Here is a 110,247-nt window from a genome sequence, read left to right as displayed (position 1 = left end):
GAAGTACGGCGAGACCGTGCGCGTGCTCGACATCGGTACCAGCCGCGAGCTGTGCGGTGGCACGCACGTGCAGCGCACAGGCGACATCGGCCTGTTCAAGGTGGTGGCCGAAGGCGGCGTGGCCGCAGGCGTGCGCCGCATCGAGGCCGTGACCGGCACGAATGCGCTGGCCTACCTGCAGCAACTCGAGGACACGGTGACCCAGGCGGCCGGCAGCTTCAAGACCCCGGTCGCCGAGCTCAACAGCCGCATTGGCCAGACCCTGGACAGCGTGAAGGCGCTGGAAAAGGAAATCGCCGCGCTCAAGGGCAAGCTGGCATCGAACCAGGGCGACGAACTGGTGAACCAGGCGGTGGACGTGAACGGCATCAAGGTGCTGGCCGCGGCCCTGCCCGGTGCCGACGCCAAGGCCTTGCGCGACACCATGGACAAGCTCAAGGACAAGCTCAAGACCGCCGCCATCGTGCTGGCCGCCATCGATGGCGACAAGGTGCAGATCGCCGCCGGTGTGACGGCCGACAGCATTGGCAAGGTCAAGGCCGGCGAGCTGGTCAACTTCGTGGCCCAGCAGGTCGGGGGCAAGGGCGGCGGCAAGCCCGACATGGCCATGGCCGGCGGCACCAACGCAGCCGGTGTGCCGGCCGCGCTGGCCAGCGTCGAGGCCTGGGTGCGCGAGCGCGCCTGAGGCCACAGGCCGGGCCCGGGCACGGACAGCAGGCGCATCGGATGGGCCGGCCCGTGCTGACCACCATCGCCGTAGCGCCTGTATTGCGTGCGGGCGCACTGGGACTGGTCGGCCTTCTGTGGCTGGCATCGGCCCGGGCGCAGGCTCCGGACGCGGTCGAGCGGGTGCAGTTTCAGGCGCCCGCCGGTGACTCCGATGCGGCGGTGACCCTGCAGGCCTGGTGGTACCGCCCGCCAGTGGCGCTGCTCGCCCCTGGCACCAAGGATGCCGGCAAACCCTTGCCCGCCGTGGTCTTGCTGCACGGCTGCGGCGGCATGCTCAACCGGCGCGGCCAGCCGGCCGAGCGCATGCGCGAGTATGCGGCGCTGCTCAACGAGCAGGGCTGGCATGCGCTGGCGGTGGACTCATTGACACCGCGCGGCGAAAAGGAGCTGTGCACCCAGCGCATCGGCACGCGCAAGATCGACCAGAACGACCGGCGGCGCGATGCCCTGGCTGCCCTGCAGTGGCTGGCGGCCCAGCCGGGCGTGGATGGCCAGCGGCTGGCGCTGCTGGGCTGGTCGCATGGCGGCAGCGCCGTGCTGGCCGCCAGCAACCTGCGCCATGCCGACGTGGTCGCTGCCAAGGTGCTGCCGCGCCTGTCCGTCGCCTTCTACCCCGGTTGCGGCTCCGACCTGCGCGGTGGCTACCGGCCGGCGGCCGACACGCTGATGCTCGTCGGCAAGGCGGACGACTGGACACCGGCCGCCCCCTGCCAGGCCCTGGCTGCGCCACGCGGCGCGGCCCCGGGCAGCCGCGAGGTGCGGGTGCTGGCCTACGAGGGGGCCTACCATGGCTTCGACGGCACCGTGCCCCTGCGCCTGCGCACCGATGTGCCCAACGGGGTGTACCCGGGGCAGGGCGTGCATGTGGGTGGCCACCCGGCGGCGCGGGAGCAGTCGCGCAAGGCCTTGCTGGCTGCGCTGAACAAGGCATTCGGCCGCTGACCTGCGAGGGCGAAGGCGGCCTGCGGCGGACCTCAGTGGGTCAGAAAAGCTCGACGTCGTCGTTGGCGACCTTGGCGGTCAGGTGTCCGCCGGCCACCAGGTCTTCGTAGAAGCACACCTGGTTGCGGCCATGCTCCTTGGCGTAGTAGAGCGCCTGGTCGGCCTGGCCCAGGATTTCCACCGGTGAGCCGCGCGAGGTGCCGACGAAACCCAGGCTGACCGTCACGCGGCCGACCTGCGGAAAATCGTACTCCTGCACGGTCTCGCGAAAGCGGTTGAAGACCTTGTGTGCCCGTGCCAGCGTGATGTTGCGCAGCAGCACCACGAACTCCTCGCCGCCGAAGCGGAAGATGCGGTCGTGCGAGCGGAACGAACTGCGCAGGATGTTGGCGATCAGGATCAGCACCTCGTCGCCGTAGAGGTGGCCGAAGCGGTCATTGACCAGCTTGAAGTGGTCGATGTCCACCACGGCCAGCCAGTTCTGTGCAGGTTCGCTTTCGGCGGTCACTTCCTCGTTGACCAGCGCCTCGGCGCCCTGGGGGCGGCTGCTGCTCAGGCCGCTGGCGGCGTTGCGCGAGAACTGCTCGTCGAAGGTCTTGCGATTGAACAGTCCGGTGAGCGCGTCGCGTTCGCTGTAGTCCAGCAGGTTCTGGTAGTTCTGGTAGACCAGGAACACGCCCTTGATCACTTCGAGCTTGTGGGCCGAGAACGGGCGCGACTGCGTGACCTCCAGGCAGGTGCTGACCTTCTCATGCATCCAGACCGGCAGCCAGAGCGTGTGCCGCCCGGGGCGATGGGTCAGGGCGCTGTCGCCCTGGTTCTTCACGCACTCGCACAGTTCGGGGTATTGCTCGAGCAGCTCGCGCCGCGGGTCGGCCGCGGCCTCGGAGTCGGTGGAGACCAGCTGGCCTTCCTCGACCCAGGTGCGGGGGCGCACATGGGCCACGCCCTTGTCGGTGAACAGCTCCAGCGCCCGGACCGCCTTGATGCCGCTGAGTTTTTGCAGGGTGGAGAGCACCGACACCTCCAGCCGCAAGTGGTCGCGGTGGCCGGTCATTTCAACCAGGTGTTGCAGGATGGGCTTCATATGCGGGATGGTGGCGGTCCGGTGGGTGGGGCGCGGTCTTCTAGTTGCGCCGCACGAACACGATGTCCCAGACACCATGCCCGAGGCGCAGGCCGCGGTTCTCGAACTTGGTCAGCGGGCGGTAGTCGGGCTGCGGCGCGAAACCGCTGGCGGTATTGGCCAGCAGGGGCTCGGCACCGAGCACTTCCAGCATCTGCTGGGCGTAGGGCTCCCAGTCGGTGGCGCAGTGCAGGTAGCCGCCGGGCTTGAGCCGGGCGGCCAGCTTGGCCACCAGCGGCGACTGGATCAGCCGGCGCTTGTTGTGCTTGGTCTTGTGCCAGGGGTCGGGAAAGAAAATGTGCACGCCATCGAGGCTGGCCGGTGCCAGCATGTGGTCGATGACTTCCACGGCATCGTGCTGCAGGATGCGGATGTTGCCGATCTCGTGCTCGCCGATGCGCTTGAGCAGGGCCCCCACGCCGGGCTCGTGCACTTCGCAGCACAGGAAGTTGTCGCCCGGGCGCACGCGTGCGATGTGGGCCGTGGCTTCGCCCATGCCGAAACCGATCTCCAGGATCAGCGGGGCCGTGCGGCCAAAGGCGGCCGGGGCGTCGAGCGGAGCGGCGGCATAGGGCAGCACGAAGCGCGGGCCCAGGTCCTCGAAGGCCTTGGCCTGGCCCGTGGTGGTGCGCCCGGCGCGGCGCACGAAGCTCTTGATGGTCTTGGGGTAGGCAACGCCAGCGGGCGCAGCACTGCCGGCTTGGGGCGCTTGGGCAGCAGTTGCCGCGCTGTCGGGGGCGGGGGAAAGGGATGGCAGTTCGGTCACGATGGGCCATTGTAGTTTCTGAACCACGCTGTGGCCCATTGCGCCAGCGCATCCCCGACGCAAGTGTTGTGCGGATGTGCCAGCGCCGGCAGGCCCAGGGCCCGTGCCGCCTGCTCCAGCGCCTGTACGGGGTTGCCGAGGTCCAGGGCCTGGGCACCGTTCTGCTTGGACAGCTTTTCGCCATTGTCACCGCAGACCAGAGGGGTATGCAGGTACTGCGGCGTGGCCACGCCGAGCGCATGCTGCAGCAGGATCTGGCGCGGCGTGTTGTCGGCCAGGTCCTCTCCGCGCACGATGTGGGTGATGCCCTGGGCGGCGTCATCGACCACCACGGCCAGCTGGTAGGCCCACAGGCCATCGGCGCGGCGCAGCACGAAGTCGCCGATGTCCGCGGCCACATCCTGCTGCTGGGCTCCCAGGCGCCGGTCGGTCCAGTCCGTCGGGGGCAGGCCCGCCGGCACGCGAAAGCGCCAGGACCGGCCGTCTCGCCCATTCAGGCCATGGCGGCAGGTGCCGGGATAGGGCAGGGCCGCATGCCGCTCGCGCGCATGGCCGAGCGCGAGCTGGGCTTCTTCGATGTCCTTGCGCGAGCAGGCGCAGGGGTAGGCCGCGCCTTCGGCCACCAGGCGGTCCAGGGCCTGCTGGTAGACGGCGCCCCGTGCGGACTGCCACAGCGGCGGTTCGTCGGGCACCAGCCCGCAGGCGGCCAGCTGCTGCAGGATGAACTCGCCCGCGCCCGGGATGCAGCGCGGCGTGTCCACGTCTTCGATGCGCACCAGCCAGCGGCCGCCCCGCCCGCCGTTGAAGGCGCGGGCATCGAGCCAGCTGGCCAGGGCGGCCACCAGCGAGCCCGCATGCAGGGGCCCTGTCGGCGACGGCGCAAAACGACCGGTGTAGCCCGCGCCGGGCTCGGGGCCCGGGGCCGCGTCCTCACCTTGTGTCATGCCACGGCGAGTGCCAGCTCCAGTCCGGACACGAAGGCATCTTCGAGGCGGTGGCCCAGGCACCAGTCGCCGCAGGCGCCCAGGCCGATCTGGGCATCCCACAGGTGGCTGCGGCCCAGGGGATGCGTGGTCTGGGCGTAGCGCCAGCGCTGGGTCTGGGCGTGCGCAGGCTCGGCGCGGATGCCGGTCACCTCGGCAAAGGCCTTGATCAGCTTGGCCTGCACGCGCTCGGCATCGTCTTCGAGGTGCTCGGCCGACCAGGCGGGGCTGGCCTGCACGGTCCAGCGCTCCACGCTGGGCCGGCCGGGCTTGGAGGATTCGCGGGCCAGCCAGGCAATGCGGTGGTGCGTGCTGCGCGCGGCATTCCACTGCGGGCCCAGCGTGGTCAGGCCCGGGCGCACGGCCTGCGGGTAGGCCAGCATCAGCGTCCAGCAGGGGGCGATGGCGACGCTGGACAGGGCCTTGGTCAGGCTGCTGTCGATGGCCGAGGTGGACAGCAGGGCCTGGGCCGGCGTGGCGGGCTGGGCCAGCAGCACGGCATCGAAGCCGGCGTACACATGCTGGCCGCCATCGGGGCCTTCGGTGCGCAACTGCCAGCCGGTGGCGTTCAAGGCGTCGTGCTCGATGCGCGTGACGCGGGTGTCGGTGATCAGCCGGCCAGCCTGGGCCAGCGGTGCGGCCCAGGCGGCCACCAGCGATTGCATGCCGGGGCTGGCGACCCAGTGGGCTTCGCGCGTGGGCAGGCCGGCGGCGGTCACGCGGCCGGCTGCGTCGAGCACGCGCACGGAATTGGCGCTCCAGCGCTTGCACACGCCGGGCACGGTGTCGATGGCGCGCGCGAAACGCGCATCGCGCACGGTGAAGTACTGCACGCCGGCATCGAAGCCGCCAAAGGGCGAGTCGATGGTGGTCGTGCGCCCGCCGGCGGCGGCGGATTTCTCGAAGACGGTGACCTGGTGGCCCGCCTGCACCAGGGTGCGGGCGCAGGCGATGCCGGCCATGCCGGCGCCGATGATGGCGAAATGCCGGGGGGCCTTGGCGCCTCCGGTGGGTTTGCGGGGGGAGCTTGTCGTCGTGGTCGCCGCAGCAGGGCTGGGTGCAGGGCGTCGGGGCCGTTTGGCAGGGCGAGAAACAGGTTTGCTCATGGGAGGCCTTTCGGGAACGGTTGGCTGGAAAACTCCGACACCGACCACTCTACACGCCCCGCACAGGGCTGCGCATCAGAAATGATGGTGGTTTTCCAGCAGTGCGCGCCGCGTGGCCGGGCTTTGCAACTGGTTGAGCCACCACTGCAGCGCACGGCCCGGCGCGGTGAAGCCGGGGCCGCCCCAGGCATAGTTCACGCGCACCAAGCGCTCGGGCCGGGCCACCTTGCGCGCCACCAGGCGCCCGGCCTCCAGGTAGGGGCGTACCATGGGCTCGGGTAGAAAGCCGCCGCCCAGGCCGCGCAACTGGGCACGCACCTTGGCCTGCATGGTGTCCACCGTGAGCACGTCCTGCCCGCCCAGCAGGCCCATGGTGGCGCCACCGCGCAGGGCCGAGTCGGCCACGGCCACGGCGCGGTGCTGCAGCAAGGTCGCATCGGTGATCGGCTCGGGCTCGGTGGCCAGGGGGTGGTGGGGTGCCACCACGTAGATGAACAGCACATCGCCCAGCGGCGCCTGCTGCAGCCCGGCCACGCTGGAGCCGGCGATGGTGACCCCCACGGCCAGGTCCGCCCGGCCCGAGGTCAGGGCCTCCAGCGTGCCGGTCATGATGCCGTCGCGCAGCTTCAGGCGCGTGGGCGGCGCCATGGCGTAGAACGCATCCACCAGCTCCATCATGGTGTGCGGCGAAATGGCGCCATCGACCGACAGCGTGAGCTGCGGCTCCCAGCCCGTGGCCACGCGGCGCACGCGGTGCGCTACGGCATCGACGTCCTGCAGCAACCGCGCGCCTTCGCGCAGCAGCTCCACGCCGGCCTCGGTGGGGCGGGCCTGGCGCGCACTGCGGTCGAACAGCAGCACGTCCAGGGCATCTTCGATCTGGCGCACGCGATAGGTCAGCGCGCTGGGCACCAGGCCCAGCTGGCGCGCTGCGGCCGCAAAGCTGCCGGCCTCGGCGATCACCTGCAGCATGGCCAGGCTGTCGGGGGTCAGCACATCGCGCGGGTTTTGCATGGTGTTGCCATGTTAATTCAATTTTTTTGAATCATGCCATCAATATGCCAGCCCCCGGTGCCGGGGGGACAGGCCTACAGTCGAGTCTTGAAAGGGGCACACACCATGCTGACTGTTCGCAAATCCAAAGACCGCGGCCATGCCGACCATGGCTGGCTGCATTCGTACCACAGCTTCTCGTTCGCGGGCTACCACGACCCCGAGCACATGGGCTTCGGCAACCTGCGCGTGATCAACGAAGACCGCATCGCCCCGGGCATGGGCTTCGGCACCCATGGCCACCGCGACATGGAGATCATCAGCTACGTGCTGTCGGGCGAGCTGGCCCACAAGGACAGCATGGGCAACATCAAGGGCATTCCGCCCGGCGACGTGCAGCGCATGAGCGCCGGCACGGGGGTGCAGCACAGCGAGTTCAACCATGCCGACGGCCAGACCACGCACTTCCTGCAGATCTGGCTGCTGCCCGACGTACAGGGCATCGCGCCCGGCTACGAGCAAAAGACCTTTACCGATGCCGAAAAGCGCGGCACGCTGCGGCGGGTGGCATCGCCCGACGGCGCCGAAGGCTCCGTCCAGGTGAATGCCGATGCCACGCTGTACGCCGGCCTGATCGATGGCAGCGAATCGGCGAGCCTGGTGCTCGACCCCGCACGCAAGGTGTACGTGCACCTGGTGCGCGGCAGCCTGAAGGCCAATGGCCAGGCCCTGTCGGCCGGGGATGCCGCGCTGATCGAGCACGAGACGGCCTTGGCGCTGACCGATGGCCGCGATGCCGAGGTGCTGGTGTTCGACCTGGCCCCCTGAAGTGAAGCACCCCCTGAGTCGCTCCGCGCCTTCCCCCTCTCTCTCTCCTCGCTGCGCGAGTCGGGAGGGGGACGCCCCCAGCGCGGCGGGGCGGCCCTTGCACGGGGGCACTGGCCTTGGCCGCGTCGGTTTTATACGTCGCGAGTGGCGCGCAGCGCCATGAGCAATTGATACCTTGCTGTCCCATACTGTTTTAACCTGTCACCTGAAGGAGTCCACCATGTTCAATTCCCTGCAAAACCCCCTGGCCCTGGCCTCGCGCCTGCTGCTGGCCGCCCTGTTCCTGCCCGCCGGCATCGGCAAGCTCACCGGCTTTGCCGGCACCGTGGGCTACATCAGCTCGGTGGGCCTGCCCATGCCCACCGTGGCCGCTGCCATCGCCGCCGCCGTGGAGGTGCTGGGCAGTCTGGCGCTGATCTTCGGCTTCGGCACGCGCTTTGCCGCGCTGGCGCTGGCGTTCTTCACGCTGGTGGCCAGCTTCTTCTTCCATGCCTACTGGGCCCTGCCGGCCGACAAGCAGATGATGCAGCAGCTGATGTTCTTCAAGAACGTGGGCGTCGTCGGCGGCCTGCTGGCCCTGGCCGCCTTCGGCGCCGGCGGCTGGAGCGTGGACGCGCGCCGTTCTTCCCGCTGACGTCGCCATCCTGCGGCATGATGGCGCTTTGACCTTGCAAGGAACCGCCGCATGCCGCAGATCGCCGTCGTCTACCACTCGGGCTATGGCCACACCCAGCGCATGGCCCAGGCCGTGGCCGATGGTGCGGGTGCCGAGCTGATCGCCATCGATGCGGACGGCGGCCTGCCCGAGGGCGGCTGGGAAAGCCTGGCGGCCGCCAGCGCCATCATCTTCGGCTCGCCGACCTACATGGCCGGACCGAGCTGGCAGTTCAAGCGCTTTGCCGACGCCTCGTCCAAGCCCTGGTTCAGCCAGGCCTGGAAGAACAAGCTGTTCGCCGGCTTCACCAACAGTGCCGCCACCAATGGCGACAAGCAGATCACGCTCGACTACCTGTTCCACCTGGCCATGCAGCATGGCGGCCTGTGGGTGGGGGCGGGCGTGCTGCCGTCGAACTCCAAGACCGCCACGCGCAACGACGTGAACTGGCTCGGTGCCTACAGTGGCGCCATGGCCCAGTCGCCATCGGACGCCTCGGCGGGCGAGATGGCCCCGGGCGACCTGGACACCGCGCGTGTGCTGGGACAGCGGGTGGCCGAGCTGGCGGCCCGATTCCACCAAGACTGACACCAACCCACGATCACAGGAGCTCACCATGCCACGATGCCATCGCCTTCGCGCCCTCACCGCTGGAGCACGTCCATGAGCGCCGTCCTGCGCCTGTCCGGCCACGCCAAGGACCTCGGCGGCGGCTTCACCGTGCGGCGCCTGCTGCCCGCCGTGCAGTGCCGGTCGGTCGGGCCGTTCATCTTTTTCGACCACTTCGGCCCGGTGTCGGTGGTGCCCGGCGCGGCGCACGACGTGCGGCCCCATCCGCACATCGGCCTGGCCACGGTGACCTACCTGTTCTCAGGCGCCATCATGCACCGCGACAACCTGGGCCATGTGCAGCAGATCGAACCCGGCGCCATCAACTGGATGACGGCCGGCAAGGGCATCGTGCACTCCGAGCGCCGGCCCGAGTCGCTGGCGGAAACCACCTACGTGAACCACGGCATCCAGCTGTGGGCGGCCCTGCCGGTGGCGGCCGAGGAGGTCGATGCCTCGTTCGTGCACACGCCGGCCGCGGCGATTCCCGAGGTGCAGGTGGGCGAGGCCGTGGTGCGCGTGCTGATCGGCACGGCCTTTGGCCAGACCTCGCCTGTGGCCACCTATGCACCCACGCTGTACCTGGACGTGCAACTGCCTGCGGGCGCGGTGCTGGAGCTGCCGGCCCTGGCGCAGGAGATGGCGCTCTACCCGGTGGATGCCGACCTGTCGCTCGATGGCGAGCCCCTGGTGGCCCAGACCCTGGCGGTGCTGCCCGCAGGGGCTGCGGCGCCCATGCGGCTGCAGGCTGGCGCCAGCGCCGTGCGCCTGATGCTCATTGGCGGCGATGCGCTCGACGGCCCGCGCCACATGTGGTGGAACTTCGTCTCCAGCCGCAAGGAGCGCATCGTCCAGGCGGCCGCCGACTGGGAGGCCGGCCGCATGAAGCCGGTGCCGGGAGAAACGGAATTCATCCCGCTGCCGGAGCACCGCTTCCGCGCGGATTGAGCAAAGGCCTGAAAGGCCTGGTCAGGCCTTTTCCGGCGTGTCCGTGGAGAGGTCGGCAGCCAGCACCCGGCGCTCGTCGAAGACGAAACAGCCGCCGTGGTAGTGGGCGCCATCGGTTTCCTCGAAGTACTTGAGGATGCCGCCTTCGAGCTGATAGACGTGATCGAGGCCTTCCTCGCGCATGAGGATGGCCGCCTTCTCGCAGCGGATGCCGCCGGTGCAGAAGCTCACCACGGTCTTGTCGGCCAGCTCGGCCTTGTGGGCGCGCAGGGCCGGCGGGAACTCGGTGAACTTGTCGATGCGCCAGTCGATGGCGTTGTCGAACGTGCCCTCGTCCACCTCGAAGGCATTGCGGGTATCCAGCGTCACCACCTCGCGGCCTTCGTCGTCATGGCCTTGCTCCAGCCAGCGGTGCAGCGTGGCCGGCGTCACGGCCGGGGCGCGGCCGGTGGAGGGCTGGATCGTGGGGTGGTCCATGCGGATGATCTCGCGCTTGACCTTGACCAGCATCTTGCGAAACGGCACCGTGTCCGACCAGCTCTCCTTGGGGGCCAGGTCGGCAAAGCGTGCGTCGGTGCGCATGGTGTCGACGAAGCCGCGCACCGCGTCGGCCGTGCCCGCCAGGAAGAAGTTGATGCCTTCCTCTGCCAGCAGGATCGTGCCCTTGAGCTGCGCCGCCAGCGCACGCTCGTGCAGCAGGTCGCGCAGCGCCTGCGCATCGGGCAGCGGCACGAACTTGTAGCAGGAGATATTGAGGACGTCGTTCATCACGGCGATGGCCTGTTGTTCACACGGAATGGGAAAAGGAGGGGTCCGCCAGGCGGCATTCTCCTGGCGGCGGGCCCTGATTGTCGCGCGGCGGCCGGCGGTGGCTTGCCCGCCGGGCCGTCAGACCGTAGGTACCAGCAGCGTGGTCTCGATCTTGTTGGCCAGTTGGGCAATGGCCAGCGAGGCCGGACAGCCCGGTGTATTGAGCAGCAGCAACTGGCGGCGCATCACGGCGTCGCGCACCGAGGGGTCGGCCGGGATGTCGCCCATGTGGATCAGGCGCACGGCACGGCCCGATTCGGTGCTCACGAAGCGGTCCAGCACCTGCTGCAACTGGCTGGTGATGGCCCGGCCGTCGCCCGGGCGGGCCGCCTGGTTGATCACCATGCGCACATGCTGGCGCTTTTGCTGCATGGCCAGCACCTTGATGGCGGCGTAGGCGTCGGTCAGCGAGGTCGGCTCGGGCGTGGCCACGATCAGCACCTCGGAGGCCAGCGAAATCGAGAACAGCACCACGTCCGAGATGCCGGCCCCGGTGTCCAGCAGGATCACGTCGTAGTTCGGCGCAATCGCCTGGATCACGTTCAGGAACTGGTTGCGCACCTCGGGCGTGAGGCGCGAGTACTCCACCATGCCCGAGCCGGCCAGCAGCACCGCGAAGCCGCCGGGCGCCTGGATGATGGCGTCCTCAAGCAGGGCCTTGCCGGTGAACACGTCGTGCAGCGTGATCTTGGGGTGCAGGTTGAGCACCACGTCGAGGTTGGCCAGGCCCAGGTCGGCATCGAGCACCAGCACGCGCTGGCCGCGCCGCGTGAGCGCCGCTGCCAGGTTGGCCGACACGAAGGTCTTGCCCACGCCGCCCTTGCCGCTGGTGATGGCAATGATGCGCGCACCGGTGGCCGCCGCGCCGGGTGGGCGTCCAGGCGAGGGTGGGGCGTCGGAGGATGTGGGTGGGGGGGACAGCGCGTCGCTCATCTTCTAACTTTCAGTTGGCGCTGCCTGTTGGGTCCAGCGGGGGCAGATCGCCCCAGCCCGAGGGGGTGTACAAGGGGCCGAACAACAGGCTCTTTTCTTCGGCACTGACGGTGCTGTCGGGCTGCTCTTCGATGCTCACCCGGTTGCGGCCCGACGATTTGGCCTGGTAGAGCTGGTGGTCGGCCCGGTCGGTCCACAGCAGGGTGGTCGAGCGGATCCATTGCAGGGCGAAGGCCCCGCCGACGCTCACCGTGACATTCAGCTCCACGGAGGGCGAAATCCTGACCGGCGTATTGGCCACGGCGCGGCGGATGCGCTCGGCCACCACCTTGCCAAAAGCCGCCTGGCAGGCGGGCAGCACCACCGCGAACTCCTCGCCGCCATAGCGCGCCAGGGTGTCCATGGGGCGCACGCAGGCGCTCAGGGTGCGCGCCACCGACTGCAGCACCACATCACCCGCCAAATGGCCGTGGGTGTCGTTGACCGCCTTGAAGTGGTCGATGTCCAGCATCAGCAGCAGGGCCGCCTCCCCAGAGCGCGTCACGCGGTCGATCTCGCGTTCGAGCACGGCGCGAAAATGCCGACGGTTGGCCAGCCCGGTGAGGGGGTCCTTGAGGGAAAGCTCGCACAGACCGTCGATCAGGCCTTGGAGGTAGCGGGACGGCGCTTCGCGTTGCAGGGACGCTTCGCTGCCGACCGCCTGCGCCACGAGCGCGTGTGCAATGTCCAGGCGCAGATCGCGCAGGTCTACGAGATGAGAGGCCGCAGAGTCAGACACAAATGGATAGGGCAGAGTTCGTTGAGTGTAGCAGCGAGGCGGGGCCGGGAACCCGTTTCAGGGGATTTTGAGCGGGTTTCCGGGAGCAGGGGCATTTGCCGGTATCTGCTGCAGCACCAGCAGCGCCTCGGCATCGGTGCGGTACATCTGCAGCCCCGGGCCGGGCTCGAGCAAACCGGCCCGGCGCAGCACCTGGTCCACCGGCAGCTTCATGCCGCTCACGTGCAGGATGCCGCCGCGCGCCTGCATCAGGGCGCGCAGCGTGGCAAAGGTTTCAACCCCGGTGATGTCGATGCGGTTGATGGGCTGGGCCATGAGGCACAGGTGGGTGATTTCGGGCTGGATGGCCAGGTGGTCCGTCACGTGCCGCTCCAGCGCGCTGGCGGAGCCGAAATCGAGTTCCGCATCCATGCGCAGCGCCAGCAGGCGGGGTGCCAGGGGCGGCAGGTGCCACAGGTGGCGGTCGCGCAGGCTGCCGTCGGGGTGCAGGCCCACCTCGATGATGCGCGGGTGCAGGCGCTGGTACAGAAAGTGGCTCAGGTTCATCACCAGCCCGACGAGCACGCCCCAGTACATGCGCGGCGCGGTGGCCAGGGTCAGCGCAAAGGTCACGCCGGCCATCATGGCCTCGACGCGGGAGATGCGCCACAGGCGCAGCAGGGTGGCGGGCTTGATGAGGCTGGTCACGGCGGTGATCACCACGGCCGCCAGCACCGACTGCGGCACGTGGTAGAGCGCGGGGGTGAGCCACAGCAGCACCACCAGCACCAGGGCGATGGCGAACACCGTGGCCCAGCCGGTGCGCGCGCCGGCATACAGGTTGATGGCCGAGCGCGAGAACGAGGCGCTGGTGGCAAAGCTGCCGCACAGCCCGCTGCTGATCTTGGCCAGGCCCTGGCCGATCAGGTCCTGGTTCTCGTTCCAGCGCTCGCCCGAGCGCTGGCTCTCCACCTTGGCGCTGGAGGCGGTTTCGAGAAAGCTCACCAGCGTGACCACCAGCACCGGCATCACCAGGGCGGAAAACTGCGACCAGGACAGCAGGCCCGGCCAGTACAGGGAGGGCAGCCCCTCGGGCAGGGTGCCCACCACGGAACCGCCGCCGTCGGCATAGCCCAGTGCCCAGCTCAGCGCCCCGGCGGCGCCCACGACCACGATGGCGGCCGGAAAGTTCGGGCGCCAGCGCCGGGCCAGCACCAGCAAGGCCAGGCTGCACACGCCGAAGGCCGCCGCCACCAGGTCGAAGTGGCCCAGCGACGGGGTGGACCAGAGCGCCCCGAGGTCCGAGCGCAGGCCGGTGAAGGCGCGCAGCTGCGAGGCCAGGATCAGCAGGGCCGCCGCCTGGGTGAAGCCGCTGAGCACCGGCGAGGTCACCAGGTTGAGCAGCCAGCCAAAGCGGGCCGCCCCCATCACCAGCTGCAGCAGGCCCGAGAGCAGGGCCATCCACGCCGCCAGGGCCACCCATTGCGCACTGCCGGGCTCGGCCAGCCCGGTCAGGGAGGCGCCGATCAGCAGGCTGGTGAGCGCCGTGGGCCCTACGCCCAGCCGGGTGGAGGAGCTGAACAGCACGGCCACCAGGGCCGGGATCAGCGAGGCGTAGATGCCGGTGACCAGCGGCATGCCCGCCAGGGCCGCATAGGCCACGCCCTGCGGCACCAGCATCAGCCCCACGGTCATGCCCGCGGAGAACTCGCCCTTGAGGAGGTGGCGGTCGGGGCGGGGCCAGGCGAGGAAGGGAAACCAGCGGGACAGGGACGGCAGGGAAGGCATGGCCCCGATTGTCGCCCGCCCGGCAGGCCTGCCTGGTGTCCTACAGCCACTTCGGAGCTCTCCGACCCGCGGCGCGGGCCCGGCTGCCTAAAGTACCAACCATGTTCTCAACCGCAAGGAGTTTTCCCATGAACACCGCACAGACCGCACAGCGTTCCACCCACCGCATCGCCAGCGTGCTGGCCGTCAGCGCCCTGGCGCTGGGCCTGGCTGCTTGCAGCAAGACCGAGGATGCCACCGTGGGCCAGCGCCTGGATTCGGCCGTTGGCCGCACCGAGCAGGCTGCCACCGACGCCCGCATCAAGGCCGAGGCCGCCATGCAGAACGCCGAAACCAAGGTGCAGCAAGGCTCGCAGACCGCGATGGAAAAGATCGATGACGCGACCATCACGGCCCAGGTGTCCGCCGGCCTGGCCAAGGACCCCGACCTGAGCGCCATCAAGATCAACGTGGATACCGTGAACGGCTCCGTGACGCTCAACGGCCCTGCCACCACGCCCGCCGCCAAGGAGCGTGCAGAGACGATCGCCAGCGCCGTGAAGGGCGTAACCTCGGTCAACAACCAGTTGACCGTGACACCGAGCTAAGGCACGGCCGTACCTGACGGCTTGCACCGGGCCCCGGGACTGTAAAGAGACCGGACCCCACGCGCACCGGGCAGGGATGGACTTCCGACCCGCCAGTCGGGCAGCGAGCAGGCTGCCTCCTTCATCTTCATTGCGAGGACTGGCACTCGAAGACCGCCCGGGCAAGTGATGCGTGCAACGCAAGCCCTCGGCCATGCCCTGGCCTTTGCCTGCCCCCCGAACAGGGGCCACGGCAAAGGGGCCGCGCCGCACAAGGTGACCCTTGTGCGGCGCGCTACCATTGGCTGCATGCAAGACCATGCCACCGACATCGCCTCCCGCCTCGTCCACCACGACTACCTTCCGCCCGCGGGATTCCAGGCCCCCCAGACCGCCGTCTACAAGGCCTCGACCGTGATCTTCCCCAACGTGGCCGCCATGCGCAGCCGCGAGTGGAAGGACAAGAGCGGCTACACCTATGGCCTGCACGGCACCCCCACCACCTTCATCCTCGAAGAGCGCCTGTGCGCCCTGGAAGGCGGCCTGCAGTGCTTGCTGGTCCCCAGCGGCCTGGCGGCGATCGCCAACGTGGCGCTGGCCCTGCTCAAGCCTGGCGACGAACTGCTGATCCCCGACAACGTCTACGGCCCGAGCAAGGACCTGATCCACGGCGAGCTGCGCCGCTTCGGCATCGGGCATGCGGTCTACGACCCGCTGGACCCGGCCGACCTGGCCGCGCGCATCACGCCCGCCACGCGCCTGGTGTGGCTCGAAGCGGCCGGCTCGGTCACCATGGAGTTCCCCGACCTGTGCGAGCAGGTGCGCATCTGCCGCGCGCGCGGCGTGACCACGGCGCTGGACAACACCTGGGGCGCGGGCCTGGCCTTCGCGCCGTTCGACCTGCTGGGGGATGGATCCCTGGGCGTGGACATTTCCGCGCATGCGCTCACCAAGTACCCCAGCGGCGGCGGCGACGTGCTCATGGGCAGCATCGTCACACGCGATGAAGCCCTCCACATGAAACTCAAGCTCACCCACATGCGCCTGGGCCTGGGCATCGGCGGCAACGATGCCGAGGCGGTGCTGCGCTCGCTGCCCAGCATCGGCCTGCGTTACCGCGCGCACGACGAGGCGGCGCGCAGCCTGGCGCAGTGGCTGCAGCAGCAGCCCGCAATCGCCCAGGTGCTGCACCCGGCATTGGCCGGTGCGCCGGGCCATGCGCAGTGGGCGGCGCTGTGTGGCGCGGCCTATGGTGGCGCAGGCGCGGCGGCGGGCCTGTTCAGCGTGCTGGTCGATGCGCGCCACAGCCAGGAGCAGGTCGACGCCTTCTGCGACGGCCTGCGCCTGTTCAAGCTGGGTTACAGCTGGGGTGGGCCCATGAGCCTGGTCGTGCCCTACGACCTGGCCCGCATGCGCAGCCGGCCGGCGGCCCATCTGAAGCCCGGGACGCTGGTGCGGTTTTCCATCGGGCTGGAGGCGGTGGAGGATCTGCGCCAGGACCTGCTGCAGTCCCTGCAGCGGGCCTTTGCCCCCGCTTGACGGGCGCGGGGGTATGTCGGCAAACAGGGGCCTAGCTGTTACAGTGGGTCTCTACTTCAGGAAGCAAACACCTTGGCAACACCCAACTACGGATACGAAAAGCGCCAGCGCGAGCTCGCCAAAAAACAAAAAAAAGAAGAGAAGCTGCGTTCCAAAACCCAGCGCAGGCCGGATGACCCACAGGGTGACCAGCCTGCCGGTGGCAATGGCGACGGCGCTCCAGGCGCCAACCAGCCCACGGGCGCAGAAGGCGGCTGAGCCTTCGACCGCCGTGTCCGGCAACCCGCCGCGCCACCAAGGCAGCAGGCAGGTCCGCAGGCACGGCGCTCAGCGCAGCAGCTTCTTCAGCTCTGGCCACACGTTGGCCAGCATCTGCGGGTGCGCCTCTGCACGCGGATGGATGCGGTCCGCCTGGAACAGGCGGGTAGGGTCCGGGCCATCGGCCACGCCCTTGAGGAAAAACGGCACCACGGCCACCTTCTTGGCCTGGGCCACGGTGGTGAACAGGCCGGCAAACCGGTTGGCATAGTCGGTGCCATAGTTCGGCGGCACCTGCATGCCCACCAGCAAGACCTTGGCCCCGGCCTTTTGCGCCGCATCGGTCATGGCAGTCAGGTTCTCTTCGGTATTTTTCAGCGGCAGGCCGCGCAGTGCGTCATTGCCGCCCAGCTCGATCACCACCACGGCAGGCTTGTGTTGGGCGAGCAGGGCGATCAGGCGTGAACGCCCGCCCGACGTGGTCTCGCCGCTCACGCTGGCATTGACCACGCGGCGCTCGATCTTTTCTTCCTGCAGGCGCTTTTCCAGCAAGGCCACCCAGCCGGCGCCGCGGGCCAGGCCGTACTCGGCACTCAGCGAGTCGCCCAGCACCAGGATGGCTGGCGCGGAAGATGCTGGTGCTGTGGCCTGGGCCCATGCGGCGGGGGCGCAAATCCCTGCCAAACCCAGGATGCCTGCCGAGAGGATAAAGTGGCGCCGATACTGCAGATCTCGAATCAAAGCGAAGAACCTTTCATGTCCGAATCTTCCCCATCGCCCGTGACCCCCATTATTGCCGTCGAACACGTCTTCAAGTCGGTCACGGATTCGACCGGTACGCTGGACATTCTGCGGGATATCGATTTCCGCCTGGCGCCGAGGGAAACAGCGGCCATCGTGGGCGCGTCGGGCTCGGGCAAGAGCACGCTGCTGTCCATCATCGCCGGCCTGGATACCCCCACGCGCGGCACGGTGCGCCTGGACGGGCATGACCTGTTCGCCATCGACGAGGACGAGCGTGCCGCGCTGCGCGCGCAGAAGGTCGGCTTCGTGTTCCAGAGCTTCCAGCTCATGGGCAACCTCACGGCGCTGGAGAACGTGATGCTGCCGCTGGAGCTGGCCAACCGCCGCGACGCACGCAAGGCCGCTGCCGACATGCTGGCCCGCGTGGGCCTGGGCCAGCGCCTGTCGCACTACCCCAAGGTGCTGTCGGGCGGCGAGCAGCAGCGCGTGGCACTGGCGCGCGCCTTCGTGGTGCACCCGGCGGTGCTGCTGGCCGATGAGCCCACGGGCAGCCTGGACTTCGCCACGGGCGAGACCATCATGCAGCTCATGTTCGAGCTCAACCGCGAACAGGGCACGACGCTGGTGCTGGTCACGCACGACCGCGGCATCGCCGCGCGCTGCGAGCGGCGCATCACCATCGATGCCGGCCAGGTCGCCGAGAACTGATTTTTGAGGCCGGATGGCGGCCTGCTCGACGCTATTAAAAGAATAGCTCTTGCGGGCAACCGATAATCGGGGGATGTCCTCCCCCAAAGTTCTTTTCGGCTTCCACGCCGTGGGCGTGCGTCTGAAGACCGCGCCGAAATCCGTCATCGAGATCTACTACGAGGTCACGCGGCGCGATGCGCGCATGCGCCAGTTCCTCGACCGGGCCCGCGAAGCCGGTGCCCGCCTGATCGAAGCCGACAGCGAGCGCATTGCCAAGCTGGCCGGCAGCCATGGCCACCAGGGCGTGGCGGCGCGCGTGGAGCCCGTGGCCCAGATCACCTCGCTCGACGAGCTGCTGGAGAACCTCGAGGCCGCCGGTGTCGAGAACCCGCTGCTGCTGGTGCTCGATGGCGTGACCGACCCGCACAACCTGGGCGCCTGCCTGCGCGTGGCCGACGGTGCTGGCGCCCATGCCGTCATTGCCCCCAAGGACCATGCCGTGGGCATCAATGCCACGGTGGCCAAGGTGGCCAGCGGCGCGGCCGAGACCATGCCGTACTTCATGGTCACCAACCTGGCGCGCACCCTGGGCGAGCTCAAGGAGCGCAACATCTGGTGCATCGGCACCAGCGACGACGCGCCCAAGACCGTCTACCAGGTGGACCTGAAGGGCCCCGTGGCCCTGGTGCTGGGCGCCGAGGGCGACGGCATGCGCCAGCTCACGCGCAAGACCTGCGACGAACTGGTCAGCATCCCGATGAAGGGCGCGGTGGAAAGCCTCAACGTGTCCGTGGCCAGCGGCGTCTGCCTCTACGAGGCCCTGCGCCAGAGGACGTGAACACCCCCTGAGTCGCTTCGCGCCTTCACCCCTCTCTCGCCTCGCTGCGCGATGCGGGAGGGGGACGCCCCCAGCGCAAGCGCTGCATATGCCGCCTTCGCGGCGGGGCGGCCCTTGCGCGGGGGCACTGGCCTGGGCCGCGCCAGTTTCGTGTGTCGCGGGCAGTACGGCACAAGGTGGAAAGTTGAGGCACAACCCATGCAGGAACATTTTCTTGAAACGGTGCGCGGCTGGGTGCGTGAAGCAGGGCACATCGCTGCGCTCACCGGTGCGGGCGTGAGCGCCGAATCGGGCGTGCCCACCTTCCGCGATGCGCAGACGGGCTACTGGGCCCAGTTCCGTGCCGAGGACATGGCCACCGAGGCCGGTTTTCGTGCCCACCCGGAGCGGGTCTGGGACTGGTACCAACACCGGCGCCAGCTCATGGACGGCGTGCAGCCCAATGCCGGGCACCAGGCGCTGGCGCAGTTCCAGGCGGCCCACCCGGGCCGGCTCACGCTGATCACCCAGAACGTCGACGGCCTGCACCAGCGCGCGGGCAGCACGGGCGTGCTGTGCCTGCACGGCGACCTGTTCGCCAACCGCTGGCTCGACACCCCGCGCAACTGCTGCCACATCGACGATGCGGTGGCCGGCCGGCCCCCGACCTGCGAGCGCTGCGGCAACCAGCTGCGCCCCGGCGTGGTCTGGTTTGGCGAAATGCTGCCGCTGGCCGTGTTCGAGGCCGCAGAGCGGGCGGCGCAGGCGTGCGATCTGATGCTGGTGGTCGGCACCGCCGGTGCGGTCTACCCCGCCGCGGGCCTGGCCCACCAGGCGCGCTCGGCCAGTGCCCGGGTGGTGGTGCTCAACCCGAACCCGAGCGAGCTCGACGGCACTGCCGATGCCGTGCTGCGCGGTACCTCGGCCGCCTTGCTGCCGCAGCTGCTGGCGGCCTGAGCGCCAAGCCTACTTGAGGGGCGTGCCCCAAAATTGTGCGCTTTGCGCGACAGACTGTCGCACACCGGACAAGTTGCAGGCCCTGGCACCGGTAGCCTGCGCCCCTTTGCACACATCCGGGCATTTTTCACACCATGAGCCGTCGTCACTTTCTTTTGCGCGCCACCCAAGTGGCTGCGGCCACCAGCCTGCCCGCGTGGGCTTCGTCGGCCATTGCGGCCGAAGAGGCCCTGTCTTCCAGGCACATCAACCTGGGCTGCTCCATCGCCCTGACCGGCCCCCTGGGCCAGGCCGGCATCGAGCAGGTGGCAGGCATGAAGGCGGCCTTTGCCGAAGTGAACCAGGCCGGCGGCGTGCACGGCCGTGAGATCCGCATGGATGCCAAGGACGATGCCTACGTTGCCAGCCGCACCCTGCAGAACGTCACGCAGATGCTGGAGGCGCAGTCCATCTTCGCACTGATCTCGCCCCTGGGCACGGCCAACACGGCGGCCATCCTGCCTCTGATCGAAGGCAAGGGCATCCCCACCGTGGGCCCCATCACGGGCGCGCCCTCGCTGCGCTCGGCTGAGCAGCGCAATGTGTTCTTCGTGCGCCCGAGCTACCGCGACGAAACCCAGCGCCTGGTCAAGCAGGTGGTGGAGATGGGCCTCAAGCGCATTTCCGTGGTCTACCTGGACAACCCCTTCGGCAAGGAAGTGCTCAAGGACATGTCGCGCGCGCTCGACGAGATCAAGGTCGAACGCGCTGGCGAATTCGCGCTGGCCGTGGATGGCAAGAACGGTGCCGAGCTGGCCGACAAGGTGGCCGCCGAGCGCCCGGGCGCCGTGCTGCTGGCCACCACCGGCACGGCCAACACGGCCTTCGTGCTGCCCTTTCGTGCCAAGGCGGCTGGCGTGCCGCTGGCCGGCCTGTCGGTCACGGTGATCTCCTCGGAGCTGCCCAAGCTGGCCGCCGCCACACGCGGCATGGCGCTGGTGCAGGTGTTCCCGGATGCCAACTCGCAGAAATCGGTGGTGGTGCGCAAGTTCCAGAGCACCATGAAAACCACCAACAGCAATGCTGCCTTCTTCAACAGCGGCAGCGCCCTGGAGGGCTGGGTGAATGCCCAGATCATGATCGAAGGCCTCAAGAACGCAGGCAAGGAGCTCACGCGCGACCGGCTGCGCACCGGCCTGGCCGGCATCCGCTCGCTTTCGTTCGGCGACTTCAACGTGGGCTTTGGCGGCAAGGCACCCTACGTGGGCTCGGACTCGATCTACCTGGCCATCTACGCCGAAAACGCTCGCCGCCTGAGCTGAGCCTCTACGGGGCGCCTTTCGCGCTTCCCAATGCTCTGAGCGCGTGCCGCCGCTCCACCAGCAGGCCGGAGTTGCCGCAAGGGTCCACGAAGTAGCGGTGGTTCCGGTCGCGCGAGAGGAACAGCAGGTAGCGCCCACCCACCTCCATGGGAAAGCGCGAACTCGTGTTCTCGCTGTACAGCGCCAGGCCTGGCGGCATGTGGCCGCGCACGCTGCGCAGCACCTTGAGCACGTACAGCGTGGCCGTGACGCCGTCCGGGTCCGCGGGGTCCTCGTGCAGCGGCTCTGCCTGCCCGACCTCGGCCACCACCACGCCCGAGGCCGTGGCGGCTTCCTGCGCCACGGTGGGCGCGCGCCCGTCCAGGCACAGCGCCATGGCCGGTGGCAGGGCCATGCACAGGGGCAGCAGTGCGGCGCAGGCCGTCTTCGCGGGCCGGATCATTCGGGCAGGTCCCCCCAGTAGGGCTCCAGATACTCCTCCAGAAATTCGAGAAAGCTGTCCGCAATGGGTTCCACGGAACCCGTGCTCTGGTGGTAGAACAGCACCACCGGGTTCTCGCCATCCTGCACGCGCGAGGTGTCCAGGCAGAAGGGCTCGTTGTCGTCCTCGCTGCGCTGGATGACGACCAGGTGGGCCGGCAGGGGTGCAGCCCAGCCTTGGCGGTAGCGCAGGGTGTCGCCATGCACGGTACCCAGGCCGCCCAGCGGTTCATGCGCCGGGATGGTGGAGATGCTCAGGGTGTCCAGTCCGCCGCCGCCGGTCTGCACAATGAAGTCGCGGAACGAGCCGCTGATGCGCACGCCCAGCGCCTGCTCCAATTCGGCGATGGCTGCTTGCGAGCTGGCGCCTGCCCATTGCACGCTGTACTCGCCCTCCGACTGCTGTGCCACCTGGTCCACGCGCGCGATCAGTGCATTCAGGCGTTCCTGGTGGTTCATGGGGTTGGAGCGGGGTTCTGGTTGATGAAATCGTCCACGGCGGCCTTGGCCTGCTGCAAGGTGCTGCCATGGGCCTGCTGGTGGGCGCGCAATGCCGCCAGCTTGCCGCCGGGCTTGCGTGCAAGCGCGCGCCAGTCGGGCGGCGCCTTGGCTGCCAGCAAGGCCTTGCTGCGCGCCATGGCGGGCGCACATTCCCAGCGCGCGGTGATCGGGAGTGCTGGAACATCGGGTGGGCAGAAGCGGCCCAGTGCTTCGTACAAAGCACTCTGCGATACCAAGGAGAGCACCGTGCGCGGTGGGCTGCGCGGGCCATCGCGCACCTCGCGCAGCAGGGGCTGCGCACGGCTGAGCGCGCGCAGCCAGGCGCCGGTCGTCGCATCCATGCCGGCGGCCACCTGGTCCACGTCGCTGCGCACCACCTGGCAGGCCTGTTCGGCGCTGAAACCGTCCTCGCCGGTCCAGTCGCTGAGGTCGGCCAGGGCCTGCAGCAGCTGCACGCAGGCGAAATCCTGGAACGAGCGGTACCCCACTTCGCTCACACCGCTGTCGTGCCGCACCAGGGCCACGCCGGGCTGCAAAGCGCCATCGATGGGCACCAGGCACCATGCATCGCCGGCACCGGTTTCGGCAAAGGGCAGCAGGCGCTGGCCATTCTGGTATGCGGGGTTCAGCCATTCCCCGGCGGTGGTGCGCACGCCCGGGGCATCCAGCCATTCGAAGTCACTGCAGCTGATCAGCGGTGGCGGCGCGCTCAGGCAGCGGTCCCTCCAGGTGGTGGCCCAGTCGGGGCGATAGACCGTGGCCCCACCCGCCACCAGGTGCCGCAGCAAGGGCGGCAGGGCGATGCCGGTGTCCGCAGACACCGCTTCGAGGGCCTGCAGCACGCTCACAGGTACCACCTCCATGCCTGCAGCATGCGCTCTGCGCTGGCATCGCTGCCCGTGAAGGCCGCGAGCGCTTGCGCCACCTGTGCGCGGCTTTCGGGCTTGAGTGCAAAGGTCTCGTCCAGTGCATCGTCGCCCAGTGCGGCCAGGGCATTGGCCACCGTGGCGATGGCGCCCAGGGCGGTGGGCAGGTCGTCGGCGAACCGGCTCGGGTCGTTGAAGTGCCCCCGGCCCGCCATGTCGAACCAGACGCTGCCATCGTTGCGGTCCAGGATGAACGGGTTGGCGCCTTCCTGTGCAATCACCAGCCAGTGGCCCGGCCAGCCCGGGATCGGGTTGTCGGGGTTGCGCGACCAGGCATAGCCGTCCTGCCGCGCCCAGAGCTTGTGCACCGGCGGCACGTCCACCGGGTTGCCCCCCGCGTTGATGGTCAGGCCCACCGGGCCCACCGACGCATGCCAGGTTTCGCCCCAGGGGCCCACCTCGCGGTAGAAGGCCTCCACGATGGCAGGCAGGGGAATGGGCCCTTGCCAGTCGCTGGCGGGCTGGGGCTGCAGGCGGCCCCAGGGGGCGAGCAAGGGGCGCAGGCGGTCGAACGGCAGCATGCTCACTCCGAATGCACGTCGGTGAAGACGCCATGGGTGGCGTTGATGTGCACCAGCTGGCTGGGCTCCCAGGGAATCTCGTAGCCCACCGAGCAGGTGCTTTCTGCGGCGCCCAGGCCGGGGTCGGGATGCACTTCAATGAAGCAGGGCGTCAGAAAGCCCCACAGGGTGCTTGCGTCGAGGCGGACCCCGGTCGGCACCACCCCGCATTCGAGGAGGAAGGCCACCAGCGCCGGGGTGGCCTCGTCGCGGACTTGCCGGGCGTTGGCGAGCAGGCGTGCAAAGGCCTGCTCCTGCGCCGCCGTCGGCCCCTGCCTGGCACCATGCACACGCAGGGCAAAGCCGTCCCCCAGGTGGGGAATGCCGATCTCGCCTTCCCAGACCTTGGATTGGCCCTCGGCGCACAGGGCACCGAAAACGACGGTCTGCAGGCGGCGGGTGAACAGGCCCATGGGGATCTCCGTGCTGGGTGGGATGGGCGCCAATGTAGCCTGACTGGCAGGGGGCGGGAACGCCCGGTGCCGCAGTACCGGCAGGGGATACCGGCCGTGCCGCCGGGGCATACCGCTGGCCGTGGCCACACCGGCCGGGGAATATTTGGCTTGGAGTTTGCCTGGCGCATGCCTAAGATGTTCCAAAGGGGAGGCGGGACCCGGATGGGCGTGTGAGCGACGGCGAAGCCCCACCACGATGAGGGGCGGTATGGCATCTGATTTCTCCGGGGCCCACTGGGAGCAGAACCCCGACGCGCTGCTGGTCATCGCGCCGGACGGCACGGTACTGCACTGGAACCCTGCCGCAGAGGCCACCTTCGGCTACACCGAGGCCGAAGCTCGGGGGCGCCGCCTCGTTCAGCTGATCGTGCCGCCGGACCAGGTGCAGGACGAGGAATCGATCTGCGCCAAGGCCCTGCAGTCCGGGCTTGCCGTGCACGAGTCGGTGCGCCAGCGCAAGGATGGCTCGCTGGTCCATGTGAATGTATCCACCCGGGCGGTTTTCGGCGCCGATGGCCGGCTGGACTATTTCCTGTCGAGCAAGAAGGATGTCACCCAGCTCAAGGTGCTGCGCGATGCCAAGCTGGTCGAGGCGCGCTTTCGCGACCTGCTCGAGTCCACGCCCGATGCCATCGTGATGGTGAATGCGACCGGGCGCATCGTGCTCGTGAACTCGCAGGCCGAGCGCGTGTTCGGCTACCCCCGCGGCCAGTTGCTGGGGCAGGCCATCGAAGTGCTGCTGCCCCAGCGCTACCGCAACGCCCACCTGGGGCACCGCAGCGGCTTCTTCGCGCAGCCGCGCACCCGCACCATGGGTGCGGGCCTGGAGCTGTACGGTGTGCGCAGCGATGGCAGCGAGTTTCCGGTGGAAATCAGCCTGAGTCCGCTGGAAACGGAAGAGGGCACCATGGTGATGAGCGCCATCCGCGACATCACCGCGCGCAAGAAGGCCGACCAGAAGTTCCGTGACCTGCTCGAATCGGCGCCCGATGCGATGGTGATCGTGGATCGGGACGGGCACATCGTGCTGGTCAACTCCCAGGCGGTGAAGCTGTTCGGCTGGGCGCGCGAGGAGCTGCTGGGCCGGCAGATCGAGCTCTTGGTGCCGGTGCGCCACCGCAGCCAGCACCCGCACCACCGCGGCGGTTTCTTCGCCGAGCCGCGCACGCGCTCCATGGGGGCGGGCCTGGACCTGTACGGGCTGCGCAAGGACGGTACGGAGTTCCCGGTCGAGATCAGCCTGAGCCCGCTGGAGACCGAGGAGGGGCTGTTCGTCTCCAGCGCCATCCGCGACGTGACCGAGCGCAAGCGCTTCGAGCAGGCGCTGCGCGACAAGAACCTGGAGCTGGAGAACGCCGCGCGCGTGAAGGACCGGTTCCTGGCCAGCATGTCGCATGAGCTGCGCACGCCGCTCAACGCCATCATCGGTTTCACGGGCACCCTGCTCATGCGCCTGCCGGGCCCCCTCAACACCGAGCAGGAGAAGCAGCTGCGCATCGTGCAGACCGGTGCGCGCCACCTGCTGTCGCTGATCAATGACCTGCTCGATGTGGCCAAGCTCGGCGACGGCAGCCACAGCCTGCAACTGGAGGCGATGGATTGCCGCGCGGTGGTGGAGGAGGTGGCCGCCACCCTGGGCCCCGACGCGCAGCGCAAGGGTCTGGCCTTTCTGGTGAGCGTGCCCGGGCAGGCGGTGCTGGCGCGCACCGACCGGCGCGCACTCACCCAGGTGGCCATCAACCTCGTGGGCAATGCCATCAAGTTCACGGGCCAGGGGCGCGTGCTGGTGCAGCTTGATGCGCCAGACCCGGCGAGCCAGCGGCTGAGCCTGCGCGTGCAGGACACGGGCCCCGGCATTCCGCTCGCGGACCAGGCGCGGCTGTTTGAGCCCTTCTCCCGCGTGGAGGGCGCCGCACGGCGCCAGGAAGGCTCTGGCCTGGGCCTGCACCTGAGCCGCAAGCTCGCCCAGGCGCTGGGCGGCGACATCACCCTGCACAGCCAGCCTGGCGAGGGCAGTACCTTCATCCTGGATCTGCCGGGGGCGCCGCCCTCCGAAGTGGAGAGCTAAGCCATGCTTGCCCGCATTCTGGTCATCGAAGACGACGAAGCCAGCCGCATGCTGCTGACCTACCTGCTGGAGGCCGATGGCTACCATGTCTACAGCGCCTCCGATGGCCGCGAGGGCGTGCGCGCCGCGCTGGAGCACGGGCCCGACCTGATCCTGTCGGACCTGCAGATGCCGGTCATGGACGGCTACGAGGTGGCCCGGCGGCTGCATGCCGACCCCGGCTGGCGCAGGGCGCCCCTGGTCGCCGTGACCGCCTTCTCCATGCCCGGCGACCGGGAGAAAGCGCTGGAGATCGGCTTCCAGGACCATATTTCCAAGCCCATCGATCCCGAGCGCTTCGTGCGCCAGGTCGAGGCCTATCTCGCGCCGGCACTGCGGGCGGGTTCCCCGCCGAGGTGATGACACAAGGAGGGCTGCAGCCATGGCAAAGATCCTCATCGTGGACGACCAGGCCCCCAACCGGGCGCTGATCGTCACGCTCGTCCACCACGCGGGGCATGAGGCCCTGGAGGCCGTGGACGGTGCGGATGCGCTGCAACTGGTGCGCACCGAGCGGCCCGCGCTGGTGATCTCGGACATCCTCATGCCGACCATGGATGGCTACGAATTCGTGCGCCAGCTGCGCGCCGATCCCGCGCTGGCGGCCACCCGCGTCATCTTCTACAGTGCCCACTACCAGGGGGAGGATGCACGCAGCCTGGCGCTGGCCGGAGGCGTTTCGGAGGTGCTGGTCAAGCCCTGCGAGCCGCAGGACATCCTGCGCGCCATCGAGCGCACGCTGGCCCAGTCGGCACAAGGCACCGATGGCGTGCACCCAGTGCCTGAGCCGGCATTCCGCTCCCAGCACCTGCGCCTGGTGACCGACAAGCTGCGGGGCAACGTGGTGGAGCTCGAGGCCACCAACCGCCGGCTGGCCGCGCTCACCGAACTCAACCTGCAACTGGCGTCCGAGCGCGACCCCGCCATGCTGCTCAACAAGGTCTGCGCCGGGGCCCGTGAACTCATCGGCGCGGAGTACGCCGTGCTGTGCGCCGTGCGCAAGCCGGGCGACGCCTCGCTGGTGTGCACCAGCGGCATCGACCCGGTGCTGGCGCGCTCGCTGCCCGCGCCCGACGCCTCGTCGGGCCTGCTGGGCCGGCTGCAGAAGGAGCGCCGCTCGCAGCGGCTGCTCAACCCCGGCGGCGATCCCACCATGGCGGGCCTGCCGACCGGCTACCCGCCGCTGTACTGCGCGCTGGAGGCCCCGGTGGCCTCGCTGGCCTCGTCCTACGGCTGGATCTGCCTGGCCAACAAGGAGGGGGGCGATCACTTCAGTGCCGAGGACGAGCGCATCCTGTCCATCCTCGCGGCCCAGGTCGGGCGCATTTATGAAAACGGCAGCCTCTACCTGGAAGTGCAGCGCCACGCCGAGCAACTGCACATCGAGGTGATCGAGCGGCGCCGGGCGCTGGAGGAGCTGCGCGCCAGCGAGGCCGGGCTGCACCGGGCCCAGCTGCTGGCCAGGATCACCCACATCATCAGCGGTCCCGGCGGCCAGTTCGAGAGCTGGCCCGCCACCCTGGCCCAGATGCTGCGGCGCGACCCGAACACCATGCCGGCCTCGGCCAGGGAATGGATCACCATGGTGTATGCCGACGACCGCGCGCTGGTGCGCAGCATGGCACTGCAGGCGGTGCGCGAGGGCGTGCGCATGGACTTCACCTACCGCCTGTGGCGCGCCGATGGGGCCTTGTTGCACCTGCGCCAGGTGATGGAGCCGCTGCCCGGCGAAGGCGCCGCTCCCGACGGCCTGCGCTGGTTCAACACCATCCAGGATGTCACGGCACAAAAGCGGGCCGAGGAGGCGCTGCGCGAAAGCGACCGGCGCTTCAACGAGCTGCTCGACAAGGTCGAGATGGCCTCGCTGATGCTCGACCGCAATGGCTGCGTCACCTACTGCAACGACTGCCTGCTGCGCCTGTCGGGCTGGGAACGCGGCGAGATCTTCGGGCGCAACTGGTTCGAGCTGTTCCTGCCGCCGGGCATGGACGGCATGCAGCGCGTCTTCGAGGACATGCTGGCCGACCGGCCGGCCACCTGGCACTTCGAGCAGGAAATCCTCACTCGCTCGGGTGGGCGCCGGCTGGTGTACTGGAACAACACCGTGCTGCGCTCCGTCGATGGCGAGGCCATCGGCATTGCCTGCCTGGGCGAGGACATCACCGAGCGGCGCGAGGCCGAGCACAAGATCAAGCGCCTGAACCGCGTCTACGCGGTGCTCAGTGGCATCAGCACGCTGCTGGTGCGCATGCGCAACCGCCAGGAGCTGTTTGCCCAGTCCTGCGACATCGCGGTGCGGCACGGGCAGTTCCGGATGGCCTGGATCGGTCGGGTGGACCGCGCGGCGCAGCAGGTGATCCCGATGGCGATCTCCGGCTCGGACCCGGACTTCTTCGACGACCTCGCCGGCCGCCTCTCGTATGCCGACGAGCCCTCGGGTGTCTACAGCCTGACGGCCACGGTGGTGCGCGAAAAGCGCGCGCTGGTCTGCGACCGCATCGAGGGCGACCCGCGGGTGCTGCTGCCGGCCAGGCTGCGGGCCCGTTCGGTGGCCTCGATGGCGGTGCTGCCCCTGATGGTGGCGCACGAGGTGGTGGGGGTGATGGCGCTGTTCTCCGACGAGGCCAGCTTCTTCGATGCCACCGAGATGAAGCTCCTGGGCGAGCTGGCGGGCGACATCAGTTTCGCGCTCGACCACCTCGAAAAGTCCGACCGCCTGAACTACCTGGCCTACTACGACGACATCACCACCTTGCCCAACCGCACGCTGTTTCTGGACCGGGTGAACCAGCACATGCGCGCGCGCGAAGGCCACAAGCCGCATGCCTCGCCCTTCCTGGGGGTGGCGCTGATCGACGTGAACCGCTTTCGCATCGTCAACGACACGCTGGGGCGCTCCCTGGGCGATGAACTGCTCAAGCTGGTGGCGCAGCGCCTGCAGCTGCATGCCTCCGCCATGGACATGCTGGCGCGCATTGGCGTCAACAGCTTTGGCGTGGCCGTGTGCGAGGCGCGCGATGCGAGCGCGGTGGCCATGGCCGTGGACCACCTGATGCGGGCCTGCTTCGACGAGCCCTTCCAGCTCGGCCAGCAGGAGCTGCGCATCACCGCCAAGGCGGGCGTCGCCCTGTTCCCCATGGATGGCGGCGATGCCGAGGGGCTGCTGCGCAATGCCGAGGCGGCGCTCAAGAAGGCCAAGGCCTCGGCCGACGCGCTGATGTTCTACACCTCGGAGATGAACCTGCGCGTGGCCGAGGCGCTGAGCCTGGAGAACCACCTGCGCGAAGCGCTGGAGCGCGGTGAATTCGTGCTGCACTACCAGCCCAAGCTGCACCTGGCCAGCGGCGAGGTGACCGGTGCCGAGGCCCTGATCCGCTGGAACGACCCGCGCCGCGGCCTGGTGCCACCGGGGCAGTTCATCCCCATCCTCGAAGAGACCGGCCTGATCTACGATGTGGGCCGCTGGGCCCTGGGCCAGGCCCTGGCCGACAACCTGCGCTGGCGCGCCGCAGGCCTGGCGCCGATACGGGTGGCGGTGAACGTCTCCTTCCTGCAACTGCGCCACCGGGCCTTCATCGAGCAGGTGCGCGCGGCCGTGGCGCACGATCCGCAGGCCGCTTCCGGGCTCGAACTGGAGATCACCGAGAGCATGGTGATGGACGATGTGGAGCACAGCACCCGGAGCCTGCACGCCATCCGCGAGATGGGCATCACCGTGGCCATGGACGACTTCGGTACCGGCTTTTCGTCGCTGAGCTACCTGGCGCGGCTGCCGCTCGACACGCTCAAGATCGACCGATCCTTCATCCAGCACATCGCCGCAGGAGCCAAGGGCAGCGCGCTGGTGTCCACCATCATCAACCTGGGCCACTCGCTGGGGCTCAAGGTGGTGGCCGAAGGGGTGGAGACCGAGGAGCAGTCCGGCCTGCTGGCACTGCTCGGCTGCGACGAGATCCAGGGCTTCCTCTACAGCCGGCCCGTGCCGGCGGAGGTTTTCGAGCGGCAGTTCCTGCGCAGCCGGCAGCCTGACGCGCCTGCCCTATGATTTGGGGCTCAGCAATTGCATGCCAGGTCCCGAGGGCCAGGCATCTATGACGGCCCATGGGCGAAGAACACGACCACCAGCGACCACCCCCCGCAGACGAACACACGCGCCGCGTGCTGCGCACGAACACCCTGGCCATCCTAGCCTTCTGGCTGGTGGTCATGGGGGTTCTGTATTTCGGCATGAAGCAGTTCATGGCGCCACGCGGCGCCACGGTCACCTCCACCGGCTCGCTGGTGATACCGCGCCACAGCGACGGCCACTTCCGCGTGGCGGGCACGGTCAATGGCGTGCCGGTGAACTTCATGGTGGACACCGGCGCCAGCCTGATCGCGGTGACCGACGAGGTGGCGAAGAAGGCCGGCCTCACTGGCGGCGTGCCCACCACCTTCCGCACGGCCAACGGCAACCGCGAGGGGCGGGTCTCGGTCTCCGAATCCATCACCGCGCGCAACCTCGCGGTGTCGGGCCTGCGCGTGGGCACGGGCTACACCGGCGAGAGCGAGGACGATGCACTGCTCGGTCAGAACTTCCTGCGCCAGTTCGACGTGGAGATCAAGCGTGACAGCATGGTGCTGAACCCCCGCGGCGGCAATTGAGCTGCCACCGCGTACGGGGCCAAAGGGGCTTCAGCCCTTCTTCTGAACAGACTTGATGATGCTCGAGAAGTCGAGCGCACCATGGCCCGCCAGGCTGTGCGCCGCGTACAGGTTGCGCGCCAGGCCACCCAGGGGCGTGGCGGCCTTCACGGCGGCGGCGTTCTCCTGCGCCAGGCCCAGGTCCTTGAGCATCAGGTCGGTGCCGAAGCCGCCCGCGTAGCCCTTGCTGGCTGGCGCGGTCTCCATCACGCCGGGCATGGGGTTGTACTTTTCCAGTGCCCAGTTGCCGCCCGAGCTGCGGCGCATGATCTCCGACAGCACCTTAGGGTCCAGGCCATTGGCCACGCCCAGGGCAATCGCCTCGCTGGTGCCGGCCATCAGGATGCCCAGCAGCATGTTGTTGCAGATCTTGGCGGTCTGACCCGCGCCCACGCCGCCGGCGTGGAAGATGTTGGCGCCCATCTTCTCGAGCACCGGGCGCGCGCGCTCCAGGTCGGCGGTGTCACCACCGACCATGAAGGTCAGCGTGCCGGCAATGGCGCCGCCCGTGCCGCCCGACACCGGCGCGTCGATGAAGGCCACGCCCCGGGCCTTAGCGGACTCGGCCACCTTGCGCGAGGTGGCGGCAGCGATGGTCGAGCAGTCGATCACCAGCGTGCCGGCCGGCAGTTGGGCCAGCAGTTCGCCCTGGCCCAGGAACAGGCTGTCCACATGCTGGCTGGCGGGCAGCATGCTGATGACGACCTCGGCGCCCTGCACGGCGGCATGGGCATCTGCCGCCACGGCCACGCCGTCGGCGGCCACTTTGTCGCGCGCAGGCTGCGAAAGGTCGAACGCGCGCACTTCGTGGCCCGCCTTGTGCAGGTTCACGGCCATGGGGCCGCCCATGTTGCCGAGTCCGATGAATGCAATCTTCATGGTGCTATCTCCTGGGTTGTCGTTGTTGGTGATGGGATGGATGTCTGAATGGATCCGTCGGCGGCGATATCGGCACCCCGGCCGGCGAGTTCCTCGCGCAGCACCGAGCGGTGGCAGCGCGCCTCGTTCTCGCAGTAGCAGCCGAGCGACATGGCGCCGTGGTGCGACAGGGCGGCCAAAAGGTCCAGTGTGCGGCTGGCCTCGGGCTGGGCCAGTTCCTTGCGGAAATGCTTCACGAAGGCCTGCCACTCCTTGTCGCTGTGCGCCTGCTGGCCCTGGGCCATGAGCTCGGCGCTGGGCGAGAGCAGCGGGTACCACACGTCGTACCAGTTCTGGCTCGCGAACTCGGCCTTGGGCACGCCGCGCGGCGGGCGGCGCACGGTCCCGATGCGGGTGCCTTCACCGGGGACGCGCGGGGTGCCGAGGCGGACGATGCGAAGGGGCATGGTGGTGGCTTCCTGGGCAATGGAGGGGGTCAGTCGTCGGCCTCGAAGATGCTGTGGCGCTTGGCCGCGGCCTTCTTCTTCGTGGCGGGGTTCTTCTTGTCCGCTGTTTTTTCCGCAGCAGGCTTGCGCTTGGGCGTGGCCTTGGCCCGCGGGTTGTAGGCCAGGGCTTCCTGCACCCAGAAGTTCCACTGCGCGCGCGTGGCATAGCCATTGGGCTCGATCCAGAAATAGCCCTTCATGCCGCCGCCGGGCGAGAGCTCGCGCGTGTTCTGCATCTCCTGGAACTCTTCGTGCCGCTCGGGCGGCAGGCGCACCAGCAGGTCGTCGTTCTTCACGGCGATGCACACCTTGCCGTCCACGAAGAAGGCATGGCTGCCGAACAGGTTGCGTTCCTCCACGTCGCTGCTTACCTCCAGCGCGGTGCGCACGGCGTCGATCAGGTGCAGGGTCTCGTCGGAGAGCGGGCGGGCGGGCATGGTGTGGTGGCTGCAGGCTCAGCGGATCACGTCCGGTGCGTCGCCATCGAGCATGCGGCGCGCAATGATCACGCGCATGATCTCGTTAGTGCCTTCCAGGATCTGGTGCACGCGCGCATCGCGCAGCAGGCGCTCCAGCGGGTATTCGCGGATGTAGCCGTAGCCGCCATGCAGCTGCAGCGCCTCGTTGCAGACCGTGAAGCCCGCATCGGTGGCGAAGCGCTTGGCCATGGCGCAGTAGGTGCTCGCATTCGGGTCGCCGGCGTCGAGCTTGCTCGCGGCCATGCGCACCATCTGGCGCGCGGCCACGAGTTCGGTGGCCATGTCGGCCAGCTTGAACTGCAGCGCCTGGAAGCTCGCGATCGGCTTGCCGAACTGCTTGCGGTCGTGCATGTACTGCTGGGCCTGGGTGAGCGCACCCTGGGCCGCGCCCACCGAGCAGGTGGCGATGTTGATGCGCCCGCCGTCCAGGCCCTTCATCGCGATCTTGAAACCCTCGCCCTCGCGGCCGAGCAGATGGTCGGCCGGGATGCGCACGTTGTCGAAGCTGATGGTGCGCGTGGGCTGGCTGTTCCAGCCCATCTTCTCTTCCTTCTTGCCGTAGCTGATGCCGGGCGCATCGGCCGGCACCGCAAAGGCCGAGATGCCACCCGCGCCCGAGGCCGCATCGCCCGTGCGCGCCATGAGCACCAGCACGTCGGTGGCGCCCGCGCCCGAGATGAAGGCCTTGGCGCCGTTGATCACGTACTCGTGCCCCACCAGCTCGGCCCGGGTCTTGAGCGAGGCCGCGTCCGAGCCCGCGCCCGGTTCGGTCAGGCAGTAGGATGCGAGCTTTTCGCCCGTGGTGAGCAGCGGCCCCCAGTGGTCGCGCACGGCCGGGGTGGCCCAGGTGCCCAGCATCCAGGTCGCCATGTTGTGGATGGTGATGAAGGCCGTCGTGGACGGGTCCACGGCCGCCATTTCCTCGAAGACCAGCGTGGCATCGAGCCGGGGCAGGGCCAAGCCGCCTGCAGCCTCGGGCGCGTACAGGCCGCAAAAGCCCAGTTCGCCGGCCTTGGCAATCGCCTCCTTGGGGAAGATGCCTTCGGCGTCCCAGTGCGCGGCATGCGGCGCGAACTCGGCCCGCGCAAAGTCGCGGGCCGTCTGGGCGAAGGCGCGTTGTTCTTCGGAGAGCTCGAAGTCCATGTCTCTGTGATCCTTGTTGTTCTGTGGGTGCCTCAGGGCTTGGCCGGGCTGTCCATCGAGAGCCAGCGCATCAGGCCCTTGCGGCGCTCCTGCGTTTCGCGAGTCAGGCACTCGTGGTAGATCCGCGGGCCTTCGGGCTGCTGCTCGGTGGCGCGGGTCGCCTGCTTGCACTGCGTGGCCCGTGCGCGCATCCAGGCCGTGTGCTCCTGGCGTAGCTGCGGGCGCTCGTGCGCCGACAGGGCGCGCATCACGTCGGCGTACAGCACGGCAATGGTCGTGTCAGCGGCCTGGAAATCCTGCACCGCGCAGGCGTTGGTCTCGGCCACCGTACCGCCCGGGCGGCATGCGGCGCCGGCCTGGGCGAAGGCGGCAGAGGAACCCATGAGCAAGGGCAGGCTACAGGCTGCGGCGCGCAGCAGGGAAGGGAGGTGACGGTGCATGCACCGATTTCACCATGCCCTGCCGCTGCGCCACGCCGCCTGGGGCCTTTGTCTTATTTCAAACTGATCGTCGTGTTGACACCGTGCGAGATGGTGCTGTCGTCGAACCAGCGCGCCGTCACCGTCTTGGTCTGCGTGTAGAACAGCACGACCTGCTTGCCATAGGGGCCCAGGTCGCCGAGCTTGGAGGCGCGCGAACCCGAGAACGAGAACAGCGGCACCGGCACGGGGATCGGCACGTTGATGCCGACCTGGCCCACATCGATCTCCTCCTGGAACTTGCGCGCCGCCGCACCCGACTGGGTGAAGATGGCGGTGCCGTTGCCATTGGGGTTGTCGTTGATGAAGGCGATGGCTTCGTCGATGTCCGCCGCGGCCGACAGGCACAGCACGGGGCCGAAGATCTCCTGCTCGTAGATGCTCATGCCGGGCTTGACGCCGCTGAACACCGTCGGGCCGACGAAGTTGCCCTTTTCATAGCCGGCCACCTGCGGGTTGCGGCCATCGAGTTCCAGCGTGGCGCCATCGGCCACGCCGCGCTCGATCAGGCCCTGCACGCGCTCCTTGGCGGCGCACGAGACCACCGGGCCCACGTCCGTGCCCTTCTCGGTGCCACCGCTGACCTTCAGGGTCTTGGCCTTGGCCACCAGGTCGGGGATCCACTTTTGCGCCTCGCCCACCAGCACCACCACCGACAGCGCCATGCAGCGCTGGCCAGCGGCACCGAAGGCGGCGCCGGCCAGGGCGTTCAGGGTCTGCTCCTTGTTGGCATCGGGCAGCACGATGGCGTGGTTCTTCGCGCCCATCATGCACTGCACGCGCTTGCCGGCCAGGCTGGCGCGGTTGTAGACATGGGTGCCCACCTTGGTGGAGCCCACGAAGCTGATCGCCTTGATGTCCTTGTGGTCGCAGATCGCATTCACGGCCATCTCGCCGCCGTGGATCACGTTGAGCACGCCCGGGGGCACGCCGGCTTCCAGCGCCAGCTCCACCAGGCGCATGGTCACCATCGGGTCCTGCTCGGAGGGCTTGAGCACGAAGGTGTTGCCCGTGGCGATCGCCATCGGGAACATCCACAGCGGGATCATCGCCGGGAAGTTGAAGGGCGTGATGCCCGCGCACACGCCCAGGGGCTGCATCAGGGTGTAGGTGTCCACGCCGCCGGCCACGTTGTTGGCCAGTTCGCCCAGTTGCAGGTTGCCGATGGCGGCGGCATGCTCCACCACCTCCAGGCCACGGAACACGTCGCCCTCCGCGTCGGGCAGGGTCTTGCCCTGCTCGGCCGTGAGGATGGCGGCCAGCTCGGCCATGTTCTCGCGGATCAGCTGCTGGTACTTGAGGAAGATGCGTGCGCGCGTGCCGATGGGCGTCTTCTTCCAGGTCTTGAAGGCTTCCTTGCCGGAGGCCACGGCGGCATCGATTTCTTCGGCCGTGGCAAACGGCACCCGGGCCAGCACCTGCTGCGTGGCGGGGTTCACCACGTCGCGCCACTCGGTGGTCTTGGACTCTATGAACTTGCCGCCGATCAGCAGCTTGACGGTGGGGGCCAGTACGGCCGAAGAGGTGGGTGCGTTCATCAGTGTGTCTCCTGAAAGGTAGGGGCGCGAAAACCGGGGAAGATCGTGCAAGCCATGCATGGTAGCTGTGCAAAATTGTGAAGACAATAGACAATACTGCGCACAAGGTTTGCAAAAATGCAGATCGGCGCGGAGCCCCCGGCAGGGCGCCTGCCCACCCTTTGCCCAGACCCGGAAAGCGCGCGAGATGAAAAACTGGTTGATGACGCTGTTGGCTGCAAGCTGCCTTGCCCAGGCGGCCCCCGTGGTGGCCGCACCGGGCCTGGAGGCATTGCTGGCCGGCTCCCCCGCCACCGCCGCCAAGGCTGCGGCCGAGAAGGGCGACACCCGTTTCATGGGCGTGCCCGCCTGTGTCGCCAACCAGGTGCCGGGAATGCCGTCCGAGCCGTCGGCCTGGTGGAAGGGCCGGGACCATGCGGAGCCCCTGGAGTGCCAGGCCGTCGTCGGCGGCACGGCCGTGGAGCGCATGAACCGGCTGCAGCAGTTTGCGAAGGAGTACAACGCCACCATGCTGGCGCATGTGCGCAGCCATGGCCTGTATCCGCTGTACCCCTGGGACGCCGAACCCAACCACCAACCCACGCCCGAACTGGAAAAGCGCATGGCCGCCGAAGCCGATGCCGCGCTGGACGCCTTCTATGCACCCCGGCGGCCGGCATCGGTGCAACGCGACGACGACATCGGCGCCTGGACCACGCCGGAAGGGGCGCTGTCGCGGCTGTTCGTCACCTCGCGGGTGGGGGCGGGCGACTGGCAGAAGTTCTTCAAGCCCGGGCAGTGGCGCGCCGTGCCGACGCCCCGGGATTTCGTCCGCACGGCGCACAAGGTGGCGCCCACCTACACCGGCCGCATCAACGACCGGCCCGCCTACCTGTTCGTCACCAACGGCCGTGGCCGCGACGAGGTGCTGCTGGCCATGGTCCTGGTCTACGACGCGGACGAAGCGGACGGCGCGCCCGCCGCAGCTGCCACCCCAAGCGGCCAGAAAGCCGCTGCCACGCCCGCGCGGCCCTAACCTGCCCGACGCCATGGACTGGGACAACCTGCGCTACTTTCTGGAGCTTGCGCGCGCCGGCACGCTGGTGGGTGCGGCGCGCCGCCTCACGGTGGACCACACCACGGTGGCGCGCCGCATCCAGGCGCTGGAAAAGCAGGTGGGATCGGCCCTGTTCGCCCGCGAGGCCGGCGGCCACCGGCTGACCGAGGCCGGCCGCGCGCTGCTGCCCCAGGTCGAGGCCATGGAGGCCGCCTTTCTCGCGGTGGAGAATGCCGCCCCCGGCGTGCGCCAGGGCCTGCAGGGCCTGGTGCGCATCGGCACCACCGAGGGCTTTGGCAACCTGGTGCTGGCGCCCCAGCTGGCGCACTTTGCCCTGGAGCACCCGGGCCTGGTGCTGGACCTGCTGGCCCTGCCGCGCCTGGTGCACCTGTCGCGGCGCGAGGCGGACATCGTGATCTCGCTGGAGCGTCCGGCGCGCGGCGCGGTGCTGGTGGTCAAGCTCACCGACTATGTGCTGCAGCTCTACGGTACGCGCGACTACCTGGCCCGCCATGCGCCCATCCGCACGGCCGACGACCTTCGCGGCCACAGCTTCATCAGCTACGTGGACGACCTGCTGTTCACCAAGGAACTGCAGATCCTGGACGAACTGCACCGCCCCGCACGCTTTGCGCTGCGCAGCACCAGCATCCTGGCGCAGTACGAAGCGGTGCGCGCCGGGGCCGGGCTGGCGGTGCTGCCGGCCTTCGTCGCCGCGCAGGACCCGGCCCTCACGCTCGTGCTGCCCGGCAAGGCGCGCTTCACGCGCACCTTCTGGATGTCCATGCCCGAGGAGAACAAGCATGTGGCGCGCATGCAGGCCACATGGGCCTTCCTGCGCGAGACGGTGGCGGCGCAGCAGGGGCTGCTGCTGCCCGCACTGCCCGGCGCGATAGCATCGGGCCCATGAGCCTGTCCGCCGTCCTCTCTGTCCCCGCCACGCCTGCCCAGCGCCGCATGCGCCTGCGCGCCGCCGCGGTCATCGAGCGTGCCGGCCAGGTGCTGCTGCACCGTGCCGAGGGCGATGCCTTCTGGGCCCTGCCCGGTGGCGGCATCGAACCGGGCGAGAGCGCTGGCGAAGCCCTGGTGCGCGAGATGCAGGAAGAGCTGGGCCTGGTGGTGGCTCCGGGCGCCCTGGTCTGCGTGGTGGAAAATTTCTTCACCTACCAGGGCATGGCCTACCATGAGACGGGCCTGTACCTGCAGGTGCAGCCGCAGCCCGGGGGCCTGCTCGACCAGTCCCCGGGGCCCTATGAGGGGATGGAGGGCCGGCGCCGGCTGGAGTTTGCCTGGTTCGACCGCACGGCCCTCGCAGGCCTGGACCTCAAGCCGCCTTTTCTGCGCGAAGCGCTCGCGCGGGAACGGTACCCTGGCGTGCTCCACATCGTCTACCGCGACCCGCAGGATCCTGCCGGGGCCGCGACCTTCGGATCCTCCTGACTGAGAAAGCCATGCATGCAAGCTGACGACGACCTGCAGGCCTACCTGCACCAGCACATCCCCCTGTCCGGCGCCATGGCGGTCTCGGTGCTCGAAGCCTCCCTGGACCGGGTGGTGCTGAGCGCGCCGCTGGCGCCCAACATCAACCACCGCGAGACGGTGTTCGGCGGCAGCGCCTCGGCGGTGGCCATTCTCGCCGCCTGGTCCATGCTGCACCTGCGGCTCTCCGCGCATGGCCTGGGCAGCCGCCTGGTGATCCAGCGCAACACCATGGACTACGAGTTGCCCATCGACGGGACCTTCACGGCCGTGGCCGAGGCACCCACCGAGCAGGCCTGGCGCTCCTTCGTGCGCGTGTTCGAGCGCAAGGGCCTGGGCCGCATCGCGCAAACATCGGTGCTGATGTACCACGGGCAGCCCGCGGGGCGGCTCACGGGCGAATTCGTCGCCTTCGGGCAGGGGTATCGCTAGCCGGACTACGATCATCGCCTCGCAACGGGGAGACCTCCATGGGATTGTTGGACGGAGTGATGGGCAATGCGGCGAAGATCGATGCATCCAAGATTCAGGAAGAGTTCGCCCGCATTCTGATGCCGGGCGAGGTCGTCGAGCACGCCTACCAGCTGATCCGCGACTACTTCGTCTTCACCAACAAGCGCCTGGTGCTGGTCGACAAGCAGGGCATCACGGGCAGCAAGGTCGAGTACCACTCGCTGCCCTACAAGAGCATCACCCATTTCAGCATCGAGACCGGGGGCACCTTCGACCTCGATGCCGAACTCAAGATCTGGATCTCGGGCAGCGCCACCCCGTTCCAGAAGCAGTTCAACAAGAAGGTCAGCATCTACGACGTGCAGAGCGTGCTCGCCAGCTACGTGCTGAAGTAGAGGCATGGTCCGAAAAAGCGGCTGTGCAGCGCCGCTTTTCTGCCCATTGCAGGAAGCGCTTGCCGCATATGCTGGACCACCGGGCGATGGTCTGCCCTGGTGCTTTGTCGGGAAGCACCGGCAGCCAAGCCGCGCACAGGAGTCCACTGGCCATGTCACCCCTTATTTCCGGCCTCGCGTCCGTCGCGTCCTTTCTCTACAACGCCGCCTCGGGCAGCAAGTCTGCGGCCGCGGCGCGCGCCAGCCAACCCGCCGCCGCCGAACCATCTGCCGTGGTCACGCTGAGCAAGGAGGCCGAGGCCCTGACCGGCTTTGCCGGCAAGGGCATCTTGATGACCTCCGGCAAGCTCGATGGCCCGCTGGGCGCGCGTGCGGGTGCCGATGCGGGCACGGCGCTGACGGCATCGCAGGCCGACCGCGCGGTGTCCAAGAAGGATTTCCAGGAGCTGCTCGCCAGCTTCGGCGCCACGGATGCACAAAAGGAGCAACTGGCCGCCGGCTTCGATGCCAACCAGGACGGCGCCATCTCGCGCGATGAATTCCTCAAGGGGGTTGCAGCCACGTCGGGGACCAAGGGGGGCAGCGAGCTGTCGCAGTCGCTCTTGCAACTGGTGGACCGCCATGGCAATGCCAACGGCGTCGTGAACCAGACCGAGCTGGCGCAGCTCACCACGGCCTTTGCCAACGCGCAGCTGCGCAAGGCGGCCTGAGCGCCTGCCAGCACCCGTCCAGGGACGTCCAAAAAGCAAAAAGCGTGGCCTGGCCACGCTTTTTGCTTTTTGGGCCCTCTACAGGCCGCCGGAGGTTTATATCCTGCCCATGAGCAGCAGGATGACCAGAATCAGCACCACCAGGCCGATGCCGCCGCTGGGCCCATAGCCCCACGAACGGCTGTGGCCCCAGGTGGGCAGCGCGCCGACGAGGATGAGGATCAGGACGATCAGGAGAATGAGGGAGAGCGACATGGCAGTTCCTTTTGTTGTGGTGACTGCATTGTTCGATCAGCCCCTGCGCCAGATCGCAGGCGGCAGGCGCGCCCCCATGTCAGGCTTTTCCGACGCAGTGTGTGGGAGGCGCGGGCTTGGCTGGCCGGCGTCAGTCGAGCGTGATCCCGGCCTTGGTGATCAACTGCTCGTACTGGCTGGACTTGGCCGCCGCGTTGCGGCCGATCTCCTCCACCGACCAGGCCAGGGGCTCGAAGGCAAAGGTGTTGAAGCGCTCGCGCACTTCGGGGTCCGCCAGCGCGGCCAGCACGTCCGCATGGATCTTTCCCCGCACGGCGGCAGGCACGCCCTTGGGGGCCACCAGCACCACGAAGGAGTTCACGTCGAGCTGTGCTGGGCCGCCGGCCTCGGCCACGGTGGGCACGTCGGGCAGCTGCGGGATGCGCTTGGGTGCGGCCACCGCCAGGTACTTGATCTTGCCGGCCTTGTAGACGCCCTGGCTCGACGGAATGCTGGCAAAGCTCCAGGCCACCTCGCCGGTGGCCACGTTGGTGTACAGCTGGCTCACCTCCTTGTAGGGCACATGGGTCATGCGCACGCCGGTGATGGATTCGAGCCACTCGCCGCCCAGGTGGCCCGGGCTGCCCACGCCCCAGGATCCATAGCTCAGCCCGCCGGACTTGGCCTTGGCGTCGTTCAGCAGGTCGGTCATGTTCTTCCAGGGCGATTGGGCCGGCACCGCCACCATGAAGGGGGTGCGGAACAGCGGCGCCACGGGGTCGAAGGCCTTGAGCGTGTCCACGTTGCGCTTCTTGTACAGGTGGGGCACGGCGGCCAGGTGCTCGCTGTCGAGCTGCAGCAGCGTGTAGCCGTCGGCCGCGCCGCGCTTGGCCGCATCCATGGCGATGAAGCCGCCACCGCCAGGGCGGTTGTCCACCGTCACCGTCTGCTTCCACTGGGTCGACAGCTTGTGCGCCACCAGCCGCAGCACGGCATCGGGCCCGCTGCCCACGGCAAAGGCGGTGTAGAGCGTGACCGGCTTGGCCGGAAAGTCGCTGCCCTGGGCGTGGCTGGTGCCCAGGGCGTGGCTGGTGCCCAGGGCGCCCACCAGCATGCCGGTGCAGGCGAGCGAGGCCAGCAAGGGGCGTCGGGTGATTGGGTTCACGGATGTCTCCTGAAAGGTGTGGATCATTTGATTACTGATTGACAGTATGCTGATGAAAATCATAGATCCGACGAAAGAATGACATGCTTGGTGAAAACCCTTGACACGCGTTAAATCAGAAAAATGACCGGCAACGGCTTGCCTTGGCACCCTTGGCGTTGCTACACTAATTGTAAGTGTACTGATTAAATTTATTGAAGAGGTGTGCGATGGAGCAGACAAACGAGCGCGCCGCGGGCCTTCCCGTGCTGGTGGCTGGCGGTGGCATCGGTGGGCTGGCGGCGGCGCTGGCCCTGGTGCGCCAGGGGTTTGAAGTACAGGTGCTGGAGCAGTCGCCCGCCATCGGCGAGATCGGTGCCGGCATGCAGCTGGGGCCCAACGCCTTCCATGCCTTCGATGCGCTGGGGGTGGGGGAGCAGGCGCGCAGCCGCTCGGTGTTCACCGACTACATGGTGATGCACGACGCGCTGGACGAGTACCAGGTGGGCCGCATCCCCACGGGTGAGGCCTTCCGTGACCGCTTCGGCAATCCCTATGCGGTGATCCACCGGGTGGATGCGCACAACTGCCTGCTCGAAGGGGCACTGGCCACCGGGCGCGTGCGCCTGCAGACCCACACCCGCATCGAGCGCGTGGAGCAGGACGCCAGCGGCGTCACCGCCATCGACCAGCACGGCAAGGCCTGGCGCGGCGTGGCGCTGATCGGGGCCGATGGCGTCAAGTCCGTTGTGCGCCAGCAGTACGTGGGCGACCCGGCGCGCGTGACGGGCCACGTGGTCTACCGCGCCGTGGTGGAGCGCGAGGATTTCCCCGAGGAGCTGCGCTGGAACGCCGCCAGCATCTGGGTGGGCCCGCACTGCCACCTGGTGCACTACCCGCTGCGCGGTGGCGAGCAGTACAACGTCGTGGTCACCTTCCACAGCCGCAAAGAAGAGGTGTGGGGCGTCACCGAAGGCAGCCGCGAGGAGGTGCAGAGCTACTTCCAGGACATCTGCCCGCGCGCCCGCCAGCTCATCGACCTGCCCAAGAGCTGGAAGCGCTGGGCCACCGCCGACCGCGATCCCATTGCGCGCTGGACGCATGGCCGTACCACGCTGCTGGGCGATGCCGCCCACCCCACCACCCAGTACCTGGCGCAGGGCGCCTGCATGGCGCTGGAAGATGCCGTGACCCTGGGCGAGGCCCTGCGCGTGCATGGCAACGACTGGGATGCTGCGCTCGGTCGGTACCAGCGCTCGCGCGTGGCGCGCACCGCACGCATCGTGCTCTCGGGCCGCGAGATGGGCCGCATCTACCACGCCAGGGGGGTGGAGCGTCTGGTGCGCAACGACCTGTGGCGCGGGCGCAGCCCCGAGCGCTTCTACGACGCGATGGAGTGGCTCTATGGCTGGAACGTAGGCAACTGCCTGGCCGCGCACTGAACCTTGAGGAGACACGACACCATGCAAGAACTTGGACGCCTGGAAGACCTGCCCCAGGACTACCGCGATGCACTCGCAGAACGCAATCTCGTACCCCTGTGGCCCAGCCTGCGCGCCATGCTGCCGCCGGACAAGCCGCGGCCGCGCACCCAGGCCACGCACTGGCCCTACGCGGCGCTGCGGCCGCTGCTGATGCGGGCCGGTGAACTCACGCCGATCGAGAAGGCCGAGCGCCGGGTGCTGGTGCTGGCCAACCCCGGCCACGGGCCGGACAGCATGCAGGCCAGCGCCGCCATGTACCTGGGCATGCAGCTGCTGTTGCCCGGCGAGTGGGCCCCTGCGCATCGCCACACGCCCAATGCGGTGCGCATGGTGGTGGAGGGTGAGGGCGCCTGCACCACGGTGGATGGCGAGCGCTGCCCCATGGAGCGCGGCGACCTGATCCTCACGCCCACCGGCCTGTGGCACGAGCACGCCCACGAGGGCACCGAGCCTGTGGTCTGGCTCGATGTGCTGGACCTGCCGCTGGCCTATTACCTGGAGGTCTCGTACCACGTGGACGGCCCGCGCCAGGCAATCACCGGGGCGGCGGGCGACCGCGCCTATGCGCGAGGCGGCATGCTGCCCACGCCGGTATTCGAGCGCACGCAGCGTGCCTACCCGCTGCTGCGCTACCCCTGGTTCCAGGCACGGGCGGCGCTGCAGGCACTGGCCGCCGATCAGCCCGCGCTCGCGTCGGTGCAGATCACCTATGTGAACCCCGAGACCGGTGCCGACGCCGAGAACATCCTGGGCTTCTATGCGCAGATGTTGCGCCCGGGGCAGGTGCTGCGCCTGCCCGCGCGCTCGCCGGCCATGGTGTTCCACCTGATCGAAGGTGCGGCCGACGTGCGCGTGCAGGAGCAGTGCTTTGCGTTGGCCGAGGCCGACACCTGCTGCGCCCCCGGCTACACCACGGTCACGCTGGCCAACCGCTCGGCCGATGCGCCGGCCTTTCTCTTCATCGCCGACGAGAGCCCGCTGCACCGCAAGCTGGGCGTGTTCGAGAACCGCGGCTGAGGGCTGCGCAATCCCTTTTGTTTTTTTGGAAAGCCTTAGCATGTCCACCACCTACCTCTGGACCCCTCCCGCCACCGTCTCATTGCCCGTGCGCGGCCAGGCCGCGCGCCTGCCCGTGAACCGCCTGTTCTTCGTGGGCCGCAACTACCACGCCCATGCCGTCGAGATGGGTCGGCCCGTGGACAAGTCGCAGGAGCGGCCGTTCTACTTCACCAAGTCGCCGTCCACCGTGGTGGAATCCGGCGCCACCGTGGCCTACCCGCCGGGCACCGAGAGCTACCACTACGAGATGGAACTGGTGCTGGCCATCGGCACGGCCGGCTTTCGCATCGCGCCCGAGCAGGCGCACACGCACATCTATGGCTATGCCTGCGGCCTGGACATGACGCGGCGCGACCTGCAGCTGGTGGCACGCGACAAGGGCCGGCCCTGGGACCTGGGCAAGGACGTGGAGCAGTCCTCCATCGCTTCCGAGGTGGTGCCCATGCCCGGTGTGGTGATCGAGCGCGGTGCCATCGCGCTCCGCGTCAACGGCCAGGTGCGCCAGCAGTCCGACGTGGACAAGCTCATCTGGAACATCCGCGAGCTTCTGGCCGACCTGTCGCAGTTCTACCACCTGCAGCCCGGCGACCTCATCTACACCGGCACGCCTGAGGGCGTGGGCGCCGTGCTGCCGGGCGACCGCATCGAGGGCCATGTGGACGGCGTGGGCAGCATCGCCCTCACCGTGGGCCCCGCAGAATGAAGCTGCACCACTTCTTTCGCAGCGGCACCTCGCACCGGCTGCGCATCGCGCTGAACCTCAAGGGCCTTGCCGTCGAGCATGTGCCGGTGGATCTGCGCCGCGAAGAGCACCTGGGCGAGGCCTACCGGGCGGTCAACCCGCAGATGCTGGTGCCCGCGCTGGAGCACGCAGGCCAGACCTTCATCCAGTCGCCCGCCATCATCGAATGGCTGGAGGAGCGCCACCCCGAGCCGCCACTGCTGCCGGCCGGCGCCGATGCCCGCGCCCAGGTGCGGGCCCTGGCTGCGCTGGTGGGCTGCGACATCCACCCCGTCAACAACCGACGCATTCTCGAGTACCTGCGCCACCAGCTGGGCTGCGACGAGGTGGCGGTGAACGCCTGGTGCGCCACCTGGATCACGGCGGGCTTCGACGCCTACGAGGCCCTGCTGGCGCGCGATGCCGGGCGGGGCGCCTTCAGCTTCGGCCATGCGCCCACCCTGGCCGACGTCTACTTGGTGCCCCAGGTGGAGAGCGCGCGCCGCTTCCAGGTCGACCTGGCGCGCTGGCCGCTCATCAGCGCCGTGGACGCGGCCTGCGCGGAGTTGCCTGCGTTCCGTCTGGCAGCGCCCATGGCGCACGCGGACTGATCCTGCGGGCTGCCCGCGGCATCCGATAGACTGCGGCCTCGCGGATTGCCGCCGCTTCCTTTCTGTCGTCCTTGCAGCTGCCCATGTCCTCTCCATCCCATTCCCCTGCGCTCGAAGAACTGCCTGGCCACTACATCCGCCGGCTGCAGCAGATCGCGGTGGCCATCTTCCTGGAGGAGACGCAGGAGTTCGGCATCACCCCCGTGCAGTTCGGCGCGCTGGCGGCCGTGCAGCGCGAGCCGGGGCTGGACCAGCGCCGCCTGGCCGGCCGCATCGGCTTCGACACCTCGACCATCGGCAGCGTGATCGACCGGCTCGAAACACGGGGCTGGATGGTGCGCAACAGCAGCCCGGGCGACCGCCGCGTGCGCCTGCTCACGCTCACGCCTGCGGGAGAAGACCTGCTGCGCCAGGTCGAGCCCGGCATGCGCCGCGCGCAAAAGCGCATGCTGGCGCCCCTGCCGCCCGAGCAGGGCGAGCTGTTCATGGCCATGCTCAAGACCCTGGTCAACGCCAACAATGTGCTCAGCCGGGCACCCAGCGTCACCAGCACGCCCGAGCTGCCCGCGTCGCGCACACGGGCCAAGGCCAGCAAGGGCTAGGAACAAAAAAGGTGGCGAGCCCGAGGGCTGCGCCACCTTGTCGTGCAAGCGTTTGCGCGCCCGGGGTCAGTGGGCTCCTGCGGCGTCTGCCGACGCAGCGCCCCCTTGCGCGGGCCGCTTGGTCAGCCAGATCAGCCCGATCAGCAGCAGGAACAGGCCGGCCGAGCCGAGGAAGATGTCGTTCGCCGCGCGGGTGAAGGCCTGCTGGTCGATCAGCCGGTTGACCTGGGCCAGCGCCTGCAGCTGGGTCATGCCCGACGCCATCAGGTTGTCCAGCGTGCTGGCGAACACGCCCTGGCCCTGGACCAGGCCCTCGGTGAGGTGGGCATGGTGCATGGCAGCGCGGCTCTCCCACAGCGTGGTGGCGATGGACGTGCCCATGGCCCCGGCAGTGATGCGCACGAAGTTGCTCAGCCCGGCGGCTGCCGGGATGCGCTCGGGCGCCACCCCTGCCAGCGTCAGCGTGGTCAGCGGGATGAAGAAGAACGCCATGGCCGCCCCCTGCAGCAGCGTGGGGATCAGGATGTGGATGAAGTCCGTCTGCACCGTGAACTGCGAACGCATCCAGAGCACGACGCCGAACACGATGAACGCGCCCGTCGCCATGCGCCGTGGGTCCCACTGGCCCACCTTCTTGCCCACCAGCGGCGTGAGCAAAATGGCGAAGATGCCCACCGGCGCCAGCGCCATGCCGGCCGAGGTGGCGGTGTAGCCCATCCACTGCTGCAGCCACAGGGGCAGCAGCACCACGTTGCCGAAGAACAGCGCATAGGCCACCGACAGCGCCAGCGCGCCGAAGGTGAAGTTGCGGCCCTTGAAGAGCTTGAGGTCTACCACCGGGTGCTTGTCGGTAAGCTCCCAGACCAGGAACACGGCGAACGCCACGACCGCGACGACGGCCATGATGATGATCTCGGTGGAGGCGAACCAGTCGAGCTCCTTGCCCTTGTCGAGCATGAGCTGCAGTGCACCCACCCACAGCACCAGCAGGGACAGGCCCACGGTGTCGATCGGCAGCTTGCGGATCGGCGTCTCGCGCTTGCGGTAGATGCCCCAGGTGAGCACGCCGGCCAGCAGTCCCACGGGCACGTTGATGTAGAAGATCCACGGCCAGGAGATGTTGTCCGTGATCCACCCGCCGAGCAGCGGCCCGACCACGGGCGCGACCAGCGTGGTCACGCCCCACAGCGCCAGCGCCGTGCCGGCGAGGGCGCGCGGGTAGCTGGCCAGGAGCAGCGTCTGCGACAGCGGGATCATCGGCCCGGCGACCAGGCCTTGCAGCACGCGGAAGAAGACCAGCATCTCCAGCGACGAGGCGAAGCCGCACAGCCACGAGGTGAGCACGAACAGCAGCACGCTCATGGTGAACAGCCGCACCGCACCAAAGCGCTGCGTGAGCCAGCCCGTGAGCGGCACCGAGATGGCATTGGCCACGCCGAAGCTGGTGATCACCCAGGTGCCCTGGCCCGGGCTCACGCCCAGGTCACCGGCAATGGCGGGAATCGAGACGTTGGCGATGGACGAGTCCAGCACGTTCATGAACGTGGCCAGCGACAGCGACAGCGTGCCCAGCAGCAGGGCCGTGCCCTGCAGCGGGGGGTAGGCCGCAGGCGGCCCGGGTGGGGCGGCTGGCGGCGGCGTTGTCACAGCAGGCGGCGCCGAGGCGCCAGCCTGGTCTGCGGTGGGGTTGGCGGCAGTCATGGAAAAGCCCCCGGCTTACTGCACCACAGGGGACCGCACGGGGGCGGAGGCGTGGTTCTGCGCCTGCACGGCGTTGCTGCCCGGCGTCTGGCCGACCTTGGGCGATGCCACGGCCACGGCCTTGCGGCCCAGGTTGGCGGCGATGATTTGGGCCACCTCATCGTCGGCGGCCTTGAACTGCGCGTCGAACACGGCCGTGGCGGCCACGGCCGTGGTGCGCTGCGTGTCGGACAGGGTCTTACCGCTCTGGTCGGCGGTATCCACCCGCACGTCCATCGACAGGCCCACGCGCAGCGCGTGCTCGGTCACTTCCTTGGGGTCGAGGGTGATGCGCACGGGCACGCGCTGCACCACCTTGATCCAGTTGCCGGTGGCGTTCTGCGCGGGCAGCAGGGCGAAGGCGGCGCCGGTGCCGGCACCCAGGCCGGCGATCTTGCCGTGGTAGACCACCTTGGTGCCGTACACGTCGGCCACCAGCTCGGCCGGCTGGCCGATGCGCAGGTTCTGCAACTGGCTTTCCTTGAAGTTGGCGTCCACCCACAGGTCGTTCAGGGCCACCAGCGTCATCAGCGGGGCGCCGGCCTGCACACGCTGGCCGACCTGCACGCCGCGCTTGGCGACATGGCCGTCGAGCGGCGCCACCAGCTGGGCGCGCTGCACCGCCAGGTAGGCCTCGCGCACGCGGGCCGAGGCGCGCTGCACGTTGGGGTGCTGCTCGATGGAGGTGCCTTCGGTCTGCGTCTGGCTGGCAGCCAGTTGCTCCTGGGCGGCCGTCACAGCGGCCTGGGCGGCGGCCACGGTGCTCTTGGCCGCCGTGACCTGGGCGGTCGCGTGCTGGAACTCTTCCTTGCCCACGGCGCCGCTGGCCATCAGCGGGGCGCGGCGGGCCACGTCGTCTTGCAGGCGCGCGGCATCGGCCTGGGCGCGCGCCAGGTCGGCGCTGCGCAGGCTGACCTGGGCCTTCAGGGTGGAGTTGTTGGCGAACAGGGTGCGCACCTCGCGCACGGTCTGGGCCAGCTGAGCTTCGGCCTGCTCCAGCGCCACGCGGGCGTCGGCGGGGTCGAGCTTGACCAGCAGCTGGCCGGCCTTCACATAGTCGGTGTCGTCAGCGCCGATGGAGACCACGGTGCCGCCGATCTGCGGCGTGATCTGCACCACGTTGCCTGCCACGTAGGCGTTGTCGGTGGTCTCCACATGGCGGCCATTGGCCCAGTGCCAGCCGCCCCAGCCGATGGCGGCGAGGGCCACGGCGGCGGCGATCAGGGTCAGGCCGCGGCGGCGCGCGGGGTTGGATGCTTGGTTGTTGGGGGTGGCGGATTCGCTCATGGCAAGGGTCCTCTGGGTATGCTTGTTGTGTATGGTTTTTTGGATGGATGCGGTTCAGTGCGCTGCGGCGGTCTGCAGCGTGGCCGTGTCGTCGGTCCAGCCGCCGCCCAGGGCCTTCATCAGCTGCAGGCGGGTGTCGAGCTGGCGCGCGCGCAGGTCCACGGCCAGGCGGCGCTGGGCCAGCACCTGGCTTTCGGTGGAGAGCACCACCAGGTAGTTGCCCAGACCCGCGCGGTAGCGCTCCTGCGCAAAGCGGTAGGCCTTTTCGGCGCTGGCAGCGGCATCGTCCTGCAGCGCCTGCTGGCGTGTGAGCGACTGGACGGAGGCCATGGCGTCGCCGGCTTCCTTGACCGCGTCGAGCACCATGCCGTTGTACTGGGCGATGGCGGCATCGAGCTCGGCCTGGCGGCCACCCAGCTGCGCACGCAGCCGGCCACCATCGAAGATTGGCAGGCGCAGCGCGGGCGTCACGCCCATCTGGCGCGAGCCGGCGTTGAACAGGTTGTCCAGACCCAGCGAATTGAGGCCGATGAAGGCGCCGATGTTGATGTTGGGGTAGAACTCCGTGCGTGCGACCTTCACGCCCTGGGTGGCGGCTTCCACGCGCCAGCGCGCGGCCACCACGTCGGGGCGGCGGCCCAGCAGGTCGGCGCCCAGCGCGTCGGGCACGGGCGTGGGCTGCAGGGAGGCCAGTTGCGGGGTCAGGGTGGTGAGTGCATCGGGCGCCTGGCCGGTGAGCACGGCCACCTGGCGGCGTGCCAGGGTGATCTGCTCGTCCAGCGCCTCGATCTGCGTGCGCGCATCGGGCACGGCGGCCTGGGCCTGGGTCAGCTCGACCTGGCTGTCCAGTCCTGCGGCCACGCGGTCATTGGTCAGGCGGCGCTGTTCTTCGCGCTGTTCCAGGGCCCGCACGGCCACCTCGCGCTGCGAGACCAGGCGCGCCAGGGCCACATAGCTGCGGCCCACCTGGGCGGCCAGGGTGTTGGCGGCGGCGGCGGCATCGGCCTGGGCGGCCCGCGCCTGGCCCAGGGCGGCCTGCAGCTCGGCGGCATGCTGGCCGAAGAAGTCGGGCGACCAGCTGAACGTCGCCTGCACCGTGCCGCTGTTGTAGGTGTTGCCGGCCACCGGGGCTGGCACCAGGCCGTGGGCGGTGTAGCGTTGGCGCGTGGCGTCCACGCCCAGGTTCACCTGCGGGCCGTTGGCGGCTTCGCGCACCTGGCTCAGCGCCACGGCCTGCTCCAGGCGGGCGCGGCTCACGGCCAGGCTGGGGCTGCCCTGCAGGGCCTTGTCGACCAGGGTGTTGAGCTGTGCGTCGCCGAGCGTGGTCCACCACTGGGACGGTGCGGCCGACTCACGGTCCGAAGCGTTCAGGCCTGCCGCGGCGGGTGTGGTCTGTGCCAGCGGGGTGTGCGCCGGCCCGGGGCTGGCGCAGCCGACCAGGAACAGGGCGGCCGCCAGGGCAACGGCCGATACGGCGAAATGGGCCGCCATGGCGGCACGGGTGGACAGGGGGGCGGTGGATGAGGACATATCTGCTATCTCTTGGGGGGATCCGGGGCAGGGGGCAGGGCGGCCAGGTCAGGCGGCCGGCGGCTCCTGCGGCTGTTGTTGTTGTTCCAGGCGCACGGCATCGCCGTTGGCCAGCATGCGGCGCAGCAGGCTGAGCAACTGCTGCCATTCGTCATGGGTGAAGCCGCGCAGGTGGTTGTTGAGCACTTCGGCCAGCACCGGGGGCACCTTGGCCGCGACCTTCTCGCCCTCGGGCGTGAGCACCACGTGCACCACGCGCCGGTCGGTGGTAGAGCGCTCGCGCAGCACCAGGCCCTTGGCCTCCAGGCGATCGAGCGTGCGCGTCATGGAGGCGGCGTCCGTCTCCAGCTCCCGCGCCATCACGGCCAGCGTGGCTGCCTGGCCGGAGGCCACGGCCTGGCATTTGGAGATCTTGAACAGAGGCAGCCACTGCGCAAACGTCAGGTCGTGCGTGGACAGCTGGGCGTCCGCCTGCGTGCGGATGGACGACATCACCTTGCGCATCAGGTAGCCCACGCTCTCCTCGGCAGGGCTGTGGCCGTTGCCGTAGAAGGACACGTCGGGGGAAGAGGGGGGAGGTGTCGATGCCATGGAGTGGTAATTTAATTGACTAGACAATGATTGTCTTTGCAATCAATTAATTTCCGAGTCGACGTCAGGGGATTTGTGGCGGCTGGTGGGTGCCCTGCGCGGGTGCTTGCGGGCCGATATAGTCGAAGACCGTCCCTGTCCTTTGCCCGTGTTCCGCACGTCCTTTTCATGACCACCACCGCCTCGTTTGCTGCTGCCGATGTTCCCCTCTTGCGCATTGCCGTCATGGGCGCTGGCGCCGTGGGTTGCTACTACGGCGCGCTGCTCGCGCGGGCCGGCCATGCGGTCAGCCTGATTGGCCGCCAAGCCCATGTGCAGGCCGTGCAGCAGCATGGCCTGCGCCTGCAGACGGCCGTGCTTGACGTACAGGTGCCCATGCAGGCCAGCACCGAGGCCAGCGCCGTGCAGGGTGCCGACGTGGTGCTGTTCTGCGTGAAGTCCACGGATTCGGAGGCCGCTGCGCGCGCGATCCAGCCTTACCTGGCGCCTGGGGCGTTGGTGCTCACGCTGCAGAACGGTGTGGACAACGACGAGCGCGTGCGCGCCGTGCTGGACCGCCGCACGCCCGTGGCGGCCGCCGTGGTCTATGTGGCCACCGCCATGGCCGGCCCCGGCCATGTGCGCCACCACGGCCGGGGCGAGCTGGTGATCGCGCCGTCGCCGCGCAGCGAGGCGGTGGCCGCGCAGTTCGCCGCCGCGGGCATTCCCACGCAGATTTCGGACAACGTGCGCGGCGCGCTCTGGGCCAAGCTGGTGCTCAACTGCGCCTACAACGCGCTGTCGGCCCTGTCGCAGCAGCCTTACGGGCAACTGGTGCAGGCCCCTGGTGTGACAGACGTGATTGCCGATACCGTGGCCGAATGCCTAGCCGTCGCAAAGGCCGATGGCGTCACCATTCCGGGCGATATCGATGCGGCTGTGCGCGGTATCCCGGCCACCATGCCGGGGCAGCATTCGTCCACCGCGCAGGACCTGGCGCGGGGCAAGCCCACCGAGATCGATCATCTGAATGGGTATGTGGTGAGTCGTGGAGAGGCGCTGGGCGTGCCCACGCCTTTGAACCGGGCGTTGCAGGTGTTGGTAAAGTTGGCTGAGGCGAGGCGGGTTTCTGGAGGGTGATCGAGCCTGTTTGGGCCGCATGCTTTTTTGAAGGTCGGAGGCCGGGATGTGCGCCCGGCGGCGCACCTTCTTTCTTTTGCGTCGCCAAAAGAAAGAAGGCAAAGAAAAGGCGACCCCGCTGTCTGCGTCCCTGCGCTTCGCTTCGGGCAACCTGCGATGCTCGATCCTGGGGTGGCGTCGCAGAACTCGCTGCGTTCTTCGAACTTCGCTCAAACATCTGCGACGAGCCAGATCACGAAGCGTGTGTGTCCTTCGGCACACACGCCCACCCCAGGCCCTGCGCTTCTCGGCGCAGCCAGAGGGGGTGGGGAGCGGGTACCACCCGGCTGCTGCTTTAGCAGCTGCGCCGGGTGTCGGTTACGCGCTGTGCGCTGCCAACGCCACTGGCGCGGCGGCCCTGCCCAGGCCAAGCGCAGCGAGGCAGATCGGGCCGAGCGAAGCAATGGCCCGTGTTGGTATCCACCCCCCTCTGACCGTGCCGAGAAGCGCAGGGCCTGGGGTGAGCGCGTGCCGAAGGACACGCGCATCGTTGTCTGACTCACCGCGGATGTTTGAGCGGAGTTCACCCGCAGGGGGAACGCAGCGAGTTCCGCGGTGCACCCCAGGACCGAGCATCGCAGGCTGCCCCCTCGCCACCGGCGAGGGGGACACGGGCAGCGGGGCCGCCTTCTCTTTGGTGACTTTCTCTTGGCGGCCCAAGAGAAAGTTACTGCGCCGCCGGGCGCACATCCCGGCTCCCGCCCTTCAACAAAGCATGCTGTCAAAACAGCCGACACTTGCGGCAACCAGCAAAGCCCCCGCCATCAGCAACATAATCAGCCTTCGCCATTCACTTGCCGCTGCCAGCAGCCAAACCATGTCCCATCCCCTCCGCCCCCTGATCGCCTCCCTCTCCCTTGCCTTCGCCGCCGCCATGGCCCACGCCGCCCCCGTGGCTGAGGTGCATGGCCTGGCGCAGAAGGAACAGCAACCCCTGCTCGACACCCTGCGCGACCTGGTGCATATCGAGTCGGGCAGCAAGGACATCGAGGGCCTGAACCAGATCGCCGAGCGCATCGCCAGCCAGCTCAAGCAACTGGGCGGCACGGTGGACGTGCTGCAGACCAGCGACGTCTACCGCCTGGACGACACGCCCGAAAAGGTGGGCCCCGCCGTGCAGGCCGTGTTCAAGGGCACCGGCACGAAGAAGATCATGCTGATCGCGCACATGGACACGGTGTACCTGAAGGGCATGCTCAAGGGCCAGCCTTTCCGCATCGACGGCGACAAGGCCTATGGCCTGGGCATCTCCGACGACAAGCAGGGCATCGCCCTCATCATCCACACCATCGCCCTGCTGCAAAAACTCAACTTCAAGGACTACGGCACGCTCACGGTGCTGGTCAATGGCGACGAGGAGATCAGCTCGCCTGGCTGGCGCAGCACCATCACCCGCGTGGCCTCGGAGCACGACGTGGTGCTCTCGTTCGAAGGTGGCGGCACCGACGGCACGCTGCGCCTGGCCACCAGTGGCATCGGCGCGGCCTACCTCACGGTGCAGGGCAAGGCCTCGCATGCCGGCGCCAAGCCCGAGGATGGCGTGAACGCGCTGTACGAGCTGTCGCACCAGCTGCTGCAGATGAAGGACCTGTCCAAGAACGACGAAGGCCTCAAGCTCAACTGGACCGTCTCCAAGTCCGGCACCAACCGCAACGTGATCCCCGCCGAGGCCACGGCCCAGGCCGATGCGCGCGCGCTCAAGGTGGCCGACTTCGACGGCCTGGAGAAGGCGCTGCAGGAAAAGATCAAGACGAAACTGCTGCCCGCCTCCAAGGTGGACGTGAAGTTCGAGGTGCGCCGCCCGCCGCTCGAAGCCAGCGAGGCCTCGCGCCGCGTGGCCGGCTATGGCAAGGTCATCTACCAGGAGCTGGGCCTGCCCCTCGCCGTGGTCGAGAAGGCCACGGGCGGTGGTACCGATGCGGCCTTCGCTGCGCTCAAGACCAAGGGCGCCGTCGTGGAGGGCATGGGCCTGTCGGGCTACGGTGCCCACTCCAACGATGCCGAGTACGTGCAGATCAATACCATCGTGCCGCGCCTGTACCTGGCCACGCGCATGATCATGGACATCTCCAAGGGCGTCTTAAAGTAACAGGGATGGTGCGCCCCTGGCGGCGCGCCTTGTCTCGGCCCTCGCCGGCGCATGCCGGTGGGGGCTTTTTTATGTCAGGTGACCGGTACCGGCACGCGCACGGCGCCTGTGGCGTAAAAGGATTCCAGGTTCTCCAGCACCAGGTCGGCCATGGCGCGGCGGGTTTCGTGCGTGGCGCTGGCGGTGTGCGGGGTAAGGACCACGTTGTCCAGGTCCATCAGTGCAGCAGGCACCTGGGGTTCGTCCTCGAACACGTCCAGGCCGGCACCGGCGATGCGTTTTTGCTGCAGGGCCTCGACCAGCGCGGCCTGGTCCACCACGCTGCCGCGCGCCACGTTGATGAGGTAGCCCCGGGGCCCCAGGGCCTCCAGCACCTCGCGGTTGACCATGTGGCGCGTGGAGGCGCCACCGGCCACGGTGAGCACCAGGTAGTCGGCCCACTGCGCCAGCGCCAGCAGGGAGTCGAGGCGGGGCAGCGCAGAGCCTTCGACCGGGCGGCGGTTGTAGTAGCCGACCTCCATGCGAAAGCCTGCGGCGCGCTCGGCCACGGCCAGGCCGATGCGGCCCATGCCGACGATCCCCAGGCGCTTGCCCGACACCCGGGTCTGCGGCGCGTAGCGCGCCTTGGGCCATTCGCCGCGGCGCACGAAGCGGTCGCTCGCGGCCACGCCGCGCGACACGTCGAGCATCAGCGCAAACGCCATGTCGGCCACGCAGTCGTTGAGCACGTCGGGCGTGTAGCCCACGGGGATGCCGCGCGCCTGGCACGCGGCAATGTCCAGCGCATCGAAGCCCACGCCGAAGCTGCTCACCACCTGCAGCTTGGGAAGTGCTGCGATCACCTCGGCCTTGAGGCCGATGGAGGCCGACGTGACCACACCGGTGAAGCTGGCGCCGTGCTCGGCCAGGAAGGCAGCCGGGTCGGCCTGGTCGGACAGGCAGACCACGTCATAGCGGGCGGCCAGGTCGGTCTCCAGCGCGGCAAGGGGCAGGCGGGCGATCTGCAGGAGGCGAGGTTTGGAGGGCAGGGTCATGAGGGGCAGGAAAAAGGCCGGCGGCGTGGAGCCGAACCGGCCGCTGTGAATGGCGGTCCGCAGCACCGTGGCGGCGGACCATGGCGACGATCTTACGTCGCTACGCGCACTGCTTGCCGCGCCAGCAGCTTCCAGCTGCTGCCCTGCTGCTGCCAGACACCCAGGATCTTGATCTGCACCTTGCCGGGCTTGCCCGAGTCGTTGGTGTCGGCCGTGAGGGTGTGGCGCACGATGGCGGTGTTGCCCACCACCTTGATGGTCTGCTCGGTGATGGCGATGGTCACGAAGTCAGACTTGCCGGCGAGCAGGTCGCCGATGAAGCTGTCCTTGGTGTCCACGCGGCCGCCCGAGTGGCCATAGCTCAGGTCGTCGGCCACCAGCTGGGCCAGGGCGGCCTGGGTGGGGTCGATCATGGCCACGCGCAGGCGTTCGGCCGCGGCTGCCACCGATTGCTCGGATGCGGCGGACGATGCGGCAGGTGGGTTGCTGGCGCAGCCCGAGAGGGCCGCGATGGCCACGGCAGCCGCGGCTGCGAGGACGATTTTCTTGAACATCTTGTCTGTCTCCATTGTTGTGTTTGAAAAAAGATGGGCGTGCCGCGTCTACACCGGGAGCCTGTGCACGGCCAGGCGCCTGGAGATCTGAAAGCGATGAAAAAAGGGCCTGGGGCGTGGTCCAGGCCCTTGTGTGGGCTTACTGCGGGCCGAGCTTGTCGATCAGCGCCTTGAGCTGCTCCAGCTCGGCAGGTTTCAGGTCCGTCAGCGGCGCGCGCACCGGGCCCGCATCGTGGCCCACCAGCTTGGCGCCGGCCTTGATGATGCTCACGCCGTAGCCTTCCACCTTGTTGCGGATGTCCAGGTAAGGCATGAAGAACTCCTTGAGCAGCTTGTGCTGCGTGGCCATGTCGTCGGCCGCCACCGCCTTGTAGAAGTCCATCGCCGTCTTGGGGATGAAGTTGAACACCGCCGACGAGTACACCGGCGTGCCCAGCGCCTTGTACGCTGCCGCATACACCTCGGCCGTGGGCAGCCCGCCCAGGTAGGAGAAGCGGTCGCCCATCTTCATGAAGATCGAGGACATGGTCTCGATGTTGCCCACGCCGTCCTTGAAACCGATCAGGTTGGGGCAGCGCTCGGCCAGGATGGCCAGGGAATTGGCCGTGAGCTTGGTGCGGTCGCGGTTGTAGACGATGACACCGAACTTCACGCTGTTGCAGACCGCGGCCACATGCTCGATCAGCCCTTCCTGGCCGGCTTCGGTCAGGTAGTGGGGCAACAGCAGGATGCCGTGGGCACCCAGGCGCTCGGCCTCCTGGGCATGGGCAATGGCCGTGCGCGTGGGGCCGCCGGCACCGGCAATGATGGGTACCTTGCCGCGGCAGGTGTCCACGGCGGTCTTGACGACCTCGCCGTACTCGGGGCCCGACAGCGAGAAGTACTCGCCCGTGCCGCCGGCGGCGAACAGGGCGCTGGCGCCGTAGGGGGCCAGCCATTCGAGGCGCGCGGCGTAGCCCTTGGGGTTGAAGTTGCCCTGGGCGTCGAAGTCCGTGACGGGGAAGGACAGCAGGCCGGAGCCCATGATGGATTTGAGGTCTTGCGGGTTCATGGTGGTAGCGGGGCGGTGATGTGAAAAAAGAAGTCGGGACTCAGTCGAGCTTGATATTGGCGGCCTTCACCACGGAGGCCCAGCGCGCACGCTCCTTGGCGAAGAACTGGTCCTGTTCGGTGGGGGTCATGGTGACCACCTCGGCGCCCTGGCCGGCCAGGCGCGAGCGGATGTCGGGCGAGCGGATGGCGGTGATCAACGCCTTGTTCAGCCGCTGCACCACGGCTTCGGGCGTGCCGCGGGGCAGCAGGATGCCTTGCCAGGTGCCGGACTCGTAGCCGGGCACGCCTTGCTCGGCAATGGTGGGCACGTCGCCGATCAGCGGCATGCGCGTGGATTTGGACACGCCCAGCACCTTGAGCTTGCCGTTCTGCACCTGGGGCAGGGTGGCCAGCATGCCGTTCATCAGCACCTGGGTCTGGCCGGCCACGGTGTCCTGGATGGCAGTCACGCCGCCCTTGTAGGGGATGTACTGCCAGCGCGCGCCGCTGGCACGCTCCAGCGCCACACCGGCCAGGTGCGGTGCGCTGCCGGTGGCAGTGACGGCGAAGTTCAGGTCCGCTGTCTTGGACAGTGCGATCAGTTCCTTGAGGTTGTTGGCCTTGACCGAGGGATGCACCACCAGCAGGTGGGGCGAGTAGGCCAGCATGGTCACGCCGCGCAGGTCCTTGGAGGGGTCGAACGACAGCTTGGTGTAGACCGAGGGGCTGATGGCCAGGGCGCCCACGTCGCACAGCAGCATGGTGTAGCCGTCCGGATCGGCCTTGGCGACGAAGTCCGCACCCAGGTTGCCATTGGCACCGGGCTTGTTCTCCACGATCACGGTCTGCTTGAGGGCTTCCGACAGGGGCTGGCTGATGGAGCGGGCAATGATGTCCGAGCTGCCGCCTGGGGGGTAGGGCACGATCAGCTTCAGGGTCTTGGTGGGCTGCCATTCCGCCGCGGTCTGGGCGGTGGCCGTGGTGGCGGCAAGGGCGGCGGTGCACGCCAGAATGGCGTCGCGGCGGGTCAGTGTCATGTGTTGTCTCCTGGTGGCTAAGCTTGTTGATAGTCATCGTACAACTAAGCGCGCAGAAAAACAATTGCCCTTACAAAAAAAGTGCGCATTGACGTGCCGGTGCCCGCGGGCTCCGGGGCTCCGCCGGCCTGCCGCAGCCCGGCGCGGGAAGTTCGGACTCGACATCGATCTCTCCTGTGAAAAAGGGCCCTTGGTGGAGCATTCCCTCCATGGTCTGTGTGGGCACGGGTGGCATGCAATCGGGTTCGGGTAATCCCTTTGATCGGATGCGCGCCCAAGGTCCACAATCCCCTATGTTGTATGACAACATATGACGAATGGCCTTTTTCGCCAGAACCGGGGTCGCCGCCCCGTGCCGCCTGCAGCCCCTGTCGTCCGCTGCCGGGAGCAGGCTCCCCCTCATGTTGTGAAAGGAAATACCGATGCTCCGTGCAATTCGTTGGCGCCGCCTGGCGCTGCCTCTGGTGGCCAGCGCCTTGTCCCTGGGCGCTGGCTCCGCCATGGCCGCTACCTGGGTCTATGTATCCAACGCCGACAGCCAGGATCTGTCGGTGCTGGAGCTCGACCGCAGCGCCGGCACGCTCAAGCCGGTGGAGACCGTGCCCCTGGCCGGCATGGCCATGCCCATGGCGGTGAGCCCGGACAAGCGCGTGCTCTATGTGGCACTGCGCTCCCAGCCGTTCCGGGTGGTCAGCCTGGCCATCGATCCCGCCAGCGGCAAGCTGCGCAAGCTCGGCGAGGCGCCGCTGGCCGACAGCATGGCCAACATCGACACCGATGCCACGGGCCGCTGGCTGTTCGCCGCCTCGTACCCGGGCCACAAGATCACGGTCAACAGCATCGGCAAGGATGGCGCCGTGGGCGCCGTGCAGCAGCTGATCCCCACGGCGCCCAATGCCCACGCCATCCACGCCGATGCGGCCAACCGCCACGTGTTCGCCACCAGCCTGGGCGGCGACAACCTCTCGGCCTGGCGCTTCGATGCAGAAACGGGGCGGCTCACGGCCCACGAACCGGCGCTGACCAGCGTCGCACCCGAGAAGTCCGGCCCGCGCCACTTCGTCTGGGACCGTGCGCAGCGCCATATGTATGTGCTCAACGAGCTCGACGCCGCCGTGCACGTGATGGCCTACGACGCTGCACGCGGCAGCTTGCGGTCCGTGCAGCGCACCACGGCGCTGCCCGCCGGCTTTGCCGGCAAGCCCTGGGCGGCCGACCTGCACCTGTCGCCCGATGGCCGCACGCTGTATGCGTCCGAGCGCACGTCCAGCACCATCAGCAGCTTCCGCGTCGATGCCGCCACCGGCCAGCTGCAGCCCCTGGGCCAGGTGCCTACCGAAAAGTCGCCACGCGGCTTTGCGGTGGACTCCTCGGGGCGTTTCCTGATCGCGGCAGGGCAGGAGTCGCACAGCCTCTCGCTGCACCCCGTCGATGCGGCAACGGGCATCCCGGGCGCGCCGACCCGCGTGCCTGCCGGCAAGAACCCCAACTGGGTCGAGATCGTCGATTTCCCCTGAGTCCCTCTTTCCATCCGGAGACACCCCCATGCAACGCAGAACCTTTCTTTGCACGGCCACCCTGGCGGCAGCCTGTGGCCTCACTGGCCTGCCGGCCGCCGCCCAGGGCACCTGGCCCACGGGCAAGCCCATCAGCTATGTCGTGCCCTTTGCCGCGGGCGGCACCACCGACACCCTGGGCCGCATGATCGGCCAGCAACTGGGCACGGCCCTGGGCACCACCGTGGTGGTGGAGAACAAGGCCGGGGCGGCGGGCAGCGTGGGTTCAGAGGTGGTGGCGCGCGCGGCACCCGATGGCTACACGCTGCTCGGCGGCACGGTGAGTTCGCATGCGATCAATGCCAGCCTCTACCCCAAGCTGGGCTACGACGCCCTCAAGTCCTTCAGCCCGGTCACATTGATCGGCACCAACCCCGTCGTGCTGGTGGTGGCTGCCAACAGCCCCTACAAGACGCTCAAGGACGTGCTGGCCGCCGCGAAGACCAAGGAGGGCGGCCTGTCCTCCGCCTCGGCCGGCACAGGCAGCTCGCAGCACCTGGCGGTGGAGCTGCTGGGCTTCAAGTCGGGCGTGAAATTCACGCACATCCCCTACAAGGGCAGCGGCCCGGCGATCCAGGATGTGATCGGTGGGCAGGTGGACATGATGTTCGACACCACCGTGGTGGCGGCACCGCATGTGCAAAGCGGCAAGCTGCGCGCCATCGCCGTCACCTCGCCCAAACGCCTGGCGTCCATGCCCGACGTGCCCACGGTGGCGGAGTCCGGCATCAAGGGCCTCGAAGACTTCCAGGTCCAGTCCTGGCAGGCCATCTTCGTGCCGGCCGGCACGCCCGCGCCCGTGGTGGGCCGCCTGCACGACGAGATCCGCAAGATCCTGGCCCAGCCCGAGATGCAAAAGCGCCTGGCAGGCTTCGGCATGGAACCGGCCGACCTGGCTGTGGCGCAGATCGCAGCCTTCCAGAAGGCCGAGGTCGACAAGTGGGCCCAGGTGATCAAGGCCGCCAACATCAAGGTGGATTGAGCTATTCGGGCGAGATGTTTTCCTCGCCATCGGCCACCGCGTCCGCCACGGTGCCGGGCTCCTGCCCTGCGGGTGGCCGGGGCTGCAGCACGAAACCAGGGTGCTGACCCGTGAGCAGCAGGAACATGGCAAACACCGGGCCCTGCATGCTGCGCTCGTCGGTCGTGCTCTCCAGGGCCTGCCAGGTGCGCGACTGCAGGCCGCCGCGGCTGCCGGTCTGCAGCGGGTAGCCGAGCAGTTCCGCCGCCTGTGCCTGGCTCAGGCCTGCGGCCGTGCGCGCGGCCTTGAGTTGGTCGCCGCTGGGGATCGGCATGTTCAGCGCAAGGGTGTCGGGTCGAGTGCTCATGGGTGGGGTGCTGCGTGGGTGGGCGGGATGCATCGATTGTCGTCCAGCCACCCGCGAGGTGTGTTCATTCCAGGGTCTGGCCTGTGGGCGGATACTGGCCCGAGAGCAGTTCGCCATCCGTGAGCGCTGGGCCTTGCCATAGCGTGGCCCGGCTGGCGCCGCAGCCCAGGGCCAGCTCCCTGAGCGCCCGCAACTCCATCTGCGTGTAACCGCGCTCGGGATTGGCGGGCAGGTGCAGCACGATGCGGGGGGAAGGCCTGAACTGCCAGAACGACCCCTTGCCCAGCACATGGGCTGGGTGTGGCGGTCGGGTGGATCGGCGCACATTCTGGCCCAGGCGGCCAGTTCCCCGGCACGGGGATTGGGTATGGGCAGGAGGCTGTCGGTGCCCTGGCTGCAGCCGTTGTAAAGTGGCACGCTTCAGCCCCGAAGGATTTCGCAGATGCACAGCCCGGCCGCCTTGCCCGACGCCACCCCCACCACCAGCTCGCCGCAGGGCTGGTGGGCCGTGTGCCTGTGCGCCGACTGGTGCGGTACCTGCCGCGACTACCGGGCCATCTTCGACACCCTGGCCCAGGCCCATCCGGGCGTGCGCTTCGAGTGGGTGGACATCGAGGACGAATCCGAACTCGCAGGCGACCTGGATGTGGAGACCTTTCCGACCCTGCTGATCGCCGATGGTGCGAGCGTGCGTTTTCTGGGGCCCTTGCTGCCCCAGGCGCCCGTGCTCGCGCGGCTGCTCTCCAGTCTGCAGGCAGGGCAGGGCGGGCAGGGGGTGGGCGCCGATGCGCAAGATGTGTTCGAGCGCGTGCGCGCGGCGCGCGCCCGCTGAGGCGCTGGGCAGGTTCCCGACGCGTGGGCCCCATGGCCACCTCCGAGGGGCGGGCGAGGGTTCTGGCTTGCTATTCTTTGAATAGCATTTGTGCAGTACCATGGGCTGTTGGCTTCTGCCCCGTTGTGCACTGAATTTTTCCATGTCCCTGGAGTTCTGGTTCGAGCCCGAGTCACTGCGCGCACTGTGCGATGACGGCGTGTGGGCGCGGGGAACGGCGCTGTTCAAGGCGCGTGCCGTGCGGCGCCTGGCCATCAGCGCCCAGGGCGACCATTGGCTGCTCGAGGGCGATGTGCAGGGCAGCCAGCTGGCCCCGTACCAGTTGGCCGTCTCGATGGCCCTGATGCCCGATGGTGCCGTGGACTACTGGCGCAGCCAGTGCAGTTGCCCCGTGGGCCTGCAGTGCAAGCATGGCGTGGCGCTCATGCACCAGGCGGCGCGCCAGGGGCCGAGCGAATCCGACCGGGCCATGGGCCTGGCCGTGCCTGCGGCCGGGATGAGCCGCCCGCCGCCGGCCCGCAGCGACGCCCAGCAGCGCATGGCCGAGGTGCACCGCCTGGAGGCCGAGGCGCGCCTCATGAACTGGCTGCAGGCGCTGGACAAGGCCGCGGGGCTGGGCGATGCCGATGCACCCGCGGGTGTCGGGGGCGCTGTCGACCGCCCTGAGCAGTATGTCTACCTGGTGTCCACCGTGGGTGCGCCGCGTGCGGCGCCCGTGCTGCAGCTGGAGGCCGTGGTGTCCTACCCCAAGGTGACCGGCGGCTGGGCCAAGCCCAAGCTGGTGCGCACCCAGCCGGGCAAGGGCCAGGCGGTTTTCGACCGGGCCGGTGACACCGACCGCCAGGTGCTGCAACTGCTGCGCGCGCTGCCGCGCCACCAGAACTACTACTCTGCCTACAGCGGCGCGCCCTGCGCGGTGCTGGAGGGGCAGATCGGCCTGCTGGCCCTGCAGCAGGCGGCCAGCACCGGGCGCCTGTTTGCCGATGCGGGCGGCTCCACTGTGGGCGAGCCCTTGCAGTGGGGTGGTCTGCTGCCCATCGAGTGGCACTGGCAGGCCGTCTCCGGCGGGGCTGCGGGCGCCCTGGCGCAGGACAGCGGCTGGGCGCTGCAGGCGCGGCTGCCCGGGTCGGGGGCCACGCTGTGCCACAACAATCCGCCGATGTACCTCGATGCCGCCGCCGGTGTCTGCGGCCCGGCGCATGCGCCGGGCATGGAGCCGGCGCAGCTGGAGGTGCTGCTGCACGCGCCCCCGCTCAGTGCTGCCGCGCTGCAGAAATACCAGGCCGAGGTGGCCCGCCGCCTGGGGCCGCTGCCGCTGCCGCCTGTGCTGCAGGGGCTGACCCGGCTCGACGGCATTGCCCCCGTGGCGCGCCTGCACCTGGCGCCCACGCCGGCCACCGGGGTGGCCTACCTGGGGCTCATCACGGCACAACTTCGCTTCGACTACCAGGGCCATGTGGGCTGGTGGGCGGGGCAGCCCTTGTCGGTGCTGGTGGATGGCCGGGGCGGCGAAGGCGGCAAGGTGCTGCTGCAGCGCGATGGCCGTGCCGAGATCGACGCCGTCTCGCGCCTGATGGACCTGGGCCTGCTGGGGGTGGACGAGGGGCTGTTCGGCATCCCTGGCGAGCGGCCGCAGGGCGCCTGGATGCGCTGGGCCGACGAGGACTTTGCCGCGCTGCGCGAGGCCGGCTTTGCGCTCACCGTGGCGCCCGAGCTGGACGGTTGGATCACCCGCGCGCAGGCCATCCATGTGCACCTGGGGCCGAAGGGGCAGGGGGATGATGGCGGGGAGGACGATGCATTCGGGCTGGACGATGGGGATGCGGGCCTGGCCGCGGCGGCGGGCGGGGGGGCGGAGCCCACCCCGTCGCCCTGGTTCGAGCTGTCGCTCGGGATCGAGATCGATGGCCAGCGCCACAACATCCTGCCCTGGCTGCCCGACCTGATCGCGGCCGCTGCGGCGGCGCCGCCCGATTCTGCACAGGCCGGTGGCGATGAAAAAGGGCTTCCAGCCCTGCCTCCTTATCTCTATTTGCCGGCGCCGAGTGGCCATGGCTTCGTGCGCCTGCCCACCGACACCCTGAGGCCCTGGCTGGCAGCCCTGCTCGACCTGGCGGGCGACCGTGCGCACGATTTTTCGGGTGAGAGCCTGCGCCTGTCGCGGCTGGAGGCGCTGCGCACCAGCGCCTCGCTGGGCGATGGGGTGGCCTGGGAGGGCGCGGCCAGCCTGCATGCCCTGGTGCAGCAACTGCAGGGGCAGGGCCAGTTGCCGGAGGTGCCGGTGCCCGCTGGCGTGCAGGCGCAGCTGCGGCCGTACCAGCAGCAGGGGCTCAACTGGTTGCAGTTCCTGCGCGCCAACGGCCTGGCGGGCGTGTTGGCCGACGACATGGGCCTGGGCAAGACCTTGCAGACACTGGCGCACATCCAGGTCGAGAAGGATGCCGGCCGCCTGGTGCAGCCCGCACTGATCATTGCGCCCGTGAGCCTGATGGGCAACTGGGAGCGCGAGGCTGAGCGCTTCACCCCCGGCCTGCGCAGCGTGGTGCTGCACGGCAAGGAGCGCCACGCGCTGGCCGAAACCATGGCCGAGCACGACCTGGTGATCGCTCCGTACTCGCTGCTGCAGCGCGACCGCGAACGCTGGCTGGAGGCGCGCTGGCACATCGTGGTGCTCGACGAGGCGCAGAACATCAAGAACGCCACCACCAACGCCGCCCAGGTGGTGGCGCAGCTGCAGGCCAACCACCGGCTGTGCCTGTCGGGCACGCCCATGGAAAACCACCTGGGCGAGGTCTGGAGCCTGTTCCACTTCCTGATGCCGGGCTTTCTGGGCAGCCAGCAGCGCTTTCGGGACCTGTTTCGCAACCCCATCGAACGCCAGGGCAGCACCGAGCGGCTGGCGCAGCTGCGCGCGCGCATCACCCCCTTCATGCTGCGCCGGGCCAAGGCGGTGGTGGCGCACGAGCTGCCGCCCAAGATCGAGACCGTGATGCCGGTGGACCTCTCGGGTGCCCAGGCCGACCTGTACGAGACCATCCGCCTGGGCATGGAAAAGACCGTGCGCGAAGCCCTGCACGCCAAGGGCCTGGCGCGTTCGCAGATCACCATCCTCGATGCGCTGCTCAAGCTGCGCCAGGTGTGCTGCGACCCGCAGCTCGTGCCGCTGGAGGCGGCGCGCAAGGTGCATGCCTCGGCCAAGCTGGCGCAGCTGATGGAGATGCTGCCCGAGATGCTGGCCGAGGGCCGGCGCATCCTGCTGTTCTCGCAGTTCACGAGCATGCTCTCGCTGATCGAGGCCGAACTGTCGAAACACGGCCTGCCCTGGGTCAAGCTCACCGGTCAGAGCCAGAAGCGCGACGCCATCATCGACCGGTTCACCAGCGGCGAGGTGCCGCTGTTCCTCATCAGCCTGAAAGCCGGCGGGGTGGGGCTGAACCTGCCGCAGGCCGATACCGTGATCCACTACGATCCGTGGTGGAACCCCGCCGTGGAAGCCCAGGCCACCGACCGCGCCCACCGCATCGGCCAGACGCAGAGTGTGTGGGTGGTCAAGCTGGTGGCGCGCGGCACCATCGAAGAACGCATTCTGGCCCTGCAGGAAAAGAAGGCGCAGCTGGCCGAGAGCCTCTACCAGGGTGCGGCCGGGCGCAAGCAGCCGCTTTTTACCGAAAGCGACCTGGCCGAGCTGCTGCAGCCGCTATCACTGTCGTAGCAGGTGGGCTGGGCTGCAGGGGCTGCGCGGGGTATTTCTCCGCGCAAACCCGCGCCGGGCGTTGTTCTGCCGCACATGCGGGGCATTTGCTGCGCAGTCGCGGCTGCGCAGCTTTGCAAATCAACACTTTACGGGCTACAATACGTTTCTCACGACCAAGCGGGCGGGTACCAACCGCCCGTTTTTTTTGGTCGTTTGCTTTTGGAGCTCGAAGCCTCTGGGGGTTATCGGGTTTTTTGTTTTTCCGGGATTGAATAGAACACGTGGCACTGCAGCAAGTCGTTGAACAAATCGTGATTGGCCTGGGGTATGACCTGGTGGAGATTGAACGCTCCGCCGGTGGTTTGCTGCGCATCACCATCGACTTGCCCTGGGTACAGCCTGCCGCCGATGCGCCCGCGCCGGTCGCCGAGCAGTACGTCACGGTCGAAGATTGCGAGAAGGTCACCCGCCAGCTGCAGTTTGCGCTGGAGGTCGACGGCGTTGAATACAAGCGCCTGGAAGTGTCTTCTCCCGGAATCGATCGACCCTTGCGCCACGAGCAGGACTTCGTGCGTTTCGAAGGCTCGATCATCGATATCACATTGAAGGCGCCCATCGGCGCGGCAGGTGCGGGGCAGGTGAATGCCACGCGCAAGAAATTTCGCGGCACGCTGGAGCGGGCCGAGGCAGGGGGCTGGCAGATCGTCTGGAGCGATGAGCCCGCTGTCAAGCCAGGTCAAAGAGTCAGCAAGAAGCGCGTGCCCGCCCCGTTGCAGGCGCTGGGCTTCACCCTGGATGAAACGCGGGAAGTCCGTCTGGCGCCCATTGTCGATTTCAAGGGGCGTGGCAACAAGGCAGGGGCTGAGCCCGCCTGAGCTGCAAGCAGGCTGCTGAATGAACTGGGCAGATGGCCGCCGCGTGCAGCCTTTGCCTGTCGGGTGATTGAACTAGGAGAGTCGTCGCATGAATCGCGAATTGTTGATGTTGGTTGAGGCCATTTCGCGCGAAAAGAACGTGGAGCTGGACGTGGTCCTGGGCGCCGTGGAATCGGCCCTGGCCCAGGCTACCAAGAAGCTGTACCAGGGCGAGGTGGACATTCGCGTGTCCGTCGATCGCGACAGCGGCAACTATGAGACTTTCCGCCGCTGGCTGGTGGTGCCTGACGATGCAGGCCTGCAGAACCCCGAAGCCGAAGAGCTGCTGATGGATGCCAAGGACCGCATCCCGGACATCGAAGTCGGCGAGTACATCGAAGAAGGCGTCGAGTCCGTGCCCATCGGCCGCATCGGCGCCATGGCCGCCAAGCAGGTCATCCTGCAGAAGATCCGCGACGCAGAGCGCGAAATGCTGCTCAACGACTTCATGTCGCGCGGCGAGCGCATCTTCACCGGCACCGTCAAGCGCATGGACAAGGGCGACATCATCGTCGAGTCCGGCCGCGTGGAAGGCCGCCTGCGCCGCAGCGAGATGATCTCCAAGGAAAACCTGCGCAGTGGCGACCGTGTGCGCGCCATGATCATGGAAGTGGACCTGACGCTGCGCGGCGCACCCATCATCCTGTCGCGCTCGGCCCCCGAGTTCATGATCGAGCTGTTCCGCCAGGAAGTGCCCGAGATCGAGCAGGGCCTGCTCGAGATCAAGAGCTGCGCCCGTGATTCGGGCTCGCGTGCCAAGATCGCCGTGCTCTCGCACGACAAGCGCGTGGACCCCATCGGCACCTGCGTCGGCGTGCGCGGAACCCGCGTGAACGCGGTGACCAACGAGCTCGCTGGCGAGCGCGTGGACATCGTGCTGTGGTCCGAAGACCCGGCCCAGTTCGTGATCGGTGCGCTGGCCCCGGCCAACGTCTCCTCCATCGTGGTGGACGAGGAAAAGCACGCCATGGACGTGGTGGTGGACGAGGAAAACCTCGCCATCGCCATCGGTCGCGGCGGTCAGAACGTGCGCCTGGCGTCCGACCTGACCGGCTGGAAGATCAACATCATGGACGCTGCCGAATCGGCGCAGAAGCAGGCCAACGAGTCTGATACTGCTCGCAAGCTGTTCATGGAAAAGCTCGATGTGGACGAGGAAATCGCCGACATCCTGATCTCCGAAGGTTTCGCCAGCCTGGAAGAAGTGGCCTATGTGCCACTGCAGGAAATGCTGGAAATCGAAAGCTTCGACGAAGACACCGTCAATGAGCTGCGCGCCCGTGCCAAGGATGCGCTGCTCACCATGGAAATCGCCCGTGAGGAAAGCGTGGAAGAGGTCTCCCAGGACCTGCGCGACCTCGAAGGCCTCACCCCGGAGCTGATTGCCAAGTTGGCCGAAGGCGGTGTGCACACACGTGACGACCTGGCCGATCTGGCCATTGATGAGCTGACCGACCTGACCGGGCAGTCCGCAGATGAAGCCAAGGCCTTGATCATGAAGGCGCGCGAACACTGGTTCGCGGGGCAGCAAGAGTAAGGGTCAGGGAGGCACGAACCACATATGTCCAGTAACACTGTCGCCGAGTTCGCAAGCGAACTCAAGAAATCACCTGAAACCCTGCTCGACCAGCTCAAGGCTGCCGGCGTGGGCAAGGCCGCCCCATCGGACGCGCTGACCGAGTCCGACAAGCAAAAGCTGCTCGTGTACCTGCAAAACAGCCACGGCACCGCCGCTGTCGACCGCAAGAAGATCACGCTGACGAAGAAGTCCACCAGCGAGATCAAGCAGGCCGATGCCACCGGCAAGGCACGCACGATCCAGGTGGAAGTGCGCAAGAAGCGCACCTTCATCAAGCGCGATGACGGCGTGGAGGGCTCCCCCGAGTCCGAAGACACCGTGGTCGAGGAAGCCGCTGTCTCGAGCGAAGACCTCGAGCTGTCGCGCCGCGAAGAAGAAGCGCGCCGCCAGGCCGAGCTGATCCGCCGCCAGGAAACCGAGCTTGCCGAAAAGCGTGCCGAACGCGAAGCGCGCGAACAGCGCGAACGCGAAGCCGAAGAGCGCGCTGCCGCCTATGCGGCCCAGGAAGCCGAGAAGAAGGCCCAGGCCTCTGCCGTCAAGCAGGAAGCCACGCGTGAGCAGGCGGCCGAAGCCGCTGCGCGCACCGCTGCCCAGGTCGAAGCCCGCGAAAAGGCTGCTGCCGAGTCCAAGGCCCGCTCCGACGAGGAATCGGCCCGCGCGGCCGACCTCGATGCCCGCCGCCGCAAGGCTGAAGCCGAGGCTGCCGCGATCCGCTCCATGATGGCAACGCCCAAGAAGGCGGTCATGGTCGCCAAGAAGCCCGAGGAACCCAAGCCCGTGGCCAAGCCCGCGCTGGCTGGCGACGCCAAGAAGGGCACGCTGCACAAGCCCGCCGTGGGCACGGGCACCGGCCCGGCACGCCCTGGCGCACCGGCCACGGCAGCAGCGCCTGGCGCCGCCGCCGGCAAGGAAGTGAAGTCGGCCAAGCTGTCCTCCAGCTGGGCGGGCGATACGGCCAAGAAGAAGGAAATCAAGACCCGCGGCGACAGCAGCGGGGGCGTGGGGCGCAACAACTGGCGCGGAGGCCCGCGTGGCCGCCGTGGCAATGACCGCGACCACCGCGACGACCACCACCAGCAGTCCGCTCCGGTGGAGGCGCGCATCATCGAAGTGCACGTGCCCGAAACCATCACGGTGGCCGAGCTGGCGCACAAGATGTCGATCAAGGCCAACGAGGTCATCAAGGCGCTGATGAAGATGGGCCAGATGGTCACCATCAACCAGCCGCTGGACCAGGACACCGCCATGATCATGGTGGAAGAAATGGGCCACAAGGCCGTGGTGGCTGCACTGGACGATCCGGAAGCCTTCACCGACGACGACAGCGCCCAGAAGGATGTCGAGTTGCTGCCACGGGCACCCGTGGTCACCGTCATGGGCCACGTGGACCATGGCAAGACCTCGCTGCTCGACTACATCCGCCGTGCCAAGGTCGCCTCGGGCGAAGCCGGCGGCATCACCCAGCACATCGGTGCCTACCACGTGGAAACGCCACGCGGCATGATCTCGTTCCTGGACACCCCTGGCCACGAGGCGTTCACCGCCATGCGTGCCCGTGGTGCACAGGCCACCGACATCGTGATCCTGGTGGTGGCTGCCGACGACGGCGTCATGCCCCAGACCAAGGAAGCCATCAAGCACGCCAAGGCGGCGGGTGTTCCCATCGTGGTGGCGGTCAACAAGATCGACAAGCCCGATGCCAACGCCGACCGCGTCAAGCAGGAACTGGTGGTCGAGTCGGTCGTGCCTGAAGAGTACGGTGGCGAGTCGCCCTTCGTCTCGGTGTCGGCCAAGACCGGCCAGGGCATCGACGACCTGCTCGAACAGGTGCTGCTGCAGGCCGAAGTGCTGGAACTGAAGGCCCCGGTCGATTCGCTGGCCAAGGGCCTGGTGATCGAAGCCCAGCTGGACAAGGGCCGCGGCCCTGTGGCCACGGTGCTGGTGCAGTCCGGTACGCTCAAGGTCGGTGACGTGGTGCTGGCAGGCCAGACCTATGGCCGCGTGCGCGCCATGCTGGACGAAAACGGCCGCGTGGCCAAGACGGCAGGTCCGTCGATCCCGGTGGAAATCCAGGGTCTGACCGAAGTGCCCCAGGCCGGCGACGAATTCATGGTGCTCACGGACGAACGCCGTGCCCGCGAAATCGCCACCTACCGCGCAGGCAAGTTCCGCAACACCAAGCTGGCCAAGCAGCAGGCTGCGAAGCTCGAGAACATGTTTGCCGACATGACGGCAGGCGAAGTGAAGATGCTGCCCATCATCGTCAAGTCCGACGTGCAGGGTTCGCAGGAAGCGCTGTCGCAGTCGTTGCTCAAGCTCTCGACCGACGAGGTCAAGGTGCAGCTGGTGTACGCCGCAGTGGGCGCCATCAGCGAGTCGGACATCAACCTGGCGATCGCCTCCAAGGCCATCGTGATCGGCTTCAACGTGCGTGCCGATGCCGGTGCGCGCAAGCTGGCCGAGAGCAATGGTGTTGACCTGCACTACTACAGCATCATTTACGACGCTGTGGACGAGTTGCGCGTGGCCATGTCGGGCATGCTGGCGCCCGAGCAGCGCGAAGAGATCATCGGTACGGCCGAGATCCGCACGGTGTTCGTGGCGACCAAGATCGGTACCATTGCCGGTTCGTACATCACCTCGGGCATGGTCCATCGCAATGCACGCTTCCGCCTGCTGCGCGACAACGTGGTGGTCTACACGGGCGAAGTCGACTCGGTCAAGCGCCTCAAGGACGACGTCAAGGAAGTCAAGGAAGGCTTCGAGTGCGGTATCAAGCTCAAGAACTACAACGACATCAAGGAAGGCGATCAACTCGAGTTCTTTGATATCAAGGAAATCGCGCGGACGCTGTAATCGATGGCTGCGAAGAAGAAGTCCTCCACCCCGAACCGCGCCTTCAAGGTCGCCGATCAGATCCAGCGCGATCTGACGGAGCTGATCGCGCGCGAGTTGAAAGACCCGCGCGTGGGCATGGTGACGCTGCAGGGTGTGGAGGTGACTCCCGACTACGCACACGCCAAGGTGTTCTTCAGCCTGCTGGTGGGCGACCCTGTGGAAACGCAGGCGGCGCTCAACCAGGCGGCTGGATTCCTGCGCAATGGCCTGTTCAAGCGCCTGCACATCCACACGGTGCCCACGCTGCACTTCGTCTACGACCGCACCTCCGAGCGGGCGGCCGACATGAACGCCTTGATCGCCAAGGCCGTTTCTTCGCGCGCGAAAGAGGAGTAGCCCATGCACGCGCCTCGCACCAGGGTGCAGCGGCGCCCTGTGCACGGGGTGTTGCTGTTGGACAAACCGCTCGGCCTGTCGAGCAACGACGCCTTGCAGAAGGCGAAATGGCTGCTGCGCGCCGAAAAGGCGGGCCATACCGGCACGCTCGACCCGCTGGCCACCGGCGTGCTGCCGCTGTGCTTTGGTGCTGCCACCAAGTTCAGCCAGCTGCAGCTCGATGCCCCCAAGACCTACGAAGCCGTGGCCCTGCTGGGCGTGACCACCACCACCGGTGATGCCGAGGGCGATGTGATCGAACGCCGCCCCGTGGTGCTGGCCGAACTCACGCCCGAGCGCCTGGCCGCCGTGCAGCAGCAGTTCACAGGCCCCATCAAGCAGGTGCCGCCCATGCACAGCGCCCTCAAGAAGGACGGCAAGGCACTGTACGAATACGCGCGCGCTGGCATCGAGGTGGAGCGGCCGGCACGCGACGTGGTGATCCATTCGCTTTCCCTCACACTGCTGGCGGACAATCCGGATGCCATCGCCCTTAAAATGGTGGTGCAGTGCAGCAAGGGCACCTATATCCGCACCCTGGGTGAGGACGTGGGGGCTGCGCTGGGTTTCGGCGCGCACCTGACGTTTTTGCGCCGCATCGATACCGGTGGTATCGGCGTGGAGCGCTGCGTCACGCTGGCGCAGCTCGAAGCCATGGAAGAGGGGGCGCGGCTCGAACAGCTGGAGCCGCCCGAATCCCTGCTGGCGCAGCACGTGCGTGTCACGCTGGACAGCGAGAATGCTGCTCGTTTCCTGTCGGGCGTGCGCCGCCGTGGTACCTGGCCCGATGCCGGGGCCGTGGCAGTGTTTGGCGACAATCCCCCGGCACTGCTGGGGGTGGGCCACATCGTGGGCGGGGAGCTGGTGCCCGACAGGCTCCTGAGTCCGCTGGAAATTCAACAAATTTTGGAAGGTACGCCGCACCTGCAAGCCAGCGGCACATTGGAAAAACTATGACTAAACAGATCCGCAACATCGCCATCATCGCCCACGTTGACCATGGCAAGACCACCATGGTGGACCAATTGCTGCGCCAGTCCGGCACTTTCGCTGACCACGAAAAGGTGGTCGACACGGTGATGGACAACAACGCGATCGAAAAAGAGCGTGGCATCACGATCCTGGCCAAGAACTGCGCCGTGAGCTGGGAAGGCACGCACATCAACATCGTGGACACCCCCGGTCACGCGGACTTCGGCGGTGAAGTGGAGCGCGCCCTGTCCATGGTGGACAGCGTGGTGTTGCTGATCGACGCGCAAGAGGGCCCCATGCCCCAGACGCGCTTCGTGACCAAGAAGGCCTTGGCCCTGGGCCTGCGCCCCATCCTGGTCGTGAACAAGGTGGACAAGCCCGGTGCCAACCCCGACAAGGTGGTGAACGCCGCTTTCGACCTGTTCGACAAGCTGGGTGCCACCGACGAGCAGCTCGACTTCCCCGTGGTCTACGCCTCGGGCATCAACGGCTGGTCGTCGCTCGAAGAAGGCGCGCCTGGCGAGCAGTGGGGCCCCGACATGTCGGCCCTGTTCAACACCATCCTCAAGCACGTTCCCCCGAACTCGGGCGACCCGGCTGCTCCGCTGCAGCTGCAGATCTCGGCGCTGGATTTCTCCACCTTCGTGGGCCGCATCGGCGTGGGCCGCATCAGCCAGGGCACCATCAAGCCCATGATGGACGTGGTCGTCATGGAAGGTCCCGATGGCAAGGCCGTCAAGGGCCGCGTCAACCAGGTGCTGACCTTCCAGGGCCTCGATCGCATGCAGACGCCGCTGGCCGGCCCTGGCGACATCGTGCTGATCAACGGCATCGAAGACATCGGCATCGGCGTGACCATCACCGACCCTGCCAACCCCTCGCCGCTGCCCATGCTCAAGGTGGACGAGCCCACGCTGACCATGAACTTCTGCGTGAACACCTCGCCACTGGCAGGCCGTGAAGGCAAGTTCGTGACCAGCCGCCAGATCTGGGACCGCCTGCAAAAGGAACTGCAGCACAACGTGGCCCTGCGCGTGAAGGAAACCGACGAAGAAGGTATCTTCGAGGTCATGGGTCGCGGCGAACTGCACCTGACCATCCTGCTGGAAAACATGCGCCGCGAAGGCTATGAACTGGCCGTGTCCAAGCCCCGCGTCGTGTTCCGCGACGTGAACGGCGAGAAGCACGAGCCTATCGAGCTGGTGACGGCCGACATCGAAGAAGGCCACCAGGGCGGCGTGATGCAGGCCCTGGGCGAGCGCAAGGGCGAGCTGGTGAACATGGAGCCGGACGGCCGTGGCCGCGTGCGCCTGGAGTACCGCATCCCTGCGCGTGGCCTGATCGGCTTCACCAACGAATTCCTGAACCTGACGCGTGGCTCGGGCCTGATCAGCAACATCTTCGACAGCTACGAGCCGCACAAGGGCGACATCGGCGGTCGCAAGAACGGCGTGCTGATCTCCATGGACGACGGTGAAATCTTCACCTACGCCCTGGGCAAGCTCGACGACCGTGGCCGCATGTTCGTGAAGGCCAACGATCCCGTGTACGAAGGCATGATCGTCGGCATCCACAGCCGCGACAACGACCTGGTGGTGAACGCCACGCGTACCAAGCAGCTGACCAACTTCCGCGTGTCCGGCAAGGAAGACGCGATCAAGATCACGCCGCCCATCGACGCCACGCTCGAATACGCGGTGGAGTTCATCGAGGACGACGAACTGGTCGAGATCACGCCCAAGTCGATCCGCATCCGCAAGCGCCACCTGACCGAGAACGAGCGCAAGCGCGCAGGCCGTTCCTGAGCTGCCTGAGTCGCTGATGGCATGAGGGGGGCCGTGCGCCCCCGCCTGCCGCCTGAAGGGCCACTGCTGTTACGCTGTGGCCCTTTTTGCCATGTTGATGCCCCCGTATCCCCGATGCCCTTGCTGAAGCTCACGCATTCCCGTGCCGTGGCCCTGATGGTGGTGGTGACCCTGATGTGGTCCATCGCCGGCGTCGTCACGCGCCATCTGGAGGCGGCACGCAGCTTCGAGGTCACCTTCTGGCGCAGCCTGTTCACGCTGGCGGCATTGCTGGTGATACTGCCTGCGCTGCAGGGGCGTGCGGTGTTCGCATCCATGCGCAAGGGCGGCATGGCGCTGTGGATCGCCGGCCTGTGCTGGGCCGTGATGTTCACCGCCTTCATGGTGGCCATCCTGCTCATGCCGGTGGCCAACGTGCTGGTCACCATGGCCGTGGCGCCGCTGCTCACCGCGTTGCTCGCCCGCGTCTTCATCGGCCACCACATCGCGCCCCGCACCTGGGCGGCCATCGGGGTGGCGGGCCTGGGCATCGCCTGGATGTATGGCGCGCAGATGGCCGGACTGCCCCTGGTGGGCACGCTGGTCGCGCTGTGCGTGCCGATTGCCGGTGCCGTGAACTGGACGGTGGTGCAGCATTCCCAGCGCCACGGGCACCAGGTGGACCTGGTCCCCGCCGTGCTGGTGGGCGCGGTGCTTTCGGTGGTGGCCACACTGCCGCTGGCCTTGCCGTTCGAGGCCTCGGCGCACGACCTGGGGCTGCTGGCCCTGCTGGGCGTGGTGCAGCTGGCCATCCCCTGCGTGCTGGCAGTGCGTTGCGGCCAGGTGCTCAAGGCACCCGAGATCGCGCTGCTGAGCCTGCTGGAAGTGATCTTTGGTATTTTGCTGGCATGGCTGGGTGCGGGCGAGGAGCCCGGGGCCGCCGTGCTGGCGGGTGGCGCGCTGGTGATCGGCGCACTGGTTTTCAATGAACTATTGGCTTGGAAGGAACAACCATGACGGAGACGACAACGAATACGGCAGCCGCCGCAGCAGCAGCCCCCGAGGTGCTCAGCGAGGTGCGCGGCCAGGTGGGCTTCATCACGCTGAACCGCCCGCGCGCGCTCAACGCGCTCTCCTTGGGCATGGTGCGCGATCTCATGGCCATCCTGCTCGCCTGGCAGCACGATGACGCGGTGCTGGCCGTGGCCATCCGCGGCAGCAACAAGGAGGGCCCTTTCGGCGCCTTCTGCGCCGGTGGCGACATCCGCTTTTTGCACCAGGCCGGCAGCCAGGGCAACCCGCAGCTCGAGGACTTCTTCACCGAGGAATACGCGCTCAACCACCTGATCCACAACTACGCCAAGCCTTACATCGCCTTCATGGACGGCATCGTCATGGGCGGCGGCATGGGTATCAGCCAGGGCGCCGCATTGCGCGTGGTGACCGAGCGCACGAAGATGGCCATGCCCGAGACGGCCATCGGCCTGTTCCCCGACGTGGGCGGCGGCTACTTCCTGGCCCGCTGCCCCGGCAGTGCGGGCGAGTGGCTGGCGCTCACGGGCGACACCATCGGTGCCGATGCGGCCGTGGCCTGCAACCTGGCCGATGGCTGCATCCCCGTGGGCCAGCAGGCCCCCGTGTGGGAGGCCCTGGGCACGCAGCCGTTTGCCGATGCCAACGCCGTCAAGGCCTTCGTCGTCTCGCACCTGCTGCCCAAGAACCAGGGCGTGCCGGCCGCGCTGGCGCAGGCCGATGCCTACTTTGCCCTGCCTACCGTGGGCGAGATCGTGCGCGCGCTCGAAGCCGCCGATTCCGACTGGGCACGCGCCACCGCCGCCACGCTGCGCAAGCGCTCCCCGCTGATGCTGCACGTGGTGCTCGAGCAGATCCGCCGCGCCCGCGGCATGGGCCTGGCCGATGACCTGCGCATGGAGCGCGACATGGTGCGCCACTGCTTTTACCTGCGCCCCGGCCAGAGCGAAACGGTGGAGGGCATCCGCGCCCTGGCCGTGGACAAGGACCATGCGCCGAAGTGGAACCCCGCGCGCATCGAAGACGTCACGCCCGCGATGGTGGCGCCGTTCTTCGCCAGCCCCTGGCCCGCGCACTCGCACCCCCTGGCCGCACTGGCCTGATACGGCTGAAAGCGGCTCCGTAGAAGAAACGCTAGAGCTGCCGGTACACCGCCGACGCCAATACCAGCAGTTGCTGGCGTGACAGCTGGCCGCTGAGCGCATAGCCAAAGCCCTGGTCCACCCAGTAAAAGCCCGGGACCGGGCCTTCGCTGGTGAACTGGAAGGCGGTTTCTCCGGCATCGGGCTTCTTCGCTGCGGCCGTTGCTGCGCCGGGCTTGCCTGCGGCGACGGCGCCCAGGTACAGCGTGATGCGCTCGCCCTGGCCGTTCTGGTACATGAACTGCGCGCGCGCACCAGCCTCGCCGGGCAGCAGCCGGCCACCCACGAGCTCGTAGCCCTCGTCTGCCAGCACGGGCAGCTTGAGCGGGCGCCCGAGCCGCTTGGAAAGCCACTGCACCAGGTGCTCCTGCTGCGCGGCCGGCACCTCCACGGGGTGGCGCACTTCGGGTTGGTACACCGCATGCGCCACGGCCGCCTGCTGGGCAAAGTGTTGCGCGGTGGTGGTGCTGGCCAGTGCCAGCGCGGGCCCTGGGGGGCTGGCCGTGCCGGGCCACAGGCTGCGCCCGGTCCAGCCCAGTGCAAACGCCAGCAGCACCGATGCAGCCATGCCGCCCCAGCGCCACCAGCGGTCTTGTTGATCCCGGCGGGCTGAGGTGCGCAGCGCAGCGGCCACCAGGGCCTCCGGCACGGGCTCGTCCAGCACACCCTGGTGCAGGGCACGCAGTTGCTGGCGCTGCTGCTGCCAGTGCGCCAGGGTCTCTTCGGCCCCTGCCTGGCCTTCGAGCCGGCGGCGCAGGGCGGCCGCATCGGCTGGCGACAGGCGGCCGTCCGCCAGCGCGTGCCATGCGGCTTCGTCGTCGGCGGGTGGGGCAGGGTGGTGGTGTGGGTGCTTGTCCATGGCGGGCTGGCGCTCGGGCTTCATTTATTTGAGGCGGCGCAAGGGGGTTGGCTGGCCGGTGGGTGCATCGGGGTCGGCGTGGTTGCCGGCGGGGGCGGCAGGGGCGCGCTCCATTAGCAGGCGCAGGCGGCTGCGCGCGCGCGACAGGCGCGACATCACCGTGCCCACGGGAATGCCCAGGATGCGCGCCGTGTCGCCATAGTCCATGTCCTCCAGCGTCACCAGCAGCAGCACGGCGCGCTGCTCGGGCGGCAGGCGCTGCAGGCAACGCTCCAGGTCCAGCGCGTCGTCGCCCAGGCCGGCGCTGGCTTGCAGGCTGTCGTGCAGCTCATCCACATCCAGGTGGGGCAAGGGTGGCCGGGCGCGCAATTGGTTGAGGTACAGGTTGTGCATCAGCGTGAACAACCAGGCCCGCAGGTCGCTGCCGGTGCGCCACAGCAGCCATTTGCTGCAGGCCCGCTCCAGCGTGTCCTGCACCAGGTCGTCGGCCGCCCAGGCATCGCCCGTGAGCACGCGCGCATAGCGGCGCAATGCGGGCAACTGCTCGACAACCTGGGTGCGGTTCATACCAGCGGGGCGCTCCGATCAGGGCTTGGCCGTGCGCCAGACCTGGTTTACGCCATCGCCGGTCTTGTCGCCCGGCTTGGTGTCCTTGACCCAGTAGTACAGCGGCTTGCCCTTGTAGGCCAGCTGGGTCTTGCCATCGTCGCGCGTGACCACGCTGTAGTCGGCGCCGGGGGCCTTGTCGGCCATCAGCGGCGGCCAGTTGGTGGCGCAGGGGCCGTTGCACACCGACTTGCCGCTGCCCGCGGTGTCGCGGTCGAAGGTGTACAGCGTCATGCCGCCGGCGCCCACGAGCACGCCATCCGTGGTTTTTACGGGGCCGTCGGCGGCCATGGAGGAGCAGCCGGCAACGGCCAGGAACGCAGCGATGGACAGGATCTTTTTCATGGTTTCTCCAGGTGGAAGAAGAGGGGTTTGCATGCAACGGCCAACGCCGCCCAGCACCTCCACCAACACCGGGGCGCAGTGGTTTATTCCACCGCGCATGAAAAAAATCAGAAGAACCTGTCAGCCAGGCGTCAGCGGTTGCGACTCTTCATGGCGCGCTCGACTTCGCGCTTGCCTTCGCGGTCCTTGATGGTGTCGCGCTTGTCGTGCTCGGCCTTGCCCTTGGCCAGGGCCACCTCGCACTTCACGTAGCCGTTCTTCCAGTGCAGGTTCAGCGGCACCAGCGTGTAGCCCTTTTGCTCAACCTTGATGATCAGGTGCTTGATGTCATCCTTCTTGAGCAGCAGCTTCTTGGTGCGGATGGCATCGGGGTTGACGTGGGTCGAAGCGGTCTTGAGCGGGTTGATCTGGCAGCCCAGCAGGAACAGCTCGCCATCGCGGATGATCACGTAGCCATCGGTCAGCTGCACCTTGCCTTCGCGCAGTGCCTTCACTTCCCAGCCGTACAGGACCATGCCTGCCTCGTGGCGTTCTTCGAAGAAATAGTTGTAGGCCGCCTTCTTGTTATCGGCAATGCGGGCGGTTGGATCGGGTTTCTTGGCCATGGGTTATTAATTGAGGCGCAAATGAGGAGATAAAAGGCCTCCCTACAATGTTGGTCTCGAGTCTGTCATTTTAGGGTGTGAGTCCCTGATGTTCTCTGGCCGATCACTCTCATCCTGCGATGGTCCCGGCCAGAACCCCCCTTCCTGCATGAAAACCGTCAACAAGTCCGTCCTCATCTGGTACAGCCCCGAAGAAATGTTCGCCCTGGTCACGGGGGTCGCCAAGTACCCCGAGTTCCTGCCCTGGTGCGACAGCGCCACCGTGCTGGAGCAGTCGGATGAGGGCATGACGGCCGAGGTCGGCATTGCCTTTGGCGGCATCCACAAGACCTTTGTCACGCGCAACACGCACGAGGCGGGTCGGCGCGTGCAGATGCGCCTGGTCAAGGGCCCGTTCTCGCAGCTCGACGGCGACTGGCACTTCCAACCCGTGGGCGACGGCAGCCAGCGCGCCTGCAAGGTCGAGCTGAGCCTGAACTACGGCTTCGACAACGCCGCCCTGGCCGCGCTGGTGGGCCCCGTGTTCGACCGCATCGCGGGCAGCATGGTCGATGCCTTCGTGAAGCGTGCGGAGCAGGTCTATGGCTGATGGGGCGGCAGGTGCGGCGCAGGCCCCGGCAATCCCCGCGCTGATGCAGATCACCGTGGTGCTCTCGCTGGCGCCGCGGCAGGTCAGTGAATGCACCGTGCAACTGCCCGCCGGCAGCACCCTGGCCGACGCCCTGCAGGCCGCCGGGCCCCTGGCCGCACGGCGCGAGGGCATGGTGTGCGGAATCTGGGGCCGCGCGCAGCCCGAGACCACCGTGCTCAAGGACCAGGACCGGGTCGAGCTGTACCGCGACCTGAAGGTGGACCCCAAGGTCGCACGGCGTGAGCGTTTTGCGCGGCAGGGCGCCCGCGCCACCGGCCTCTTCGCCCGGCAGCGGCCGGGCAGCAAATCAGGATACTAATTGAAACAAAAACGGCGCCCTGGGCGCCGTTTTTTTGCCACGATTGCGCCGATCAGCGTTTGCAATCGGCGGCAATGGCCGCGTTGATGCGCTTGGTCTCGGCCGCGCGCTGGGCTTCGTCGAGGAACACGCGCTCGCCTTGGGCGTTGGTTTGGCGCAGCGGTGTGCCCGAGTCCATCAGCGCTTTGGCCTCACGTGCCCGCGTGCAATTTTCTGCCTTGGCCTTGGCGACCTTCTCGTCTTCGGCCTTCTTCTTGGCGGCTTCGGCCGCTTCGGCCTCGGCCTTGCGCTTCTCCAACTCCTTGTCCTTGCCGCTGGCAGCAGCGCCGCTGGCCGCTGCTGCAGGGGCGGCCGCTGCGCCAGGGGCGGCGGCGCTTGCACCCGCCGGCGCGGCGGCGGCTGCCGGTGCCGCTGCAGGGGCGGCGGGCGTCACGCGCGGGGCACCAAAGCCCGGCTGCTTGAGCATGTTCTTTTCAGGAATATCCTGCGGCGGCGGGCGGTCGCTGAAGACCTTGCGGCCGTCCTTGTCGATCCATTGCCATTGGGCGGCGGCACCCAGGGCCCAGGTGCAGGCCACGGCCAGCAATACAAGCTTTTGCAATTTCATAGAGACAAGTTTAGCGGTGCAACAAGTCTGCCGCCAGTGCGGCCAGCCCGGGGCGGGTACCGCCTGACCCCTGGCCGGGCCTGGTGTCGGGCGCCCCGCCGGGCAGCTTGTTACGGACGCGGGTACAATCCGTCTTTTGGAGCTTTCTCATGCGCCTTCTTGGAAAAGCGCTCACCTTCGACGATGTGTTGCTGGTGCCAGCGTACTCCCAGGTCCTGCCCAAGGACACGTCCCTCGCGACGAAACTCTCCCGTAACATCCAGCTGAACCTGCCCCTTGTGTCCGCCGCTATGGACACCGTGACCGAGGCGCGCCTGGCCATTGCCATTGCCCAGGAGGGCGGCATCGGCATCGTGCACAAGAACCTCACGGCGCAAGAGCAGGCCGCCCAGGTGGCCAAGGTCAAGCGCTACGAATCCGGCGTGCTGCGCGACCCGGTGGTCATCACCCCCGAGCACACCGTGCTGCAGGTGCTGCAGCTGTCCGAGCAACTGGGCATCTCGGGCTTCCCGGTGTGCGACGGCGGCAAGGTGGTGGGTATCGTCACCGGCCGCGACCTGCGCTTCGAGACGCGCTACGACGTCAAGGTCCACCAGATCATGACCCCGCGCGAAAAGCTGGTCACCGTCAACGAAAAGGACGGCACCACGCCGGCCGAAGCCAAGGCGCTGCTCAACAAGCACAAGCTCGAGCGCATCCTGGTCGTCAACGACGCCTTCGAGCTCAAGGGCGTTATCACCGTCAAGGACATCACCAAGCAAACCAGCTTCCCCAACGCCGCACGCGACGCCTCGGGTCGCCTGCGCGTGGGCGCCGCTGTCGGCGTGGGCGAGGGCACCGAAGAGCGTGTCGAAGCCCTGGTCAAGGCTGGTGTGGACGCCATCGTGGTCGACACCGCCCACGGCCACAGCAAGGGCGTGATCGAGCGCGTGCGCTGGGTCAAGCAAAACTACCCGCAGATCGACGTCATCGGCGGCAACATCGCCACCGGCGCGGCCGCGCTGGCGCTGGCCGAAGCCGGTGCCGATGCGGTCAAGGTCGGTATCGGCCCTGGCTCCATCTGCACCACGCGCATCGTGGCCGGTGTGGGCGTGCCCCAGATCATGGCCATCGACAACGTGGCCACCGCCCTGCGAGGCACCGGCGTGCCGCTGATCGCGGACGGCGGCGTGCGCTACAGCGGCGACATCGCCAAGGCCCTCGCCGCAGGCGCCAGCACCATCATGATGGGCGGCATGTTCGCGGGCACCGAAGAGGCCCCCGGCGAAGTCATCCTGTACCAGGGCCGCAGCTACAAGAGCTACCGCGGCATGGGCAGCATCGGCGCCATGCAGCAGGGCAGTGCCGACCGCTACTTCCAGGAGTCGACCACCGGCAACCCCAATGCCGACAAGCTCGTGCCCGAAGGCATCGAAGGCCGCGTGCCCTACAAGGGCTCCATGGTCTCCATCGTGTTCCAGATGGCCGGTGGCGTGCGCGCCGCCATGGGCTACTGCGGTTGCGCCACCATCGACGACATGAACAACAAGGCTGAGTTCGTCGAGATCACCACCGCCGGCATCCGCGAAAGCCACGTGCACGACGTGCAGATCACCAAGGAAGCGCCGAACTACCGCGCTGACTGATCGTTGTGGAAGCAATCTGGCCTGATTGAAAATATCTGGTCAGAATGATATAGTCTGGTCTGAATTCACCATTCAGGCCAGACTTTTTCTTTTTGGGGGTCCGCGCATCCATGCAGTCCGTCGGCATCTACGAAGCCAAGAGCAGGTTCTCTGCCCTGATCGAGCTGGTCGAGCAGGGCGAGGAAGTGCGCATCACCCGCCACGGCAAAGAGGTGGTGCGCCTGCTGCCCGTGCGCCGCCGCCCCGTCATCACCGACGAGCAGATCGCCCGGGAGCTGGGCCAGATGGATGCCCTGCACGCCAGCATCCGCCCCGCAGGCGAGTCCGCCACTACCGCCGCCCCCGACACCTTGCGCCGCAAGGGCAGGGCTGCAGCAGCATGACCGCCTTCGTCCTCGACGCCTCCGTCACCGCCGCCTGGCTGCTGCCCGACGCCGCCAGCGAGCACACACGCCGCCTGTACACCCTGATCCGCCGCGACGAGGTCGAGCCCCAGGCCCCCAACCTCTGGCAGTGGGAGTGCAGCAACCTCATCAGCAGCGGCGTGCACAGCGGCCGCATCCCGCCTGCATCGGTCGAAGGCCTGTGGGGCGTGCTCGAAGCCATACGCCACCGCGTGGAGCTGCACGAGCTGGCTCCCGCCCAGCACAAGGCCGTGATGGACGTGGCGCTCGACACCGGCCTGCCCACCTTCGACGCCGCCTACCTGTGGCTGGCCCGCTCGCTGCGCCTGCCCCTGGCCACCTTCGACCCCGCCCAGGCAGCCGCTGCCCAGCGCAGCGGCGTGCCGCTTCTCGACCTTTCCAGCCTTTAAAACACCCCAACCGCCGCCCAACGCCATGCAACACCAGAAAATCCTCATTCTCGATTTCGGCTCGCAAGTCACCCAGCTCATCGCCCGCCGCGTGCGCGAAGCCAACGTGTACTGCGAAGTGCACCCCTGCGACGTGACGGACGAGTGGGTGCGCGACTACGCCAAGGACGGCTCGCTCAAGGGCATCATCCTGTCGGGCAGCCACGCCAGCGTGTACGAAGACACCACCGACAAGGCGCCCGAAGCCGTGTTTACGCTCGGCCTGCCCGTGCTCGGCATCTGCTACGGCATGCAGACCATGGCCCACCAGCTGGGCGGCAAGGTCGAGGGCGGCCACAAGCGCGAGTTCGGCTTTGCCGCCGTGCGTGCCCGCGGCCACACCGCACTGCTCAAGGACATTGCCGACTTCACCACCCCCGAAGGCCACGGCATGCTCAACGTCTGGATGAGCCACGGCGACAAGGTCACCGAGCTGCCCCCGGGCTTCAAACTCATGGCCAGCACCGACAGCTGCCCCATCGCCGGCATGGCCGACGAAGAACGCCGCTTCTACGCCCTGCAGTTCCACCCCGAAGTCACGCACACCGTGCAGGGCAGGGCGCTGCTCGACCGCTTCGTGCTCGGCATCTGCGGCACCCGCCCCGACTGGGTCATGCGCGACCACATTGCCGAAGCCGTGGAGCTCATCCGCCAGCAGGTGGGCAACGAGGAAGTGATCCTGGGCCTGTCGGGCGGTGTCGACTCCTCCGTGGCCGCAGCGCTCATCCACCGCGCCATCGGCGACCAGCTCACCTGCGTGTTCGTCGACCACGGCTTGCTGCGCCTGAACGAAGGCGACATGGTCATGGACATGTTCGTCGGCAAGCTGCACGCCAAGGTCATCCGCGTGGACGCCAGCGACCTGTTCCTCGGCAAGCTGGCCGGCGTGAGCGAACCCGAAGCCAAGCGCAAGATCATCGGCGGCCTGTTCGTCGACGTGTTCAAGGCCGAGGCCGCCAAGCTCAAGGCCGGCGACGGCGGCCACAAGGGCGCCACCTTCTTGGCCCAGGGCACCATCTACCCCGATGTGATTGAATCCGGCGGCGCCAAGAGCAAGAAGGCCGTCACCATCAAAAGCCACCACAACGTGGGTGGCCTGCCCGAGCAACTGGGCCTGAAGCTGCTGGAGCCCCTGCGCGACCTGTTCAAGGACGAAGTGCGCGAACTCGGCGTGGCCCTGGGCCTGCCGCCCGAAATGGTCTACCGCCACCCCTTCCCTGGCCCCGGCCTGGGTGTGCGCATTTTGGGCGAGGTGAAAAAAGAATACGCCGACCTGCTGCGCCGCGCCGACGCGATCTTCATCGAAGAGCTGCGCAACCATGTGGACGAAGCCACCGGCAAGACCTGGTACGACCTCACCAGCCAGGCCTTCACCGTCTTCCTGCCCGTCAAGAGCGTGGGCGTGATGGGCGATGGTCGCACGTACGATTACGTCGTTGCCCTGCGCGCCGTGCAGACCAGCGACTTCATGACCGCCGACTGGGCCGAGCTGCCTTACGCCCTGCTCAAGAAGGTGTCGGGGCGCATCATCAACGAGGTGCGGGGGATCAACCGCGTGACGTACGACGTGAGCAGCAAGCCGCCGGCGACGATTGAGTGGGAGTGACTTTTAGTTTTGGCGGATTCAAAAGCGAAGCGCAACACTCTCGATTTCAATGAGCAAGAGTGGAGTGCTGCGGGTTGTTGATCAGCAACCCATGGTATGCAGCCAGCGGTAACCGTACCCCCAGCCCCTTTCTTGCTCAGCCGTTGAGCCGACCGCTCAAGTCGCCCATGCTCAGTAACCTAGAAATACTCGCATCAAAAGCCCGCTTGAAATCCGGGTCGCCGGCGTAGCGTTTGTACAAATCCAGCTCCCGGCGGCGCTCGATGCTGACGGCGTTTTGAATCAGCTTCTCCAGTGCTAGTTGCCGGTTCTGCGCATCGGGGTTGTTTTCAACCTGCGCCTTGTAGTCGGCGTGGTTCACCACATGCTTGGCGATGTTGATGAACTTGACGCGCTGCTCTTCGGGCGTAGCCTCCCAGCCCGCAAAATGCCGATCATTGAAGGCGCGGACGATCTCTTCCAGCGGGTCTTTGTCACCAGGCCCCATGTGCGGGCCTCGCACGTTCGGGTTTTGTGGCTCCAATTCGGTTTCGTCTGCATCAAGGCCAATCTTGGCTTCCAGCCTTGACCGTTCCAGCCCATAGGTCGAGAGGTCAACGCTGTTCAGCAGTTCGTCCAGCTTGTCCTGGTCGGGGTCTTTGACCTTCAGCTTGGGGATCAAGAACTTCAGGAACCAATGCAACATTTCCCAGTTCACGTTGTTGAACGGGATGATGGCCGCCACCTGCGCGTAAATCTTGACGAATTGCTTGGCCTTGATTTTGAAGTCGATGCGCTGCTCGTCGTCCAAGTCAGCATCGAAGCGGGCCACCACCGTGTCAATGATGGGGGCAAGTTCTTCCGCTTCGGCACTGGCAAAGAACTTCTCGTTGAAGGTCGTCACCTCGGCCCAGTCGTAAATGCCAAAGTTGTCGAGCACGTCTTTCAGGTCGTGCAGGACATTCACGTCCGTTGGCTCGCTCAGGCTGGTGGACGTGTAGAAGGGGTCAAACGCCGCCTTGATATCGTCCACGGAGTTGTAGAAGTCGAGTACGAAGGTATCGGTCTTGCCCAGCTTCCAGTTGCAGCGATTGAGCCGGGACAGCGCCTGCACGGCCAGAACGCCTTGCAGCTTCTTGTCCACGTACATGGTGTGCAGCATGGGCTCGTCAAAGCCGGTCAGGTACTTGTTGGCAACCACCAAAATCTTGGCATCGTCCTTCTCGAACTCGTCGGGCAAGTCACGCGCAGAAAAGCCGTTCAAGGACTCTTCGGTGTACTTGATGCCGTCCACCACTTTTTCGCCGGAGAACGCCACCAGCGCCTTGAACGGCGCATTGGCCTCCTTCAGCGCAGCGCGTATGGCAAAGAAGTAGCGGATGGCGCATTCGATATTGCGCGTCACCACCATGGCCTTGGCTTTACCCTTCAGTTTCTTGGCTTGCCACACACTGGCCACGAAGTGATCGACCATGATCCTGGCCTTCACCTCAATAGTCCTCGGGCTGGCTTCGACAAAAGCCTTCAACTTCTTCTGTGCCTTGGCGGTGTCGAACAGCGGGTTGTCCTCCACCGACTTCTGCACCTCGTAGTAGCTCTTGTAGGTGGTGTATTTCTCCAGCACGTCGAGGATGAACTTCTCCTCGATGGCTTGCTTCATGGAATACAGGTGGAAGGGGTAGAACTTGCCGTCGGCAGCTTGGCGACCAAACTTTTCCAGCGTGGCGGGCTTCGGCGTGGCGGTGAACGCAAAGTAGCTGGCGTTCTTGCTCATCTTTCGCTCGTTCATCGCTGCCAGAATCTGGTCTTGCACGTCTACCGGCTCGTCACCGTCTTGACCCGCCAAGGTTTCATTCACCTTGTCAGCAGCCACGCCAGACTGGGAAGAGTGCGCTTCGTCGATGATGACGGCGAACTTGCGGTCAGACAGTTGCCCGATGCCATCCACGATGAACGGGAACTTCTGCACCGTGGTGATGATGATCTTCTTGCCAAGCTCAAGGTTGTATTTGAGCTCCTGCGCACTCTCGCAGTGCGCAACGATGTTCTTGGTTTCAGAGAACAACTTGATGTTGTCCTTGAGCTGGGTATCCAGCACGCGCCGGTCTGTCACCACCACCACGGAATCAAACAGATTCGTGGTGCCCGTGGTGTCGTACTGCTCCACCAGTTGATACGCTAGCCATGTGATGGAGTTGGATTTGCCCGAGCCTGCCGAATGCTGAATCAAGTAGGTCTGGCCCACCCCCTTCTGCTGGGCATCCACAAGAATGCCGCGCACAACGTCGAGCTGGTGATAGCGGGGGAAGAACAGTGCTTTGCGCTCCTTGCCGGTCTTCTTGTCCTTCTCGACCGTGAACTTGGCAAACTGCTCGATGATGTTGGTCAGGCTGCGGCGCGGCAGAATGTCTTGCCACAGGTACGCCGTCTTGTGGCCCCCGCTGTCGCCAGCGGCTCCTGATCCCCGATTGACCGGGTTGCCCTTGCCGTAGTTGAAGCCCTTGTTGAACGGTAGAAAGTTGCTGTCGTTGCCAGCCAGTTGGGCGCACATGAAAGCCTCGTCCGGGTCTACCGCGAAATGCACCAGGCAGCGGCCAAACTCGAACAGCGGCTCCTTGGGGTCACGGTCGGTGCGGTACTGGCGAACGGCGTTCTGCACGTTCTGGCCTGTCCACGGGTTCTTGAGTTCCAGCGTCGCCACCGCCAAGCCGTTGACGAACAGGGCCATGTCCACCGACTTGAAGGTGTCCGTCTGGCTGTAATGCACCTGCCGGGTCACGCTAAAGCGGTTGGCCTCAAAGTTGGCTGCCACCTCGGGGTTGAGGTCGTTGTAGGGCAGGCGGTAGAGCAGATCGAAATGGGCATCGTCAATGTCCAGCCCTTTCTTCAGCACGGCCAGCACGCTGTCTTTCTTGATCTTCTTGCTCAGCCGCTCCAGTACCAGCCGCTGCCAATTGGGCCGGTCTTTCAGCTTCGCCAACTCTTCGGGCTGGGTGGCTTCGAGAAATTCCCAAAATAGCTTGCCATCAACGGCGAACTCCCGGTCAAAGTCAGCCGGATCGCCAACGCGATAGCCGTCCTTCGCAAGGGCGTTTTCGATGTGCGATTCAAGCGCTGCTTCGTTGGTTTGGCTGACCATGTTGTTCCCTATTGAATTCTTATACTGCTTTGCTGTCTATCTTCGAATCAACGCAGAGCTTTGTGTACTGCTCAGTGAAGGCTCCCAGTCTTACCTTACGTACAGCCACGTCGTCCTTTGAAGATGCGACGTAGCGACGGGGGATATGCGCTTCCACCGCGTCACCCAGATTCGTCTTGATAATGCCCGTGCTTTTCAGCACCCAAGAGCCATTTGCCCGGCCATTGCCAGCATCCACAATCATCTGGCAACTGATCTCGCTCAGAAATAGCTGAACGAGCCTGTCGCGCGTTGCTACGTATGGAAAAACAAGTGCATTCCCTAAATTTGCTGCCGGAAATATTGCCAGTGTTGGCAAGGCCAAGTCGTTAGACAGATTTGAGAGCTTCGCCTTCTGCTCCTCATAGCTGGAGGCAATTTTCATATCACTTTTGATCTTCTTCAGATCTTTTGGGTGAAATAGTGATGGCGACTCCGCGGCAAGGAATACCAGCGCCGCGAAGTAAAAATGGAGCTGAAAGAACGGGAGGTCTGAGTTTTCCACCATGCCAGCCAGCCACTTCAGCTTTTCGCTGGCAGGGGCAGTTTGGTGATACAAATAGACAGTTGCGGCAAGATAGCCCGACAACAACTCGATGTTGGTTCTGATCGCCACCCTTGACTCAGCGAGCGATGTCTCGAATTCGGCCGATCCGACTTTTGCTGCGGACCATCCGAAAGTACGTTCAAGAAGGTCAGCGTATTCTTTTAGTTTTTCCGGGGCACCAGCATAGGTCTGCCTCTGCTCAATCATCGCAAAGGTTGGATTTAATTCAATTGGGGTACTGCGCAATAGATCCGCGATGAATGTATTGTTTTCAGGCCTGCGATTCTCGACAAGATCATTAAAAACGTTGTTGTCGAGAATAAGTGAATGAAGTATCGACGTGCCCGCAGTAGTTTTCCCACGGCTTTGCAGCAGTGGCTTGATGTACAGCACATCCTCAGCGTCTGGACGCTCCATGTGAGGTTGCCCGTTTAGTACCCATTGCTCACTGATGATTGGTTCGACGAACAAGATGATGAACTCTCTTTAGACTTTTATTTTTCCTGTTACCAGATTTTCGATCAATGATGCGCGAAATTCATTCAGTGCATCAATCTGATTCCGAATCTTTTCTGTCAGAGCTGATGTTTTATTGATGACCTGCTCAGCGTAGGCTGCTATTTGAATTTGCTCGTCCAGCGGCGGCAGGAGGGAAATAAGCTGTTTGAATTCATCCCAGTACAGCCGCTTTCTGAAGTCGGTGATCCCTTTCGAGTAGCGGTCCATTTCTCGAATGAATCCATGCGTGCGATAGAGATACTCAAAATAAGCGCCGTTGATTGTGGCGAGAGGGGCGGCTACCACGTATGCAGGACTGACAAGACCATCAACACGGACTACGCCAATAGCTCCTTGCCATGCACGCATCATGTTGTACGTGACATCACCGGGTCGAACCCGCTTGTAGCTGGTTTTGTCTTCAATGCGGATTTTTGCCCGTACGTTCTCGGTGCCATCCTGTTCTTCGTCTGACACTCCCGTATGAAGTGAAACAGAAAGAATCGGAAAATCGGAATGGCCGGACTCATTGCGTTCGCGGAAAAGCGTACGGTTTGCCATTTCCTGCCAATGAGCAGGCACTTGACCAATCCACGTAACGCCGCTGTCGCGCATACGTGCCATTGGATTTAGACCTCTGGTAACAGCTTGAGTAATCAGAATGTCCTTCTGCTCTTGAAACAAATCAATCAATCGCTTCTTCTTTGCAATCGCAGCATCAATTTCAGTGGTTTTCCGGTCGAGGAAGGTGACGATGCGATCTTGCTCTTGGCGGGGCGGTAACGCTATTCGTAGATTTTTTACAAACGGAGTCGTAATTCTTTTTTGACCCGCAGTGCCTTCCATAAAAGGAACTGCAGCTACCCGGAATGCGTCGTTGTGCAGTAGGTAGTAGGTGAACTTCGGGTTTATCGTCGCCGAAGGTCGAAAAACATGAAACTCGGTTGACCCGATTCCTTTCGGTGTGGGCAAATCACTGATAAGTGCACCCTTACCGTTTTCAAAGCAGGGTGTGATCTTTGCCAGCAGAACATCGCCGACTTGAAACTCAGTAAGTGATGGACCAAATAGCTGTCTAAGCCCTTGGCGGTGAATATCGAAGGTGCCATCGTTGTTCATTGCTTCCATCGGAACAAACGTAACCAATTCGCCTGTCCTTGAGGAATTTCCTGATGGATTGACCGTGTGGATGTGCTTGACCCTTTTGAGATCCCAATGCTCGGGGATTTCCCCCAGACGCGCTACACCGCTGGGTTTGTAATTCTCATACTGTTGCATCCGCCACCTCCTGCAAGCGGCTCAGTGACCATAACTGCCTGGCGATGCCTTGGTAGGCGGCATAGCGTTCGTCAAAACTGGCCTTCTTGAACTCATCGAACCACTTGAATGGCAACCCCGTGTGTGCCATGAGTTGCAGGAAACCGGGGTTGTGCTGGTAGCAGGCGCTGTGCAGCGAGCGAGCCAGCAGGTTTTCCTTCTGATAGTGCGCGACCTTGTCGGCAAAGGTCTTGTCGTTCAGGCTGGCATTGATCTTCTTGGGCAACAAAACAAGGCCGCCGATGCGGTTGCGGTAGCTGGCGAATTCTTGCGCATGGGCGAATTCATCTGTATGGCGCTCGAAGTGGTTGGCCCACAGGTGTTCGATCTCGTAGGCGTTTTTACCTGAGCGCACGATGTATTCAAGGTAGCGCCCCGGCTGGCCGCTTTGTTCTTCAACCCAGTGGGTAAAGCGGGCCAGCTGGCGATGCAGGCTCTTGGCATTCCAGTTAATCAGCGACGGCTGATCTTCCAGCGGGAATTCCTTTTCGTCACTGGTCAGGCGTGCAATCAGCTTCTCGCGCAATGCCTCCAGCGACAGGTTGCGCAGTTCCTTGGTCAGCAGGAAGGTGGCGTACTGCAAGGTCGAGTAGTCGATGGACTTGAAATTCCACAGGCGGCGATTCAGCCAGCAGTCCAGATAGTCAGCGGTAAGGCGAAGCTTGGCCTTGACCGTGGCGTCGTCATCAGATGGCAGCAGCGGTGCCAGCAGCACCTGAAACTGCTGGGTGAAGCCGTGGTCGGCATTGAAGCGAACGGACTCAAGCCCCGGTTTCAAGCTCTCGCAGGCTTCCAGCAATTCCAAGTACACACGGGCAAAGAAGCGCAGGTCTTGTCGCACCCAGCGGTTGAAGTCTTCGCTGACGTTGAGACCCACCAATTCGTGGTTGGTGCGTACCCAGCGGTGGTACTCCGTGCCGATCAGGTCAAAGTCCTCTGGCTTTGCACCTTTTTTCCGCTCGCGGATGTCGCCTGCGTACTTGGCGCGCAGCCATGCCTTGAAGAAATCAGCCTCGGATTCTTTGGTGTCACGCTCGTTGTCCCGTTTGGCAAAGGTCAACAGCCACTGCTTGATTTCCTTGTTGGCCTCTGCTCGCTTGGTCGCATCGGTGATGCTGGCCAGCAGGTAGCCCTTGAGCATGTCGGTGTTGCTCAAGGAGAGGCCACGGTCATTCATGGTCTCGAAGATGGTGTAGGCGTCGGCATCTGCGTAGGCGCTGATTTCGACCAGCTGGGTCTTGTTGCGCAGCCAATCAACAAAGTACGGTAGCGCAGGCGTGTCTGCGATCTCGGCCGGGAAGGCTTCGCCAATATCGGCATACCGATCCATCAGGTTCTGCATGGATTCGGCTTGGCCTGTTGTGTCGTATCCGGCACCTTCTGATTCAAAGAGGGCATTCATGCACTCGTTGCGTTCGGGAATATCAAGGTTGAAAGACTTTTCGCCATACTCGTCCGAGAAGATCATCTTCTCAACCGCAACGCTGCTTGTCTTGCGCTTTTGGATGTTGTGCAGGTAAATGAGCAAGAGCGTAAGGCTGGTGAGGCGCTGTTGGCCGTCAACAATATGCTTCTTGTCCTCAGATTGGCTTATAACGATGGAGCCCAAGAAATAGTGCCCATAGCCAGCAACGTCTTTGCGCTCGTGCGTTGGCAGGTACTCATCCAGGAATGCGCCGGTCAGGTCTGTGACCAGCTCTTCCATCTGTTTTTTTTGCCACTTGTACTCGCGCTGGTAGTAGTCGATACCGTACTTGGTATCGCTGAGCAGCTCCCTTACGCTGCGGGTTTTGGCTTGAATCTCTTGCATCACTTGGCTCCCGATACAAAGCTGATCAGTTGCTTCAACAGGCCATCGGTTTCAGCTTCCAGGGCCAGGATTTCCGCCTTTACTTCTTCGAGGCTGCGCAAAGGCTTGTGCTGGTAGAAGTACTTGTTGAAGCTGATTTCGTAGCCGATCACCGTCTTGTCGAGGGCAATCCAAGCTTCGTCAACGTGTGGGCGCACCTCGCGGATGAAGTATTCGTGGATGACACTGGAGGCAGTAGGCGTGTTGCTCTTAGCCAGCGGCACGTTCTCGGTGTCGCGCAACTCGCTGTCTGGCTCGTATTCGATGAACTCGCCCGCAGTGTTGCTAGGCCAATAGCCGTAGTCGCCAAGTCGTTCCGCGGTTGTCTGCAATTCGCCAAGTAGATCTTTGAGCTTTGCGCCTGTGAGCTTGTGCCGCCTTTTTATAACTTTGGCAGCCCGTGGGTCGCGCCAGCTCACTGCGTTCAAAACCTGCTTGCGCTCGGCGGTAGGAAGCTTCAACTTCAAAGCGGCGCAAGACTCATCCACCATGGTTTCAAACAAGTTGAAATCAAGATGTTCGTCAGCACCCACCTTGGCGGCAATCTGCTGTGCGGCCGACATGATCTCGCGCTGAGCCTGCCACGTGGTCTGCGCCAGTAGCTCTTTTCGGTTCTTGGGCGAGAGGGTGATTTCCTCGCGCTCAAGATGGTTCTCAATGGCTTCGGCGTGGGATTTGAGGTCCGTGTAGACCTCGTCGCCGTACTTGCCATACACCCATTCCATGACCTCTTGCATGCCCGGCGTGAAGCGCAGGGTGGCAATTCGCTCGGCGCTGAACTGTGCAGCCAGACGCAAGGGGCGTTCCACTGTGACCTTGTAATAGCCAAAGTCCCGGTTGTCGAAGACCTTGGCTACACCATCATCGGCAAGGCCCAGGTAGAGCTGGGTGATCTGCTGAATGTGCTCGGCGGTGAATTCGCAGTTCTTCTCGCCAAGGTTCTTGCGCAGCTTCTGGTAGAGGTTGGATGCATCGATCAACTGCACCTTGCCTTGCCGCTTTTCTGCCTTGTGGTTGGACAGCAGCCACACGTAGGTGGTGATGCCCGTGTTGTAGAACAGGTTGTTGGGCAACTGGATGATGGCTTCGAGGTAGTCGCTCTCGATGATGTGGCGGCGGATGTTGCTTTCGCCGCTGCCAGCATCGCCAGTGAACAAAGCCGAACCGTTGTGCACAGAGGCAATGCGCGAGCCGGAAAAGCGCGTGGCGTTCTTGCCGCTCAGGTCTGAGCGCCGTTTCATCTTGTCCACCATCTCCATCAGGAACAGCAGCTGGCCGTCCGATGAGCGCGGGGTGGCGGGGTAGAAGTCAAATGTCTCACCGGTGTAGTCCGAAAGATTGACTTGAAAGCGGTGATCGAGAACCTCTTTGCCCTCAATGATTCCTTTCTGGTCACCCTTCCAAGACTTGCCGTAAGGCGGGTTGCTCAACATGAAGTCGAAGCGCGTGCCTGAGAAGTCGTTGGTTGCCAGCGTTGAGCCGAATTTGATGTTCTCGGGATCATTGCCCTTGATCATCATGTCGGACTTGCAGATGGCATATGTCTCTGGGTTGATCTCTTTGCCGTACAGGAATACGCCCACCTTGGCTTTGATCTCTCCTTCGGCATCGGTCACGAAGTCTTGCGACTCGGTCAGCATGCCGCCGCTGCCGCACGCCGGGTCGTAGATGGTGAGTGGGTTGGGGAGCTGGTCTTTCACCGGGATGAACACCAGATTGGTCATGAGGTTGATGACCTCACGCGGGGTGAAGTGCTCCCCGGCCTCTTCGTTGTTTTCTTCGTTGAACTTGCGGATCAGTTCTTCAAACACGTAGCCCATGCCCAGGTTTGACAGACCTGGCTGCGTGCGGCCATCTGGCCCCTTGCGATCAGCGGGGCTGAGGTTGATCTCCTCAGACACAAACTTCTCGATCACGTCATGCAGCACGTCCGACTGCGCCATCTTGCGAATCTGGTTGCGCAGGTCGAACTTATCGACGATCTCTTTCACGTTGTCCGAGAAGCCATCAAGGTAGTTCTTGAGGTTGGCTTCCAACTGCGACGGATTGCCCAGCAGCGACTTAAGAGTGAACTTTGACGTGTTGTAGAAGACGTAGCCGGAGGCTTCGCGCAAACCGTGCGGGTCGAGGTCGGCCATGTCTGCGTCTTCACGCTGAAAGCGCACCTCTTCCAGCACCTTGTCTTTGGAAGGCTCCAGCAGGCAGTCCAGGCGCCGAAGCACGAACATCGGCAGGATGACATCGCGGTATTTGCCGCGAACAAAAACATCACGAAGGCAGTCGTCGGCGATTGACCAGATGAACGAGACGATCTTGTTGTGTGTTGAGTGATCCATTTAAAAGTTCAGAGTCTTGTTTGATTGCTCACCCTAGGTAGAGGGTCGCGATTTGGTGAGCAGCGTCCATTGCGTACAACTGTAACTGGTAAAAAACCACAAAAGACGGTCTCGCCCAAACCCTGCAACTACCAGTGCTAGCAAGGCATGTCCTGGCTGCAATTTCTCACCAATGACGCGGTCGCAACCAGACGCATCTCGGATGCCGCGATTCATTCACCTCGCGCACGGGGACGGCTGGCGGGAGCCCGAGTCCCACGCTAAACGATGCATGCATCGGGCCCTGACCTTTGAAGCATGAATTCGACCGAAGGGCCGTGACCGATGCTTTACACGGATCACACCGCCGATGCAAACCCCACCTGGGTAGGGTTTCCCAGCCCGCGATGCGCTTCCACAATGGCCTGGACCGTATTGCCCACGCTCGCACAGGGCAACGCGCAATGCAACTGGCCATTCTCCATCTCTACCGCCTACATCATGCCCATGACCTTTCCGCGAATCTCCTCTGCATGCGCCGCATCCCTCCTGGTCCTGTGCGGCTGCGCCACCACCGTCACGCAGCAAGGCATCGAGCAGCGCACGTCGCAGGCCATTGGCCGCGAGGTCGGCACCTTCACCATCAGCGACCAGCAGAAGGAAGAGGGCAGCAACGGCCGCATCAACTACCGCGTTCGCACGCGCGAGGGCGCCAGCTATTCCTGCTACATGTATTCGCCCTCGCAGTTCACGAAGGCGATGACCTTCGGCCAGACGCCGCAGTCGGATGCGATCTGCACGGCCATGGCAGGGCAGGGTGGGGGTGGCGCTGCTACTGCTCCCGCTCCCGCGTCGTGCAACGCCTTGCTGCGCGCGGCGAACCGTTGCTGAATGAGTGAATGAATGCGGTCGGTGTCTTCGTTTCGCCCATCACCCAGATAGACAACGCTTCATGCATTTCACTCTGCCTCCCCTGATCCAGCGCACCCTTGCGCGTCTTTCTCTCACCGCGCTGTGCGCCCTGTCGGCCTGCGTGCTCGCGGCGTGCGGCGGGGGTGGGGACGATCCCTCGGGCGGTCTGGGTTCTGTATCCGGGGTGCTGTCCGGCCTGGAGCAGGGCAAGTCCCTCGTCTTGCAAAACAACGGCGGTGATGACCTGGCATTCAGCGCCAACGGTGCATTCGCCTTTGCGCAGCCGATGGCGCTTGGTGCTGCGTATGCCGTTACCGTCAAGACCCAGCCCGCTGGCCAGCAATGCACCGTGGGGCAGGGCGCGGGCACCTTGACGGCAACGCCCACGAACGTGCGGGTTGACTGCGTGAGCGCAGGCGCTGGCTACACGCTGGGCGGCACGGTGAGCGGCGTGCCTGCTGGCCAGGCCGTGGTGCTTACCAATGCGGGCGGTGAAGACCTTGCCGTTGCTGCCGACGGTGCGTTCACCTTCGCCAGGCCGCTGGCGAACGGCGCAAGTTACTTGGTGGCGGTGAAGACGGCCCCCGCTGGCTCGGGTTGCGTGGTGCGCAACGGTTCTGACGTGGTGGCTGCTGCGGCGGTGAACACGGTGGCGGTGCGGTGTGCGCCGCTGTCCACTCTGCCGGACGGTGAATGGCAGCACGACCGGTGCCAGGCCTCGGCCAGTGGCGGCGTGCGAGACCTGTGGCGCCTTTCAAGTCGGGGCGAGGGTTGGTCGTCGGTTGACGTGGCCGTGGGCACTGTGAATTACCCCAATGGGCAATGCAATGGCGAGGGTGTTGCTTCTGACCCGAGAGCCTCCAGCCGCCGCAGCTTCTGGTTCCAGCCGCAACGCTCGGAGGCCGGGGCAGGCCTGGCGGTGTTCTGGGGCAACACCCAGGCCTTCCCATACGGCCATTTGGTTGCCCCGGTCTGGACGCGTGTGGCGCTGGTGCGCAAGGCCAATCACCTGTGCCTGCTGGACGACCCGGCAACGCTGTCGACTTTCACCACGCCCGCCAGCCTGGAGCCTGTGGTCACTGCGGCCATCGAGGCGGGCCAGTGCTATGCGCCGCGTTAGCGGGGGGCGGCATGCTGGCCGTGCTCACGGCACTGCGTCTGCCTTGTTCCGTAGCCGTAAATAGGCCCGTGCAGCTTGGCGTCAATGCATGACAATTTGGAAATTGTCATGCCTGCCCATCTGGGAACGATCAAGCTGTGCCCCTGGCGGGAGTGCTGGCGGGTTGCGGGCCGCAGCAGGGGGCTCTTTATCGTATCAGCGGCGCTCCCGTCTGTTTCCGTGCAGCTGGCAGGCCATCGCGCTCACCCCGCAAACCGCCTGCGGTACTCCACCAGGCTCACCCCCAGCCGGCGCGTGAATGCGCGGCGAAATCCGTCCACGCTCGCGTAGCCCACGGCGTCCGCCAGGCGCTTGGCGGGCAGGTCCGATTCCTCGGCCAGGCGGCGCGCGGCATCGATCCGGGCGTTCTCGACAAACTCCGCGGGCGTGGTGCCGGTCTCGCTGCGAAAGGTGCGGGCAAAGCTGCGCTCGCTCATGCCAACGTGCGCCGCCAGGGCGGGCACGGACAGGTCTCCCTTCAGGTTGGCCAGGATATGGTCCTGCAGCGCGCGCACGTTGCTTCGCTCGGCCGTCTGCGCCGCCAGGTGGGCGCTGAACTGGCTTTGCCCGCCGGGCCGCTTGAGAAACATCACCAGCTCGCGCGCCACGCGCAGCGCCAGCTCGCGGCCATGGTCTTCTTCCACCATGGCCAGGGCCAGGTCCATGCCTGCGGTGACGCCGGCGGAGGTGAAGAGCCTGCCGTCTTTCACGTAGATGGCGTCGGCCTCGACACAGGCCTCGGGGTAGCCCGCCGCCAGCCGCGCGGCCGAATTCCAGTGCGTGGCCACGCGCTTGCCGTCCAGCAGGCCGCTGGCCGCCAGCACGAAGGCGCCGGTGCACACCGAGCCATAGCGGCGCACCGTGCGTGCGCGGCGGCGCAGCCAGTCCTGCAGGGGCGCGTCGGCCGCCATGTCGTCGAGGTTGGGGCTGCCCGCAACGAGCAGGGTGTCGATGGGGCCGCGGTGCGTGGCCACGGTGGCATCCACCGCCATGCGCAGGCCGCTGCTGCTGCGCAGCGGGCCTGCGCTCGCGCTGAGCACCTGCACCTGGTAGGCGCGGGGCTGGCCGAGCTGGCGCGCCGCTTCGGCAAAGACGTCCGCCGGCCCGGCCACGTCGAGCAGCTGGAAGCGGGGAAAGGCGAGGATGGCGATGCGCATGGCAGTAGGGGCCCGGTGATTGGCAGAAAACGACGTGCCTTGCCTGGGACGGCCGCGCCAGTTTGGCAGAAACTACCTATCCATGCAAATTCTGCCAAGCGAGCCCACCGTGCAAACCCCCTCCGTCCATCCTTCTCCATCGGCATTTCATCCGCGCACCCAAGCCTCGGTGCGCAACCTGCCCGTCAACCTGTTCGCATCGGTCATGGGCCTCAGCGGTCTGGCGCTGGCCTGGCGGTTGGCGCATGGCAGCCTGGGCACGCCGGCTTTCATCGGCGAGGCCATCGGGGTATTCGCCCTGGGCGTTTTCGTGCTGCTCTCGGCGGGCTACCTGGCCAAGCTCGTGAAGCACCCCGAGGCGGTGCGCGCCGAGTTCCACCACCCGGTGGCCGGCAACTTCTTCGGCACCATCGCCATCTCGGTGCTGCTGCTGTCGGCCGTGGCCGGTCCCTACAGCGCGCCGGTTGCGCAGGGCCTGTGGACGGTGGGCGTGGTGGCCACGCTGGTGCTGTGCTTCGTGGTCGTCTCGCGCCTGCTCAAGGGCCAGGTGGATGCGTCGAACGCCGTGCCGGCCTGGATCGTGCCGTGCGTGGCCACGCTCGACATCCCCGTGACCGGAGGGCACATGCCCATGGCCTGGGCGGGGGAGGTCAACCTGCTGTCGGGTGCCGTCGGTGCCGTGCTGGCGCTGGTGCTGCTCACGCTGATCATTGGCCGGCTGGTGCACCGCGACCCGCTGCCGCCCGCGATGGCGCCCTCGCTGATGATCCTGCTGGCGCCGTTTGCCGTGGGCTTTCTGGCATACGCCAACCTCGCGGGCGGCATCGACCGGTTTGCCGGCATGCTGTTCTATGTCGGGCTGTTCATGTTCGCCGTGGTGGCGCCCAAAGTGTTTCGGCGCGGCATCCCGTTCACTCCGGGTTGGTGGGCCATCAGCTTTCCCATGGCGGCGCTGGCGAATGCGGCGCTGCAGTATGCGCAGTTCCGTGCGAGCGGGCCGCTGTGGGTGGTCGCCATCGCGCTGCTGGGCGCGCTGAGCATTGCCCTGGCCGTGCTCACGGTGCGCACCGTGCGCATGGCGCTCGACGGGTCGCTTCTTCGATAACGCTCAACTGCGCGCGAAGCGCCTGCGGTAGTCCCGGGGTGCCACGCCCAGGTGGCGCTGAAAGGTCACGCGCATGCGCTCCTCGTCGCCAAAGCCGCATTGGCTGGCGATGCGGTCGATGTGGTGGGTGGAGTCCTCCAGCAGGCGCTTGGCGGCCTCCAGGCGAAACGCCTCCACGGCCTTGGCCGGCGTGCGGCCGGTCTTTTCCTTGTACTGGCGGGCAAAGTTGCGCGGGCTCATGCGGGCGCGCTCGGCCAGGAACTCCACCGTGAGGTCCTCACGCTGCAGGTGGGCGCAGATCCACAGGTTGAGCTCCTCGAAAGCGGGGGAGCTGTCGGCCTGCGAGCGCAGCAGCGCGCTGAACTGCGATTGCCCGCCGGGGCGCTTGAGGTACACCACCAGCTCGCGCGCCACCTCCATGGCCACGTCGTGGCCGCAATCGGCCTCCACCAGCGCCATCGCCAGGTCGATGCCGGCCGTGACACCGGCCGAGGTCCACACCGAGCCCTGCTGCACGAAGATCGCGTCGCGGTCGATCTCCACCGTGGGAAAGCGCTCGTTCATGCGGTCGAACATGAGCCAGTGCGTGGTGGCGCGCTTGTGGTCCAGCAGGCCGGCCGCGGCCAGCAAAAACGCGCCGCTGCACACCGATGCCGTGCGCCGCGTTTTGGCCGATGCGCGCCGCAGCCACTGCACCAGCGGGGCGGATTGGTCGAGCACCACATCCATGTGCGGCGAGCCGGGCACGATGAGCGTGTCCACCGTGCTGGCGCGGCACTGGCGGAGCGCAACAGTCTGCAGCTCCAGCCCCTCGGCGCTGCGCACCAGGCCGCCCGCGGGGCTGGCGGTGATGCGTTCGTAGCCCGGCAGGCCGCGTGCCTCCATGGCCTTGGTGGCCGCCCAGAACACGGTCTGCGCACCCGTCAGGTCGAGCAGGCCCACGTCGGGGAAGGCGACGAACAGCACGCGCCGGGTGTGCGCGCGTTTTGGCAGGATTTCAGGGGTATTGGTCATTTGAGACGGATGGCTACGATCCTACCATTGAGGCATCGAACCGCATTTACCCTAAGGAACACCATGAAGATCGTCGTCATCGGAGGCACCGGCCTCATCGGCAGCAAGCTCGTCAAGCTGCTCACCGCGCGCGGCCATGAGGCCGTGGCCGCATCGCCCAACACGGGCGTCAACACGCTCACGGGCGAAGGACTGGCCCAGGCGCTGGCCGGCGCCCAGGTGGTGGTGGACGTGGCCAACTCGCCCTCGTTCGAAGACAAGGCCGTGCTCGACTTCTTCGAAACCTCGGGCCGCAACCTGCTGGCGGCCGAGGCGGCGGCCGGGGTGCGGCACCACGTGGCGCTGTCGGTGGTGGGCACCGAGCGGCTGCAGGGCAGCGGCTACTTCCGCGCCAAGCTGGCGCAGGAAAAACTCATCAAGGCGGCCGCCATCCCTTACACCATCGTGCATGCCACGCAGTTCATGGAGTTCCTCTCCGGCATCGCCCAGGCGGGCACCGAGGGGCAGACGGTGCGCCTGTCGCCCGCGCTGGTGCAGCCCATCGCGTCCGACGACGTGGCCGCCGCCATGGCCGATGCAGCGCTGGGCGCCCCGGTCAACGGCACCATCGAGATCGCCGGGCCCGAGCGCGTGGGGCTGGCCGCGCTGGTGCGGCGCTACCTGGCGGCCATCGGCGATGCGCGCACCGTGGTGGCCGATGCGGCGGCGCCGTATTTCGGCGTGCAGCTCGATGACGCATCGCTCACGCCGGGCGACGCGCCGCGCCTGGGCGCCATCACATTCGAAACCTGGATGGCGCAACGATGAACGTTGGCAGGGGATACCGGCTCTCCGAGTTCATGGTCTGGACGCGGCGGGAGCTGTATGTCCTGATCGCCCTGGGCCTGGTGCCCGTTTGCCTGTACCAACTGGCCCACTGGCGTTGGCTGAGCGTGCCCTGGACGGTGGTGGCGCTGATCGGCACCGCCACCGCGTTCATCGTGAGCTTCAAGAACACCCAGACCTATGCCCGCACGGTGGAGGCGCAGCAGGTGTGGACTGGCATCCTCAACGCGAGTCGGGCCTGGGGCTTGGTGAGCCGTGACTACCTGAAGAACGAGGCGGCCACCCGGCAACTGGTCCACCGGCACCTGGCCTGGGTCACGGCCCTGCGCTACCAGATGCGCCGGCACCGCGCGTGGGAGAGCACCAACCAGCGCACCAATGCCGAGTACCAGCGCCGCTACTGCGTACCCGAGCAGGAAACGGCGCTGGAGGTGGAGCTGGCCAGGTTTTTGGAGGCGGACGAGCTACGCGCAGTGCTTGCCTCGCGCAACAAGGCCACGGCCTTGCTGGCCAATCAGAGCAGCACAATTTTGAAATTGTTCCAGACCGGCGAGATCCCCATCAACTTCTTCATCGAGATGGAAAAGGCCCTCAAGGAGCTGCTGGACCACCAGGGGCGCAGCGAGCGCATCAAGAATTTTCCGTACCCGCGCCAGTACGCGATCATCAACACCTTCTTCATCCGCTTCTTCTGCGTGCTGCTGCCCTTCGGGCTGCTCAAGGAATTCGATGCGCTGAATGCGCTGGCCAGCGGCTGGATGCAGGGCCACATGGTCTGGCTGGTGGTGCCCTTCAGCGTGGTGGTCTCGTGGATGTACACCACGCTGGAGCAGGTCGGCGCCAGCACCGAGAACCCGTTCGAGGGCGGTGCCAACGATGTGCCCATCGCCCAGATCAACCGCATGGTCGAGGTGGAGCTGCGCGAGCTGCTGGGCGATACGGACCTGCCGCCGTTGCTGCGGCCGCGCAACAACATCATCCTGTGAGGTCCGTCTGGCCTATGCCGTGGCAGTCCGCAGGCGCTGCGCATCCTTGGCCGGCGGCAGGCCGAACGCGCGGCCATAGTCGCGGCTGAACTGCGAGGGGCTCTCATACCCCACGCGAAAGCCCGCACTGGCCGCATCCATGGCCTCGGCCACCATCATGCGGCGTGCCTCCTGCAGGCGCAGCTGGGTGCGAAACTCCAGCGGGCTCATCGAGGTCACTGCCTTGAAGTGCACGTGGAAGCTCGATCGGCTCATGCCCGCCACGTCGGCCAGTTCGTCGATGCTCCAGGCCTCGGTGTAGCGCCCACGTATCCAGGCAATGGCGCGCGCGATCTGGTTGAGCCGGCTGTCGGCCTGGGCCAGCTGGCGCACTAGGCCGTTGCCCGGCCCGGTGAGCAGGCGGTAGAAGATCTCGCGCTGCACCAGGGGCGCCAGCTCGGCGATGTCCTGCGGCGCATCGAGCAGCGATGCCAGGCGCACGGCGGCATCGAGCAGTTCGGGCGTGGTCTGGCTCAGCGCGATGCCGCGCGCTGGGGATCCCGCCTCTTCGCCGTGCGCGGGGTGGCGCAGCGCCAGCTCGCTCAGGCGCGCCATGTCCAGGTCGAGCACCAGGCACAGGTAAGGCCGCTTGGGGCTGGCTTCGATCACCGACCCCATCACCGGCAGGTCCACCGACGCCACCAGGTACTGCGCCGCGTCGTAGATGTAGCCGGTGGTGCCCAGCACCGCGCGCTTGCGCCCCTGGGCCACCAGGCACAGCGTGGGCTCGTACACCACGGGCATGGGCATGGTGGGCGCCGAGGTGCGGATCAGCCCCACGCCGGGGATGGCGCTGGGGTGGATGCCGTCGGTGGCCGTATGGCGGCCCAGGATGTCGGCGAGGGTGGCGAGTTGCGAATGCATGGCTGCCATTGTCCACCCGCTGCGGGCGCGTGGCACGCGGGGCTGGATGATCGTGCAAGAACGGCGGACGAATGTTCTACGCCCTGGGGCGGGGTCGCGGCAACACTTCTTTCCATACCAACCTGCTTGAAAGGAAGCCTTTCATGACCGCACCCAATGCACTCAATCACTACCGCCTGCTCGGACGATCAGGCATGCGCGTTTCGCCCATGGCGCTGGGCACCATGACCTTCGGCACCGACTGGGGCTGGGGCGCCGATGGCAACGAGTCGCGTCGCATCTTCGACCTGTATGTGGAGCAGGGCGGCAACTTCATCGACACCTCGGTCAACTACACGGGCGGCGCTTCGGAGCGCATCCTGGGCGGGCTCATCAAGGGCCGGCGTGACCGGCTGGTGCTGTCCACCAAGTTCACCATGGCGCGCGACCCGGCCGACCCTAATTCGGGTGGCAACCACCGCATGAACCTGCAGCGCTCGGTCGAGGCCAGCCTGCGCCAGCTCGACACCGACCGCATCGAGCTGCTCTACCTGCATGCCTGGGACTTCACCACCTCGCCCGAGGAGGTGATGCGCGGCCTGGATGACCTGGTGCGCTCGGGCAAGGTGCTGTACGTGGGCATCTGCAACACGCCCGCCTGGCAGATCGCACGCCTGCAGACCCTGGCTGACCTGCGCGGCTGGGCGCCGCTGGTGGCCTTGCAGATCGAATACAGCCTGCTCGAGCGCACGGTGGAGCACGAGCTGATCCCCATGGCGGCCGCGCTGGGGCTGGGCGTGCTGCCCTGGTCGCCACTGGGCGGGGGGCTGCTGGCCGGCAAGTACACCCGCAGCGACCTGGCGCAGCAGGCCGAGGCAGGTGTGTCGGCATCGCGCAAGGGCGTGATCGCCTCGTCGGGCCACATGACCGAGCGCGCGCTGGACATTGCCGAGGTGGTGCAGCAGGTCGCGAGCGAGGTGGGGGCCAGCGCCTCGCAGGTGGCCATTGCCTGGACGCTGGCCAACCCCGCAGTGACCGCGCCGGTGATGGGTGCGCGCACGCTGGAGCAGGCGCTCGACAACATCGGCGCGCTGGGCCTGCAGCTGACGCAGGAGCAGATGGCGCGCCTCACCGAGGCCAGCGCCATCGCACCCATCTTCCCCGCACGCTTCATCGGCATGCCCATGCCGCAGCGGCTGATCTTCGGCGATTCGCTGGTGCAGCGGCGTGGCTGAGGCGGTGTGAACCAACAGGAAATTTCACTATGACGAACTACCTTTCCCATTCCACGTTTGCGCTGGTCCTGGCCGGGTCGGTGCTTGCGGCCATGGCTGCGCGCCAGCCCGCCTTGGCCACCACACCGTCGGATGCGTCGAAGTACCACGGCATGTGGGTGACTGGCGATGGCCAGATCCGCCAGGAGCTGCTGCCCAATGGCCGCTATGACGAGGCGCGTGGCACGCGCGCCAGTGCTTACCAGGGGCGCTATGAAGTGCGGGGAAACCGCATTGCGTACTGGGACGACACGGGCTTCACTGCCGACGGCACCTTCGTCAACGCCGACGAACTGCACCACGGAGGCATGGTCTTCTACCGCCGCAAGTAGTGAACCTGCCCGCGCTCAGGCCGCCACGACGATCGGAAAGCGCGCCTGCAGTCCATCTGCACCGCGCGTGAACGGCACGGTGATCGCATCCCGTGCGGCCTGCGGCAGGTTGCGCCACAGCACGTCGCGGGCGTTGCCCGCATCGCCGGCCACGTAGAGCTGCGTGGTCAGCAGCTCGCGCGGGCCCAGGCGCACCTTGAAGTGCACGTGCGGCGTGCGCCCGCTGTAGGGCACAGGGCGAATGGTGCGAAAGCGGTAGCTCCCATCCTGCCCCACGGTCACCCGGCCGAAGCCCTGGAAGGCGGCATCGGCGCGCCCGCCGTCGCCCGGGTGGTGGTAGTGGCCGTGTTCGTCGCACTGCCAGATCTCGACCTGCGCGCCGCGCACGGGCTTGCCCGCCAGGTCGGTCACTGTGCCTTCCACCCAGGCCGGCTGGCCGCCGCGGTAGCTCAGCGGGCCGTTGCGCAGCAGGTCATGGTCGGCATCGTCGGGCAGGCGCACGGGGTAGAACGGCCCCTCGGTCTGCGATGGGGTGGCGATGCGCGCGGCGGCTGGCTGGGCGCGCACGCCCAGCCAGAGCGCAGGGGCGGCGACCAGGGCGGCGGCGACGGTGCGCCGGGGCAGGGCGGTGGTGTGCATCGCCATGGGATGCGCGGGGCGGGGCGCGAGTTCCCGCAAGCGGCCCTCAGCCCGGGTTTTCCTTCCAGTGCTTGGCCCACAGGGCTTCGCCGCGCTCCAGCGCTGCGCCGAGCTGCTTCTTGCGGCGCTGGGCCACGGCCATGATGAGCGCGTTGGACACCGACAGCGCCGCGGTGTACGAGTCGAACGGCGATGCGCTGGAGGTGCGCACCAGCAGCACGTGGTCGGCCGAGACCACGGGCGGCGCGGTGGGGGTGTCGGTCACCACCACCACCTGGGCGCCTTGCTCCTTGAAGTATTTCGCGGCGCGCGTGATGGCCAGCGAATGGCGGCGAAAGGTGGGGGCCAGCAGCACGTCGTGCTCGCCGATCCAGAGCATCTCGTCTTCGATGGGCAGGGGGCTGGCCGAGGTCATCAGCCGCACATCGGGCAGGCACAGGTTCAGGTGCAGGGCCAGGTGGCTGGCGATGGGGGCACCGTGGCGCTGGCCCAGCACGTGCACGCGCGCCTTGCGCTGGGTGAGCAGGCGCACCGTGGCCTCGAAGGCCTCCACGTCGAGCGCGGCGAAGGTGGTGGCCAGGTTGTGCTGGTCGTGCAGCAGGACATTGTCCAGGCAGGAGCGGATGGAGGTGTCGTCGCCGATGACGGCATCGGCACGCGTGCCCGGTGTGGCGAGCAGGGCCGTCACCTCCGAGCGGGCCTCCATCTGCGCCTGCGCATAACTTTCGTAACCCAGCTTGATGAGCAGGCGCACCGCGGTGGATGCGCTGGTGTTCACCTTCTTCGCCAGCTGGGTGGCCGATTCGAGCAGGCCCTGCGGGTGCTGGGCCTGCAGTTCGGCGATCAGGCGCTGCTCGCTCTTCGTGAGCTTCTTGCCGTAGCTGGCGATGCGTTGGTTCAGGTTCATGGCCATGGGATTGTGCGCAGATCGGGGCAATGTCCATTTTGCGTGTGTTGTTGCAAAATTGAAATCAAACTGCAAAAATATCTTCAAATTTCCCCTGCCACTGTTCTACCACCCCAGGAAGCCCATGAACTCCACCTCCCCTGCCTCCACCCTGCGCCGCCGCCAAGTCCTGGGTGCGGGCGTCGCCGCTGCCGCGGCAGCACTGCCCTTTGCCGCCCGTGCGCAGGCCTTTCCGTCCCGCCCGGTAACGCTGGTGGTGCCGTTCCCTGCGGGCGGCTCGGTGGACCTGATCGCGCGGCTCTATGCCGAGCCGCTGGCCAAGGCGCTGGGCACCTCGGTGGTGGTGGACAACCGCGCCGGTGCCGGCGGTTCTATCGCCAGCGCCCAGGTGGCGCGCGCCAAGGCCGATGGCTACACGCTGGTCGTGTCCTCGCAAAGCTCGCACCTGGCCAACCCGCTCACGCAGGCCAACGTGGGCTACGACCCGATCAAGGACTTCGCCTCCATCGCGCAGCTGGCGCGCACGCCGAACGTGTTGGTGGTCAACCCGGCCGTGCCGGCGAAGAACCTCAAGGAGTTCATCGCGCATGTGAAGGCCAACCCGGGCAAGCTCAACTTCTGCAGCGCCGGGCCTGGCAGCATGGGGCAGCTCAATGCCGAGCTGTTCAAGAACGCCGCCCAGCTCGACGCGGTGCACGTGCCCTACCGGGGCGGTGGCCCGCTGGTCACCGCGCTGATGGCCAACGAGGTGCAGTTCGGGCTCGACAACCTCGCCCCCTTCCTGCCCCAGATCCAGGCCGGCAAGCTGCGTGCGCTGGCAATCGCCGCGCCCACGCGCCTGGCCGTGCTGCCCGATGTGCCCACCTTTGCCGAGCTGGACTACCCCGTGGTCAATGCCACGTCGTGGATCGGCCTGGCCGCGCCTGCGAAGACCCCGCCCGAGGTCCTGGCCGCGCTGTACAAGGCCGTGCGCTCGGTGGCCGAGCAGCCCGCCATGGTCGAGGCGCTGCAGTCGCGCGGCGCGCTGGTGCCCGAGGCCCTGTCGTCCGCACAGTTCACCGCGATGATGGGCGAGCGCCTGGCGGTGTACGGCGACCTGGTTAAGCGCCTGGGCATCCGCGGTGAGTGAGCAGCCCATGCCGCAAGCAGCCGCTTTCGCCCCCGACAACTCGCCCCTGGAGGTGCTGCCGCGCGACCTGTCGGCCTACCGCCAGGGCAACACCGGCATAGCCTACGTGCACCGCTTCGACTCGGGCCGGCCCGGCCCGCACGTGCTGATCAATGCGCTCACGCATGGCAACGAGATCTGCGGCATGGTGGCCGCCACGCACCTGCTCGATACCGGTGTGCGCCCCAAGGTCGGCACGCTCACGGTGGGCTTTGCCAACGTGGAGGCCTACGAGGCCTTCGACATCGAGCGGCCCTACGAGAACCGCCAGCTGGTGCACAACCTCAACCGCATCTGGTCGCCCGCCATGCTCGATGGCAGCGAGCACAGCCCCGAGCTGCGCCGTGCGCGCGAGCTGCGCCCGGTGCTGGCCGCAGCCGACAGCATCCTTGACATCCACTCCACACGCGCGCCGGTACAACCCTTCTGGGTCTACCCGGAGTTCGAGCGCAATGCCGCGCTCACCCTGGCCGTGGGCAAGCCGCTGGTCCACCTGGTGATGCCACCGGGCGCGGCACCGGGCACGGGGGTCATGTCCTATGCGCGCCACGGCGATTCAGCCAGCGACAGCCTGGGCGCGGTGGTGGTGGAGTGCGGGCAGCATTTCGCCCGGTCGGCCGCCGACCTGGCCACCGACGTCACGCTGCGCTTCCTGGCGCACCACGGGCTCATCGACGCCCTGCCTGCACCGGCCGACAGCGCACCCGCGCGGCGTTTCCGCTTGCTGGAGGTGCACCTGGTGCAGACACCGCAGTTCGCCTTCACGCGGCCGGTCATCGGCTTCGAGACCTTTGCCGAGGGCGAGCTGATCGCGGTGGACGGCGACAAGGAGATCCGTTCGCCCTGCGACGACTGCACTATCTTCATGCCCACGCGCGACCCGGTGGTGGGGCGCGAGGGCGTCTACCTCACGGTGCAGGTATAGGCATCAAGCCAAGCAAGGTAAGGCGCCCGCTCACAGCCGCTGCCGGTACGCTGCCGGGGTCTCGCCGAAGCTGCGCTTGAACAGGGTGATGAACGCGCTGGCCGTGGCATAGCCCAGGTCCAGCGCGATGCTGTTCACGGGCACGTTGGTGGCCAGCATCTCGAGCGAGCGCAGCAGCCGCGCGCGCTGCCGCCAGGCGGTGAAGTTGAAGCCGGTTTCCTCCACGAAGCGCCGGCTCAGCGTGCGCGAGCTCAGGGCCGCCCACCGGGCCCAGGCCTCCAGGTCGCTCCCGTCCGCCGGGTCGGCGATGAGCGCGCGCGCAATGCGCAGCAGGCGTGCATCCTTGGGCAGGGGCAGGCCCAGGGGCTCGACCGGCAGGCTGCGGATTTCGTCCAGGATCACCCCGGCTACGCGCGACTGGCCGGCATCGAGCGGGCCCAGCGGCCACTCGGCCGCGCGCAGCACGGCCTCGCGCAGCAGGCCCGAGGTGCGCAGCGTGCAGGGCCTGGCGGGCAGGCCCTGGCAGGCGGCCGGTTCGACGTACACGCTCCAGCCATGGAAGGGCCCATGCGACTGGGCCGCATGCAGGTGGTGCGGCGGTAGCCACACGGCATGGATGGCGGGCACCACCCACACGGCATCCTGCACCTTCACCGAGATCAGCCCGCGCAGCGAGCCGAAGAGCTGGCCGCGCGCGTGCTGGTGCGGCTCGGACATGCGCTCGCCGTCCTGCGTGCCGGCCAGGGCAATGACCAGCGGGCCGTCGGGCGCGTCGATGGTGGCGAGGTCGAGCTTCAGGTCGGACATGGGGGGCAGGGGATGCGGTGGCGGCTGCGAAAATGGCGGATTTGAGCAATCAAATGGCGTATCCAGTCTACAGCCGCCAATTGAATGCATCTTATTCTTGTTTGCATCGCATCAACAGGAGCCAGACCATGCGCGCACAGGATGTTCTTCCGGACCATGTCAACGAAGTGGAGGTGGGCGGCGTCACCGTCCGCAAGGGATCGGTGGGGGCCTTCCTCGCCAATGCACGGGTACTGCGGGACCCCGGCGCATCCACCGAGGCCCGCGCGGCTGCCGCGGGCGACATCGAAGCCTTGGCGCCAGCACTGCGCGCGCTGGGGCTGTTCGACGTGCTCGAGGTCCGGGACCCGCAACTGCGCGCCCTGGTCGAGCAACCTGTGCCACAGCCGGTGGCAGCAGATGCCCCCGACCTCGATGCGCTGTACTCGCCGCCGTCCGAGATGATCCAGAAGGCGGTGCTCGACCGTCTCATCGGTGGCCACGAAAGCTACCTCAAGGCCGCCACCTTCTTTTGCCTGGCCACGGGCAGTGGCCAGGGGCTCGATGCCTCGCCGCGCGGCGGCCCGCCAGGCTTCGTACACGTGCTCGATGCGCACACCGTGGCCTTTGCCGACTGGCCGGGCAACAACCGCATCGAGTCCCTGCGCAACCTGGAGCGCGATGACCGCGTGGGCATGCTGTTCATCTTTCCGGGGCTGGAGGTGTTCCTGCGCATCAATGGCCACGGCAGGGTGTCCACCGCCCCCGAGCTGCTGGCCGAGCTGGCGGAGCAGGGGCGCACGCCCAAGACCGCCACGGTGGTGGCTATCACCGAGGTGCTCATGCACTGCGGCAAGGCGGTGAACCGCGCCAAACTCTGGGCCCCGGCATCGCAGGTGGACCGGGCCAGCGTGCCCACGGTGGGGCAGATGCTGGCCGAACTCACGCGGCTGGGTGGTGCCACCACGCAGATCGGCGACGAGCAGGTGGGGCAGATCAACGCGCACTACGACCGCGAGGTGCGGCATGCCCTTTACTGAGCAACGCCAGCCGGGCCTGCTGGAGCGCACCTTCGACCGGCTGCTGCTGCGCAACACGCGGGTGGCAGCGGTCGAGCAGGTGTCGGAACGTTTTCGGCTCATAGACCTGGAGGGCGATGCCCTGCAGGGCGCGGCCTGGGCGCCCGGGCACAAGCTGCAGGTCAAGGTGGCGGGGCCGTTCACGGCACGCACCTTCACCCCCATCGTGTTCGATGCCGAACGCGGGCGCACGCGCATCCTGGGATATGCCCACGGCGCGGGGCCCGGCAGCGACTGGTTGCGCCGCGTGCGGGCCGCCGATGCCTGCCAGGTCTTCGGGCCGCATCGCTCGCTGGCGCTGGGCGATCTCGCCGGGCCGGTGGTGCTGCATGGCGATGAGACCTCGTTCGGCCTGGCCGCCGCCGTGGCGGTGGCCATGGCCGGCGGGGCAGCGCCCCGCTGCGTGTTCGAGGTGGAATCCGAAGCCGAAGCCCGCCTGGCCCTGCAGGCGCTGGGCGTGGTGCCTGCCTTGGTGGTCGAGCGCCGCGACGAGCTGCGGCGGGTACAGGCCATCGGCGATTTGTGGTCGCAGTGCAGTGGCGATGGCACGCGGTTCGTGCTCACGGGCCGGGCGCAGTCGATCCAGCAGGTGCGCCAGGCACTCAAGGGGCATGGGGTGCCGTCTTCGCACATCCTGGCCAAGGCCTACTGGGCACCAGGCAAGACGGGAATGGACTGACGGGCGCGGGCATGAACAGGCCCTAGTTACATCTGTTCCCGCAGCGCACTGGACAAGCGGGCCCGCGAGCGCTAGTGTGGTGACCAGTCCATGGAGCCATGCCATGCCACACCAGCTGTCCTTGCCCGGGGTGGAACCTGCCGAGCCGCGCCCCTCCCGGCCGCACCCCCAGCCCGCCCCCGAGCGGCGTGCCCGGCCCCACCACCTCTTCTTCGCGGTGCTGGCGGACCCGGCCACGGCATGGTCTGCCGACCGCATGCGACGGGACCTGATCGCACGCCACCAGCTGGCCGGCAGCGAGGTGCGCACCGAGCGCCTGCACCTGACCCTGGTCTCGCTGAACTGGCATGCCGAGTTTTCCGAAGCCCTGGCCCTGTGGGCGGCGAGGGCCGCCAGCGGGGTGGACATGCCGGCCTTCAATATCCGGCTCGACCGTTTCCTGAGCTTTCACCGGCGCCGGGGCAACCGCCCGCAGGTGCTGTGCGGCGAGGGCGAGGGGGTGGCCGGCTTCCTGGCGCTGTACCAGGCGCTGCATGATGCGCTGCAGTCGGCCTGGCCGCAGCCGCACTTCACGCGCAGCGCACCGGTCATCACGCCCCACATGACCTTGTACTACAGCCCCCGCGACGTGCCGGCGCACCCCGTGGAACCGCTGTGCTGGACGGTGCGCGAGTTCCAGCTGCTGTACAACCGGCTGGGCTCGGGCGGGGCCTACCGGGTGCTGGGGCGCTGGGCGCTGGACCACCACCGATTCCATTAGGGCTCTATGCAGAGAGGCCCTTTGCAAATGGCGCAGTGAAGGCGTGGTTGCAGTGCGAGATGACCCCTTGCCGATCCGTCATCGATACCAGGGACTCGGTACCGGGATGGTCGTGCTCACGGTGGGTGACTGGAAGATTAATCTGCATGGGGAATCCGTCGCAGGAATGGGTGAGTGGCAGGAGGGGCAAGCCCTGCTAGTGTGCTGTCCCGCTGATACGTGAGCAAAGTCGATGCAACTTTTCGAGGATCGAATCAGCGGTGGCGGTCCACT

108 protein-coding genes and 1 pseudogene (1 of these 109 only partly in view) are annotated in these 110,247 nt (G+C 66.9%); 60 read left to right on the top strand and 49 right to left on the bottom strand.

Features of this window, described 5'->3' with window-relative positions; translation table 11 throughout:
• Positions 1-685: the end of an alanine--tRNA ligase gene (gene alaS, locus AC07PA_RS15030; protein WP_494608494.1), read on the top strand. It extends 1,949 nt beyond the left edge of the window; 685 of the gene's 2,634 nt are visible here — the last part of the coding sequence; its start codon lies beyond the left edge, outside the window; it ends in the stop codon at positions 683-685.
• 53 nt (positions 686-738) lie between these two features.
• Positions 739-1,671: a dienelactone hydrolase family protein gene (locus AC07PA_RS15025; RefSeq protein ID WP_494608493.1), complete on the top strand. Its 933-nt coding sequence runs from the start codon at positions 739-741 to the stop codon at positions 1,669-1,671.
• A gap of 40 nt (positions 1,672-1,711) precedes the next feature.
• Here AC07PA_RS15025 and AC07PA_RS15020 read toward each other — a convergent pair whose 3' ends face one another.
• The 5 genes from AC07PA_RS15020 to AC07PA_RS15000 all read right to left on the bottom strand — a co-directional run bounded on the left by AC07PA_RS15020 (position 1,712) and on the right by AC07PA_RS15000 (position 6,666).
• Positions 1,712-2,758: a GGDEF domain-containing protein gene (locus tag AC07PA_RS15020; RefSeq protein WP_007861461.1), complete on the bottom strand. Its 1,047-nt coding sequence runs from the start codon at positions 2,756-2,758 to the stop codon at positions 1,712-1,714.
• A 40-nt stretch (positions 2,759-2,798) separates the two neighbouring features.
• Entirely contained in the window at positions 2,799-3,602 is an 804-nt protein-coding gene (gene trmB, locus AC07PA_RS15015) for a tRNA (guanosine(46)-N7)-methyltransferase TrmB (protein ID WP_494608492.1), read from the bottom strand.
• On the bottom strand, positions 3,560-4,507 hold the full coding sequence (gene gluQRS, locus AC07PA_RS15010) for a tRNA glutamyl-Q(34) synthetase GluQRS (protein ID WP_494608491.1): 948 nt from the start codon (positions 4,505-4,507) through the stop codon (positions 3,560-3,562). Before gluQRS ends, trmB begins: the two co-directional genes overlap by 43 nt.
• Complete coding sequence (locus tag AC07PA_RS15005; protein WP_108016500.1) at positions 4,504-5,652, bottom strand: NAD(P)/FAD-dependent oxidoreductase; 1,149 nt, start codon at positions 5,650-5,652, stop codon at positions 4,504-4,506. Before AC07PA_RS15005 ends, gluQRS begins: the two co-directional genes overlap by 4 nt.
• Before the next feature lie 75 nt (positions 5,653-5,727).
• Positions 5,728-6,666 carry a LysR family transcriptional regulator gene (locus AC07PA_RS15000; protein WP_007861469.1) on the bottom strand — a complete coding sequence of 313 codons (939 nt, stop codon included), beginning with the start codon at positions 6,664-6,666 and terminating at the stop codon, positions 5,728-5,730.
• Positions 6,667-6,771: 105 nt separating this feature from the next.
• Here AC07PA_RS15000 and AC07PA_RS14995 point away from each other — a divergent pair, with 105 nt between their 5' ends.
• The 4 genes from AC07PA_RS14995 to AC07PA_RS14980 all read left to right on the top strand — a co-directional run bounded on the left by AC07PA_RS14995 (position 6,772) and on the right by AC07PA_RS14980 (position 9,685).
• Positions 6,772-7,473: a pirin family protein gene (locus AC07PA_RS14995; RefSeq protein WP_494608490.1), complete on the top strand. Its 702-nt coding sequence runs from the start codon at positions 6,772-6,774 to the stop codon at positions 7,471-7,473.
• A gap of 220 nt (positions 7,474-7,693) precedes the next feature.
• Positions 7,694-8,107, top strand: a complete 414-nt coding sequence (locus AC07PA_RS14990) for a DoxX family protein (RefSeq protein ID WP_145697424.1) — start codon at positions 7,694-7,696, stop codon at positions 8,105-8,107.
• Between the two features lie 51 nt (positions 8,108-8,158).
• The gene (locus tag AC07PA_RS14985) at positions 8,159-8,716 is read left to right on the top strand and encodes a flavodoxin family protein (RefSeq protein ID WP_007859312.1); all 558 of its coding nucleotides are present in this window, start codon (positions 8,159-8,161) and stop codon (positions 8,714-8,716) included.
• A gap of 75 nt (positions 8,717-8,791) precedes the next feature.
• Positions 8,792-9,685, top strand: a complete 894-nt coding sequence (locus AC07PA_RS14980; RefSeq protein WP_494608489.1) for a pirin family protein — start codon at positions 8,792-8,794, stop codon at positions 9,683-9,685.
• A gap of 21 nt (positions 9,686-9,706) precedes the next feature.
• On the opposite strand, the gene AC07PA_RS14975 is transcribed toward AC07PA_RS14980, so the two are convergent.
• The 4 genes from AC07PA_RS14975 to AC07PA_RS14960 form a co-directional block, all read right to left on the bottom strand.
• The gene (locus AC07PA_RS14975) at positions 9,707-10,453 is read right to left on the bottom strand and encodes a sulfurtransferase (protein ID WP_007859309.1); all 747 of its coding nucleotides are present in this window, start codon (positions 10,451-10,453) and stop codon (positions 9,707-9,709) included.
• A gap of 120 nt (positions 10,454-10,573) precedes the next feature.
• On the bottom strand, positions 10,574-11,428 hold the full coding sequence (locus AC07PA_RS14970) for a MinD/ParA family protein (protein WP_007859308.1): 855 nt from the start codon (positions 11,426-11,428) through the stop codon (positions 10,574-10,576).
• A 10-nt stretch (positions 11,429-11,438) separates the two neighbouring features.
• Positions 11,439-12,206 (bottom strand): GGDEF domain-containing protein, encoded by a 768-nt coding sequence (locus AC07PA_RS14965; protein WP_007859307.1) that lies wholly within the window; start codon positions 12,204-12,206, stop codon positions 11,439-11,441.
• A 57-nt stretch (positions 12,207-12,263) separates the two neighbouring features.
• Positions 12,264-13,973, bottom strand: a complete 1,710-nt coding sequence (locus AC07PA_RS14960) for a SulP family inorganic anion transporter (RefSeq protein WP_494608488.1) — start codon at positions 13,971-13,973, stop codon at positions 12,264-12,266.
• A gap of 128 nt (positions 13,974-14,101) precedes the next feature.
• On the opposite strand from AC07PA_RS14960, the gene AC07PA_RS14955 reads away from it, so the two are divergent.
• From AC07PA_RS14955 to AC07PA_RS14945, 3 genes are all read left to right on the top strand, one after another.
• A complete protein-coding gene (locus AC07PA_RS14955) occupies positions 14,102-14,560 on the top strand; it encodes a BON domain-containing protein (RefSeq protein ID WP_007859305.1) in 459 nt (152 codons plus the stop codon).
• 288 nt (positions 14,561-14,848) lie between these two features.
• Complete coding sequence (locus AC07PA_RS14950) at positions 14,849-16,078, top strand: PLP-dependent transferase (RefSeq protein ID WP_035205914.1); 1,230 nt, start codon at positions 14,849-14,851, stop codon at positions 16,076-16,078.
• A gap of 72 nt (positions 16,079-16,150) precedes the next feature.
• On the top strand, positions 16,151-16,336 hold the full coding sequence (locus tag AC07PA_RS14945) for a hypothetical protein (RefSeq protein ID WP_081497407.1): 186 nt from the start codon (positions 16,151-16,153) through the stop codon (positions 16,334-16,336).
• Positions 16,337-16,405: 69 nt separating this feature from the next.
• On the opposite strand, the gene AC07PA_RS14940 is transcribed toward AC07PA_RS14945, so the two are convergent.
• Positions 16,406-17,077, bottom strand: coding sequence for an arylesterase (locus tag AC07PA_RS14940; RefSeq protein WP_035205909.1), 672 nt, complete (start codon positions 17,075-17,077; stop codon positions 16,406-16,408).
• Between the two features lie 15 nt (positions 17,078-17,092).
• On the opposite strand from AC07PA_RS14940, the gene AC07PA_RS14935 reads away from it, so the two are divergent.
• The 4 genes from AC07PA_RS14935 to AC07PA_RS14920 all read left to right on the top strand — a co-directional run bounded on the left by AC07PA_RS14935 (position 17,093) and on the right by AC07PA_RS14920 (position 20,845).
• Positions 17,093-17,788 carry an ABC transporter ATP-binding protein gene (locus tag AC07PA_RS14935; protein WP_007859298.1) on the top strand — a complete coding sequence of 232 codons (696 nt, stop codon included), beginning with the start codon at positions 17,093-17,095 and terminating at the stop codon, positions 17,786-17,788.
• Between the two features lie 73 nt (positions 17,789-17,861).
• Positions 17,862-18,608: a 23S rRNA (guanosine(2251)-2'-O)-methyltransferase RlmB gene (gene rlmB, locus AC07PA_RS14930; protein ID WP_007859295.1), complete on the top strand. Its 747-nt coding sequence runs from the start codon at positions 17,862-17,864 to the stop codon at positions 18,606-18,608.
• A gap of 198 nt (positions 18,609-18,806) precedes the next feature.
• Positions 18,807-19,544: an SIR2 family NAD-dependent protein deacylase gene (locus AC07PA_RS14925; RefSeq protein WP_494608487.1), complete on the top strand. Its 738-nt coding sequence runs from the start codon at positions 18,807-18,809 to the stop codon at positions 19,542-19,544.
• Positions 19,545-19,678: 134 nt separating this feature from the next.
• Complete coding sequence (locus AC07PA_RS14920) at positions 19,679-20,845, top strand: ABC transporter substrate-binding protein (protein ID WP_007856324.1); 1,167 nt, start codon at positions 19,679-19,681, stop codon at positions 20,843-20,845.
• A gap of 4 nt (positions 20,846-20,849) precedes the next feature.
• Here AC07PA_RS14920 and AC07PA_RS14915 read toward each other — a convergent pair whose 3' ends face one another.
• From AC07PA_RS14915 to AC07PA_RS14895, 5 genes are read right to left on the bottom strand one after another with little or no spacing between them, the layout of a single operon-like run.
• Positions 20,850-21,287 (bottom strand): hypothetical protein, encoded by a 438-nt coding sequence (locus AC07PA_RS14915; RefSeq protein WP_007856326.1) that lies wholly within the window; start codon positions 21,285-21,287, stop codon positions 20,850-20,852.
• Positions 21,284-21,784, bottom strand: a complete 501-nt coding sequence (locus AC07PA_RS14910) for an SMI1/KNR4 family protein (RefSeq protein WP_007856328.1) — start codon at positions 21,782-21,784, stop codon at positions 21,284-21,286. The genes AC07PA_RS14915 and AC07PA_RS14910 overlap by 4 nt, the downstream gene beginning before the upstream one ends.
• Positions 21,781-22,689 carry an SMI1/KNR4 family protein gene (locus AC07PA_RS14905; RefSeq protein ID WP_494608486.1) on the bottom strand — a complete coding sequence of 303 codons (909 nt, stop codon included), beginning with the start codon at positions 22,687-22,689 and terminating at the stop codon, positions 21,781-21,783. The genes AC07PA_RS14910 and AC07PA_RS14905 overlap by 4 nt, the downstream gene beginning before the upstream one ends.
• A complete protein-coding gene (locus tag AC07PA_RS14900) occupies positions 22,671-23,273 on the bottom strand; it encodes a hypothetical protein (RefSeq protein ID WP_494608485.1) in 603 nt (200 codons plus the stop codon). The genes AC07PA_RS14905 and AC07PA_RS14900 overlap by 19 nt, the downstream gene beginning before the upstream one ends.
• A 2-nt stretch (positions 23,274-23,275) precedes the next feature.
• Positions 23,276-23,725 carry a hypothetical protein gene (locus AC07PA_RS14895; protein ID WP_494608484.1) on the bottom strand — a complete coding sequence of 150 codons (450 nt, stop codon included), beginning with the start codon at positions 23,723-23,725 and terminating at the stop codon, positions 23,276-23,278.
• 250 nt (positions 23,726-23,975) lie between these two features.
• On the opposite strand from AC07PA_RS14895, the gene AC07PA_RS14890 reads away from it, so the two are divergent.
• The 4 genes from AC07PA_RS14890 to AC07PA_RS14875 are packed head-to-tail and all read left to right on the top strand — an operon-like array spanning position 23,976 to position 30,518.
• Positions 23,976-25,835, top strand: coding sequence for a PAS domain S-box protein (locus AC07PA_RS14890; RefSeq protein ID WP_494608483.1), 1,860 nt, complete (start codon positions 23,976-23,978; stop codon positions 25,833-25,835).
• Positions 25,836-25,838: 3 nt separating this feature from the next.
• Entirely contained in the window at positions 25,839-26,234 is a 396-nt protein-coding gene (locus AC07PA_RS14885; protein ID WP_007856334.1) for a response regulator, read from the top strand.
• 22 nt (positions 26,235-26,256) lie between these two features.
• Entirely contained in the window at positions 26,257-29,919 is a 3,663-nt protein-coding gene (locus AC07PA_RS14880; RefSeq protein ID WP_494608482.1) for an EAL domain-containing protein, read from the top strand.
• Between the two features lie 56 nt (positions 29,920-29,975).
• Positions 29,976-30,518: a retropepsin-like aspartic protease family protein gene (locus tag AC07PA_RS14875; RefSeq protein ID WP_494608481.1), complete on the top strand. Its 543-nt coding sequence runs from the start codon at positions 29,976-29,978 to the stop codon at positions 30,516-30,518.
• 30 nt (positions 30,519-30,548) lie between these two features.
• Here AC07PA_RS14875 and mmsB read toward each other — a convergent pair whose 3' ends face one another.
• The 6 genes and pseudogenes from mmsB to AC07PA_RS14845 form a co-directional block, all read right to left on the bottom strand.
• A complete protein-coding gene (mmsB, locus tag AC07PA_RS14870; RefSeq protein WP_494608480.1) occupies positions 30,549-31,436 on the bottom strand; it encodes a 3-hydroxyisobutyrate dehydrogenase in 888 nt (295 codons plus the stop codon).
• Positions 31,437-31,498: 62 nt separating this feature from the next.
• Positions 31,499-31,882, bottom strand: a pseudogene (locus tag AC07PA_RS14865) (DUF488 domain-containing protein); the annotation flags it as partial.
• Positions 31,883-31,911: 29 nt separating this feature from the next.
• Entirely contained in the window at positions 31,912-32,358 is a 447-nt protein-coding gene (locus tag AC07PA_RS14860) for a TfoX/Sxy family protein (RefSeq protein WP_494608479.1), read from the bottom strand.
• 18 nt (positions 32,359-32,376) lie between these two features.
• Entirely contained in the window at positions 32,377-33,543 is a 1,167-nt protein-coding gene (locus tag AC07PA_RS14855; protein ID WP_494608478.1) for an acyl-CoA dehydrogenase family protein, read from the bottom strand.
• 32 nt (positions 33,544-33,575) lie between these two features.
• A complete protein-coding gene (locus AC07PA_RS14850) occupies positions 33,576-33,983 on the bottom strand; it encodes a lysozyme inhibitor LprI family protein (RefSeq protein WP_494608477.1) in 408 nt (135 codons plus the stop codon).
• A 53-nt stretch (positions 33,984-34,036) separates the two neighbouring features.
• Positions 34,037-35,560 carry a CoA-acylating methylmalonate-semialdehyde dehydrogenase gene (locus AC07PA_RS14845; protein WP_007856348.1) on the bottom strand — a complete coding sequence of 508 codons (1,524 nt, stop codon included), beginning with the start codon at positions 35,558-35,560 and terminating at the stop codon, positions 34,037-34,039.
• Between the two features lie 187 nt (positions 35,561-35,747).
• On the opposite strand from AC07PA_RS14845, the gene AC07PA_RS14840 reads away from it, so the two are divergent.
• The 6 genes from AC07PA_RS14840 to AC07PA_RS14815 all read left to right on the top strand — a co-directional run bounded on the left by AC07PA_RS14840 (position 35,748) and on the right by AC07PA_RS14815 (position 39,633).
• A complete protein-coding gene (locus tag AC07PA_RS14840) occupies positions 35,748-36,575 on the top strand; it encodes a hypothetical protein (RefSeq protein ID WP_494608476.1) in 828 nt (275 codons plus the stop codon).
• Between the two features lie 13 nt (positions 36,576-36,588).
• A complete protein-coding gene (locus tag AC07PA_RS14835) occupies positions 36,589-37,506 on the top strand; it encodes a LysR family transcriptional regulator (protein WP_145697453.1) in 918 nt (305 codons plus the stop codon).
• Complete coding sequence (locus AC07PA_RS14830) at positions 37,503-38,036, top strand: NUDIX hydrolase (RefSeq protein WP_494608475.1); 534 nt, start codon at positions 37,503-37,505, stop codon at positions 38,034-38,036. The genes AC07PA_RS14835 and AC07PA_RS14830 overlap by 4 nt, the downstream gene beginning before the upstream one ends.
• Before the next feature lie 15 nt (positions 38,037-38,051).
• Complete coding sequence (locus AC07PA_RS14825; RefSeq protein WP_494608474.1) at positions 38,052-38,507, top strand: YiiD C-terminal domain-containing protein; 456 nt, start codon at positions 38,052-38,054, stop codon at positions 38,505-38,507.
• 38 nt (positions 38,508-38,545) lie between these two features.
• A complete protein-coding gene (locus AC07PA_RS14820) occupies positions 38,546-38,923 on the top strand; it encodes a PH domain-containing protein (protein WP_494608473.1) in 378 nt (125 codons plus the stop codon).
• Positions 38,924-39,075: 152 nt separating this feature from the next.
• The gene (locus tag AC07PA_RS14815) at positions 39,076-39,633 is read left to right on the top strand and encodes an EF-hand domain-containing protein (RefSeq protein ID WP_494608472.1); all 558 of its coding nucleotides are present in this window, start codon (positions 39,076-39,078) and stop codon (positions 39,631-39,633) included.
• Positions 39,634-39,729: 96 nt separating this feature from the next.
• Here the strand turns inward: AC07PA_RS14815 and AC07PA_RS14810 are convergent, their stop codons facing one another.
• Positions 39,730-39,888, bottom strand: a complete 159-nt coding sequence (locus tag AC07PA_RS14810) for a DUF3309 family protein (RefSeq protein WP_007856361.1) — start codon at positions 39,886-39,888, stop codon at positions 39,730-39,732.
• A gap of 130 nt (positions 39,889-40,018) precedes the next feature.
• Positions 40,019-40,981 (bottom strand): Bug family tripartite tricarboxylate transporter substrate binding protein, encoded by a 963-nt coding sequence (locus AC07PA_RS14805; protein WP_494608562.1) that lies wholly within the window; start codon positions 40,979-40,981, stop codon positions 40,019-40,021.
• Between the two features lie 260 nt (positions 40,982-41,241).
• Between AC07PA_RS14805 and AC07PA_RS14800 the strand changes: the two genes are divergently transcribed.
• The 5 genes from AC07PA_RS14800 (at position 41,242) to AC07PA_RS14780 (ending at position 45,488) form a co-directional block, all read left to right on the top strand.
• Entirely contained in the window at positions 41,242-42,453 is a 1,212-nt protein-coding gene (locus AC07PA_RS14800) for a 3-hydroxybenzoate 6-monooxygenase (RefSeq protein ID WP_494608471.1), read from the top strand.
• Positions 42,454-42,474: 21 nt separating this feature from the next.
• Positions 42,475-43,512: a cupin domain-containing protein gene (locus AC07PA_RS14795; protein ID WP_007856371.1), complete on the top strand. Its 1,038-nt coding sequence runs from the start codon at positions 42,475-42,477 to the stop codon at positions 43,510-43,512.
• A gap of 40 nt (positions 43,513-43,552) precedes the next feature.
• Complete coding sequence (locus tag AC07PA_RS14790) at positions 43,553-44,257, top strand: fumarylacetoacetate hydrolase family protein (protein ID WP_494608470.1); 705 nt, start codon at positions 43,553-43,555, stop codon at positions 44,255-44,257.
• Entirely contained in the window at positions 44,254-44,886 is a 633-nt protein-coding gene (gene maiA, locus AC07PA_RS14785; RefSeq protein WP_494608469.1) for a maleylacetoacetate isomerase, read from the top strand. The genes AC07PA_RS14790 and maiA overlap by 4 nt, the downstream gene beginning before the upstream one ends.
• Before the next feature lie 83 nt (positions 44,887-44,969).
• The gene (locus tag AC07PA_RS14780) at positions 44,970-45,488 is read left to right on the top strand and encodes a MarR family winged helix-turn-helix transcriptional regulator (RefSeq protein ID WP_007856375.1); all 519 of its coding nucleotides are present in this window, start codon (positions 44,970-44,972) and stop codon (positions 45,486-45,488) included.
• A gap of 66 nt (positions 45,489-45,554) precedes the next feature.
• On the opposite strand, the gene AC07PA_RS14775 is transcribed toward AC07PA_RS14780, so the two are convergent.
• From AC07PA_RS14775 to AC07PA_RS14760, 4 genes are read right to left on the bottom strand one after another with little or no spacing between them, the layout of a single operon-like run.
• Positions 45,555-47,189, bottom strand: a complete 1,635-nt coding sequence (locus AC07PA_RS14775) for a DHA2 family efflux MFS transporter permease subunit (RefSeq protein WP_494608468.1) — start codon at positions 47,187-47,189, stop codon at positions 45,555-45,557.
• A gap of 15 nt (positions 47,190-47,204) precedes the next feature.
• Positions 47,205-48,515 carry an HlyD family secretion protein gene (locus tag AC07PA_RS14770; RefSeq protein ID WP_494608467.1) on the bottom strand — a complete coding sequence of 437 codons (1,311 nt, stop codon included), beginning with the start codon at positions 48,513-48,515 and terminating at the stop codon, positions 47,205-47,207.
• Between the two features lie 54 nt (positions 48,516-48,569).
• Positions 48,570-50,045, bottom strand: coding sequence for an efflux transporter outer membrane subunit (locus tag AC07PA_RS14765; protein WP_494608466.1), 1,476 nt, complete (start codon positions 50,043-50,045; stop codon positions 48,570-48,572).
• A gap of 48 nt (positions 50,046-50,093) precedes the next feature.
• Positions 50,094-50,636: a MarR family winged helix-turn-helix transcriptional regulator gene (locus AC07PA_RS14760; protein WP_494608465.1), complete on the bottom strand. Its 543-nt coding sequence runs from the start codon at positions 50,634-50,636 to the stop codon at positions 50,094-50,096.
• A 168-nt stretch (positions 50,637-50,804) separates the two neighbouring features.
• On the opposite strand from AC07PA_RS14760, the gene AC07PA_RS14755 reads away from it, so the two are divergent.
• Positions 50,805-51,755, top strand: coding sequence for a ketopantoate reductase family protein (locus tag AC07PA_RS14755; RefSeq protein WP_494608464.1), 951 nt, complete (start codon positions 50,805-50,807; stop codon positions 51,753-51,755).
• 856 nt (positions 51,756-52,611) lie between these two features.
• On the top strand, positions 52,612-53,883 hold the full coding sequence (locus AC07PA_RS14750; protein ID WP_494608463.1) for a M20/M25/M40 family metallo-hydrolase: 1,272 nt from the start codon (positions 52,612-52,614) through the stop codon (positions 53,881-53,883).
• 74 nt (positions 53,884-53,957) lie between these two features.
• On the opposite strand, the gene AC07PA_RS14745 is transcribed toward AC07PA_RS14750, so the two are convergent.
• The 4 genes from AC07PA_RS14745 to AC07PA_RS14730 form a co-directional block, all read right to left on the bottom strand.
• The gene (locus tag AC07PA_RS14745) at positions 53,958-54,917 is read right to left on the bottom strand and encodes a 2-hydroxyacid dehydrogenase (protein WP_494608462.1); all 960 of its coding nucleotides are present in this window, start codon (positions 54,915-54,917) and stop codon (positions 53,958-53,960) included.
• A gap of 92 nt (positions 54,918-55,009) precedes the next feature.
• On the bottom strand, positions 55,010-55,471 hold the full coding sequence (locus AC07PA_RS14740; protein ID WP_007857812.1) for a nuclear transport factor 2 family protein: 462 nt from the start codon (positions 55,469-55,471) through the stop codon (positions 55,010-55,012).
• Positions 55,472-55,610: 139 nt separating this feature from the next.
• Entirely contained in the window at positions 55,611-56,522 is a 912-nt protein-coding gene (gene kdgD, locus AC07PA_RS14735) for a 5-dehydro-4-deoxyglucarate dehydratase (RefSeq protein WP_108016499.1), read from the bottom strand.
• Positions 56,523-56,562: 40 nt separating this feature from the next.
• Entirely contained in the window at positions 56,563-57,540 is a 978-nt protein-coding gene (locus tag AC07PA_RS14730) for a Bug family tripartite tricarboxylate transporter substrate binding protein (RefSeq protein ID WP_007857619.1), read from the bottom strand.
• A gap of 422 nt (positions 57,541-57,962) precedes the next feature.
• Between AC07PA_RS14730 and AC07PA_RS14725 the strand changes: the two genes are divergently transcribed.
• Both AC07PA_RS14725 and AC07PA_RS14720 read left to right on the top strand, forming a co-directional pair.
• The gene (locus tag AC07PA_RS14725) at positions 57,963-59,057 is read left to right on the top strand and encodes a lactonase family protein (protein ID WP_494608461.1); all 1,095 of its coding nucleotides are present in this window, start codon (positions 57,963-57,965) and stop codon (positions 59,055-59,057) included.
• Positions 59,058-59,085: 28 nt separating this feature from the next.
• Entirely contained in the window at positions 59,086-60,078 is a 993-nt protein-coding gene (locus AC07PA_RS14720; protein WP_494608460.1) for a Bug family tripartite tricarboxylate transporter substrate binding protein, read from the top strand.
• A gap of 1 nt (position 60,079) precedes the next feature.
• On the opposite strand, the gene AC07PA_RS14715 is transcribed toward AC07PA_RS14720, so the two are convergent.
• Entirely contained in the window at positions 60,080-60,424 is a 345-nt protein-coding gene (locus AC07PA_RS14715) for a helix-turn-helix domain-containing protein (protein ID WP_007857622.1), read from the bottom strand.
• A gap of 64 nt (positions 60,425-60,488) precedes the next feature.
• A complete protein-coding gene (locus AC07PA_RS14710; protein ID WP_494608459.1) occupies positions 60,489-60,749 on the bottom strand; it encodes a hypothetical protein in 261 nt (86 codons plus the stop codon).
• 117 nt (positions 60,750-60,866) lie between these two features.
• Between AC07PA_RS14710 and AC07PA_RS14705 the strand changes: the two genes are divergently transcribed.
• The 10 genes from AC07PA_RS14705 to AC07PA_RS14660 all read left to right on the top strand — a co-directional run bounded on the left by AC07PA_RS14705 (position 60,867) and on the right by AC07PA_RS14660 (position 75,607).
• A complete protein-coding gene (locus tag AC07PA_RS14705; protein ID WP_494608458.1) occupies positions 60,867-61,256 on the top strand; it encodes a thioredoxin family protein in 390 nt (129 codons plus the stop codon).
• Between the two features lie 142 nt (positions 61,257-61,398).
• A complete protein-coding gene (locus AC07PA_RS14700) occupies positions 61,399-64,968 on the top strand; it encodes a DEAD/DEAH box helicase (protein WP_494608457.1) in 3,570 nt (1,189 codons plus the stop codon).
• A 263-nt stretch (positions 64,969-65,231) separates the two neighbouring features.
• The gene (gene rimP, locus AC07PA_RS14695) at positions 65,232-65,825 is read left to right on the top strand and encodes a ribosome maturation factor RimP (RefSeq protein WP_007857626.1); all 594 of its coding nucleotides are present in this window, start codon (positions 65,232-65,234) and stop codon (positions 65,823-65,825) included.
• Between the two features lie 88 nt (positions 65,826-65,913).
• Positions 65,914-67,401 carry a transcription termination factor NusA gene (gene nusA, locus AC07PA_RS14690; protein ID WP_007857628.1) on the top strand — a complete coding sequence of 496 codons (1,488 nt, stop codon included), beginning with the start codon at positions 65,914-65,916 and terminating at the stop codon, positions 67,399-67,401.
• A gap of 24 nt (positions 67,402-67,425) precedes the next feature.
• Positions 67,426-70,299: a translation initiation factor IF-2 gene (infB, locus tag AC07PA_RS14685; RefSeq protein ID WP_108016498.1), complete on the top strand. Its 2,874-nt coding sequence runs from the start codon at positions 67,426-67,428 to the stop codon at positions 70,297-70,299.
• A gap of 3 nt (positions 70,300-70,302) precedes the next feature.
• Entirely contained in the window at positions 70,303-70,677 is a 375-nt protein-coding gene (rbfA, locus tag AC07PA_RS14680; protein WP_007851039.1) for a 30S ribosome-binding factor RbfA, read from the top strand.
• Positions 70,678-70,680: 3 nt separating this feature from the next.
• Positions 70,681-71,673 carry a tRNA pseudouridine(55) synthase TruB gene (gene truB / locus AC07PA_RS14675; RefSeq protein ID WP_494608456.1) on the top strand — a complete coding sequence of 331 codons (993 nt, stop codon included), beginning with the start codon at positions 70,681-70,683 and terminating at the stop codon, positions 71,671-71,673.
• Positions 71,670-73,493 (top strand): translational GTPase TypA, encoded by a 1,824-nt coding sequence (typA, locus tag AC07PA_RS14670; RefSeq protein ID WP_494608455.1) that lies wholly within the window; start codon positions 71,670-71,672, stop codon positions 73,491-73,493. Before truB ends, typA begins: the two co-directional genes overlap by 4 nt.
• Before the next feature lie 114 nt (positions 73,494-73,607).
• A complete protein-coding gene (locus tag AC07PA_RS14665; RefSeq protein WP_494608454.1) occupies positions 73,608-74,489 on the top strand; it encodes a DMT family transporter in 882 nt (293 codons plus the stop codon).
• Positions 74,486-75,607 carry an enoyl-CoA hydratase/isomerase family protein gene (locus AC07PA_RS14660; protein ID WP_494608453.1) on the top strand — a complete coding sequence of 374 codons (1,122 nt, stop codon included), beginning with the start codon at positions 74,486-74,488 and terminating at the stop codon, positions 75,605-75,607. The genes AC07PA_RS14665 and AC07PA_RS14660 overlap by 4 nt, the downstream gene beginning before the upstream one ends.
• Before the next feature lie 31 nt (positions 75,608-75,638).
• Here the strand turns inward: AC07PA_RS14660 and AC07PA_RS14655 are convergent, their stop codons facing one another.
• From AC07PA_RS14655 to smpB, 4 genes are all read right to left on the bottom strand, one after another.
• Complete coding sequence (locus AC07PA_RS14655; RefSeq protein ID WP_494608452.1) at positions 75,639-76,505, bottom strand: anti-sigma factor family protein; 867 nt, start codon at positions 76,503-76,505, stop codon at positions 75,639-75,641.
• 24 nt (positions 76,506-76,529) lie between these two features.
• On the bottom strand, positions 76,530-77,072 hold the full coding sequence (locus AC07PA_RS14650) for an RNA polymerase sigma factor (RefSeq protein ID WP_494608451.1): 543 nt from the start codon (positions 77,070-77,072) through the stop codon (positions 76,530-76,532).
• A gap of 18 nt (positions 77,073-77,090) precedes the next feature.
• Positions 77,091-77,456: a COG4315 family predicted lipoprotein gene (locus AC07PA_RS14645; RefSeq protein WP_494608450.1), complete on the bottom strand. Its 366-nt coding sequence runs from the start codon at positions 77,454-77,456 to the stop codon at positions 77,091-77,093.
• A gap of 131 nt (positions 77,457-77,587) precedes the next feature.
• Entirely contained in the window at positions 77,588-78,061 is a 474-nt protein-coding gene (smpB, locus tag AC07PA_RS14640; RefSeq protein WP_007856984.1) for an SsrA-binding protein SmpB, read from the bottom strand.
• A 148-nt stretch (positions 78,062-78,209) separates the two neighbouring features.
• Between smpB and AC07PA_RS14635 the strand changes: the two genes are divergently transcribed.
• Both AC07PA_RS14635 and AC07PA_RS14630 read left to right on the top strand, forming a co-directional pair.
• A complete protein-coding gene (locus tag AC07PA_RS14635) occupies positions 78,210-78,650 on the top strand; it encodes a type II toxin-antitoxin system RatA family toxin (RefSeq protein WP_007856985.1) in 441 nt (146 codons plus the stop codon).
• Positions 78,643-79,011: an RnfH family protein gene (locus tag AC07PA_RS14630; RefSeq protein ID WP_494608449.1), complete on the top strand. Its 369-nt coding sequence runs from the start codon at positions 78,643-78,645 to the stop codon at positions 79,009-79,011. The genes AC07PA_RS14635 and AC07PA_RS14630 overlap by 8 nt, the downstream gene beginning before the upstream one ends.
• Positions 79,012-79,063: 52 nt before the next feature.
• Here the strand turns inward: AC07PA_RS14630 and AC07PA_RS14625 are convergent, their stop codons facing one another.
• A complete protein-coding gene (locus tag AC07PA_RS14625; RefSeq protein ID WP_494608448.1) occupies positions 79,064-79,618 on the bottom strand; it encodes a DUF4124 domain-containing protein in 555 nt (184 codons plus the stop codon).
• A gap of 149 nt (positions 79,619-79,767) precedes the next feature.
• On the opposite strand from AC07PA_RS14625, the gene guaB reads away from it, so the two are divergent.
• From guaB to guaA, 4 genes are all read left to right on the top strand, one after another.
• The gene (gene guaB, locus AC07PA_RS14620) at positions 79,768-81,243 is read left to right on the top strand and encodes an IMP dehydrogenase (RefSeq protein ID WP_494608447.1); all 1,476 of its coding nucleotides are present in this window, start codon (positions 79,768-79,770) and stop codon (positions 81,241-81,243) included.
• Positions 81,244-81,353: 110 nt separating this feature from the next.
• Positions 81,354-81,626: a type II toxin-antitoxin system Phd/YefM family antitoxin gene (locus AC07PA_RS14615; RefSeq protein ID WP_494608446.1), complete on the top strand. Its 273-nt coding sequence runs from the start codon at positions 81,354-81,356 to the stop codon at positions 81,624-81,626.
• A complete protein-coding gene (locus tag AC07PA_RS14610; protein ID WP_494608445.1) occupies positions 81,623-82,057 on the top strand; it encodes a type II toxin-antitoxin system VapC family toxin in 435 nt (144 codons plus the stop codon). Before AC07PA_RS14615 ends, AC07PA_RS14610 begins: the two co-directional genes overlap by 4 nt.
• A 25-nt stretch (positions 82,058-82,082) precedes the next feature.
• Positions 82,083-83,702 (top strand): glutamine-hydrolyzing GMP synthase, encoded by a 1,620-nt coding sequence (guaA, locus tag AC07PA_RS14605; RefSeq protein WP_494608444.1) that lies wholly within the window; start codon positions 82,083-82,085, stop codon positions 83,700-83,702.
• A gap of 136 nt (positions 83,703-83,838) precedes the next feature.
• Here the strand turns inward: guaA and AC07PA_RS14600 are convergent, their stop codons facing one another.
• The 5 genes from AC07PA_RS14600 to AC07PA_RS14580 are packed head-to-tail and all read right to left on the bottom strand — an operon-like array spanning position 83,839 to position 93,406.
• A complete protein-coding gene (locus AC07PA_RS14600) occupies positions 83,839-86,820 on the bottom strand; it encodes a type I restriction endonuclease subunit R (RefSeq protein WP_494608443.1) in 2,982 nt (993 codons plus the stop codon).
• A gap of 19 nt (positions 86,821-86,839) precedes the next feature.
• Positions 86,840-87,877, bottom strand: a complete 1,038-nt coding sequence (locus tag AC07PA_RS14595; protein WP_494608442.1) for a hypothetical protein — start codon at positions 87,875-87,877, stop codon at positions 86,840-86,842.
• Positions 87,878-87,892: 15 nt separating this feature from the next.
• On the bottom strand, positions 87,893-89,182 hold the full coding sequence (locus AC07PA_RS14590) for a restriction endonuclease subunit S (protein WP_494608441.1): 1,290 nt from the start codon (positions 89,180-89,182) through the stop codon (positions 87,893-87,895).
• Positions 89,169-91,031 carry a DUF262 domain-containing protein gene (locus AC07PA_RS14585; protein ID WP_494608440.1) on the bottom strand — a complete coding sequence of 621 codons (1,863 nt, stop codon included), beginning with the start codon at positions 91,029-91,031 and terminating at the stop codon, positions 89,169-89,171. The genes AC07PA_RS14590 and AC07PA_RS14585 overlap by 14 nt, the downstream gene beginning before the upstream one ends.
• Positions 91,031-93,406: a type I restriction-modification system subunit M gene (locus AC07PA_RS14580; RefSeq protein ID WP_494608439.1), complete on the bottom strand. Its 2,376-nt coding sequence runs from the start codon at positions 93,404-93,406 to the stop codon at positions 91,031-91,033. The genes AC07PA_RS14585 and AC07PA_RS14580 overlap by 1 nt, the downstream gene beginning before the upstream one ends.
• 486 nt (positions 93,407-93,892) lie before the next feature.
• On the opposite strand from AC07PA_RS14580, the gene AC07PA_RS14575 reads away from it, so the two are divergent.
• Entirely contained in the window at positions 93,893-94,276 is a 384-nt protein-coding gene (locus AC07PA_RS14575; RefSeq protein ID WP_494608438.1) for a hypothetical protein, read from the top strand.
• 61 nt (positions 94,277-94,337) lie between these two features.
• The gene (locus AC07PA_RS14570) at positions 94,338-95,417 is read left to right on the top strand and encodes a hypothetical protein (protein WP_494608437.1); all 1,080 of its coding nucleotides are present in this window, start codon (positions 94,338-94,340) and stop codon (positions 95,415-95,417) included.
• Positions 95,418-95,659: 242 nt separating this feature from the next.
• Here AC07PA_RS14570 and AC07PA_RS14565 read toward each other — a convergent pair whose 3' ends face one another.
• Entirely contained in the window at positions 95,660-96,613 is a 954-nt protein-coding gene (locus AC07PA_RS14565; RefSeq protein ID WP_494608436.1) for a GlxA family transcriptional regulator, read from the bottom strand.
• An 82-nt stretch (positions 96,614-96,695) separates the two neighbouring features.
• Here AC07PA_RS14565 and AC07PA_RS14560 point away from each other — a divergent pair, with 82 nt between their 5' ends.
• Complete coding sequence (locus AC07PA_RS14560) at positions 96,696-97,718, top strand: SLAC1 anion channel family protein (protein WP_494608435.1); 1,023 nt, start codon at positions 96,696-96,698, stop codon at positions 97,716-97,718.
• Between the two features lie 3 nt (positions 97,719-97,721).
• Here AC07PA_RS14560 and AC07PA_RS14555 read toward each other — a convergent pair whose 3' ends face one another.
• The gene (locus AC07PA_RS14555; protein WP_494608434.1) at positions 97,722-98,732 is read right to left on the bottom strand and encodes a GlxA family transcriptional regulator; all 1,011 of its coding nucleotides are present in this window, start codon (positions 98,730-98,732) and stop codon (positions 97,722-97,724) included.
• A 63-nt stretch (positions 98,733-98,795) separates the two neighbouring features.
• On the opposite strand from AC07PA_RS14555, the gene AC07PA_RS14550 reads away from it, so the two are divergent.
• Positions 98,796-99,539, top strand: a complete 744-nt coding sequence (locus AC07PA_RS14550; protein WP_494608433.1) for an SDR family oxidoreductase — start codon at positions 98,796-98,798, stop codon at positions 99,537-99,539.
• Positions 99,536-100,543, top strand: a complete 1,008-nt coding sequence (locus AC07PA_RS14545) for a bestrophin family protein (RefSeq protein ID WP_494608432.1) — start codon at positions 99,536-99,538, stop codon at positions 100,541-100,543. Before AC07PA_RS14550 ends, AC07PA_RS14545 begins: the two co-directional genes overlap by 4 nt.
• A gap of 12 nt (positions 100,544-100,555) precedes the next feature.
• Here AC07PA_RS14545 and AC07PA_RS14540 read toward each other — a convergent pair whose 3' ends face one another.
• Positions 100,556-101,446 (bottom strand): AraC family transcriptional regulator, encoded by an 891-nt coding sequence (locus AC07PA_RS14540; RefSeq protein WP_494608431.1) that lies wholly within the window; start codon positions 101,444-101,446, stop codon positions 100,556-100,558.
• Between the two features lie 143 nt (positions 101,447-101,589).
• Between AC07PA_RS14540 and AC07PA_RS14535 the strand changes: the two genes are divergently transcribed.
• Complete coding sequence (locus AC07PA_RS14535; RefSeq protein WP_494608430.1) at positions 101,590-102,660, top strand: aldo/keto reductase; 1,071 nt, start codon at positions 101,590-101,592, stop codon at positions 102,658-102,660.
• Positions 102,661-102,689: 29 nt separating this feature from the next.
• Positions 102,690-103,031: an Atu4866 domain-containing protein gene (locus AC07PA_RS14530; RefSeq protein WP_186457931.1), complete on the top strand. Its 342-nt coding sequence runs from the start codon at positions 102,690-102,692 to the stop codon at positions 103,029-103,031.
• A 15-nt stretch (positions 103,032-103,046) separates the two neighbouring features.
• On the opposite strand, the gene AC07PA_RS14525 is transcribed toward AC07PA_RS14530, so the two are convergent.
• Positions 103,047-103,676 carry a dioxygenase family protein gene (locus tag AC07PA_RS14525; protein WP_494608429.1) on the bottom strand — a complete coding sequence of 210 codons (630 nt, stop codon included), beginning with the start codon at positions 103,674-103,676 and terminating at the stop codon, positions 103,047-103,049.
• Positions 103,677-103,716: 40 nt separating this feature from the next.
• A complete protein-coding gene (locus AC07PA_RS14520) occupies positions 103,717-104,577 on the bottom strand; it encodes a MurR/RpiR family transcriptional regulator (RefSeq protein WP_494608428.1) in 861 nt (286 codons plus the stop codon).
• A 124-nt stretch (positions 104,578-104,701) separates the two neighbouring features.
• Here AC07PA_RS14520 and AC07PA_RS14515 point away from each other — a divergent pair, with 124 nt between their 5' ends.
• Both AC07PA_RS14515 and AC07PA_RS14510 read left to right on the top strand, forming a co-directional pair.
• Complete coding sequence (locus tag AC07PA_RS14515) at positions 104,702-105,706, top strand: Bug family tripartite tricarboxylate transporter substrate binding protein (protein WP_494608427.1); 1,005 nt, start codon at positions 104,702-104,704, stop codon at positions 105,704-105,706.
• A 7-nt stretch (positions 105,707-105,713) separates the two neighbouring features.
• Entirely contained in the window at positions 105,714-106,670 is a 957-nt protein-coding gene (locus AC07PA_RS14510) for a M14 family metallopeptidase (protein ID WP_494608426.1), read from the top strand.
• A gap of 30 nt (positions 106,671-106,700) precedes the next feature.
• Here the strand turns inward: AC07PA_RS14510 and AC07PA_RS14505 are convergent, their stop codons facing one another.
• Complete coding sequence (locus AC07PA_RS14505) at positions 106,701-107,477, bottom strand: AraC family transcriptional regulator (protein ID WP_494608425.1); 777 nt, start codon at positions 107,475-107,477, stop codon at positions 106,701-106,703.
• 362 nt (positions 107,478-107,839) lie between these two features.
• On the opposite strand from AC07PA_RS14505, the gene AC07PA_RS14500 reads away from it, so the two are divergent.
• The 3 genes from AC07PA_RS14500 to AC07PA_RS14490 all read left to right on the top strand — a co-directional run bounded on the left by AC07PA_RS14500 (position 107,840) and on the right by AC07PA_RS14490 (position 109,974).
• Positions 107,840-108,496 (top strand): pyridoxamine 5'-phosphate oxidase family protein, encoded by a 657-nt coding sequence (locus AC07PA_RS14500; RefSeq protein WP_494608561.1) that lies wholly within the window; start codon positions 107,840-107,842, stop codon positions 108,494-108,496.
• The gene (locus AC07PA_RS14495; RefSeq protein ID WP_494608424.1) at positions 108,483-109,214 is read left to right on the top strand and encodes a siderophore-interacting protein; all 732 of its coding nucleotides are present in this window, start codon (positions 108,483-108,485) and stop codon (positions 109,212-109,214) included. The genes AC07PA_RS14500 and AC07PA_RS14495 overlap by 14 nt, the downstream gene beginning before the upstream one ends.
• 103 nt (positions 109,215-109,317) lie before the next feature.
• Positions 109,318-109,974, top strand: coding sequence for a 2'-5' RNA ligase family protein (locus tag AC07PA_RS14490; RefSeq protein WP_494608423.1), 657 nt, complete (start codon positions 109,318-109,320; stop codon positions 109,972-109,974).
• Positions 109,975-110,247: the final 273 nt, after the last annotated feature.

The sequence above is a fragment of the Acidovorax sp. GW821-FHT09B03 genome (genome assembly GCF_059418305.1).
Note: the sequence above shows the minus strand (reverse complement) of the source record. Positions and strands in the feature narration are given on the sequence as shown.

Coding starts and splice junctions, on each gene's coding strand:
- AC07PA_RS15020 (WP_007861461.1), bottom strand. CDS start 2,758: ATGAAGCCCATCCTGCAACACCTGGTTGAAATGACCGGCCACCGCGAC.
- trmB (WP_494608492.1), bottom strand. CDS start 3,602: ATGGGCCACAGCGTGGTTCAGAAACTACAATGGCCCATCGTGACCGAA.
- gluQRS (WP_494608491.1), bottom strand. CDS start 4,507: ATGACACAAGGTGAGGACGCGGCCCCGGGCCCCGAGCCCGGCGCGGGC.
- AC07PA_RS15005 (WP_108016500.1), bottom strand. CDS start 5,652: ATGAGCAAACCTGTTTCTCGCCCTGCCAAACGGCCCCGACGCCCTGCA.
- AC07PA_RS15000 (WP_007861469.1), bottom strand. CDS start 6,666: ATGCAAAACCCGCGCGATGTGCTGACCCCCGACAGCCTGGCCATGCTG.
- AC07PA_RS14995 (WP_494608490.1), top strand. CDS start 6,772: ATGCTGACTGTTCGCAAATCCAAAGACCGCGGCCATGCCGACCATGGC.
- AC07PA_RS14990 (WP_145697424.1), top strand. CDS start 7,694: ATGTTCAATTCCCTGCAAAACCCCCTGGCCCTGGCCTCGCGCCTGCTG.
- AC07PA_RS14985 (WP_007859312.1), top strand. CDS start 8,159: ATGCCGCAGATCGCCGTCGTCTACCACTCGGGCTATGGCCACACCCAG.
- AC07PA_RS14980 (WP_494608489.1), top strand. CDS start 8,792: ATGAGCGCCGTCCTGCGCCTGTCCGGCCACGCCAAGGACCTCGGCGGC.
- AC07PA_RS14975 (WP_007859309.1), bottom strand. CDS start 10,453: ATGAACGACGTCCTCAATATCTCCTGCTACAAGTTCGTGCCGCTGCCC.
- AC07PA_RS14970 (WP_007859308.1), bottom strand. CDS start 11,428: ATGAGCGACGCGCTGTCCCCCCCACCCACATCCTCCGACGCCCCACCC.
- AC07PA_RS14960 (WP_494608488.1), bottom strand. CDS start 13,973: ATGCCTTCCCTGCCGTCCCTGTCCCGCTGGTTTCCCTTCCTCGCCTGG.
- AC07PA_RS14955 (WP_007859305.1), top strand. CDS start 14,102: ATGAACACCGCACAGACCGCACAGCGTTCCACCCACCGCATCGCCAGC.
- AC07PA_RS14950 (WP_035205914.1), top strand. CDS start 14,849: ATGCAAGACCATGCCACCGACATCGCCTCCCGCCTCGTCCACCACGAC.
- AC07PA_RS14935 (WP_007859298.1), top strand. CDS start 17,093: ATGTCCGAATCTTCCCCATCGCCCGTGACCCCCATTATTGCCGTCGAA.
- rlmB (WP_007859295.1), top strand. CDS start 17,862: ATGTCCTCCCCCAAAGTTCTTTTCGGCTTCCACGCCGTGGGCGTGCGT.
- AC07PA_RS14925 (WP_494608487.1), top strand. CDS start 18,807: ATGCAGGAACATTTTCTTGAAACGGTGCGCGGCTGGGTGCGTGAAGCA.
- AC07PA_RS14920 (WP_007856324.1), top strand. CDS start 19,679: ATGAGCCGTCGTCACTTTCTTTTGCGCGCCACCCAAGTGGCTGCGGCC.
- AC07PA_RS14915 (WP_007856326.1), bottom strand. CDS start 21,287: ATGATCCGGCCCGCGAAGACGGCCTGCGCCGCACTGCTGCCCCTGTGC.
- AC07PA_RS14910 (WP_007856328.1), bottom strand. CDS start 21,784: ATGAACCACCAGGAACGCCTGAATGCACTGATCGCGCGCGTGGACCAG.
- AC07PA_RS14905 (WP_494608486.1), bottom strand. CDS start 22,689: ATGGAGGTGGTACCTGTGAGCGTGCTGCAGGCCCTCGAAGCGGTGTCT.
- AC07PA_RS14900 (WP_494608485.1), bottom strand. CDS start 23,273: ATGCTGCCGTTCGACCGCCTGCGCCCCTTGCTCGCCCCCTGGGGCCGC.
- AC07PA_RS14895 (WP_494608484.1), bottom strand. CDS start 23,725: ATGGGCCTGTTCACCCGCCGCCTGCAGACCGTCGTTTTCGGTGCCCTG.
- AC07PA_RS14890 (WP_494608483.1), top strand. CDS start 23,976: ATGGCATCTGATTTCTCCGGGGCCCACTGGGAGCAGAACCCCGACGCG.
- AC07PA_RS14885 (WP_007856334.1), top strand. CDS start 25,839: ATGCTTGCCCGCATTCTGGTCATCGAAGACGACGAAGCCAGCCGCATG.
- AC07PA_RS14880 (WP_494608482.1), top strand. CDS start 26,257: ATGGCAAAGATCCTCATCGTGGACGACCAGGCCCCCAACCGGGCGCTG.
- AC07PA_RS14875 (WP_494608481.1), top strand. CDS start 29,976: ATGGGCGAAGAACACGACCACCAGCGACCACCCCCCGCAGACGAACAC.
- mmsB (WP_494608480.1), bottom strand. CDS start 31,436: ATGAAGATTGCATTCATCGGACTCGGCAACATGGGCGGCCCCATGGCC.
- AC07PA_RS14860 (WP_494608479.1), bottom strand. CDS start 32,358: ATGCCCGCCCGCCCGCTCTCCGACGAGACCCTGCACCTGATCGACGCC.
- AC07PA_RS14855 (WP_494608478.1), bottom strand. CDS start 33,543: ATGGACTTCGAGCTCTCCGAAGAACAACGCGCCTTCGCCCAGACGGCC.
- AC07PA_RS14850 (WP_494608477.1), bottom strand. CDS start 33,983: ATGCACCGTCACCTCCCTTCCCTGCTGCGCGCCGCAGCCTGTAGCCTG.
- AC07PA_RS14845 (WP_007856348.1), bottom strand. CDS start 35,560: ATGAACGCACCCACCTCTTCGGCCGTACTGGCCCCCACCGTCAAGCTG.
- AC07PA_RS14840 (WP_494608476.1), top strand. CDS start 35,748: ATGAAAAACTGGTTGATGACGCTGTTGGCTGCAAGCTGCCTTGCCCAG.
- AC07PA_RS14835 (WP_145697453.1), top strand. CDS start 36,589: ATGGACTGGGACAACCTGCGCTACTTTCTGGAGCTTGCGCGCGCCGGC.
- AC07PA_RS14830 (WP_494608475.1), top strand. CDS start 37,503: ATGAGCCTGTCCGCCGTCCTCTCTGTCCCCGCCACGCCTGCCCAGCGC.
- AC07PA_RS14825 (WP_494608474.1), top strand. CDS start 38,052: ATGCAAGCTGACGACGACCTGCAGGCCTACCTGCACCAGCACATCCCC.
- AC07PA_RS14820 (WP_494608473.1), top strand. CDS start 38,546: ATGGGATTGTTGGACGGAGTGATGGGCAATGCGGCGAAGATCGATGCA.
- AC07PA_RS14815 (WP_494608472.1), top strand. CDS start 39,076: ATGTCACCCCTTATTTCCGGCCTCGCGTCCGTCGCGTCCTTTCTCTAC.
- AC07PA_RS14810 (WP_007856361.1), bottom strand. CDS start 39,888: ATGTCGCTCTCCCTCATTCTCCTGATCGTCCTGATCCTCATCCTCGTC.
- AC07PA_RS14805 (WP_494608562.1), bottom strand. CDS start 40,981: ATGCTGGTGGGCGCCCTGGGCACCAGCCACGCCCTGGGCACCAGCCAC.
- AC07PA_RS14800 (WP_494608471.1), top strand. CDS start 41,242: ATGGAGCAGACAAACGAGCGCGCCGCGGGCCTTCCCGTGCTGGTGGCT.
- AC07PA_RS14795 (WP_007856371.1), top strand. CDS start 42,475: ATGCAAGAACTTGGACGCCTGGAAGACCTGCCCCAGGACTACCGCGAT.
- AC07PA_RS14790 (WP_494608470.1), top strand. CDS start 43,553: ATGTCCACCACCTACCTCTGGACCCCTCCCGCCACCGTCTCATTGCCC.
- maiA (WP_494608469.1), top strand. CDS start 44,254: ATGAAGCTGCACCACTTCTTTCGCAGCGGCACCTCGCACCGGCTGCGC.
- AC07PA_RS14780 (WP_007856375.1), top strand. CDS start 44,970: ATGTCCTCTCCATCCCATTCCCCTGCGCTCGAAGAACTGCCTGGCCAC.
- AC07PA_RS14775 (WP_494608468.1), bottom strand. CDS start 47,189: ATGACTGCCGCCAACCCCACCGCAGACCAGGCTGGCGCCTCGGCGCCG.
- AC07PA_RS14770 (WP_494608467.1), bottom strand. CDS start 48,515: ATGAGCGAATCCGCCACCCCCAACAACCAAGCATCCAACCCCGCGCGC.
- AC07PA_RS14765 (WP_494608466.1), bottom strand. CDS start 50,045: ATGTCCTCATCCACCGCCCCCCTGTCCACCCGTGCCGCCATGGCGGCC.
- AC07PA_RS14760 (WP_494608465.1), bottom strand. CDS start 50,636: ATGGCATCGACACCTCCCCCCTCTTCCCCCGACGTGTCCTTCTACGGC.
- AC07PA_RS14755 (WP_494608464.1), top strand. CDS start 50,805: ATGACCACCACCGCCTCGTTTGCTGCTGCCGATGTTCCCCTCTTGCGC.
- AC07PA_RS14750 (WP_494608463.1), top strand. CDS start 52,612: ATGTCCCATCCCCTCCGCCCCCTGATCGCCTCCCTCTCCCTTGCCTTC.
- AC07PA_RS14745 (WP_494608462.1), bottom strand. CDS start 54,917: ATGACCCTGCCCTCCAAACCTCGCCTCCTGCAGATCGCCCGCCTGCCC.
- AC07PA_RS14740 (WP_007857812.1), bottom strand. CDS start 55,471: ATGTTCAAGAAAATCGTCCTCGCAGCCGCGGCTGCCGTGGCCATCGCG.
- kdgD (WP_108016499.1), bottom strand. CDS start 56,522: ATGAACCCGCAAGACCTCAAATCCATCATGGGCTCCGGCCTGCTGTCC.
- AC07PA_RS14730 (WP_007857619.1), bottom strand. CDS start 57,540: ATGACACTGACCCGCCGCGACGCCATTCTGGCGTGCACCGCCGCCCTT.
- AC07PA_RS14725 (WP_494608461.1), top strand. CDS start 57,963: ATGCTCCGTGCAATTCGTTGGCGCCGCCTGGCGCTGCCTCTGGTGGCC.
- AC07PA_RS14720 (WP_494608460.1), top strand. CDS start 59,086: ATGCAACGCAGAACCTTTCTTTGCACGGCCACCCTGGCGGCAGCCTGT.
- AC07PA_RS14715 (WP_007857622.1), bottom strand. CDS start 60,424: ATGAGCACTCGACCCGACACCCTTGCGCTGAACATGCCGATCCCCAGC.
- AC07PA_RS14705 (WP_494608458.1), top strand. CDS start 60,867: ATGCACAGCCCGGCCGCCTTGCCCGACGCCACCCCCACCACCAGCTCG.
- AC07PA_RS14700 (WP_494608457.1), top strand. CDS start 61,399: ATGTCCCTGGAGTTCTGGTTCGAGCCCGAGTCACTGCGCGCACTGTGC.
- nusA (WP_007857628.1), top strand. CDS start 65,914: ATGAATCGCGAATTGTTGATGTTGGTTGAGGCCATTTCGCGCGAAAAG.
- infB (WP_108016498.1), top strand. CDS start 67,426: ATGTCCAGTAACACTGTCGCCGAGTTCGCAAGCGAACTCAAGAAATCA.
- rbfA (WP_007851039.1), top strand. CDS start 70,303: ATGGCTGCGAAGAAGAAGTCCTCCACCCCGAACCGCGCCTTCAAGGTC.
- truB (WP_494608456.1), top strand. CDS start 70,681: ATGCACGCGCCTCGCACCAGGGTGCAGCGGCGCCCTGTGCACGGGGTG.
- typA (WP_494608455.1), top strand. CDS start 71,670: ATGACTAAACAGATCCGCAACATCGCCATCATCGCCCACGTTGACCAT.
- AC07PA_RS14665 (WP_494608454.1), top strand. CDS start 73,608: ATGCCCTTGCTGAAGCTCACGCATTCCCGTGCCGTGGCCCTGATGGTG.
- AC07PA_RS14660 (WP_494608453.1), top strand. CDS start 74,486: ATGACGGAGACGACAACGAATACGGCAGCCGCCGCAGCAGCAGCCCCC.
- AC07PA_RS14655 (WP_494608452.1), bottom strand. CDS start 76,505: ATGGACAAGCACCCACACCACCACCCTGCCCCACCCGCCGACGACGAA.
- AC07PA_RS14650 (WP_494608451.1), bottom strand. CDS start 77,072: ATGAACCGCACCCAGGTTGTCGAGCAGTTGCCCGCATTGCGCCGCTAT.
- AC07PA_RS14645 (WP_494608450.1), bottom strand. CDS start 77,456: ATGAAAAAGATCCTGTCCATCGCTGCGTTCCTGGCCGTTGCCGGCTGC.
- smpB (WP_007856984.1), bottom strand. CDS start 78,061: ATGGCCAAGAAACCCGATCCAACCGCCCGCATTGCCGATAACAAGAAG.
- AC07PA_RS14635 (WP_007856985.1), top strand. CDS start 78,210: ATGAAAACCGTCAACAAGTCCGTCCTCATCTGGTACAGCCCCGAAGAA.
- AC07PA_RS14630 (WP_494608449.1), top strand. CDS start 78,643: ATGGCTGATGGGGCGGCAGGTGCGGCGCAGGCCCCGGCAATCCCCGCG.
- AC07PA_RS14625 (WP_494608448.1), bottom strand. CDS start 79,618: ATGAAATTGCAAAAGCTTGTATTGCTGGCCGTGGCCTGCACCTGGGCC.
- guaB (WP_494608447.1), top strand. CDS start 79,768: ATGCGCCTTCTTGGAAAAGCGCTCACCTTCGACGATGTGTTGCTGGTG.
- AC07PA_RS14615 (WP_494608446.1), top strand. CDS start 81,354: ATGCAGTCCGTCGGCATCTACGAAGCCAAGAGCAGGTTCTCTGCCCTG.
- AC07PA_RS14610 (WP_494608445.1), top strand. CDS start 81,623: ATGACCGCCTTCGTCCTCGACGCCTCCGTCACCGCCGCCTGGCTGCTG.
- guaA (WP_494608444.1), top strand. CDS start 82,083: ATGCAACACCAGAAAATCCTCATTCTCGATTTCGGCTCGCAAGTCACC.
- AC07PA_RS14600 (WP_494608443.1), bottom strand. CDS start 86,820: ATGGTCAGCCAAACCAACGAAGCAGCGCTTGAATCGCACATCGAAAAC.
- AC07PA_RS14590 (WP_494608441.1), bottom strand. CDS start 89,182: ATGCAACAGTATGAGAATTACAAACCCAGCGGTGTAGCGCGTCTGGGG.
- AC07PA_RS14585 (WP_494608440.1), bottom strand. CDS start 91,031: ATGCAAGAGATTCAAGCCAAAACCCGCAGCGTAAGGGAGCTGCTCAGC.
- AC07PA_RS14580 (WP_494608439.1), bottom strand. CDS start 93,406: ATGGATCACTCAACACACAACAAGATCGTCTCGTTCATCTGGTCAATC.
- AC07PA_RS14575 (WP_494608438.1), top strand. CDS start 93,893: ATGACCTTTCCGCGAATCTCCTCTGCATGCGCCGCATCCCTCCTGGTC.
- AC07PA_RS14570 (WP_494608437.1), top strand. CDS start 94,338: ATGCATTTCACTCTGCCTCCCCTGATCCAGCGCACCCTTGCGCGTCTT.
- AC07PA_RS14565 (WP_494608436.1), bottom strand. CDS start 96,613: ATGCGCATCGCCATCCTCGCCTTTCCCCGCTTCCAGCTGCTCGACGTG.
- AC07PA_RS14560 (WP_494608435.1), top strand. CDS start 96,696: ATGCAAATTCTGCCAAGCGAGCCCACCGTGCAAACCCCCTCCGTCCAT.
- AC07PA_RS14555 (WP_494608434.1), bottom strand. CDS start 98,732: ATGACCAATACCCCTGAAATCCTGCCAAAACGCGCGCACACCCGGCGC.
- AC07PA_RS14550 (WP_494608433.1), top strand. CDS start 98,796: ATGAAGATCGTCGTCATCGGAGGCACCGGCCTCATCGGCAGCAAGCTC.
- AC07PA_RS14545 (WP_494608432.1), top strand. CDS start 99,536: ATGAACGTTGGCAGGGGATACCGGCTCTCCGAGTTCATGGTCTGGACG.
- AC07PA_RS14540 (WP_494608431.1), bottom strand. CDS start 101,446: ATGCATTCGCAACTCGCCACCCTCGCCGACATCCTGGGCCGCCATACG.
- AC07PA_RS14535 (WP_494608430.1), top strand. CDS start 101,590: ATGACCGCACCCAATGCACTCAATCACTACCGCCTGCTCGGACGATCA.
- AC07PA_RS14530 (WP_186457931.1), top strand. CDS start 102,690: ATGACGAACTACCTTTCCCATTCCACGTTTGCGCTGGTCCTGGCCGGG.
- AC07PA_RS14525 (WP_494608429.1), bottom strand. CDS start 103,676: ATGGCGATGCACACCACCGCCCTGCCCCGGCGCACCGTCGCCGCCGCC.
- AC07PA_RS14520 (WP_494608428.1), bottom strand. CDS start 104,577: ATGAACCTGAACCAACGCATCGCCAGCTACGGCAAGAAGCTCACGAAG.
- AC07PA_RS14515 (WP_494608427.1), top strand. CDS start 104,702: ATGAACTCCACCTCCCCTGCCTCCACCCTGCGCCGCCGCCAAGTCCTG.
- AC07PA_RS14510 (WP_494608426.1), top strand. CDS start 105,714: ATGCCGCAAGCAGCCGCTTTCGCCCCCGACAACTCGCCCCTGGAGGTG.
- AC07PA_RS14505 (WP_494608425.1), bottom strand. CDS start 107,477: ATGTCCGACCTGAAGCTCGACCTCGCCACCATCGACGCGCCCGACGGC.
- AC07PA_RS14495 (WP_494608424.1), top strand. CDS start 108,483: ATGCCCTTTACTGAGCAACGCCAGCCGGGCCTGCTGGAGCGCACCTTC.
- AC07PA_RS14490 (WP_494608423.1), top strand. CDS start 109,318: ATGCCACACCAGCTGTCCTTGCCCGGGGTGGAACCTGCCGAGCCGCGC.